The sequence below is a fragment of the Dehalobacter sp. TBBPA1 genome (assembly GCF_040931655.1).
Classification (GTDB): domain Bacteria; phylum Bacillota; class Desulfitobacteriia; order Desulfitobacteriales; family Syntrophobotulaceae; genus Dehalobacter; species Dehalobacter restrictus.
Window position 1 is genome coordinate 362672 of the sequence record NZ_CP162385.1, and the last position, 114381, is coordinate 477052.

Here is a 114381-nt window from a genome sequence, read left to right on the forward strand (position 1 = left end):
GCATCTTCTTCTTTTCCTTTGTAAGAATGAACCGTATTTATATCAACTAGCTTTGTTCTGTATTCTTCTGGAAGGGCCTTAATAATAGCTTTTTTCAATTGTTTAAGATATTTTCCTCTTCCAGATTCATACGTGGTATACCATGGTAAACCATTTTTTCTTCTGCAAAGTATAGCAACTTTCTTTCCTTCCTTTATCAAAGCATAAACAATTCTTATCAAGGCTGGTGTTATGGTATCACCATTATAGATTTCTTTTTCCAAATCATTGGGCATAAATTGATCTATATGTGTTATCCAAACATCTCCTGACTCAAGTTTATTTTCCTTATTACTCTTGCCATACTTTGATGGGGCACCTTCTCCGAGCATTAAAGCGTTTCCAACGTTGATAATATTTCTAGAGGATCTATAATTCGTAGATATTATATGTTGTTTCGCATCTGGAAAGTAACCCAAGAAATCCTTAAAGTAGCACAAATCAGATCCAGCAAATCCATTAATAGCTTGCCAGTCATCACCTACACAGAAGAGTTTTATTCCTGGATTAACGAATTTAATCGCTGACACCAATTGATAAAAAAGCAAAGAAAAATCTTGGTACTCATCAATAAAAAGATATCTAAGTGACTTTAAATTCCCTGAACCTGATCTTCTTTGCCAACTTGTATTTCCTGACTTCACTAATTTCTCTGCCCTCATCAGTAATCCATCGAAATCTTCTTCTTGGTTCATAGCAAGTGTTTCGAGATATTCTTGATAAATTTTCCACGCTACTCTCAAAAATTCAATTTGAAGTTCTGACAAATTTGATTGACGTTTCACAATATCGGTTAAATCGTTTGGTTGAATCATTTTCTGTCTACACTTACCAATAAATTGACTAACGGTAGAACTAAATTCATCAACCGCACGATCTTTTATTCGATGCCAAATATCTTGATCCGTAAGCTTTTTTAAACCATATCCAAATTTGTTTAAATGTGGACCTATTTCCTTTGCAATAGGTAAATTTAAATCGATCTGAGCAGGATAAATCTCTAAATATAAATAGTCCGATTTACTCCTCCAAAATTCTCTTTTCCTTTCAGTTTGTTTATCATACTCACGATCTCCAATTAAACCTAGAAATTCAATTACTATTCCACTTAATTCATTATTTTCAAGAGGAATCGTAAAATCAGGTTTATAATTAAGTCCGTTCCACCAGAAATTTTTCTCATATTTATAAGGAATGTTAAGTTCAAAAAAGTAGTCGGCTATCAATTTTTCTCCTTTAGATTTATAGTATATTCCATCTAATCCAACATAAGGTAAAGAGCGGCGATACTTAATCATTTCTTCAGGTTCTAAATTGTAACCGCCTTTTTCAATATCATCCCAACAGGACCTGAAATAATTAAGCATCAATTTTTCTATTTTTTTTGACCATTTATCATCACGAATATATGAGTCTATAACCTGTTGGACAGTAGAGCTTTTCTTAAAACCACTGGCTTCATCATCAAAGATTAAGGCTTCCTCGGGATGTACTAAAGAATGGGCAAGAGCATGAAAAGTCATAGCTTGTGGTGTCGTCGATTCCCCTAATAAGCCTTGTAATCTTAAATTAATTTCCTTAGCTGCTTCGGTATTAAAAGCAAGTAGCAGTATTTCTGAAGGGTCAACTTTACAATGTTTAACTAAAAAGGCTGCCCGATTTACTGTTGTTGATGTTTTACCACTCCCGGCACGGGCAATAACTTGAACATTGTCCCATACTTCAGCAATACATTGAGCCTGTTCTTTATCAGGTATTTTCCATCTTTGTTTTTCAAACCAATCGATTACATACTCCATTGAAATTTGATTAAAGCTGTTCACTAAATCAGGATATAACTTAACCCATAAAGGCTTACTTGTAAGGAAATCGCTATTTAGGAGATCTTCAAGTTCTCCTTTTTGTTTAGCATTGATGGTTTCTTCTTTTTGGTGATTTATTTGGAATATACTCTTATTAAGCGTTCTTCTTTCTTGCCAAGTTGTAAACTCTATTTGTCTTTTAGTATGTAATTCTTCTATCCATACTTGAATATCATTAGAATTAATATAATTGTAAGCATCGGTTAAGATATTAGGTAGGTCCTTCCATTTATGTGAGCTAAGATTTTCCTTTATTACATTTAATAAAAATTGTTCGATTTCAGATTCTTTACTAAAGCCATTTATAAATCTTTTTGCTAAGACTTTTAAATAAAAATCAATTTTGAATTTCTTCCAAGAAATCCAGTATGAAACTAGTTCAATTGATGCTTTACCTGCTTCTGTTTCATAAAAAGACATGTCCCTTCCTCCATAAATAAGTACATTTCTCAAAAATAGATTCTTATAGCTTATAATGAGTGGGGAAATTAAATCCTTCTTTAAAATTCAATATCTTTCAATATTTTCCTTTAATCTTGATAAGAAATACATCATTCTACTCAGGGAAAGAAAACCGAAAAGACTCCATAAGAGAGCTTGAACGGAAATTGTACTATATCTAAGATAAGGATTAGGATATCCCAAAACGCACAATTGACTGAACATATGACTTCAAATAGGATATATTCGATATCTAGTAAAATATAGAATTGATTTTTGGGGGAAGAGCAAATGTCAATTTTAACTCTTATTAAAAATCATGAGGAAGATATAAATCAAATGATTCATAACGAGGCTGAATACCATAAATATATGGATGAGGCCGGTAATGCTTGGGAGGAGTTGATAAAAACGGGCATTAACCAGGAGCAGAAAGATTTAATTGAGAATATTGAACGGGCTACCGGCTGCATAGGGTCAATTCATTCTGAAATATCCTATCAGAAGGGATTTAGTGATGCCATAAAGCTTATTTTTGAATCACTTGTATCCTAGCCGACGTACTATCATTTCGGTGAAGAATTGATAGAGCGATTACAATTTCATTTTGTACCGAGTTACCTGATTAACGGACATGTTGACCAGGTTTTTTTGTTCCCTTCTTAATCATTGTAATCATATTCTGCTTCTTGCAGAGTTAATGATGATAGAACTTTTCTTTTCGGCAGGTGGTTATGCATTCAAACATTTGACAGCATAACACCACTGTCACGTGTTTCAGCAAGCACTGAATTTGGTCTCCCAAATTCGCTTGTTAGGGGAAAGACTGTGCTAAACACAGTCTCTCCCCTAAAACCCCTTTGGAATACCGTGCTCACGGGTATTCCTTTTCCGTCTGGCGAGCGCTTTCAAGTGCCTATGCACTGAACTATGAATGAAGGCACATCAAAGCGCTCGCGGGACCGGGCCGCCGTACGCTGAGTGGGAGACACTCCCCGTACCGCGGCCTCATGAGTAATTGGTTTATAGTATCTAAAAAATTCTAATTGTAAATTAGCCAATCCATAGATCAAGGAAATTCCATCTAAAAATGTCATATTACGACAAAAAAACCTATGGATAAGCCATATAATTCTATTGTAAAATTGTATTCGTGAGTTTTCGTAAGAAGGAGTTAAAAGTTACCAATGGAAAGCCAAATCAAACAGTTGCTTGAAATTATCGAAGATATGAAAATCGATCTGAACCAGCTGGGGAGTTGTAAACCTCTTACTGATCCTGATGTTGTAAATCTAAGTGAGAAGCTGGATAAATTATTAAACCAGTATTATAAAATGCTTAATATTAGGAGAAGCTGGGAATCAAATAAAATTGCTTAACTATATATGATAAAGCGTTTTTCCCTGAAAACGGCCAGATGAGTTCTTAAATTCAACTGGTTGTTTTTTTTTGCTGTCTTAGTGATACAATCTATAGGTTTGGTCTATCCATAGCAAAGGAGATGAAATAACGATGAGAAGACGCAACATCCGTGTCCAGGTCTGGCTCAATCCTGAAGAAAAGAAGAAACTGCAAGCCGGTGCCAAAAAATCCGGGCTTTCCAGGGAAACTTACCTGCGCATCCTTATAAACGGCTTTGTGCCTAAAGAGCTCCCACCGGCTGATTATCACCCATTAATGAAAGAACTTCACGCCATCGGCAATAATCTGAATCAAATCGCAGCCAAGGCCAACGCCACGGGTTATATTGACCAGTCTGTCTTTCAGGATGAAGCCAACCGTCTCCGCCAGGCCGTACTGGATATCCGCAATGCGGTAACGTCGCCGCAAAAGCAGGAGTGAATCATGGCTGCCACAGCGATATGGGATATTAAAGACCGGTTGGATAGGGTCATAAACTATGCCACCAACCCCGGCAAGACAGAAAATCAGGGCTTTGCAAGCCAAAACATGCAGGGTTTGCAGAAGGTACTGGAATATACAGCGCGGGAGGACAAAACTGAAAAGCAGTATTATGTTACCGGCATCAATTGCGATCCAGCCATCGCCTATAAGCAAATGTCACAGACCAAGCTGCAGTTTCAAAAAAAAGACGGAATTCTGGCCTTTCATGGCTACCAATCCTTTGCGCCGGGGGAAGCAAATCCAGAAACAGCCCATGCTATCGGCGTAATGCTGGCAGAGGAACTCTGGGGCGGACGTTTTGAGGTTGTCGTTTCCACCCATTTGGACAAACATCATTTGCATAACCATTTTGTGCTGAACTCCGTTTCTTTTGCCGACGGCAAGCGCTATTACGACAACAAGGCGACTTACGCGCAATTGCGGCAGGTTTCCGACCGGTTGTGCCGGGAATACTCTCTGTCAGTCATTGAAAATTCGCAGGAGGGCAGGTCGGAACATTATGCCGAATGGAAAGCCGGACAGGAAGGCAAGCCCACTTGGCGGGGGCTGATTCGCGAAGATGTAGACAAGGCAATCGGCGGATCCATGACCTTCACGCAGTTTATTGCCACTCTCCGAAAACAGGGTTATGAAGTTAAAACAGGCGTGAAATATATCGCGGTTCGTCCGCAGGGCAAGGAACGCTTTGTCCGGCTGAAGACGCTTGGAATCGGTTACAGTGAAGATGTTATTAAGGAGAGGATACTTCAAAACCGAATTCCTATGAAGCAGGAGGTTCTGCCGGAGCCCAAAAGAAAACGCATTGCCGCCAGTAGAAGTCCTGACCTGAAAAAGATCAGGAAACTCAAGGGCTTGCAGGGGCTATACTTCCACTACTTATATAAAATGGGGGTTTTGCCGAAGCATACCGCGTCCAGGAAACGGACGCATTTTTTATTGCGGGAAGATATCCGTTATTTAGGAGAATTAACCGCTCAGATTAGGCTGCTTTGCAAGCACCGGATTGAAAATGCTGAGCAGCTTTTAGGCCATCAATCCATCCTCGAACAGGAAATGGCCGGCTTGTCAGCAGAACGCAAATCTCTTTACCGTCTCCTGCGCCGCTGTAGAGACGACGTGCAGATTGCCGAATACAAACAGCAAATTGCCGGGCTTTCCAAGAAGCTGTCCCGACTCCGAAAGGAGACGAAGCTTTGTAGGGGCATCCAATTTCATTCTGAAGAGATGAAGGAGAAACTGTCCAAGATAAAACTTGAGGAAAATGAGAAACAAAGGGAGGAAAAAGAGCATGAACAGCGGAGCCGAAGCAGCCGATCAAATGGTTAATATGAGCCTTAAAGGGATTGAAGTAGTTGCTAAAATCTCGGGAGCGGGGGCGAAAAACCTTGCCACTTATCTTTATGCCGTCCTGAGAGACCAGAAAAAGACCAAAGGCAAAACCCGACTGGAAGGGCTTTTGCGAAGCGGCAAGGAGTTGAAAGTCTTTGCAGTTAAAAACGAGGATTTACAAAAGTTTTCGCAGGAGGCCAAGCGCTACGGAGTTCTGTACTGTGTTCTGTGGGATAAAAAAAACTTGGACGGAATGTGCGACCTCATGGTGCGGGTGGAAGACGCCGCCAAAATCAACCGTATTGTGGAACGCTTAAAGCTGGCGACCGTGGATACGGCCAGTATCAAGAGCGAAATCGAGAAGACCAGAGCCGCAAGGGATTTGCAGAAAGAGCCGGTTGACAATACAAACCCTACGACGGCGACGACGGAGAAATCCCGTCCGTCCGAGCCTATCTCCGGGCGCAGCGTGAAAGCCGCCGAGGGTGCTGAGCGTCCAAAAAAATCCGTTCGTGAAGAACTACGGGAAATCAAAAATGCTCAGAAGGAGCAGGCGGAAAAACTGAGGGGCTTTCCTGTCAGGGAACAACCGCAAGCCGGAAGGCAGAATGCAGGTCGTCAAGGGCGGCAGGTAAAATTTCCAAAATTAAAGCCGAAAGAGAGGTAAGGCTTGATTAAGATCCATAACGGACCGTTAACTAGAACCAAAAAAGTGAGGAGGAAAGTCATGAAAGATGAGGAACGGGTACTTACCCTGGACACTTATGAGCAAGGTGTAATGGTCAATGCGTTAAACGAACTCAGGAACGACTTGATTCAAGAAAAACGTCCGACCGATGCGGTGGATGAACTGCTGCTTAAAACCATTGACGCACCAGCTAAAAAACTGAGACGAAGGCACCAAGATGAGGCGCGCTGAGACCGCAAGGAGCACACTGATACTCTTTGCGGTTTTTTTAATTCCTGTAGTTTGGGCGGCCCTGCTGACTGCTCCATCCGTATCGGGCGGGCTTCCTGAAATCATCGCTAAGCTCACGGCAGCGTTGAAGAATCCCTTTGACATTGTATGGGTTAATGATTCCCCTAAGTGTATCCTGATATTTATTTGCTCTTATGGTCTTGGTATTGGGATTTACCTTACCACCAAACGCAATTACCGGCGGAGGGAGGAGCACGGCAGCGCCCGATGGGGCGGCTCTGCGGCTGTCAATAAAAAATACAGAGATAAAGAGCGGTTCCAAAATAAAATCCTGACCAAGAACGTTCGTATCGGACTGAACGGCAGGAAGCACAGAAGAAATTTAAACGTGCTGGTAGTCGGAGGCTCCGGCTCAGGCAAGACCCGATTCTACGCCAAGCCCAATGTAATGCAGTCTAATACATCCTTTGTCGTGCTTGACCCCAAGGGGGAAATCCTGCGGGATGCTGGCAATCTGCTAAAAGCCAAAGGCTATGAAATCAAGGTATTGGATTTAATCAATATGCATCTTTCCCATTGCTACAACCCATTTGCCTATTTGCAGGATGACAAAGATGTTCTTAAGCTGGTGACCAACTTGATTCGCAATACCACGCCCAAAGGCTCCAATACCAACGACCCCTTTTGGGAGCGGTCCGAAACTGCCCTATTGGAGGCTTTGATGTTGTACCTGCTGTATGAAGCTCCGCCGGAGGAACAAAATTTTCCTATGGTCATGGAATTAATTGCTGCCGCTGAAATCCGGGAGGAAGACGAAACTTATCAAAGTCCGCTGGATGAGCTGTTTGAACGGCTGGAAATGCGGGAGCCGGAACACCTGGCTGTCAAGCAGTACAATATTTTTAAGCTGGCAGCGGGCAAAACCGCCAAATCCATCCTGATCAGCCTGGGTGTCCGCCTGGAGAAGTTCAATCTTGCCTCCATCGCCGGTATCACCAATACGGATGAGTTGGAACTAACATCCATAGGAGAGCGCAAGACGGCGCTTTTTGCTGTCATACCTGACAATGACTCGTCTTTTAATTTCATTGTCGGCATGCTCTATACCCAGCTGTTCCAGCAGCTTTATTTCCAGGCCGACAGCGTGCACAGTGGGCGGCTTCCCGTGCATGTCCATTTTGTTATGGATGAATTCAGCAATGTCGCTTTGCCGGACGAGTTTGACAAGCTGCTTTCCACCGTTCGCTCCCGGGAGATCAGCGTATCTATTATCCTGCAAAACTTGGCGCAACTGAAAGCCCTGTTTAAAGACAGCTGGGAATCCATTGTCGGCAACTGCGACGAGTTTCTGTATTTGGGTGGCAATGAGCAGTCAACGCATAAATATGTGTCGGAGCTTTTAGGCAAGGAGACCATTGATGTCAACAGTTACGGGCAGAGCAAGGGCAGAAACGGCAGCTATTCTACTAATTACCAGCTGTCCGGGCGCGAGCTTCTGACTCCCGATGAAGTAAGGATGCTGGATAACCGCTTTGCTTTACTGTTTATCCGGGGGGAACGGGCGGTACTGGATGACAAGTACGATATCCTTAAACACCCCAATCTGAAGCTGACTGTCGACGGGGGCAGTCAGCCATATCGGCATGGAGGTACGGAAAACGCTCTGGATTGGAAGACATTAAACCTAAACGGAGAAGGGGATTACGAGCTTCTCAGCGGGGAAGAGCTGGTAGTCCTATTGCAGTCCTGAAAAATAGCTTTGGAGGTGGTAACTTTTGAAAGTGTATAAAAAAACAAAAAAAATGCTTGCGCTAAGTTGCTTGATAGCGCAGATAATTGTTGCCGTTCCCGCAACTGCTTACGCGGCGGGTGATCCGTTGACAGTCGTCAACAATCTGTCAGACTTTATCTTCGGACTCATTCGCGCCATCGGGATGATTCTTTTAGGTTTTGGCATCGTGCAGATCGGCCTTTCCCTTAAATCCCACGACCCGTCCCAGCGGGCCAACGGTTTCCTGACGCTGGCCGGCGGCGTGATTATTACCTTTGCCAAAGAGATTCTTACATTGATTACAGGAGGTTGATTGCCATGTTTAATAATTTTCCCATAAATGGAGAAATGCATATTCATTCATTGAACGGCAAATTGCGGGAAGCAACTATTCTCAAAAGGCTGGGTGACAATGATTATCTAGCCGAATTTAACGGCGTTAAGTGCCATGCCATCTACAATCCGTTTGTCAATAAATTTTATGTGGATGACAAGTATGGCATCATCAGGGACAAAATACCCGGCAGGGATGAATCATGCCGGTAACGGATCATCAAGACAAGCCCGCGTGTCATACGCGTTCTTTGAAATGAGGAGAGCTTCTATAAAAAGCGGCAACTGGGTCACCAATAATCTCAACACCCTTGCAACCTTGAATGAGAAACTAACGGAGATCCTGCAAATTATCAGTTAATCGCCAACAGAATTCAAAGGCGGCGGTATTTAGAATGTTATCGTCAGTATTTTTACGGTCCGTTGTAGGATTCCTTCATGGCCTTGACAAGTTCTGTTTTTCTTCATCAAAGTAGTAGTAAAATTTCTTTAATCTGATTAAATCGACAATAAAGACTAAATTAATGCGAATAACGTTCCGTGAATTCCCGAAGTCTGGTTATTACACTCATGTTATATCAAATTTTGGGAATTCGCTGTTTTAACCAAAGTTTTCCCTTCCTTTAAACTATAAGATGTTTTTGACCTTAATAGTTATCTTTTTAAATTACAATATTTTTTACTTATCTTCTTATCAATTATTGCATATAATAATAGTGCAATATAAGTATTATGGAAATAAATGTATCGTTATACAGCAATAATTATTGACATATTATCTTATGTTGTATATGATAGTAGTGTAAAAGCGGTTTACTCGTCCAACCAAAACGAGAACTTTAAAAGCGGTTTACTTGTCCAAACAAAGCAAGAACTTTAAAAGCGGTTTACTCGTCCAGCCAAAACGAGAACTTTAAAAGCGAAGTTGGTGAGTACTTAGTACTCGCCAACTTTTTTGTATAAAAGGGAGATTAGAAGATGCGTTGGTTTGTTGCGGATAAAGGATATGTGAATTTTTTAAGTAGCATCGATCAAAAAGTAGAACAAATAGACTACGGCGATAAATTAAAACCGTATTTTGGAATTGTGTTGGAAATTAACAATCATAATTACTATCTGCCTGTTTCTTCAGCAAAAGAAAAACATAAAAATATGAAAAACAGTAAGGATTTTCAGAAAATATGCGACAAAGATACTGGGGAATTGATAGCGGTAATAAATATTAACAATATGATTCCAATACCTTCACAGTACGTCATAAAGCTAAATTATGATCAAGTAGATCATTATAGAACTTTTGAGAGCGACCTAGCTAAGAGTCAGTATATTGATCTATTGCGGAAAGAACTAGATATTATTACTTCCTTATCGGATAGGATTAAGGAAAATGCATTATATGTCTATGAACATTTTAAACAATATCCTAATGATAGACTATCAAGCAGATGTTGCAATTTTGTCTTGTTAGAAGAAAAATCTAAAGAATACCCTATTGAATGTCCTAAATAGATCACCCTTTGATGCGGAGGTCTATTCTTTTCTTTAAGGAATGCCCAAAAAACCGTTCCTATTAGCGGTTTTTTAGATTGGTCTTTTCTACAGGCTCATTATCTAACGTGCGGCGACCCTCGTTGCGTTGTGAAAATAAAAGGAAAAAGGATTTAAGATAATAAATCAAACATTTTACAGCATTAAGTAATAAAAGAATAAGAAATTATAGGGAACAGACAAATACAAAGTCTGTTCCCTATTTTTTTTGGAGGTGGTTAATCTGTGTCAAGCGGCAACTGGGTCATCGATAATCTCAATAACGCCCTAGCAACCTGGAATGCAAAGCTGTCGGAGATCCTGCAAATCATTACCCAATCGCCGGAGGAATTTAAAGGCGGCGGTATCTGGAATGTCATCGTCAATATTCACGGCGCGTTGCAAGCCGTCGGCATGGCCCTGCTGGTGCTGTTTTTTGTCATCGGGGTAGTTAAAACCTGCGGCAGCTTGGCGGAAGTCAAGAAGCCGGAACACGCATTGAAGCTGTTTATCCGGTTCGCCTTGGCCAAAGCGGTTGTGACCTACGGGCTGGAACTAATGATGTCGCTGTTCAGCATCGTGCAGGGGATTATCTCTACTATTATGAGCAGTGCTGGTTTTGGAACCGTTCACCAGAGTGTTCTGCCGGATACAATTGTCCAAGCGGTTGATAATTGCGATTTTTGGAACAGCATTCCCTTATGGGCTGTCACGCTGCTCGGTGGCTTATTCATCACTGTACTGTCCTTTATCATGATCATGACGGTGTACGGCAGGTTTTTCAAACTCTATTTATACACAGCCATAGCTCCTGTGCCGTTGGCCTCATTTGCCGGGGAGCAGACCCAGAGTATCGGCGTATCCTTTTTGAAAGGCTATGCTGCCGCCTGTCTGGAAGGGGCGATTATTGTCCTGGCTTGTATTATCTTTTCTGTCTTTGCAGCTTCCCCGCCGGTGGTCGATACCAGTGCCAGTGCCGTGACCATGGTATGGTCCTATGTAGTTGAGCTTATTTTTAATATGCTGGTGCTGGTTGGTGCGGTGAAAATGGCCGATCGGGTGGTACGGGAGATGATGGGATTATGAGGTGATACCGGACGTAAAATCCGGTATCCTTATATATCCTTGAACGAAGTAGCCTGTCCATAGACAACAGGTTCTCCCGTTCTTGGATCAAGCAAGTCTCCCTGTCCGTTAAACTGAATTTTATCAAGAGGTATGCCCATCTCTCTTGCCCGCTGGATTTGCCATGCGACATCATCTTCAAGGTATTTCTCGTCACGTCTGCGCCGTATCGCCTTTACAAGCGATACAACCCAGCTTAAAACAGTCAGGCCCAGCAATGAAAAAAGAATGATAAACGCTAAAGTCTCATGTTCTCCTGCCCATTTGCTCAGCACAGTGCCAAACAACAGAAAACAGACCATAGGAATTGTCAGCCGGAGCTTTCCGGCTATTTTAAATATCGAAGAAAAAATAAAAAATCCTGCCGTAAGGCAGAGGGATATGATTGCCGCGATTGACATAACCGCTCACTCCTTTCCTATGCTCATTATCCCGCATTCAGGAATAAAATGGAAGTTTATTGTTTTAAATAGTGCAACTGGAGGTTTCCGCATGAAGAAAGAAAACTTAAACGACAAGCTGGAAAAAGAAAAGGAAAAACTCCATAAGTTTGGAGAAGATGCTATGAAAAAAGGCATTCCCTTAAGAGAGGATGAGGCCTTTATGAAGCAGAACCGCAAGGTTGACGAATTGGTATATAAGATTCAGAAGGAGAAAGAAAAACACAGGAAGAACCAAAAAGAAAGATAAGAATCCGAACGGCGCTTTGTTTAAGGGGCTGTTTTTTATTTGGAGGCGGTTAAGTTATGGAAGTTAAAATCAACCGGGAGATCCGGGATTATACGGAAAGCTTGTTTTTTGGACTGTCCATGCGGCAGTTTATTTTTTCGCTCCTGGCCGTTGGCGTTGCTGTCGGCATCTACTTTGGGCTGCGGAATGTCTTAGGCACGGAAACGGTGAGTTGGGTATGTATTTTAGGGGCGTTCCCCTTTGCGGCGATGGGGTTTATCCGTTACCACGGTATGACGGCGGAACAGTTTTTATGGGCGTACCTTAAGTCTGAGTTTTTCCTGCCCAAAAAACTAACCTTTTATCCGATGAATGTTTATTACGAAGCACTGAAGCAGAAGATTCAAGACAAGGAAAGGAAGGAATTAAAACGCCATGATTAAGACCCTTAAGAAAATTATGAAGCAGGATAAGGAGAAGTTTGTTATACCCAAAGGAGTTCAGCAGGCTATACCGATCAAGACCGTCTGGCCGGACGGAATTTTCAAGGCAGGCAACAAGTTTTCTAAATCCTTTCGCTTTACGGACATCAATTACGCGGTAGCCTCCAAAGAAGACAAGGAAGCGATGTTCCTGTCCTATTCGGAACTGCTCAATTCCTTAGACAGCGGAGCGACTACCAAAATAACCATCAACAACCGCCGCTTGAACAAAACGGACTTCGAGAATTCCATCCTCATTCCGCTTAAGGACGACGGGCTGGATGAATACCGCGCCGAATACAACCGGATGCTCTTAGACAAAGCCACAGGTGTAAGCAACATTGTCCAGGACAAGTACGTGACCGTATCCATACTTAAAAAGAATATTGAGGAAGCACGGAACTATTTTTCCCGCATCGGCGCGGATCTGATCACCCATTTCTCCCGCTTGGGTTCCAAATGTGTAGAGCAGGACGCGGGCGACCGCCTGCGTATCCTGCATGATTTTTTCCGCCCCGGCGAGGAAACAGATTTCCGGTTCGACCTGTCCGAGACCATGCGAAAAGGGCATGACTTCAAAGACTATATCTGTCCGGACACCTTCGAATTTGAAAAAGACCATTTCCGTATGGGAAACAAATTCGGGCGCGTTATCTTCTTAAGGGAATACGCCAGTTACATCAAAGACAGTATGGTGTCAGAGCTTTGCGACTTGAACCGCGGTATGATGCTCTCTTTGGATATTATCCCCATTCCCACGGATGAAGCTGTGCGGGAGGTCGAAAACAGGCTGCTTGGCGTGGAAACCAATATCACCAACTGGCAGCGGCGGCAAAACCAGAATAACAACTTTTCTGCCGTCGTGCCCTACGATATGGAGCAGCAGCGCAAAGAGAGCAAGGAATTCCTGGACGACCTGACTACCCGCGACCAGCGGATGATGTTTGCGGTGCTGACCATGGTGCATGTCGCGGACAGCAAGGAGCAGCTGGACAGTGACACCGAAACTCTCTTAACAACGGCGCGGAAGCATCTTTGCCAGTTTGCCGCCCTGACGTTCCAGCAGATGGACGGGTTGAATACAGTGCTTCCCCTGGGCTTAAGAAAAATTGAAGCGATCAGGACACTGACCACCGAAAGCACGGCTGTGTTTATTCCTTTCCGGGCGCAGGAAATTTCCCACAGCGGCGGCATTTACTACGGGCAGAATGTTATTTCCAAGAACATGATTATTGCCAACCGCAAATGTCTTCTCAATGGAAATTCCTTTGTTTTAGGCGTTTCCGGCTCCGGCAAGAGTTTTACAGCCAAGCGGGAGATTGTTAACCAGATCCTGTCCAGCGATGACGATATAGTTCTGATTGACCCGGAAAGGGAGTATTCGCTTTTGGTCAAGGCCATGGGCGGAGAGATCATCCATATTTCAGCGACTTCCCCTAACCATATCAATGCGATGGATATGAACAGGGATTATGGGGACGGAGCCAACCCCGTCATCCTAAAATCCGAATTTGTCCTATCATTATGCGAGCAACTGATCGGCGGCCAAAACCTGGGGGCCAAGCAGAAGTCTTTGATTGACCGCTGTACAGCAAGTGTTTACCGCCAATACCTCCAAAGCAATTTTCACGCCGCTGCACCTACCCTACAGGATTTTCACGCGGAACTTTTAAAGCAGGACGAGCCGGAAGCCCAGGAAATTGCCCTAGCTATTGAACTGTTCACCAGCGGCAGTCTGAATACTTTCGCCAAGCCGACCAATGTGGACGTCAACAACCGCCTGATCTGCTACGACATCCTGGACTTGGGCAAGCAGCTTTTGCCCATCGGCATGCTGGTGGTCCTGGATAACATCCTGAACCGGATTTCGCAGAACAGGGCTAAGGGAAAAAACACTTTTATTATCATTGATGAAATATATCTGTTGTTTCAGCATGAGTACTCCGCCAACTTCCTTTTCACACTGTGGAAACGTGTCCGGAAGTATGGCGCGTTTTGCACGGGCATAACCCAGAACGTCGATGATTTGCTGCAGAGCCACACGGCGAGAACGATGCTGGCCAACAGCGAATTCATCGTTATGCTCAACCAGGCCTCCACCGACAGGATGGAACTGGCCAGGCTCTTAAATATTTCCGACCTTCAACTTAGCTACATTACCAACGTGGACGCAGGGAACGGACTCATTAAGGTAGGGAGTTCGCTGGTGCCCTTTACCGACCAATTTCCGCACAACACCAGGCTTTACCGGCTGATGACCACAAAACCGGGTGAGCAGGCGGAAATCTAATTCTATAATTTTTTAAGGAAAGCCGAGTACTAAACGACAGCCTTTTATCATATTAGGAGGAAAACCAATGGAAAATATTGGGTTTGCAAGCAAAGAACATGAGAATTTTTATTACGATATGCTCGCAGCAGCGGGCAATACCGACGTCTACCACAGATCTTTTTTCTACGCCATGGGAATTAGCAAGGAAACAAGGGACCATATCCGTTCCTTGTTTGACTTTAAGGGAAATAGCATCAAACCGCAGAACCTCACAGCGGCTTGGCAGACGGGAGGTACTATCCGACTATGCCGTCTGGCCTTTAACCTTTGGAACGGCTGGACGGAGGAGGGAAAGGAGAGGTACTCAGCACCGTATGAACTTTTTGACTGCCGCTTTGCACCATACTTTTTTGAAGCGATCCGGATGCGCTATCCGGAATATTGCCGGGGCCAGGAGTACCCCGGGATGCAGCTTTCCGTAATGGAACGGTAAATTCTTCAAATAGAATCGTCTTTAGCGGGGGAGGCGGCAGGGGTAATGAGAGAAATAAGGACAAAGTCGGTTACAAAAAATATTAAGGCGTTGGATAAGGCCTCGGATATATCCCATAGGATGAAAAACGCCTATATCCGCACAAAAGAGCAGACTGGACAAAAGGAGCATAACGAAGACAGCAGCTATGTGAATGATGCGGTGGGCAAAGTTAAAGATAGTTCGGAAACGGTCGGACGAAAAACAGCTGCTGCGGGAGAGTACGGCAAAAACGCGGTTAGGAAAATAAAGAAATGGCGGGCTGGGGAACCAAATGCCTCGCATACGATTGCTCATGGGAACCAGCCAGGGCGTACTTCTAAAACCGGAGTCCACTTTTCGAGGACAGAGCGAAAACTTGTTTATAGTAAAGGGATTCAGACGACTAAAGAAAAAACTGCTCAAGCTCAGGCAAGACGGATGGCTGAACGGAGAATGGGGCAGATCTTGCACAACCCCGTTTTCCAACGCTCAGAAAAAGCAGCGTTGCAAACTGGCAAAACATACAGCCAAACAGGGCGCAGGATCAAGCAACTTGATGCAACGAGCAGCAAAAACATAAAGCAAGCGGCCAGGGGTATGGTTAAAACGGCGCAAAGAAAGACAAAAACCGCTGAACGCAGTACCAAAACGTCTATAAAGACGTCGCAATCAGCAGCTCAAACTGCCGTTAAAACCACACAATCTGCGAAAAGGGCGGTGCAGAAGGCACGGGTTGCGGCAAGAGCAGCGGTTGTCTCGGGAAAAGCGGCTGTAAAGACAATGGCGGCGGCAATAAAAGCTATGATTGCGGCCTTAAAGAGCCTGATAGCTTTCATTGCTGCAGGCGGCTGGGCTGCGGTAGTGGTTATCCTCCTAATATGCCTGGTGGGGCTTATGGCAAGCTCCGTTTTTGGAATTTTCTTTTCCAACGAAGGTTCCGGCAAGAACACGCCGGTAATGTCGGAGGCCGTCAGTCGGCTGAACGGAGAGTTCAAAGCAAAACTGGAACAGATAGAGAGGGAAAACCCGCATGACACGCTGGATTTGTCCAACAACGGCAGCAGCAATATGGTCGGCAACTGGCGGGACATCCTGGCAGTTTACGCTGTGAAGGTGGCCGCCGATCCGGAAAAAGGCATGCAGGTCGCCACCCTTGACGAAGCAAAGGTGGGAATCCTGCGGGACATCTTTTGGGATATGAACAAAATCGACTACTGGCTGGAAACGATTGAGCATACGGATGGAGAAACGACCAGTACCGAGACTGTTTTGCATATCCGAGTAAACGCAAAATCTTATGCGGACATGATCGTCCTGTATCGTTTCAATCCGGAGCAAGTGGGGATGGTGAATGAGTTGGTGCAGGACAAATACCGAGAGCTATTTTCGAGGCTTATTGGCAGCTATACGGATATTACCCTTTCCGCCCAGGAAATCGCTGCTATTTCACAAAATCTGCCGCCGAATTTAGACGAGCAGCGCAAGAATGTGGTGCTGGTAGCTTATTCCCTTATCGGTAAAGTCAGTTATTTTTGGGGCGGCAAGTCTACAGTCATTGGTTGGGACTGCCGGTGGGGAACACTTACCAAGGTAACAGCCGAGGGAAGCCCTACTTCCGGGACTGTGCGGCCTTTCGGGTTGGACTGCTCCGGCTATGTGGCATGGGTGTTTGCCAATGCGGCAGGTAATGCCGATACGGCGGAGATAATCGAAGCAGGAACTTCAAGCCAGTATGCCGCCTGTACGCCGGTAAACTGGAACAGCGCACAACCGGGAGATCTGGCGTTCTATCCTGACTTAAGCCATGTGGGCATCGTTGTGGGAAAACAAAACGGAAATCTGTTGATTGCCAATTGTAATGCCGGAGAGAACAATGTAGGGGTAACCTGTGTTTCCGGTGCAAGTTTTTCAGGTTTCTATATGATTGGCAGACCTGAGTTTTTTGAATAATTTTACTCGAAAATATGAGCATTCAGCTGTACTGGATTTAACGAATGCTTATCGGATGAACAAAGCTGTGAACAATTAAGGAAGGTGTTCAATTTGAGAAAAGTTTTTCTTATTTTAGGTTTGGTTATCGCTTTAGGGAGCGGCATGGGTCTTTATTTTTATATGGATTATGCAAAGGGCCTGATTCCTGCGGTTTATGCCGCCGCCAATATTCCAGAGGATACCGTTATAAGCGCTGAACAATTGAAAGTTAAGAGCGTTCCAAGGGAAAGTGTTCCTTTAGGAACTGCGGAAAGCATCAGCCAGGTAGAAAACAAGACTCTGAATTGGCCTTTAAAAGAAGGCGATCCGGTGCGGTTGGATAAAATTGAGCAGAACACCAAGACGGAGGTTGAAAATCCACGATTAATCGCCTTCAAAACAGATTACAACGGCTCCATTGCCGGCCTTGCCAAATACGGACAGACTGTTGATCTTGTTTTAACGCTTGACCCGAAACAAACGGGCAATTTATCGCTTGCAGGATATATTGTCACCGATTTATTTATTGAAGCGACTGGCGATTCATCGGGCAAGATATTATCTTCCGCGGATATCCCGCATTTGAATGGGCCAGCGTCTGTTGGGAGTTTATCAGGCAGTGAGCAAACAACCGGCATCCCGACAGAAATAATTGCCAAGGTTACGCCTAAACAGTTTTTAGTAATAAAGCAGGCCGAAACAATGGGAACTATTTCGTTAGGGCAGCGTGATAAGAATACCAAAGATCTATATAACATAAACAATGTAATCGAAGATTCACAGATGAATATCGGCAAAGATTTTATATTTTCTTTGCTTCAGCTTCAAAAGTAAATATTAGGGGAGGAAATCTTATGGCTGATGAAAATAAAGCGGTTAATGAGCAGGCGAAGAGAAAAATCGTACTGTGGAGTGTATGCAGTGTCGGCAAGTCGACACTTGCTTGCAATTTGGCCCGGAAATTGGCAAAGGAAATAAACTTAAAAATAGGGTTGTTGGATTTTTCATTAATAACGCCCTGCCTCCACTTATTTTTAGGTTTGGAGGGTAAAGAAAGCTCGATTGAATATATCCTTAAGTCTTGGCAGGATAATTATTCTTATCACGATTTGCTTAAGGAAAACGTCCACATAATGAAGAGCCTTCCAAATTTATTATGCTGGACGGGATTAACGAAAGAACCGGAATTAATAGATAAACTGGGGGATATGCAAGCCAGTACAATCATCTCTGTACTGTCCGATCTTGTAGAGATTCTCTTTATTGACGTCCAAAGCGATACGTTGATTATTCCTACAGACGTGGCGCTTAGAACAGCGACAGATGTCTTGGTTATTGTAGATCAAAACAGAAACACGATTGAGAACACCGCCAAATGGCTTAATAATCTGCATGGAAGAAATATGGATATCAATAAATTCAAACTGATCATCAACCAATATTCAAAAAAGGCCCTGTACACGAAAAATAAAATTGAGAGCAATCTTGGACTTCCTTTGCTGGGGACAATACCTGGTGTTTCGAAGGTAATTTATGATAACTCCACGGTTTCACTGATTCCCTTACTAAAATACGGCAAGTTTGATAAAGCAATTGAAAACATCCTGGTGCAGCTTCATTTATCTAAGGCCGTAAAAAAACGCCGTATATTTTTTACCGCGCCGCGCTTCAGGAGTTCACGCTGATGCGGAATTCGGATTGGAGGAACTTTAAATGAGAATCAGTTCAGCTAAAACGGTTGACCCCAAAGCATATGACACGCATAGCAGAACCCATCTATATAAAACAACAAGTATTGTCCAGTCAATATTGACTGAAAACCATCCAAAATTGCTTAACGACGCTATTTATGGGGTAGGGGAATGTCAAAAACAAATCCGCAATGTTATAAAAGACATCATTCGTCATGAGAAACTCGATGTGCCCGATATGAGTATCAATGAAATTGCCTGGGAGGTCTATAAAATTATTATTGGCTATGATGTGATCCATGACCTTCTTCTTGATCCGGAGATAACAGAAATATGCGTAAATGGTCCATATCAAATCACTTATAAAAAGAATGGAGTCCGGTATTTGGCCAAGGATATACAGTTTGCCGATCTGGCCCATCTTGAAAAAATAACGGAACGCATCTTGCTCACCTGCCACTCGGAAGCCAACGAGGGCAGCCCTATGGTGGATAATGCCTGGCTTTCGGATCGAAGCAGGGTTGTCATCAATAAAAGCGCCATCGTCCCAAGCCATGGAATTACCTTAAATATCCGGAGATTTAGGGATAAAAACTTCTCTCTGGAAGAACTTGAAAAGATCGGGATGTTAAAGACAGCGGAGAGAGGCAAATCTCGCAACTCTCCTAACAAAGGGTATGAAGATATCACAAATATCCCAGGCGAGAAACATTCTTTCCGGCAGCTTGATTTTATCCGGGATGTGGTAAGAGCGGGCGCTACAATCATCGTGAGCGGCGGGACTCACACCGGAAAAACAACCTTGATCCGTACCCTGGCCTCAATCTTTCAAGACCTTATTCCGGATAAAACCGGGCCGGACGATCCCCAAAGCGGTTTGCGGATAATCACTATTGAAAATGGGCCGGAGCTGCAGCTGGTAAAATACTACCCCGGTCTGGAGGTTGTTGAAATGCTGGAGCGCGACACAAAATACAATCCTATCGGGGTAGAGGAAATCTACCCGCAGGTTATGAGAATGGACCCGGATGTGATTTTGGTCGGCGAGATCCGTTTTCCGGTTGAGGCCATGTATACGCTTAGGGCCATGCGCTCCGGCCATGCCAATACAATGGCGTCAATTCATACCTATGATGCTGAAGCCTGCTGCCAGGAATTAAGAACCAAGGTTCAAGCGATCTCCAATGTCAGTGATAAGGTCATTAACACTGAAATCGTCACGGCAGTAGACATTATTATTCAATTAGGAATAGTGGATAGAAAAATTGAAATTACCCAAGTCGCAGAATTGGAGCTGGATGCGGAGTGCAATATTGTGATTAAAGATATCTTTAAAAGAGACAGCGACGGAAAAATGTTCTTTAACCCCATAAGCAAAAAACTTGTTTATCGTCTTATGGCCAAGGGCAGAAAGAACGCCGGTGATGTTAAGAGGTGGTTGGTATGACGCTTGTTCTTTGTTATGGAATAAGCATGGGGATTTTATTGTCTGTAATCACCTGGTTTCTTGGGAAAAATGAAAAGAAGCAAGTGTCCATATTCTTTAATAATAGGGTTAGCCAATTTCAGGATAAAGTGAAAAACAGCATCAGGATAAGCAATTTTGCAAAATATTATAAGCAAAGAATCTATATAACAAATTTGAAGGTGAGCATAAAAGCTCTCTTTTTTATGAGTATCGGGTTTAGCTTTATTTCCTTTTTCCTCTCAATATTGACCCTTTCGGAGAAAATTCCGAATCCCACTTACCAGAATCCGGAGGTTGTAATCGTGAGCCATAATATTTTCGGCATGATTATTTTTACGGTTATCGGCTTACTGATACCCTGGGTAATAATAAATCTAATCTATCACAGTACGCGGAGAAGGCTGAATAAACAGGCCTTGAACACTTTCAGTCTTATCTTAAACAATTATATTGTCCGTAATAATCTTGAAGCCGCGACCTGGAATTCAATTGCCGCCATGCCTTCTCAAATGCGTTCTTTGTTCAGCCGGATCCAGTCCCGGGTTAATAAAGGGGAAGAATTCGACACGGTTGTATACAAAGTGTCTATAATTTTGAAACTGCAGTCTTTCAGGGACTTTTACAACGTTATCGTTTCTTCGAGGCTGGCTGGGGGCAACACCGAAGAGCTTTTATACAGGCTTACGGACAAAATCAGATCAAGAAAAAACAGGGCGCAATCAATTAAAGAGGATCTTAATCCTTTAATCTCCAAAGCGGTGGCTTTTACACTGGTAATGATTCTTACGTATCTGGGCGTAAGCCTTGTTTGGCCGGATTCATTGGCTCTGGTAAAACAATCTTCATTAGGACACATTTATACGAATGCCATCATTATTTCTGTCTTAATTGAGGCCGCGCTATTGTTGAAATTCTTATCAATGGAGGATTAGGTAAGTATGGGTATACGCTTGATTTGTTCTATAGGAATATCCTTGGGGTTGACTCTGCTTTTGGCAGCGTTTTTTATTAAGACTAACCGCAGGGAGTCGAGGAGAATAAATTCTCTTGGCACTACCGAGCTTTCGTATAGACAAGCCCAGGATACTGCTTCAGAAAAACTTCGCAAAAAGACGGCAAATTATATCTCTAAATTATTAAGCAAAACCCCGAGGCAGAATCGCTCGGCTTACATGCTGGAAATACTCAAACAGCCTGGAACAATGCCGATAGGATATGCTGAATATTTGATTTTTAAAAGATTATCCCCCTTCATATTCGCCATTCTTTTTGGCTGTGCGGGCTTTTCCACGAAAGATTTGCTGATGGCAATAGGACTGATTTGTACAGGCTTTTTTGTGGGGAGCATAGCGCCCACGGCCATACTTGCGTATTTTTACAACCAGTACAAAAATGCGCTCATCAATGAGTTGTCGGAAATCATGGCCTATATCGTTGATTTACGAAAAGCGGGACAAACCATAGCCGATTCTATTCGCGGGGCCTTATTCGCGACCAATAAATTGCGGCCTCACTTGGAAAAACTCCTGCAGGGTATGTCCATAACAGGGCCAAAACCGGCGCTTGCCAAATTGAGTAAAGAGACAGATATCGATGAATTGAAAAACTTAGCGGATATTTTAATGCAATCTATCACCATCGATAGTTCCAATATGGTTGCCTATATGGCCAGCCGGTCCCGGGACATTGAATATATTGAGGGATTAAAAGAAATAAGGCGGTATAAAAACAAAAAAATGCTTGTCGAAGCCTTGACCGCAATTCCTTTTATCATGATCCCGGTAATCATTCTTGTCCCGCTACTATACCAGGCCAACCAAAGCCTTGGCCAAATTATGTAGGAGGTGGCAATATGTGAAAAAAATTGTCTGCTGTCTGGCAGCAGTGCTGTGTGATGAAAGGGGGGATCTGGTTCAAAATATCGTCTTGCTGTTCGGGGGCATTCTGGCAATGGTAGGCATTGCGGTCATTCTTTACAATACAATAACCGCTAAAATTGCCAATGACTCAGCCGGAATGAGCAAACTAAATTAAGAAGGGGGTTATTTTTTTTATGGGCAAAATTCTGAAAAACCTTTATAAAGATGAAGGCGGAGATCTGGTTCAAAACATCATTTGGATCTTCGGCGGTGTTCTGGCCACGGTGGGAGCCGTATCGGTGTTGTTTGTTACGATCCGGAGCAAATTGACGGATATGAACGCCGGTGTAAATGCGATTACAACGCCTTAAATGGTTCTCAGGCATTGATTAAAAACGGAGGTGAATTTTTATGGCCAATACTTTATATAGCCTTTACAAAGATGAAGGCGGCGATCTTGTTCAAAATATCATTTGGATTTTCGGCGGCGTTTTGGCCACGGTGGGAGCTGTTTCGGTGCTGTTTGTTACAATCCGGGGCAAACTCACCAGTATGAATACCAGTATAACCAACATCACGACTCCTTAGTGGTAATATTCCTCACCGTGAGGAGGAAGGGAGAGGGCGGATAGTATACGTTTAGACGTATGCTATCTGCTTAAAATTATGCTGAAATTACGAAAAGAACCAATGAGAAACCCCCATAATGAACGGGGATCCACCTTGATTGAATTCTTAATAGTCTTTGTCTTATGGATGGCGATATTCTTCACCTTCATATCAATGTTTTTCCTTAATAATCTGCAGGGTTCCATGGTTAACGCTGTGAATCTCGGGTTGGAAAAGGCTGCTATTGTTGGAGGTACTACGACAGAGGTCCGAAGTCTAATTAAAGATCAGCTGAAACACACCGGCGTCGATACCGGTTTATTTGCGATTACCGGATCGGGCAGTGATGCCAGCCGTGTTGCATACGGACAATATATAACCATTTCCATAACTGGACCCCGAAAATTTACCGATTGGTCAAGCGGGCATCCGGTTTCCAAATCGGAGACGGTTACGGTGACCAAAATCATCATGAGTCAATATCTGCCTTGATGAGGTGTTTATGAAGAAGCTATTTAACATAATCAAAGACGAACGGGGTTCATCTTTAATTGAACTGCTGATTTTTCTAGGTATTTCTCTTGCCCTTATTGGCTGGGGGACGGATTACTACCATGCCATAAACATTAAACGGGGAATAACGGACAGTGTAAAATTTGCTGCTTTAGCAGCCAGCCAGCAAACCGACCAAGCCAAATTAAATCAAGGAGTTTTGGCGATAGACCCAGCGCAAGCGGATGCTGCTTTTCTAGAGATGTTAAAGAAAAATTTGTCTTTAGACAACAGCCTGAATCCGCTGCCGGGCTCGCCGGTTATTTATGTCAATAAAGCAACGCTTTATTATAAAACCTATAATTCTGATGTTTTGCCGACAGTAAGCCCGATTGACGGTCACGCTATCACTGAGCCGTCCTATGTGGCGTACATCGAAGTCAGAGTAAGACATGGTTTTACCCAAATCGTAAATTCAACCCCCTATTGGACTATCAAAGTAGCCAAAGACGCTGCTTTAAAAATCTCACCATAATTTGAAAAGTAAGGATGATGCAAGAAATGGTCAATGATTTAGCATGGCTGATCCCTTTAATGATGCTGTCAATTTGTGTTCTGACGGATTGGCGGAAGCTCAAAATATATAATTGGGTGACAATACCCGGGTTGATTATCGGAATAATTTATGTCATATACGCCAAAACATATTCCGTAAGTTATGGCTTTTCTTTCTTATTCCTTTTCTTGATTCTCTTATTCGTCTATTCCCACGGGGCGATGAGGGGAGGTGATGTTAAATTGCTCTTGGCTCTCAGCCTGTTTTTAACACCCTGGGCCTTCTTCTTTAATTCAGCACTCTTTATGTTTTCAGCTTTCTTTTATTTCTTCTTTCAAACTGTACGGGTTAAAGGCTTATCCCAGACTATTAATGATGTAAAAACAGATTCTTTTGTTTTGATCGCTTTCGGAGAAAATAATAATTCCTTTGCAAATGGCGTCAAAAGAAGGATCTTCCCCGGTGGAGGAGCCGCGTTGATCTCTATATGCTATATACTTACTTCATTTTTGTTTTCGTATTAAAATTATTTTTAAGGGGATGTGAATATGGTGAAATGGGAATTGGATGTTTCGGATAACTTAAATCAAAGAACGGAAGGATTCAGCGCTTCGATAGGGATGAGCAGGGAAAGGTTTATCAGGCTTGCCATATTGTCTCAGCTGGAGGAAATGGAGATGAATATGGACGAGCGACGCAGAACTGCTGACCCGTCGGAGAAAAAAACACTTTCCCAAACCTATATTAAAATAGGTGATGAGGATGTTCCGGTAGATCCGAAAGGAGGATACGACCATGTTAAAGTTAAGAGTTAAAACATTTTCTATTCTGCTTCTTGTTATGTCCTTGATTCTTTTTGGATGCAGTGCCAAAAAGACCGAGCCGGTACAAAATGTTCCGGTCCAGCAGGATATCCAGACTCAAAAAGACAATCAAAGCCCGGAAAAAGAGCTTGAGCCGATTAAAGAGGTTGAACCTCAACAAGCTCCGCAGCCGGAAGTCAAAACCGAAACAAAAACTGAACCTAGTGCTGAACCCAAAATCCAGCCAGAGACGGAGCCGGTTGCGCCAAGTAAGCCGGAGCAGAAACCTTCTGCCAATTCCGGGTTATCTTTGTATAGCTTGGGGCATCAGGTCGATGTCCAAAATAATGCTGCCAAAACAGACAAAGAAAAAGCTGCTTATGAAGCGGCCGCCCGGTGGCTGGTAGAGTTTAAATCTACCGATTATAAGAAGCTTGAAGCAATGTCGCAAATGCCGGGAAGCAGTTACACGACGGCGAATTTCCAGAATTCGCTGGACAACTTTTTTCCGAATTTCAAATCGGAAAGCATCAAAAACAAGGATACCAGACAAGTGAAGTCTTTATGCCTTGACGATATAAGTTTTAATCAAATCCCCCAATTAAATAATCAGGAAGGGGCTTTCCTGAAGCTGACCATCGTCATCAATGCGGCGCAAAACGGCGGCAACTTTTGGGTAAGCAAATATGAGGAAAGAATTATTTTGCTGCAGGTAAACGGGGTTTGGAAGGTCGACTCGGAAGAAAACACCCAGCTGAAGATGTAGGGGGTATGCTTATGAATTTAATAGCCAAAGATGAGTTGTATCAGTTCCGAAAATTCAACAACAAATACGAAAGGGAGCTTCGCAGCTGTGTTTACCAGGAAATTATGTCCGGCATGAGTTCCGGGGAGATTCTCGACGTTATTGCCGGCAATAAGAACTTGATGTTCTCCATGTCTCTCAAGCAAATAAAACGGCATAAAGAGTATTTTGAGGGCGATATCGATTTCAAGAAGATGGCTGCCGCGGAAAATATTACTTATCCTGATAAAACTACTTTGATCGTAAAAACGACGCATGCCTGCAACCTGCATTGTCCGTATTGCTACGACGTGATGTTCCGCAAGGATCTTGACGCGGAAGGCAACAAAGTCACGCTGGAAGTGGTCAGGCAGATTTTAAAAGTGTTCAAAGACGTGAATGTCGGCACTTGGATCTGGCACGGCGGGGAACCTTTACTGATCGGAAAAGAATTTTATGATGAAGCAAACGCCCTGATTAAGCAGCAATTCAAGAAAGTCAATATTTGCATGCAATCCAACTTAACGCTGATTGACGATGAGAACGCTGCTGTTTTGAGGAAGTGGAACATCCGACCGGGCTTCAGTTTCGATGGCTTGACAAACCATTTGACCCGGAAAAATACCAACAGGTTGATGCGGTCCATTGCCACAGCAGACAAAAACGAGGTCTTGGGCGGCGCCATCATGATCATTACGAAAGATAATATCCACAACATGATTGACGATTACGAATACTTTAAACGCTTAGGTCTGGGCTGCAAGATGAATCTCATCTTTGCGGCCCATAAAAATATGAATTCCTATACCCTGGACGGGAAAATGGTTGCTGAGGAAATCTGCAAATTCTTTGACTATTGGATCTTAGACACTTATAGACCGGCTGATTCGGATCTGTGCGAGCGATATCTGATGGCCGCCTTGGATGCCGGCGGTTCCTGCGCTTTTACGGATTGCGCCGGAAAGGATTACTGGTTTTCAACCCAGCCCGACGGTACGATTTATCATTGCGGCCGGGACTGGCCGGAGAGCGCCGACGTTTCTTTCGGAAATATTTTTGAGATGGAATCCGTTCAGGATATCTTAAATCATCCCAACCATATAAGATGGTACGAGGGAATCCGGCGGATGCTGCAGCATTGCAGTGATTGCGATTATTTCTACAGCTGCCATAGCGGCTGCTACAATGACAATATCCAGTATGATTTGACCATGAATAAGCCGGAGCCTGAAAATTGCTACACCCACCGGCACGTGATCAGCCATATCATACGGGTTATTAATGAGATTGATTATGACGATATGCCGAAATATAACCCAAGATTCTTGAACTTTTTATTCAGGCATCAATTCCGGAGCGCCAAAATGATGAAAAATATTTTAGAAGAATCGATTAAACGGATCGAAACTCCTGTCAATGCGGAAAACAAGCTGAAGGAGTTTCTCGCGATTTAAAGAGAGGTTGATATGATGATCAATATCTTTAAGAAAAAGCAAAAATTCCAACCCCCGAACCAGCCGCAGGAACTGTACTACTCAGTTCCTTTATTATTTGACTATGGGTATATTCAGGACTTGATAAAGCTTAACAGCCAGGATAAGGCGAAGTATAAAATCCGTTCCGTATATAACAGCCTGCCTGTTACATCCTACGCCAAATCAGGGTATGAACATGGCCGGTCGGTTAATTTGCAGGAAGACAGCGGCAAAATCCGGACAATGGAAGATTTAAGGTCTTATATCAAAGAGCTTTCCGATAACGGGATGGCGTTTATTTATCTGATGAATAATATCTCAACTATTTCCCTGTATGACTTTGAATCCAACATTCCCCAGTTGAAGCAGTTTGTCGAGCATCTGGCGGATATCGGGGTGAGAGGCATTACGGTTGGGAGCCAGCTTCTTGCCGACTTCTTGAAAGAGGAATTCAGCGGGTTGGCGGTAAACGCTTCAACGATGATGGATATCCGGTCAATAAACCAAGCGAAGTATGTCAGCGAAAATCTAGGGATTTCCAATATCATTCCTGCTTCCGATCTCAATAAAGATTTTACTTTTATTGAATCCTTTAAAAAGCTGTTGCCTGATGTTGGCTTGGAGTTGATGGCCGATGAGGGCTGTATTTTTTGTTGCCCGACCAAGAATATTCATTATGCCTTGTTCGGCAAGCAGGAGAATATTCATAAATGCAGCCCTTTGTTCCGGGAATTTCCTAAATTCATCTGCGATCAGATTACCTTTAGAAGTCCTGCGATTCAAATGGTGCTGAACAGGATTATTTACCCTTGGGAAATCCCCTACTATGAGAAAATGGGGGTTAACAGCATCAAGCTGGTCGGAAGGGATCACCCCAAGCCGGAATTGGTCAATAAGATAAAGGCGTATATGCTTGGCGTTACCGATCCGGAATATGCGTTGAATGAATTCTATAATACTTACAATTCACGTTTTATGAACAGAGTTTTCCATCCGTACGGGACGCTGAAGATGAAGGAAATATTTGAATTTTTGCCAGAACTGGATTATTTCATGGAAAAGAAGCCGCAATGCGCCTCCCAGTGCGGGGCTATATGCAAGTATTGTTTCAATAAAGCGGAGCAGATTGAGAATTATGTTGCGGGGAAAGGGCAGGGGGGTCCATTGTCCTGTGCTGTAGGTGAATGATATGGCAAGAACGTTTTCGAGATTAAAAAAATTGCTGTTTGCCTTTGTTTCATTAAGCATCCTGCACGCTTCAATAACCCAAGACCTGGTTCTTGACAACAATCATCCGGATCGGCCCAAAGCCAAGGAGGGCAAATACTCCAAGGCTTTGGGCCTTAAGTTTTCCTTGCAGCCCGAGAAAGCTTTCGCTTGGGTGGAATGGTCCTGGCCCAATTCCGGATGGACCAATTATGGGAATTATGGTGCTTACACCGATGTCTACAACAATACGTATGGCAATTATGTAAATTGGAATGCCAATTATTCTAATGCCGGTGTTTGGGAAAACCATACGCAATGGGAAAACCATACTGAAACATGGAGCCAATACTCGAACTGGACTGCTTATTCCAATTACAGCAACTATAGCAACTATAGCAACTATGGCAACTATGGTGATTGGGGCGCTTACAGCAATTATTCCAATTATAGCAACTGGAATAATTGGGCACCGCCCCCCTCGGTTGCGGCAAGCGTGCAGGCCGTCGCCTTTCCTAATACCACAATCCAGATTACAGCAACAACAACCGGGAGCACCACTTCCGTCACTGCGAACAATTCCTTAAATTCAACAGTAATTGCTTTTACAAATAATGGTGGAAATACATGGGTGGGATCTTTTACGATCCCCGCCGGGACAACTGTTCAGCCGATTACTTTTTATGTTACTGCCAGTAATAGTTCAGGATCGAGCAATGCAGTTGCCATCACAAACGTTAAGCACTTCCAAAATGTAATTACCCGGTAAATTAAAGTATCATTGCTATTTTTTTGCTGTCCGGAATGTTATATAAAGATATCTCTTTATCCTTTTTAATTACTATTTATGCCACCAGTGGCGTGGCGGAATGGAGGTTCCTATGAATATCATGTTAAATAATTACTGCAACTTAAATTGTTCATATTGCTTTGCAAACTGTGATCCGAAGAACAAGGCCGATATTTCTGATGACAATTATGATTATATAATCAATTTTTTTAAGAAGTCGGCGCATGCTGATTTAAGGCTGCTCGGGGGGGAGCCGACGCTGCATCCGAACTTCGAAAAGTGGGTGAATCAAGGAATAGAGGATTCGTTTTTCCGGAGAATCCAGATTTTCACCAATGCTATTGCTTTAGATAATGCATTAAGCCGATCTATTGTGGATAATAAGGTTTCGTTTTTGATTAACTTAAATAGACCGGATGTAATCGGTGAACATCTATATAATAGGACAATAGACAATGTAGAAAACCTGGTATTCGAATATCGCAGAAGGAATATCGAGCCCCAGGTTACTCTCGGCATTAATATCTTTGAGCCGGATTTTCAATATAAATATATTATTGAGCAAAGCAAAAGGCTTAAATTAAAGACCATTCGGTACAGTATTACGGTGCCTTCAGATAATAACCAGAAGGGCAGTCTTGAACATTATGAAATTTTTGTTCCCTTATTAGTTGACTTCTTGGATGATTGCCATAGAAACGGGGTCTCTCCTCATGTTGATTGCAATAATCCGCCCAAGTGTATCTTTACAAATGAGCAGCTTGTGAATTTCATCTACTCGAGTTTTGATCTGATTTACAAGGGGATATGTTCGCCGGTTATGGATATAAGACCCGACTTGAGCGTCGCCCGATGTTTCGTTTTTGAAGAATATCTAAGTGTGAATATTAAAGACTTTAATACCGTTCAAGATGTCAACGATTTTTTTCTACGTGAGATTGACAGCAAAAGATATAGTAATCCTCCGTTTAAGCAATGCCCCGGATGCCGGTTTTGGGATGAAAAGAAATGTATCGGCGGTTGTTTAGGGTATAGTGTTAGGGGAAAATCATCTGTTTGCTATACCAGACAACTATCCTCGCGGTGATAGTATAGTTAATTCAGTTAGACGAAAGAACCGATTATGTGTACTAAGCACATATCCGGTTTTTTGGTAAGTTGTACTAATTTGAAATACTTCCAATGCTTCATTTTCAGTAGGGGAAAGGGGTCAGGAAACTCTCATATGAAATTACATAAATTTACAAAATTATCTTTCCTACTTGACTAATATATAGTAAAATATTTGTATATTGACAGAATAATACATAAATGTATATTATTTCAAAGAATAAATATTTGGGAAGTAATTTATTCTGGAGCCGGAAGTTGTAACAGAAAAAATGATTCAGATTCCTGTTGATTTCAAAGTGGCAAAATTTTTATAAGATTCATGCCTAAAATCTGAAAAGCTTATAGAAATTTAATTGGGAGATTATGTTATGACAAAGAGGAAAAGGCGTCAATTATTCTCTATGCCCTCAGAAGAGAAAAGATAATGCAGATGGTCTAAGTAAAACAAGGCCATCTGTTTTTTTGTGGTCGACATAATACTTTTAAATATGACAGATAGTTATAAAGATTGAAAAGTGTAAAAACGGTGGTAGCAAGTGTCGTTAAAAATGGTTGAAACAAAAGCCTGGGGTTTTTTTGTGAAAATAAACACTGATCAGTATTTTTCAGTCTGCAGATTGTTTAAATCTCATGTATAAACCAGAAACTGCCTAGTAGGTTGGATTATATCGGACAAACTCGCAGCAACGCCAGGCTATTTCATGTCCATACCAACGTATATAAGGCAAAAACTATACGCATATACAAGCTTTATCACCGATTGATAAGGCAACATAAGCCAAAAGGCGATAATGATTCAACAGGTAGCATACTGTTTGATACGATAGCTTTTTTAGCCGAGTTTACGTTCACATGTAAGCCAGGCTATTTTCATTTATATAGGAATATTCACATATTTTTTGTTTCTAGTATTTATTTTTGGTTTTTGCAATCAGACATGTCTTTTATGGAGAGCTTAGGCTGCCGTTCTCCGCCCCTCTGTTTTGGTTTTTTAAAAAAATCAAAACGGAGGTTTGATATGAAAAGGATCAATTTACGGGATTATTACCCGGCTGATATACCTGATTTTTTTGTTCAAGTGACTGATGAGGTTGCGGATCAGCTCAAACAGTTTAACCGAAAGGATCATGCAGACCATGAACGCAGGCGTGTACACAAGGCGTATTACTCTCTTGATGCTAATGACGGTATTGAAAAGGATGTAATCTTATTGGTTTTATCTCCGGAGGAAATCTATGAAAGAAAAATGAGCAATCAGGAATTGTATGCCGCTATAAACAGCTTGCCGGAAAAGCAGGCGAAGCGTCTTTATGCTCATTTCTTTCTGGATATGAGCATAGCTCAAATTGCTAGGATTGAAAGGGTTGGCAAAAGCAGAGTATCGCATTCGATTAATAAGGCGCTGAAAAATATTGAACAATTTCTTAAAAGTAATATGTAAGGGGGGATGCAAACGGCTAAAAATCTGTGATAGAGGTATTTTCTCTACCCCTTTACTTAGTCTTTGAAAATTGAGTACCAGTAATTCGACATTTTCGATTTTTACTATAAAATCAATGTTATTAATAAACTGTTGATGCTCAATATTTCTATAAAGTAATTACATTTACAATCTAAAATAGGGTTTTAATTATATATACTATAATAAGTGTAAAATTAATTATAGTATGATATAATAAAGCCGATTAAAGGCGAAAGGAGGGATGACCATTGGCCGATAAAAAGGCAAAAAACCGAGTGCCGATTTACCTGAACATAGCAGAACTCAACCACGGGCAATCTTCCAAGCGCATCAAGGAAGTGGTTGAGAAAGATGCGACGGGAATTATTCAGAAAAATGGTAAGCCCTTAGCCGTGGTTATCCCTTATGCCCGATATAAAGACCTGTACGAGAAAGGGGAAGACATCTGATGAACATAAACGTATCAGAGAAATCAAACTTCATCTGGAGAATTGCCGACCTGCTTCGCGGCGATTACAAGCAAAGTGAATATGGGGATGTCATTCTACCGTTTACCGTACTGTGCCGTCTGAACAGTGTTCTTGCCCCGACCAAAGATGCGGTTATGGCTCTGCACAAGAGGGGCATTTACAAGACCGAATACGCAAGACTGGCAGGCTTCCGACAAGTAACAGGAGGCTTGAAGTTCTACAACATAAGCGAGTTCACGTTCGCCAAACTGAAGGACGACGCAGGAAACATCGCCGACAACCTCACGGATTATATCAAGGGGTTTTCGGAGAACGCCCGCACGATACTGGAGTCATTTGACATCTACTCACAGATCGCGCGGCTCGACAAGGCAAACCTGCTCTATCTCGTGGTTACCAAGTTCGTGGATGACATCGACCTGCACCCCGATCATGTTTCGAATAATGAGATGGGCTACATTTTCGAGGAACTCATCCGAAAGTTCTCCGAAATGTCCAACGAGACCGCTGGCGAACACTTCACCCCGCGTGAGGTTATCCGCCTGATGGTCTCTATGCTTTTCACGCCGGATATGGAGAAAATCTGTGAGCCGGGCTTTATGGCAAAGTTGTACGACCCAGCGGCCGGCACGGGCGGCATGCTCTCGGCGGGAATTGAGTATGCCGCCGAACTGAACGATGGCGCGCTGATTGAGGTCTACGGTCAGGAATTGAACGAGAAGACCTACGCCATTTGCAAGTCCGACACGATGATTAAAGGTAAGGGCTACGAGAACATCCACCTTGGTAATAGCTTCACGGATGACAAGCTTAAGCACGAAACCTTTCACTATATGCTCTGCAACCCGCCCTTTGGCGTGGAATGGAAGAAGTATGAGAAGTTCATCCGCGACGAAGCCGAAGATCAAGGCTATGCCGGACGCTTCGGGGCGGGCTTGCCTCGCGTGTCAGATGGTTCGCTGCTGTTCCTTCAACACATGATCAGCAAGATGATGCCCGTTGCCGAAGACGGCTGCCGAATCGGTATCGTCTTCAATGGCTCTCCACTCTTTACCGGCGACGCAGGGAGTGGCGAAAGTGAAATCCGCAGATGGATTATTGAGAATGGCTGGCTTGAAACTATTATCGCCTTGCCCGACCAGCTTTTCTATAACACAGGCATCCTGACCTACGTCTGGATTGTCACCAACCGCAAGAAGAAGACGATTAAAGACAAAGTCCTGCTGATTGATGGAACATCTTTCTTTGAACGCATGCGGAAACCGCTCGGTGAAAAACGTAAGACGCTTACTGATGAGCACATAAAGGCGCTGACCGGCATATATGGTGACGCACTCTTGGGAGCAACGAAAAGCGAGCTCTGCAAAATCTTTAATGAAGATGACTTCGCCTACTGGAAGGTGACAGTCGAGCGTCCGCTCCGACTGAACTTCCAAGCAAGCACGGAGCGCATTGAACGTATCCGCGAGCAAACGGCATTTGCTAACCTTGCCACAAGCCGCAAGCGCAAGCCAGAGGAAATTGCCAAGGAAGTCGCCGAAGGCCAAGAATTACAGGAAGGCATCGTGGCTGCCATCGGGACGATTGATGGTACTGTGCTATACAAGAACCGCACAGAATTCTCAAAGGTGCTGTCCAAGGCAATAGAAAAAGTGGGGCTTGACGTGAAGACTCCGCTGTTGAAGGCCATCCTTGCCGCGCTGTCCGAAAAGGACGAGACTGCCGACATCTGCACCGACGCCAAGGGCAACCCCGAACCCGATCCAGATTTGCGCGACACCGAGCAGATTCCATTCAAAGAAGACATTACCGTCTACATCGAGAGGGAGGTCAAGCCTTACGCGCCCGATGCGTGGGTGGACGATTCCAAGACCAAGAAGGGGTATGAGATTCCGTTCACGCGGCACTTCTATAAATACACGAAAATCGGCGACGCCGAGGAAACCCTCCGCGACATCCAGTCGCTTGGCGCAAAGATTCAGACTGCGATTGCCGAACTGTTCGGGGAGGTATGAGCCGTGGAGAGATATGCAAGCTATAAGGATAGCGGGATATCGTGGTTAGGCTTGACACCTTCACATTGGACAGTCGGAAGGATTAAGAATCTCATGTCCCTCCAACGTGGATACGACTTATCGCAAGACAATTTTGTTGAAGGAGATGTGCCTGTATTCGGTTCAAACGGTATAGTCGGTTATCATAATGTTGCCACAACGAAAGCCCCCGGAATTACCATAGGGCGCAGCGGCAGTATCGGTGCGGTCAACTATGTTGACACTGATTTTTGGGCGCATAACACGGCAATATATGTCAAGGACATGAAGAACAATAATGCTCGATATTTGTATTATGTGTTGCTCAGTTTCAACATAGCTAACTTGGGCAACGGTTCTGTTGTTCCAACGCTTGACCGAAAAAACGTGGAAACTATGCCGTTCTCTTTCACGCTTAATTCAGAAGAGCAATTGGCAATAGCAATGTATCTTGACAGGCGCACATCAGCAATCGATGAAGTCCTCACCGACCTGCAAAGTCAAGCCGAGATGCTCGATACTTACAAGCGGGAACTCATCGCAGGTGCGGTCACAAAGGGGCTGGACAAAGCCACGCCGTCGAAGGATAGCGGCGTGGAGTGGATTGGCGAGATCCCGGTACATTGGGAGCAACACCCGCTGTTCACCGTGGCGAAGGAGAATATGGTCAGGAACACCAGCATGGCTTGTAATAATCTCCTGAGCCTCAGCTACGGTAAGATTATCAAAAAGGACATCGACACAAACTTCGGTTTGCTGCCTGCCAGTTTCGAGGGCTATCAGATAGTTCAGCCGGGATACACCGTGCTTCGCCTGACCGACCTGCAGAACGACAAGCGCAGTTTGCGAACGGGGTTTGTGACCGAAACTGGGATAATAACCTCGGCTTATTTGGGGCTGATACCCTCACTGCAACTTGACAGCAAATACTTCACCTATTTGCTTCACGCTTACGACCTGCTGAAAATCTATTACGGTCTTGGCGGAGGGCTTCGGCAGACTTTGAAGTTCACCGATATGAAGCGACTGCCCGTGCTGACACCACCAATGACAGAGCAACAGCAGATTGTCGAGTTTATAGATTCAAAGAGCACTAAGATTGACGGCCTAATCGCCGACATCAAAGCGCAGATAGATAAATTGAAGCAGTACCGCCAAATCGTGATACACGGTGTGGTCACAGGCAAAATCAAGGTAACGGAGGGATAAGACATGGCTATCGACACCAAGGAGCGCACCTTTGAGCAGGAAATAGAATACTGGCTGACGCAGGGAGCAAAGAAAGCTGAGTTATACGTCAAGGGCAGCCCCTCCGACTTCAGCCGCGAGTACGCAATGGACATCAAGGCAGTTATCAATTTCGTCAAAGACACTCAGCCTGACGAATGGAAAGCGCTCATTAAGCGACACGGCAGCGAGAACGCCGCAGAGGCAGAGTTTCTCAAACGTCTGAATGCAGAACTCAATCAGCGCGATATTATAGATGTGCTTCGGCACGGCATTGTTGACCTCGGCATACCCGTTCGGCTCGCCTATTTCAAGCCCGGCAGTGGCATGAACAAAAGTGCGACCGCACTATATGAAAAGAATGTCCTGCAGATAACGCGGCAGGTCAAATACAGTCTGCAGAGCGAGAACTCCATTGACGTGGTCATCTTCCTGAACGGGCTTCCTATCATCACGATTGAACTGAAGAATCCGCTCACTGGGCAAACCTATAAAAACGCCATCAACCAGTATAAGAACGACCGCAGTCCGCGTGAAGTGCTGCTCACCTTCAAAAAGCGGGCTATCGTACATTTTGCCGTGGACACCGAACAAGTATGGATGACAACATGGCTTCGTAAGCAGGACACAGTTTTTATCCCATTTAACAAGGGCTACGACAAGGGTGCGAGCAATCCGCCTGTGGAAAACGACTACCGCACATCGTACCTCTGGAAAGAAGTCTTACAGCGGAATAGCCTGCTCGACATCCTCCATCGTTTTGTGCAGGTGACGAAGGACGAGAAGACGGGCAAAGAGAAGCTGATATTCCCGCGCTACCACCAGTTGGATGCCGTCCGTAAAATCGTCAGCGACGTTTACACCAGCGGCTCGGGCAAGAACTATCTGATTCAACATTCGGCGGGTTCGGGCAAATCGAACTCTATTGCGTGGCTCGCCCACCATCTTGCGAACCTGCACGATGCAAACGACGATGTGGTGTTCCACAGCATCATCGTAATCACTGATCGCCGAGTTCTCGATAAGCAGCTTCAGCGCGACATTTTCAATATGGAGCATAAGCAGGGCGTGGTGGTGCGTGTAGATAAAAACTCCAAACAGCTGACCACAGCATTGGAAAAAGGCGATAAAATCATCATTTGCACCTTGCAGAAGTTTCCATTCGTGGACGTGCAGAAGGTGGCGACGGCGGGCAAGCGTTTCGCCATCATAGTTGACGAGGCGCACTCCTCTCAGACTGGCAAAGCGAGCGAGCGACTGAAAGAGGTTCTGGCAGACATCTCCGCTCAGGGCGAGGATGCCATTGAGAAGAAGTTACACGAGTATGCCGTTGAAGAAGCGAAAGCCGAAGCTGAAGAGAAAGATCCCGATGAGGAAATCGCAGCGGAAATGGCGACCCACGGACAGCAGAAGAATCTTTCGTTCTTCGCATTCACTGCCACCCCCAAGCAAAAGACGATTGAGATGTTCGGAATAAAAAATGCCATCGGAAAGCCGGAGCCGTTTCATGTTTACAGTATGCGGCAAGCCATCGAGGAAGGCTTTATCTTCAACGTTCTCGAAAACCACATAACCTACGAGACCTACTTCCAAATCGGAAAGAAAATCGCCGATGACCCGCTCTACTCTAAGGGTCAGGCGAACAAGGCGCTTGGCAAGTACATGAGCCTGCATCCGCATAACCTCGCCCAGAAGACCGAGGTCATCATTGAGCACTTCCGCTCTCAGGTTCAACACCGCATCGGTGGCAAAGCCAAGGCGATGCTCGTGACTGGATCGCGTCTCCACGCTGTAAGATACTATTTTGAGTTCCAGAAGTATATCAAAAAGATGGGCTATACGGACTTAGGCGTGTTGGTGGCATTCTCCGGCGTAGTCAAAGATAACGTAACTGGACAGTTGGTGGAATACACCGAAGCGAACATAAACAAGTTCCCCGACACCGAAACACCGGAAAGGTTCGAGTCGGGCGAATATCAACTGCTGCTTGTCGCAGAAAAGTATCAGACGGGTTTTGACCAGCCGCTTCTACACACGATGTATGTCGACAAGAAGTTGTCGGGCGTTAAGGCGGTGCAGACGCTCTCGCGCGTCAACCGCACCTGCCCAGGTAAAACGGAGACTTTCATTCTGGACTTTGTCAACAGCCGCGAGGATATTTTAAACGCCTTCCAAGACTACTATCAAGAGACCGGCATCGACGAAACCACCGATCCGAACACCATCTACGACATCAAGAATGTCTTGGACAGCTTCATGCTCTACACAGATAGCGAAATCGACGCCTTTGCGAAGGTGTTCTTTAAGGAGACAAAGAATCAGGGAAACATCGACCTGGCAAGACTGAACTCATTCATCGACCCAGCCATTGACCGCTACAACGCCCTGACCGAGGAGCGAAACAAAGTTGATTTCAAGGGTGCGCTTTCAAAGTTTATACGCCTGTATTCATTTCTCGCGCACATAATCAAACTTGGCGATGAGAACCTCCACAAGTTTTATGCTTATGCTAAATGTCTGCTCCGCAAGCTGCCGAAGGATATCGGCGAGCGAGCCCCAAACATTGACGACGAGGTTTCTTTGCAGTATTACCGCCTCCAGAAGTCATATGAAGGCTCTATACCTCTGATAAAAGAAGACGGGGTGCTATATGGCAAGACCTCCGGCACGGGACTGCCGCTTGAGGATGAAAAAGAAAACCTGTCGGCAATAATCCAAAGGCTGAACGAGCGGCTCGGCACAAACTTCACAGAGATGGATAAAGTTCTTGAGCAGTTCGTACAGGACATGGCAGGCAATGAGGAAATGGTTCTCCGCGCCAAAAACCCGCTCGACCTCTTCAAAATTATTTACGATAATACCATCATGGACGTTGTCCTCAGTCGCATGACAAAAAATCAGGAATTCTGCGAGAGGTATCTGGAAGATGACGAATTCCGAAGGGAAATCGATAAAATTCTTCTTCCGCTCGTTCACGAACGGCTTTCAAAAATGTAATCAGCAAGGCAAAGATATATATCGTATAAATATGTTTACCACAAGCTAGAAATCACGCTGGCGTGGTAGATTGAAAATAAAATTATAATTTCGACGGGTATTCGGATTGTAGCTAAAGAGCTATTCGGGATACCCGTCAGTTATTTTCAAAGAAGGTAGCCATATTAAAAAGCATATTTAATAGTTTTCGCCACTATCTTCTATGTCGCATTATAAGATCACACCTCATAATATAGTGTACGAAAGTGTACGAAAAATTTATTGACGAAATAACAACAGTAAGCTATTCTTAAAGAGAGATGCACAAAGATGTACGAATAATCAGCGAGGTGTCGATATGAAGGCAGACTTAATTGAAAACCTAATAGTCGCTCATTGCAGCGGGGATGAAGGCAAATTCAAAGACGCCATTGAGGTATTAGCTGGAGATGAAGAAAAGAAAGGCAATGTCCCATTGGCTCAGAGAATACGAAATGCCTATAAACTAAAGAAAGTATCAGATAAGAGGAGTGTCGAAACGCCTCTTGATACTATGTCTTTCTCTCCTCAAACAGCGCAGGGATCTGCCCCACGAGACAAGGATAGTTTATTAGAGTTATACGAAATTGTAGAACCAAATGTCGAACTTAGCGACGTCATACTTTCGGACAGCCAGAAACAGATAATAGAACAAGTAATTTCTGAACAGAAGAACTCAGATGAACTCCTAAAGCATAATGTTGCTCCGTCGAATCGCCTTTTGCTTTGCGGTCCACCTGGATGTGGTAAGACGATGACAGCATATGCTATTGGAAATGAGCTTTCTATGAAAATTGCCTATGTTCGCTTAGACGGATTAATTTCATCGTATTTGGGGCAGACAAGCACAAACTTAAGAAAGGTGTTTGACTCTGTTCGAAATCAAAGTATAATCCTTTTTTTGGATGAGTTTGATGCTATAGCAAAAAAAAGGGATGATTCAAACGAATTAGGCGAACTAAAGCGCGTTGTTACTACACTGCTTCAAAATTTTGACAACATGCCCGGCAACGTGTTCCTAATAGCCGCAACAAACCACGAGCACTTACTTGACCCGGCAATCTGGAGGCGTTTCAATGTAACCGTGACACTGGATTTACCGAACAATGAACAGCGTCAGACGCTTTTTAAGAAATGGATAAACGAGCATGATGTCGACATCAAACTTGATTACGCTCTATTAGCTAAAATATCCGAAGGCTTGAACGGCGCACAGATTAAAGAGTTAGCGAATGCGGCTTTTAAAAAATACCTTATAGAAAAGCATTTGAAAACCGAGGATGTCACAACCATCCTCTTGCAACAACTCACCAAATATTCCGGCGACAACGAAGAGGCAATGAAAGTAATGGTTGATATGATCGAACGTGGGGTGTCGACCAGGCAGATCGCCAAAGCGCTCGGTACACCACATACGACTTTGGATTATCAATTAAAGAAATATAGGGGGAAATCAGATGAGCAATGATGAGAGAAGATTCCATCTGTGGATACCACAGGAGGAAGTCGATGAGCTTGAGAAAAAACCAATGGCTATATCCGCTGATCGCGGCCTTGACTTCTCGTCGCATGGAAATATCTTATCTCAAGGGTTGCAGGAGGTTATGACAGCATATTCAAATCTCCAAAATGACTCCCTCAGCGAAGAGGATATCGTGGTCTTTAAAATGGTACTGCCAGAGGGTGAGGATATTTACGCCAAGCGCGATATCGCTGAAAAAGAAGGCCTAAAAATCAATGCAATCAAAGACAAACGGCACGCGGTTGTTAGTACAAACAAATCAATGTTTCAAAGACTTCAAGACCGTGTAGGCACCTATCGGGATTCGGGCAGCCTAAAGCATTTTCAATATGTCGAGGAATTTGAACCGTTTTCAACGGAAGAAAAACAAGCCCGGTCGCTAAAAAAATATTTAGCAGAACAAAAAGATAGCCTGTCAGTCGATGTGCAAATGATGTTTATCCCGAATCTTTCAGATGAAATTCAAGACAAAGCGGCAAGGCGGCTAACTGTAAAAATTAATGAGATGGAAGGCTCACTGCAAGCCGAACCATACAAACTTTCCGATGGAACAACGGTTGTACGAGCTGTAATCCCAATTAAAAATCTTGAGGCGGTTTCTAGTGATGCTGTCATTTACAGAGTTGAGCAAACCTCGTTTTTTCAGGTTAGCCCCAGTGGATTAAATCTATTCGGGTCTGAGATGGGCCTTTCTCCAGACATCGATATTAACGCCCTGCCTGCTGTGGCTGTATTGGATAGTGGCGTGAATTTCCCCGCGGATTTTTCTGCCTTGGTACCTATCCATTGGCAGGCAAGCAGTTGTTCGGGAAGTGGCGGCCCGCATGGTACTGCGGTAGCAAGCAAGGTCGTTTTTGCTCATATCGGAATGCAATTGGCAGAGCCATACCTAACTCCGAGGGCTAAGGTAATTGATTGTGATATCTACGGATCGGATACAAAAGTCCCATCAGACGTTATGGCAAAACGGATTGAAGAGGCAGTTTCAGCCTTCGCTGACGTTTGTAAGATATTCAATCTTTCAACTAATGCTTCCCGTCCGATTGACGGAGACGAATTGAGTATCATGGGTTATCACCTCGACAGCCTTATGAAACAATACATTATCAAGTTTGTGATTTCTGCCGGAAATCATGAACTTGCAAAATCGAGTAGTTCTTTGGAGGAAATACTCGAAGATGATGATATCCGCGTTGCAGAACCAGGTGACGCAATGCTTGGAATAACCGTGGGTGCAGTCGCCGGTATAACGCATAATAATGCATTTAGCGAAGCGAATATTATAACTGCTTATTCACGGACAGGCCCTGGTTTTGCTGGCTTTTACAAACCAGATCTCGTTACGTATGGCGCAAATCTCTGTCATGACCTCACGGTACCCCGTGATCCTTATTCAATTGTTATGGCACCAAACGGCAGACTTGCTGTGGACTGCGGAACATCATTTACAGCACCTGTTGTGGCTGGAGACTTGGCAGAAATGCTTGATGTCACCCCAAATAGTGATGTAATGCTGGCTCAGGCACTTCTCTACAATGGCGCGCAGCATTTGTGGAATACAAAAAAGATAACACAAGAAGAAGCCGATTATATTGGTAATCACTACGGCCGGGGACTATCATCGCCGCAAAATTGTAAATACTCTTCACAATATAAGGTGTCCTTTTTACGATCAGGTTCTCTTAAGCGGCTTACAAAAGAACATGTCAAATTCTTGATGCCCTCGCCCCAAGCTGCACTTAGAGGAAACAACACAACAAAAGTAACCATTACATGCGTGACAAATCCCCCCATTGATAAGACGAAAGGAAGCCAATATCTCGGAGCATACATATCGGCTTCGCTTCATAAATTGGATAAGAACAGGAATCTGAAGGTCGCTAACCCGAAAGTAAGCGACAACCGTACCAAATGGGATACTTGCTATCATTTTTCTAATATCTTCTCAGGTTTCACATCAGGTGATTGGGAGGTATGGTTAGATTTAAGCACACGCTGGGGAACGGAAAACGACGATGAGATCCCCTATGCACTTGTCATTACAATTGAAGATTTAACGAAAACAAACGATATCTATGCAGCTATTATGACTGAGGCTGCAGGACGCTTCCAGCCAATCACGTCTATAAGAATTCCAGTCAGATAGTAGAAAGAACCACACCCAAAAGGTGTGGTTCTTTCTACTATCGCTGGCTCTTAATGAAGGTAATATAACGTTTCACATCTTCAAGTTCTCTTTCAGTGAGTTCCGCAATATCCAGAGCCGAGGATTTCGATTGCGATGCGGTCATCATCGTAGGTAAATCTCCACTCTCTGCTTCATTTAGATATCCTGCAGCAATCATGATGTCATTATAAGGGACATTCAATGCTGCTGCGATTGTCTTTAATATCTTTGGTGAAGGCTGTTTACGGGTGCCATCTTCAATGCGCTTTATTTCGGTATGACTAATTTCAGCTTTTTCAGCGAGTTTTCGGACAGACATCTCAGACTTCTCCCGCTTAGTTTTCACGTAAGACGCTAAGGTATCCAACATGGTACCCTCCTTTCTCATTAATATCATAATAACATTTATGGAACCTAAAAGCAACGATATCCAATAAAAGTGTTGACAAAGAGTTCCAATGGATATACAATAAGGTGGAACCTAAAGGTTCCGCAACAATGCAGACAAAAATATACCATTTAAAATAAGGAGGTAATAACAATGGAAGAAAAAAAGAAAATGGTCACTATTATTGTGGAAGGTACTCCTCATGAATGGCCAAAGGGGGAAATTACATACAGTGAAGTAGTTACCCTCGAAGTCCCAGATTACGCTCAACATCCTGAGATAACGTATTCTGTTAAATACGTGAGGGGTCATGGTAATAAACCGGAAGGCACGCTCTCCCCCGGCGGTTCAGTTAACGTGAAGGAAGGGATGATCTTTAGTGTTTCAGAGACTGGTCAGTCATAATGACGATATAAAGCGTTTAGTAGAAAAGGGATATGCTGTTGGATTCGATAGTAATTATCTTGTTATACGGGACATACCATACTTGGATCAACAACTTCATTTGCGGACTGGTTCATTTGTTAGCAAAATCATGTTCATTGATCAGAATAAGGTCACACAAGATGATCATCAAGTTTATTTTGCAGGTTCTGTACCGTATAATTTTGAGGGTAAACCTATTCCAAATCTTGGTGGAGGCCCTGTTAGGCTCCCTTTGAGTGAGAATAGCAAGGATGTAATCGTGGAACGCTCTTTTTCAAACAAGCCACGGAAAACCGGAAGGTTTTCTGATTTTTTCGAGAAAATTGAAAGCTATGTGTCCATCATATCTGGACCCGCCATGGAGAAATATGACGTAAATCCATACACATATAGAATTGTTGAGCAAGCACAGGAAGACTCAGTATTCAAATTTCAAGATACATTATCATCGAGAGCTGAGATATCCGACTTATCCGCAAAGTTTAAGGATGATGTTATTGCGATTATAGGGCTTGGAGGTACTGGTTCATACGTACTTGATTTTCTCGTAAAGACACCAGTTAGGGAAGTCCGTATTTTTGATATAGACCCTTACTATGTTCACAATGTTTTCCGCTCCCCGGGAAGACTCCAGTCAGATGAACTTGGTAAACTTAAAGTGGAAGTCTACGGCTCGCGATATGAGAACTTCCGAAACGGGCTAAAAGCTGAACCCAAATTTATTGACGAAACAAGTAAAGATGACTTCAGTGACGTAACTTTTGCGTTTGTGTGTGTTGATAAAGGAACCTCGCGTGCTGGTATTATTGAACTTTTGGTTTCAATGAAAATCCCTTTTATTGATGTCGGGATGGGGCTCAGCCGGAAAAATGGAAAACTAAAAGGAATGGCTCGTACTTCTTATTTCTCTACTGATGAAAATCAGATAGCTAAAGAAAAAGAAATGGTACCGCTTACCGACAATCCTGACGATGTTTATAAGACAAATATTCAAATTGGGGAACTCAATGCACTGAATGCTTCTCTGGCAGTAATAAGATATAAGCAGTTAAGGGGGTTCTACATGGAATCTGTGGCCAATTATGATCTGCTGTTTGATATTTCTGACATGAAGATAGTTGGGAGTGATTTGACTGACAACCAAAATGACGAAGTTTAAGTTACAACGAGTTCACTATATGCCGAAGGAGTTAGAACAGGGCGTACTTTATGTTTCGGAGGAATTTGGGGCGGCTGCTCATCTTTGTGCTTGTGGTTGTGGAGCGAAGATCCGGACTCCATTAGGCCCAACAGAATGGTCATTTTCGGAGACTCTGGATGGCCCAACACTATACCCTTCGATAGGTAATTGGCAGCAACCATGCCAATCGCATTATTTTATACGTAACGGTCAAGTTGTGTGGGCACCTAAATGGACACCTGGGCAAATTGAGGCAGGGCGTGTTGCTGAGGAATTAAGGCGGAATACTTATTTTAATGACCTATATAAAAATAAGGGCATCTTAAGAAGAATCTGGAATTGGATCAAGAGTATGTTTAGTTAATAGTATTTATACACATTACGGACAACTAGAGTCGTCGGTTCCATTCCGAACATCAATTTCATTTGAAAACATAGACACCGCGTGGATTGCGGTGTTTTTTCATTTTCAAAGCACTATTGGGATTTGCACAAACTAATGAATTTAAAGTAGAAAGTTAAAGCTGAGTGTTTTGATCAATCATTAGCAAAAAAATTAAAAAGGGGGGGTACAAACGGCTAAAAAATCTGCTGATTAATAGAGGGACTTTTCTACCCCCTCGGAGGTCTTTGAAAATTGAATATGTGTTTTATCCGTTACTTTCCCCGTATGTCCTGTAAAAGGAAAGCCAGATTGCAGGTACGCCATGATCGCCTGTCCGGCAACGCTCGGATTGCATCTAAAGGATTAATGTAATTAATAGAGTCGATGATGGCAAGGTGGAAGCGAATAATACCCGTGCAATAAATAAATGTTGGTAGCGTTTATGGCCATGACACATACGGCGGGATAATGATACTTGCGTGTAGTCGAGGTTAAGTCCCAGAGTACGCCCCGGTCGCTGACGGGGAGGTGAAATTCCTATGAGACGGTCAACCGCCGTCTGCCGGATAAAACCAATTACCTTAATAAACCAAAACAGAAAATGGCATGGGTATGCCTGAATATGCGTAAATACGTTATCAAAACACAGGCATACCCAATGCTTTCTACCATTTGAGCGATGTGGGAGGTGCTTTATGTACAACGATAGCCAGTTGAAAATAACTATTGTGTCAAATAAACCATCTGATCAGGCACTCAAGAGTTTTCAGAGAAAACTATATCAACTCCTGACAAGCAAAGAGTTGAATAAAGCGATTAATCCAGTCTATGACAGCAAAACTGTCAAACTAAGTTGATCTAAATTTGGCACCTTTGATTCTGTTCTTGTTCTAATTGATAATATTCACAAAGGCATTCTTCTGGGAGGTGAGCATATTGGATATTGAAAGCAAAAAGTTCATTATTCGATATGTAGCTATATATATCAGAAAATCTCGTGCAGAGAGCATGGAGGACCTGGAAAAGCATCGTATGGTCCTTATAGACCTCTGCAAAAATAATAATTTTAAATATGTTGAATACATGGAAGTCGGAACATCCGACAGCATCGATATGCGGCCTAAAATTTGCAAGCTTCTGCAGGAAGTTGAGGAGGGTGTGTACGACGCTGTATGTGTTGTTGAGTACGACAGGCTTGGCAGGGGCGATCTCGGAGAACAGGACAGGATCAAAAAAGCGTTTCAAAAATCCAATACTTTCATCATTACGCCGGATAAAATCTACGATTTGAACGATGATGTAGATGATACATACGCTGATTTTAAGGGTTTTTTCGCCCGGCAGGAATACAAGATGATAACCAAAAGACTGCGCCAGGGTAAGAAAATCGGAGCAAGGCGAGGACAATGGACAAATGGTACACCGCCGTTTCCTTATGTTTATCAAACGTATAAAAATAAAGTGAATAAAAAAGGGCTTGTTGTCGATGACGACAAGCTTCCTATATATCGTGATATGATTGAGCAAGCGTTAAAAGGAATCGACCCTAAAAAAATTGCGGAGAATCTTAACCAAAGAGGAATTCTAACGCCTAAAGGCAATTATTGGAGCAATGTTGCTATACAAAGGGTATTGGTTGATGAAACGCATCTGGGCAAAATTATAAGCAATAAGACTCAGGGGGATGCTCATAAAAATAAGCGTCCGAATGCAAAGCCGTATAAAATGAATCCGCAATGTGATTGGGTTATTGTAGAAAACTGCCATGAACCGGTTAAAACGCAGGAAGAACATGATCGTATACTGACGCTTATACATCAGCGAAATAGTGTACCAGTTGCGGGACGTAAGCAAAAACATGCTTTAACCGGCCTGGTTAAGTGCGCTAAGTGCGGGCATAACCTTACTTTTTATATAACTAACGAAAAGATTTTCATTAAGCCCTGCTGGTTTACTGACGCTTTTGGGAACAAATGCGTCAATAGTGGGATTCCCATTGATATGTTGGAGAAGCTATTGCTTGATGAAATAAAGAAATATAATGACAATTATCTTATATCGTTTGATGCTGAAGATGCCGAAAAGGTTGAGAATATACAAGCATCAATCCTGGAAAAGGAATTCGCACTGCAAAAGCATCAAAAGGCTTTGGAACTTGTTAATGATGCCTATGAGTTGGGCGATTATACCCGTCATGAATGGTTAACGCGTAAAGAGAAATGGAAAAAATCCATTGAACAGCTTAAATCTGAGATATTTGATCTGAAAAGGCAATATCATTCCACAAATAAAATTACAAAAGCAGAACGGCAAAAAAAATTATCAGCTTTTTTAGACAGCATTACTACCGTTACCGAAAATGCACAGCGAAATGATTTATACAGAACCATCATTAATAGTATTATTTATTTTCGGGAGAGAGATACTATTCAGATAAAAGTTGATTTCAAGTAAGGGAGGTGATGCCACATGTTAACAGAGAAAAAAATACCCAATAGATTGGTGAATGAAAAGTCGCCTTATCTGCTCCAGCATGCTTACAATCCTGTGGATTGGTACCCCTGGAGTGATGAAGCCTTTGCCAAAGCACAGGCCGAGGATAAGCCGGTTTTCCTTTCTATTGGGTATAGCTGACTAACATGTATTTTATGAACATGTCACTGGTGCCATGTGATGGAACGGGAATCCTTTGAGGATAAAGAAGTCGCTGAAATTCTTAACCGGGGCTATATTCCGATTAAGGTGGACCGGGAAGAAAGACCGGATGTTGACCAACTATATATGACCTATTGTCAGATGATGACCGGAGCAGGCGGTTGGCCGCTGACAGTGCTGATGACGCCGGATAAACAGCCTTTCTTTGCCGGAACGTATTTTCCGAAACACAGCCATTACGGGCGTCCTGGACTCACGGATATTTTGAGTCAGGTAGGTGAGCTGTGGCAGACAGAGAAAGATAAAGTCATCCAAACGGCAGCGGAACTTTACGAAACAGTCACCGGGCATTATCGCGGGGATAAAAACGCCACGTCTGCCGTGCCAAAGAACAAGCAGATCCTGCCATTCGCAGAAAAAGAAGATGGCGGTGATATAGCTGTCTGGGGTAAAACCGTACTGTGCAAAGGATATGAACTGCTGGAAAACAAGTTTGATTCAAAATACGGGGGATTTGGCAGTGCTCCGAAATTTCCGGCTCCCCATAACATGGGGTTTTTACTGCGGTATTCACTGGAAGAGCCACAGAGCAAAGCACTGGTGATGGTTGAAAAAACATTGGACAGCATGGCTGACGGAGGGATCTTCGATCATATCGGGTTTGGCTTTGCACGCTATAGCACAGACCGTTACTGGCTGGTTCCTCATTTTGAAAAAATGCTTTATGACAACGCCGGTCTGGCCCTTGTGTATTTGGAAGCTTATCAGAAAACCAAAAAGGAAAAATACCGCTGGGTTGCACAAAATATATTTGGGTATGTTCTGCGCGATATGACTTCTCCGGAAGGAGGCTTTTATTGTGCAGAAGATGCAGACTCCGAGGGTGAAGAGGGCAAATATTATCTTTGGTCTAAAGATGAAATCAGAAAAACGCTGCAGGAAGGGATCGAACTTCTTCAAAGAGCAAAAGACGCAAAAAATAAATTTGAACGTTTTCTAAATCAACCGGAAGAAATTACGGAGATCTACTGTGATGCTTATGGAATTACGGAAGAAGGCAATTATGAAGGGAAAAACATTCCTTCACAAATCTTCAGTGTCAGAGACGATCTGGCCTTTCGCTGCAGTTTGACCGGAGATGAACTCGACGAATTGCTGAACCTCTGCAATGCTATTCTGTTTAAGGCGAGAGAAAAAAGGGCCCGTCCAGCAAAAGATGATAAGATCCTGGTTTCCTGGAACGGTTTGATGATCAGTGCTCTAGCCAAAGGAGTGCAGGTGCTCGCAGGCGATCTCTCCTGGAGAAGCGACAGAGTGAGCCTACTTCTGGCTGCAGAAAATGCCGCAGGCTTTATCATGGCCAGGATGTTTGATTCACGCGGCAGACTGCTCGCCCGGTACAGGAATGGTGAGGCAGGTATACCTGGTTATCTTGACGATTATGCTTTTCTGGTTGATGGGCTGCTGGAACTCTATATGGCGTGTGGAAAAACAGTGTATCTGGAGCAGGCTATACATCTGCAAGAAGAACAGGAAAAACTATTCCGGGATGAAACAAACGGCGGATATTATTTTACCGGAAGAGATGCTGAAGAACTGCTATTCAGGCCCAAGGAGATCTATGACGGTGCGATGCCTTCCGGGAACTCGATGAGCGCCTGCAATCTAGTGAGGCTGTGGAGACTTACCGGCCTATCCAAATGGCAGGAACTGGCCGAAAGACAACTTAATTCGTTCCGAAACGCTGTTGAGGACTATCCTCCTGGATACACCGCTTTCCTTCAGGCAATCCAATACGCCTTAAGTCAGGGCGAGGAACTGGTATTGTCCGGATCGGCCGGTAATGAAGAATTAGAAAAAATGCAGGCCGTCATTTTTAAGGACTTTCATCCGCATGCTGTCGTGGCCTATAATGACGGTTCATTAGCGCAGGTGATCCCGAGAATGCAAGATTACTCTGTCAGTGAGACTCTTTGTGTTTATGTCTGCAGGGATTTTGCCTGCAGGGAGCCTGTAAATACCCCCGAAGAATTAGCAAAAATCTTGACGGAATAGCACTGCCTTGATGCGTCGTCGTACTTTATCTTTCCGATGCTTGTTACCTTTCCGTGTATCTATTTGTGAGTACGACAAAAGCATCAAGTTTCCGATGGACTCGCTCAAAGAGAAGACCGCCAGCAAACCACACCGGCGCAAAGCTCAGCGTAATAAGTCCGTTTATCGCCAGCGGATCCGTATACTTCCAGGGATAGACCCCAAGAAGTTTAAGTAAAAACAGGCCGCTTAAATATTCTATCCCCCAAATTGCTGCAAGCCAGACGAGTCCCCTCAGCGGCCACCTCCACTCTGAAATCAAATCGTGCAAAGGTTCAAGAATAACAGCGGAGCCATATATAAAGAACATCCAAAGGTTGGTAAAGCCCATCAGCCGGAAATCCCCGTGGACAAAAGAATCAAGTCCTGTCCAGATTATTTCGAGGCTCCAGCCCATCAGCCCGTAAAATAAATATCGTTTTAGCATGATCATAGTTTGTGACAGGGAGGGATATTTTACTTATTGTAAAATATCCCTTAATAATTAGTACCATGGTTAACCCTAATCTTAACTATTCTTAGATAAAAGTGAATAGTTCGGAAAGCGCACCGAATACGGGGACTCCTTCTTTGTGAATTAGTCCTGGGAAAGGATTCTCTTTTCCAATGTGTTCGATTGCTTTTGTGATCACTTCAAGACTCATCGGGGCGATAGGTAAATTACGACAATCTTCGAGCGAGTAGAAACCGGCCTGGATTACCTCGACCGGATCATGTTTTAATTGACCGCCCAGACCGCGAAGAAAGAAGACAATATAAATATTGTGTTTCACGTTCGGGATATCTTCAGGGTAATCGCGGACTGCCAGAATGCTTACAGGCTTCGACAGGATGCCGGTTTCCTCGCGGACTTCCCTAACAACCGCTTGGGCAATTTTTTCATCCTGTTCTACATAGCCACCGGGAATAGTCCATCTTCCTTTACCGGGGTTATGCGCTCTTTGGACGAGGAGTACTTTGTCATCTTGAAGCAAAAGACCGCCTACGCCCAGGGAGTATTCCCCCCAGTGGATATAGTCACAGGCCGGGCAGCTTTGCCTCTTTTTGTCTTCAATTAGTTTATACTCCAGGGCGGCAGAACACACGGGACAAAACTTAAATTCCGGATAAAGAGACGGCATATGATTCCTTCTTTCTCTAATCAAAGTTATTAATCCTATTTTATCCTGAAAGAGAGAAGATGCAAATTTTATCTAAATTGGGAAATACGGCACGAAGGATAAATAATTTCTTTGTAGAACTACTAAATAATACTTTAATCGACTGAATTTTCAACCTGTGGGGGAAATATAAGAATGAAAAATGATAAGAAAAAAGAGATTTGGCTAGATCCTGAGGAACTCCGGCAGTTGTTGGAGGGAGGCTTGTATTGGAAAGATATAGAGCCCAAACTGTCCGAGGAAAATGCGGAAAGCATCAGAAGGCAACTTAGTCTTGAAGATGAGGCTGATATTAATGACGGTGCTATTGACAAGTATGACCAGAACACCAGGGAATTTGACCAGACCAACGGAGAATATGGCCGGACGGCCGGGAAGTCTCCGGAAGAGGATCAAGCGGAAGCAGGGCCTGTTTTTGCCGGAGATTCGGATGAAGACAATGAGGAGATCAGAACGATTTTGCTTGGTGATCAAAATTTGGGGCAGGATGAACTGCAAAGACTGTTTATCTCCCAAGCGGCTTCCCTGGAAGATGATTTTAATGAAATGAAAAATCCGGCGGAAACAAGTCCGGACAGCTTCAGCCCGCTTGCTGATACTGAGGCAGCGGATGATTTGAATAAAGCTGATGAAGCCTACAACGCAGAAGATACCGCTATGAACCCGACAGATCTGGGTACTCTGGAGGAAACAGAAGTAGGGGCAGAAGAAAGAAGCCGCTTTTCTGATTTAAATAGTTATATCATGAATAGTAAAAATGACCCGAGTGCGGACGATGACGATGACCTAGATTTTGAGTTCGAACAGAAACGCGGCTTTGGTGGACTAAAGCTTGTTATTCTGGTTGTGATTGTTGCAGCGGTCACCTTCGGTTTGTGGTATTTCTTTATCAGCAATTGAGGACTTTTCGCTAAGTACAGCAATGTTGAATTATTTATAGTCAGAGAGCAAAAAAACCTATCTTCGGATAGGTTTTTTTAATAAAATAGTTTTCAAAATGATCAAAAAGGGTTAAAATAGTTGCAAAGGTCAAAAAAGGTCATAAAGTCAGCAAAGGTCAACATTGAAATAAGGATGGATGACGATGAGTAATTTGGCGGACAGAATCGAGGAGTACCTCAAGAAGATTATAGAGCAGGCCGAAGTTGGGTATATTGTCCTGCAAAGAGGTTATCTTGCTGATTTCTTTTCATGTGCCCCTTCCCAGATTAACTATGTCCTTACAACGAGGTTTACCGCAGAACGCGGTTATCTTGTTGAAAGCAGAAGAGGCGGCGGCGGTTATTTAAGGATTGTTAGGCTGGGACTTGATCCTGAGGGTAAATTCCAGAGACTCATGTCGGAACTCATTGGGGATGACCTTTCCCAGGATCGGGCCAATAATCTTGTGGACAGACTCAGAGAAGAAGATCTGTTCACCAAAAGAGAAGCAATCCTGGTAAAAACGATTTTTTCCGACCGGCTTTTGGTTGGGGTGACGAATTTCCCTTCTACGCTTAGGGCCCGAATGATGAAAGAAATACTGGCGAATATGTGCCGGGACGATATCAATGATTGATCGGGGGGATAGCAATGCTTTGTCAGAATTGTCAACAACGGGAGGCTGTGGTTCATCTGACCAAAATCATTAATGGTCAGGCGGCTCAGCTTCATCTTTGTCAGGAGTGTGCGCAAAAAACGCCTGGCACCGGCTTCAATCTCTACCCTGGAATGGTATCGGATTTTTTACAGGCATTATTTGGGGTAAATCCGGCAGGGCAGTATGATCAGACGATCGTAGACAGCCAGACCGGAAAATGTCCCGGATGCGGAAGAACTTTTTCCCAGATACAGCAAGCCGGGAAAATGGGCTGCAGCAAATGTTACGATGAATTTGAGCCCCAAATGGAAATGCTCCTGCGCCGGATTCATGGAAGAGGGATGCATGTCGGGAAAGTGCCGGTAAGAGGAGGCGCCTCGTTCCGAAACAAACAGGAAATAGCCAAATCAAAACAACAACTCTTGGAACTGGTACAAGCGGAAAAGTTCGAAGAGGCAGCCATATTAAGAGACCGGATTAAAGAAATGGAGAATACTGTCGGAGGTGAAAGCAAATGACTTATCGGGAACTGCTTGCCAAAGACAGCTTCTGGATGAAGGATACGCCGGACATTCCGATTGTACTGAGTTCCAGAATCAGATTGGCCAGAAATATCGCTGACAATCCTTTCCCTCACGTCATGTCCTATGATGATGCCGAAAAAATTGAAGCGCAGATTTCCCGTGTCTTAGACGGTTTTATTGCTGAAAAAGAAAAGCTTGTTTATATTCCGTTGAAAATGCTTATTCCAGTGGAGAAAAAGGTGCTGATTGAAAAGCATCTGGTCAGCCCAGGTTTTAAGGAGACTGAATATGCACGCGGTCTGGCCTTGTCCGAAAGCCATAAAATTGCAGTCATGGTCAATGAAGAAGACCATCTGAGAATTCAGGTGCTGATGCCGGGGAACAGCCTCAGGGAAGCTTGGCATCTTGCAGGATTGGTCGATGATCATCTGGAAGCACATTTGGATATTGCTTATAAAGAAAAGTTTGGTTACCTGACGACTTGTCCCACCAATGTTGGAACGGGCCTGAGAGTATCCGTGATGGTTCACTTGCCGGCCCTGGTGCTGACCAATCAGGTTCAGCAGGTTCTGGGTGCCCTGACGTCGCTTGGGTTGGCAGTACGCGGTGTGTACGGTGAAGGCTCCAGGTCATTCGGAAATATCTTTCAGATATCCAACCAGGTTACGTTAGGTAAGAGTGAAGAGGACACCTTGGCACATCTTGATGCGGTCACGCGGCAGCTGATGGAACGGGAAGTCCAGATGCGGGAAGTTATTCGCAAAGAATCTCCGCTTATCGTCGAAGACAAAGTCTGGAGGGCCCGGGGGACTTTGGAAAATGCCAGAATCCTTGAAACGGAAGAGATCTATTCTCTTCTATCGGAGGACCGGCTGGGCATTGATATGGGCATTCTGCCTAGAGTCTCTGCAGGTTTCGTGTCTGTCTTGATCAACTCGATGCAGGGATGTCTGCAATATAATCGCAATAAGCAGCTGGATGCTTATGATATTAACGCAGAAAGAGCTCATTTTGTGCGTGGAATCTACCATCAAAAAATGAGTGAGAATGTAAATTAAACGACAATAGGAAAGGAAGGATCAAAATGTCAAGAAAATTTACGCAAAAGGCAGAAAAAGTATTTATGCTTGCTGAGGCGATTGCCAAACGTATGGGCCATAAGGTTATAGGGACGGAGCATATTCTTCTGGCTTTGATTGAAGAAGGAGAAGGAGTCGCTGCGAAGGCGCTGACCGGGGTCGGATTGGACCCGGACAAGGTAAGTGCAAAGATTACCCAGATCATTGGCTTAGGAACCCCTATTAGCGGAGAGGTCGGATTGTCGCCGCGCGTGAAGCGCGTGATTCAGCTTGCCACCGAAGAGGCTCAACGCCAGGGGGTCAATTATATTGGAACCGAACATATTCTGCTTGGCCTTATCATTGAGGGAGAAGGAATTGCTGCGAGAGTCCTGGCGGATCTTAAGATCAGTCCGGAAAAAATATGGGAACAGGTTGTAGAGCTCCTGGGAGGGGAAACCGAAGGTACATCAATGCCTGGAAGTGGTGCCGCGAATAACGGCAAACCCGGACAGACAGGTGGAACGCCGACTTTAAACGAGTTCGGACGGGACTTGACGGTCATGGCTGCTGAAGGGAAGCTTGACCCTGTCGTTGGCCGGGGAAATGAAATCGAAAGAGTCATTCAGGTGCTGAGCCGCCGGACAAAGAACAACCCTGTATTGATTGGAGAACCCGGGGTTGGAAAAACGGCTATTGCTGAGGGTCTAGCCCAAAGAATTGTCAACAACCAAGTACCGGAGATCCTTGTCGATAAACGGGTTGTGACACTTGATCTTTCTTCAATGGTCGCGGGGACAAAATATCGCGGTGAATTTGAAGAGAGAATGAAAAAAGTCATGGAAGAAATCCGGCTGGCGGGCAACGTGATTGTCTTCATCGACGAACTCCATACGCTGATCGGAGCGGGGGCGGCCGAAGGAGCTATTGACGCAGCCAATATTCTGAAACCCGCCCTAGCTAGAGGAGAAATGCAGTGTATCGGAGCAACGACACTCGATGAATACCGTAAGCATATTGAACGTGATCCGGCCTTGGAAAGGCGTTTTCAACCAATTAAGGTAGGAGAGCCTACGGTTGAGGAAACGGTGGCTATTCTAAAGGGTTTAAGGGACAGGTATGAAGCCCATCATAGGGTGAAGATATCCGACGAGGCAATTGATGCGGCAGCGCGCTTGTCTGACAGGTATATCTCCGACAGATTTTTACCCGATAAAGCCATTGATTTAATTGATGAGGCTGCATCCAGAGTTCGCATTCACAGTTTTACGGCACCGTCGGATTTGAAAGAGCTGGAGGAAGAAATCGAAAATCTGAAGAAAGAAAAAGAAGCAGCCGTAAAAAGGCAGGAATTCGAAAAGGCTGCCGAAATCAGAGACGAAGAGCAAAAGAAACGCGAAAAGCTCAGCGAGATTCGTAAGAACTGGGAGGAAAGCCGAGAAAAGGACCGGATGGTCGTGGGGCCAGAGGATATCTCCAGAATCGTATCAAGTTGGACAGGAGTCCCACTGAATAAACTGGAAGAAGGAGAAAGCTTCAGACTCTTGAAATTGGAATCCCTTCTGCATGAGAGCGTGATCGGACAGGACGAGGCAGTCACGGCTGTTGCCCGTTCGATCAGACGGGCCAGGGCGGGACTCAAAGACCCTAAGCGGCCCATTGGTTCGTTTATCTTCCTCGGACCGACAGGAGTCGGAAAAACCCAGCTGGCGAGGTCTTTGGCTGAATCTCTGTTTGGGGATGAAAATTCGTTGATCAGAGTTGATATGTCCGAATATATGGAAAAGCATGCCGTATCCAGGATGGTAGGTTCGCCTCCGGGATATGTCGGTCATGATGAAGGTGGTCAGCTTACGGAGGCGGTCCGCAGGAAACCATACAGCGTCATTCTGTTTGACGAAATAGAGAAGGCCCATCCTGAAGTGTTTAATATTCTGTTGCAGGTACTGGAAGACGGCAGGCTCACGGATTCTAAGGGAAGGCTTGTGGATTTCCGCAACTGCGTATTGATTATGACGTCCAACGTCGGAGCTTCTTTCCTCAAAAAAGAATCTCTGGGTTTTGTCTCCGGAAGAAACGAAGAAAGCGAATATAAATCCATGAGTTCCAGGATCATGGAGGAACTTAAGAAGACTTTTCGTCCGGAATTTTTGAACAGAGTGGATGAAATGGTGGTATTCCATCCGCTCAAGCAAGACGATCTTGTGAAGATTACCAAAATCCTGATCAAGGATGTCAGCAAACGACTAAAAGAGCAGGAACTTGAACTGGTCCTGGATGATGAGGTTCTGGAGCATCTGGCAGAAGAGGGTAATGATCCGACTTATGGGGCGCGTCCTTTACGGAGGGCTATCCAAAAAATGATTGAGGATCCTCTGTCTGAAAAGATTCTTGAAGGAACTTATAATGCAGGCGATATGATTAAGGTCGAACTTTCCGACAAAGAAGTCGTTTTTGTGAAACCCGCTGCCGTCAAGAAAAAGGGCGGAAAGAAACTGGAAAAGGTCTAAGGGGGAAGGGATTTTGGCAGGTCCGAAGACGAAGTTCTATTGCCGGGAATGCGGGCAGGAAAGCGCGAGATGGCTTGGAAGGTGTCCCGGATGCGGTGAATGGAATACACTGATTGAGGAGCGCGTAGAAAAATCCAAACCTACAGAACACAGAGGGATCGTTCAGGCGATCCCTCTGACTGAAATCCAAACGATGGAAGGGCAGAGACTTGATACCGGAAGTCCGGAACTTAACCGGGTTTTCGGGGGAGGGGTTGTCGAAGGGTCCTTTGTTCTATTAAGCGGGGAGCCCGGGATTGGCAAATCCACTTTGTTTCTGCAAATGGCAGAATATCTTTCCCGGAAGGAAAATGTGCTTTATGTGTCGGGAGAGGAATCTGCCCGGCAAATCAAACTCAGGGCTGACAGAATGGAGCTTTCTTCTTCCCGGGTACATATACTCGCCGATAATTCCCTGGAAGCAGTACGTTCGGAGGTGCTGAACAAAGGCTATAAAGTCGTTTTTATTGATTCGATCCAGACAATGCTGCTCGAAGACGTTCAGTCTGCACCCGGAAGCGTCAGCCAGGTAAGGGAAGGGGCTTCTTTTTTGCTGAAACTGGCCAAAGAAAATGAGATTACGGTTTTCCTGGCCGGCCATATTACAAAGGAGGGTGCGATTGCCGGACCCAGGGTTCTGGAGCACATGGTCGATACGGTCCTGTATTTTGAAGGAGATCAGCACCATATTTTCCGTCTGCTGCGGGCAGTTAAAAACCGTTTTGGTCCGGCCAACGAAATTGGGGTATTTGAGATGAGAGGCTGCGGTCTAGCTGATGTTACAAATCCCTCCATGTTTTTTATGGGCGATCATACACAGGTATCTGCTGGTTCCGGGGTGGCTGTCGTGATGGAAGGAACAAGGCCGCTCTTAGTGGAAGTCCAGGCTTTGGTAACATCGTCCATCTTTGCGCCGCCGAGAAGAACCGTAAACGGGATGGATTACCACCGCCTGCTGATGCTTCTGGCAGTCCTGGACAAACGAGCCGGGTACGCTTTTGGCACCCGGGATGTTTTTGTCAATATTGCCGGGGGTCTCGATGTGGATGAACCGGCAGCGGATCTTGCCGTTATTGCCTCTGTGATGTCGGGAATTAAAGATCAGCCGCTTGGAAATATGGCTTTAATCGGGGAACTCGGTTTGACCGGAGAAATTAGAGGGGTTTCTCATATTGAGCAGCGGATCAGAGAAGCGGAAAAATTTGGTTTCCAAAATTGCCTGGTACCAAAAGTCAATGCAGACAGTATCGGGAAGACCGATTGCCGAATCATTCCGGTTAAGAACATTGAGGAAGTACTGGATTTTCTTTTTTAGATGATTTTGATACCAAAATAAAAAAGGATGTCAAAAGACATCCGCGGCAGTCATTCCAAGGCATCACTGATTTGTAAACATTAGTAACTGATATACAAATATACAAAATGACAGAAAATATCTCCGCATCCTTTAATCTTCTTTTAAGCTCAGCTATCTAAAATTAAAAACAGTAAGTGTTTTGAGTCTGTTTTCTTCTTTTTCCAGGATTTCGTTTACAGACAAGCCCAGAATATTGGCAAGAGCTGAGATATAAAAAAGCTGATTTCCCAGTTCGGTTTCGACAACTTCACGGCAGTTGGAACAAAGGTTTCCTACCAGATGACTGTTCAGGAGAAACTTAAGATCTGATATGGTAGCGTTTTCCGGAATTGGGCTCTTGTAGGCATCCACTGAGACACAGCCGCAAGAAGTCACAGCCTTTGTTATAGCCCTGTTTACCCGGGAAGAAGCCTCTTGTCCTTTTGATAAAATATCCAAGATGCTTTGGTGTCGAATTAGCATAGCATCAACCGTTTCTTGAAAATCATTATTGATTGGACTCATAGAACATACACTTCCTTTCTGCCAATTTCATTATAGACAGCATCTGAAGCTGTTGTCAATTTCATCAAATCGGGAAATATTTCTTGAATTAAGATATATTGAAATAATTTGTCGTTTACTTTGAAAGAGAAATACAACCTGATATAATGATGAGATACAGGGGAAAATACCGCTAAACAATTTCATAGGGGACAGATCAGGGAAATTTCAGACTCCTGGTATAAACAAAATAGTTTTTAGCCAAAATATAGAAAAAGGGAGGTGAATTTGATGCTTAGCAAAATTGTTCGCGGCATCATTACGCTGCTGTTTGGTGCAGCAGGAATTTACGTAGATTACTTGATATTAAAGGTTGTTGATATTCGTCAACTTAGTCAGACATTAGGTTTCGAGATTCACTTATACTGGACTTATATTATTATTTTTATTGTGTTATCTGCTTTTGGTTTCTTTCTTGCCCCTGTATGCATGAAAGTTTTCATTGGCCTTGTCAAATGGCTGGAAAGCAGACTTATCCGCATGCCGATTCACGATCTGGTCGGAGGTTCACTTGGGGGTATTGTCGGTTTGCTGATTGCCCGTCTGGTTTGCATTACTTTTGTGGGTATTCCGTTTCTCGGTCCGATTCTGTCGGTCATCATCAGTTTGTTACTTGGCTACGTCGGCCTGATTATTGGGATCAATCGCAAGGATGATATTCTTGGATTTTTCAACTTTTTACCCAAGCTGAAAGGGGAACGTGCTGAAAAAGAAAAGAATAAGGATAAAGGACACGGGAAACAATCCGCTGCTGCAGGCTATAAAGTGCTTGATACCAGTGTGATTATTGACGGCAGAATTGCGGATATTGTCAAAACGAGCTTTTTAGATGGGGTTCTTCTGATTCCTGGTTTTGTTCTGGAAGAGCTCAGACATATTGCCGATTCTTCAGACGCCTTGAAAAGAAACCGGGGTCGGAGAGGACTTGATATCCTGAATCAGATTTCCAAGGAATCGATCATTAAGGTCGAGATCTACGAAGGTGATTTTGAAGACATCGCTGAAGTGGACAGTAAGCTTGTCAAACTGGCGAATATTCTGGACGCGCCGATATTGACCAATGATTATAACCTAAACAAAGTGGCCGAGCTTCAGGGGATAAAAGTCTTAAATATCAATGAATTGGCCAATGCTGTGAAACCAGTCGTCCTTCCGGGCGAAGAGATGTATATTCAGATAATGAAGGAAGGAAAAGAGGCTGGACAGGGCGTAGCTTATCTGGATGACGGAACGATGGTTGTCGTTGACGGAGGACGCAGGTACATTGGGCAACAGACCACCGTGCTGGTTACGACTGTTCTGCAAACTGCTGCAGGTAGGATGATCTTTGCTAAACCCAAAGGGATGCAGGAAAAATCATCTGAGGAGTTTTCCCATGAGTTTAATGCATTCGGTTGATATTGCGGCTATTGTACCTGCTGCTGGGCAGGGAAAAAGGATGGGGGGTCAAGGCAACAAGCTTCTGCTTGAACTTGCCGGGACCCCTATCCTTGTTTTTACTCTAAAAACACTGGAACTTTGTCCGCTAATTAAAGAGATCATTATTCCTGCGGCAAGGGCAGATATTTTGACAATTAAAAAGTTGGTGGCGAAATACAGTCTAAATAAGGTAACGGCAGTGGTTGAGGGAGGTGCTGAAAGGCAGGAATCCGTTTACCGGGCGCTTCAGTCCTTAAGTACTGAGGTGGACAGCGTGATCGTCCATGACGGTGCCAGACCTTTATTAACAGTGGATAATCTGAACCGTTTTGTTGAAGAAACGGCGGACTTCGAAGCGGCCGTCATGGCTGTACCTTTGAAAGATACTGTGAAAAAGGTTGATGCTCAGGGCCGGGTTGTGGAAACACCCCCGCGGGAACAGCTTCGGGCGATTCAAACACCGCAGATTTTTAACCGGAACCTTTTAGAAAAAGTACACAAACTCGCCTTTGAACAGCAGTACCTGGCCACGGACGATGCTTCTCTATTTGAGTGGCAGGGCTTACCGGTCAGGGTTGTTGAAGGTAGTTACGAGAATATCAAAGTGACCACGCCTGAAGATATGCTTTGGGCGGAGTCCATCCTGTGCAGAAGAAGAGAGGTGCCTCAAATGAAGATAGGACTGGGCTACGATGTCCATGCACTGGTTGAGGGACGGATGTTGATTCTGGGCGGAGTAGAAATTCCCCATGACAAAGGACTTTTGGGGCATTCTGATGCGGATGTTCTGACGCATGCCGTAATGGATGCGATGCTCGGGGCTTGTGCGCTTGGTGATATCGGCAAACATTTTCCCGACAGCGATGCCCGGTACAAAGGCATTTCCAGTCTGGCATTGCTGGCTGAAGTTGTAAAGCTTGCGCAAGGTGAAGGCTACAGGCTTGGGAATCTAGATAGTGTGATTGTCGCTCAGAAACCGAAAGTATTGCCTTATATCGCGCAGATGAGAAAGAATCTGGCAGAGATTCTGAACGCAAGTCCGGACTGTATATCGATCAAAGCAACGACGACGGAATATCTGGGCTTCGAAGGCAGAGAAGAAGGAATCAGTTCCCAGGCAATCGTTTGTCTTTTGCCTGTATGACCTGATATAATATTAAACGCAATTATTCTTATATTTTTAATATCTTGTATTTTATTAATACCTGCTGAAGACAAGCAGTACGAAGTAGAAATGAGGTTATGTCGGTTATGACGGTGAAAGTAAGGTTTGCTCCAAGCCCGACCGGGCCCCTGCATATCGGAGGAGCCAGGTCAGCTCTTTTTAATTATTTGTTTGCAGCAGGCAGAGGCGGGACCTTCGTCTTTAGGATAGAGGATACCGACCTGGAACGGTCGAGCCGGGAATCAGAGCAGGATATCATGAAAGCGCTGCACTGGCTGGGGATCACCTGGGATGAGGGAATAGACGCCGGCGGAGATTCCGGCCCTTACAGGCAGACGGAAAGGCTCGATACATACCGTGAATACACGGATAAGCTTCTTCAGAACGGACATGCTTACCTGTGCTACTGTTCAGAAGAAGAACTGGAACAGGAGCGTCAGGAGCTGAGTTCCCGTGGGGAGACCCCGCGCTATCTCGGAAAATGCCGGACGCTGACCGCAGAACAGCGCCAGGTTTATGAAGCGGAAGGGAGGAAACCTGTTGTCCGCTTCCGAGTGCCGGAAGACCAGGATATCGTGATCAATGACCTGGTCAGAGGGAAAGTCATTTTTGAAAGTAATGGAATCGGGGATTATATCATTGTCAAATCAGATGGAATCCCCACATACAATTATGCCGTGGTCATCGACGATGTCCTGATGGGCATCACGCATGTCGTCAGAGGAGAAGAACATCTATCCAATACGCCGCGTCAGGTCTTAATTTATGAGGCCCTTGGAATGAAAGTACCGGATTTTGCCCATATCTCCTTGATTTTGAATACTGAAGGGCGGAAGATGAGCAAACGGGACGGGGATACTGCTGTCATGGATTATTTCCATAAAGGGTATTTGCCGGAGGCCGTCGTGAACTTTATCGCGCTTTTAGGCTGGTCGCCTTCCGGTGAGCAGGAATTTTTTACGATCGAAGAACTCAAGAAAGAATTTTCATTGGAAAAAGTATCAAAGAGCCCGGCAGTTTTTGATTTGAATAAACTGAACTACATTAATGCGCACTACCTGAAACAGACTGCTTCGGCAGACCTTGCCCGGTTGGTGCTGCCGTTTTTGAGAGAAAAAGGACTTTTTCCGAATGAGCTTTCTTTGGCTGAACAGCAGTGGGTGACCAGCTTTATTGACGCCGTCAAGGAAAAAATTAACTGCTTAAGCGAGGTTAAGTCCTATATTCATTATTTTATTGGAACAGAAATCGATGTGCTGACGGAGGAAGCTGAAGCGATTATGAAGGCAGATACCGTACCGGTAGTACTGCAGCTTTTTGCAGCCAAGGTCCGGGAAGCCGCGCTGCTTGACGCACCGGCAGCCAAGAGCATATTAAAAGAGATCACCAAAGAACTTAACCTGAAAGGCAAGGATGTATTTATGCCGGTTAGGATTGCGCTTACGGGGCAGATGCATGGCCCTGACCTCGACCGGATCATGGAGCTGCTCGGCAAAGAAAATATTTACGGGCGATTGGAGAAAACGGCTGCTTATCCGAAGTAAGTACAAGGAGGAAATCGTGATGGCGATCAGACTGTATAATACACTCACGCGCCGCAAAGAGGAGTTTGTGCCGAGGGAACCGGGAAAGGCTTCAATGTACGCCTGCGGCCCCACGACGTATAATTATTTTCATTTGGGAAATGCCCGGATGCTGGTAGTATTCGATATGATCAGGCGCTACCTGATCCATAAAGGATTTGACGTTACGTATATCCAGAATTTTACCGACGTCGATGATAAGATTATTAAACGGGCGGCTGAAGAAGACTGTGACCCGATAGCGCTGGCTGGCAAATATATTAATGAGTACTTTACGGATGCCAAGGCTTTGAATATTCTTCCTGCCGATATCCACCCGAAAGCCACGGAACATATCCCGGAGATGATTGACATTATCCGCAGGTTGGAGGAAAAGGGCTTAGCCTATAATATTGACGGGGATGTCTATTTCGCTGTCGACAAATTCCCGGGATACGGCAAGCTGTCCGGCCGGACTCTTGAAGATATGCAGGCCGGAGCACGTGTAGAGGTGGACGATAAGAAGCATAACCCGATGGATTTTGCGCTATGGAAAAAAGCCAAAGCGGGAGAACCTTTCTGGGAGAGTCCCTGGGGTAAGGGAAGGCCCGGCTGGCATATTGAATGTTCAGCGATGTCCTTGAAATACCTCGGGCCTGGGTTTGATATTCATGGGGGCGGAGGCGACCTGGTTTTTCCGCATCATGAGAATGAAATTGCGCAGTCCGAAGGCTGTCTGGAGGGTCAGCAGTTTGCGCGGTACTGGATGCATAATGCGTTTATTACCATTAATCAGGAGAAAATGTCCAAATCGCTGGGGAACTTCTTTTTGGTCAGAGATGTTACAGGAAAATTCCCGGGAGATGTTATCCGTTTTTATCTGCTCGGAACACACTACCGCAGTCCGCTGGATTTTGATGATGAGAAGCTGGTCATGGCCTCTAAAGGACTGGACCGCCTGAAAAACAGCGTGCGTCTGGCCAAAGAGGCCTTGGGCAAAGCGCTGGGTAAAGAGGGTATGACGTTCGGTATCATTGCTGCGAACCGAGACCAGAAGGCGGATAATGAAATGGCTGAGGCCAGTCTGGAGGCCAGGAATGCTTTCGAACAGGCTATGGACGATGATTTTAATTCGGCCCAGGCTTATGCAGCCTTATTCGAGTTGGCCAAAGGAATCAATACGTACCTTGCCAAAGTTTCTATAAAGACTGAATCTCTGGCTGAAGCAGCACAGACTTTGATAGAGCTGGCTGAGATACTTGGATTTGATCTGGAAGCCGAGGCTGAAGTTTTACAGGGGGATTCCGGAAAACTGGCCCAGGTTATGGAGCTTGTGATGGAGATCAGAGCCAATGCCCGTAAGAACAAGGACTGGACGACTGCGGATCTCATCAGGGACAGGATTAAAGAAATCGGGATTGTGATTGAAGATACCCCTGAGGGTGCCCGCTGGTATTTGAAATAGTTAAGGGATGATAACATTTGCCTAAACAAAACGAACCTAAACAGGATAACGGCATGCCGGATATTTGGTCGGTACAAATCAATAAACGGTGGCAGGATATTAATATCCTGCTGCTTGCCTATATAGGTGACGCTGTTTATGAATTATGGGTACGCAAGCATCTTCTGGAGCAGGACATTGCCAAGGTACAACTCATGCATAAGCGGGCTATCTTCTATGTACAGGCCAAAACGCAAGCAGGTATTCTGAGGCATCTCATGAACGAACTGGATGAAACGGAAACAGAGGTTGTTCTGAGGGGTCGGAATGCGAAGGGCCACTATCCGCGTAGTGTTGATGTTGTCACCTACAGGCATTCTACAGCCTTCGAAGCGCTTATCGGCTACTGGCATATTACTGGCCAAAATACGCGGATGGGCGCGGTTCTAAACAACATAGACGGGATTCTTGAGACAATGGCGATAGAAAATAGCAAGAAAACAGAAAGAGGTACCTTACCCGAAGAAACCGGAAAACGGGGGGAGTCGGAACATGAAGATCACAAACTTTGAACATACCGGACTGGACCGAGCCGCAGCCTGGATTAAACGGAATCATTTAAGCGGGATATCCGCCACGGAACTAAAGAAAGTTCTGAAAACGGCCAATATATTCTTTGTTGCAGAAGGTATCAACCGGGTTCAGAGCATGCTGCTCTGTGAGCTGAAAGCATCCTATGTACAACAAAGTCAAAGATACGTGGCGCTTGATCAGGACGCGTTTGCTTTTCCCGACCTGCCGCCAGAAGATTACCACAGAGCCTTGGAGCTCGGGCAGCAAGCATTGGATCTGTATACCAGAATGTGTGCACTGAAGGAAGGCGGGTTTAAAGGGAGACCTAAGCCTGAGCATTACCTTTACGCGATTCCGATTGAAGATGCCCGCTATATACTGCCGCTCGCGGCAAAGACGAATCTATCCGTTTCGATGTCCGGGGACAAACTGTGGGAGTTCTTTCTTTTATTCAATGACAGGAAATATGAAGGGATATTCGAGACCCTGAAAAATGAGCTGGAAGCCTTCCTTCCGACTGAATTACGCGCGCTGTTCCCCGATGACTATGACAGTACGGCAGAATTAACAATCATTGAGGACTTCTATCGGACAGATTTGGCGAGAATTAACTCCGAAGATGACCTCATCTTATTATCCAGTTGTCAGGATCCGGACATTAAGGCTGGTCTGGGCGCTCTGACCAGCACTCAAAGCAGGGTATCTTCCGAGGTTTTGCTGTCCTGGGGGGAGGAAGCTCCAGTTAAGGCGAAAGAAATTGTCCAGAGAGTGCTTGGTTACGGTCATGAAAGTATTGCCGAACAGGTCCGGACCACTTTTGGGATGATGTGTTCCTTGGTGACGTATCACCAGCAGGTCCGTCATCGTCTGCCGGAAATGTTCCGGGAAGACTTCAGTAACCTTTTCAGCGACACAGAAAGACCGGTAATCGTTCCGGATAGCATTCGTAATTCTCCGTTTTTGGAGGAGTTCTTAAATCTGACGGAAGCCTATCGGACATTTTCCAGGGAGATTTATCAAAAATTGGGGCTGGGCAAAGCTATGCCGTTTATCCTGAACTGCCAACTTTTAAAAATGATTATGTCCACAAATGCGAGGATAGACAATCAGATGCTCTCGGAAAGGACCTGCCTGAACGCCCAGTGGGAAATCAGAAAGCTCGCAGTCAAGAAACTGAAGATCCTCAGAGAATTATCCGGTGTACTCTATGAAAAAGCACTGCCGCCCTGTCTGGTCAGCAAATGCCATGAAGGGAAGATGACCTGCGGCAAACAGCAGGAAGTAAGAGATCTGTTCTATTTCAGGCAAAAGTAACGGCTGCGCACTACATGCAGCATTTTATTATCTTCAGAGGATTTGCCGCGTTGTTCTGAAAATTTTTTAGGGGGCTAATGAATGAAAGCAATCGTTTCGGTAGATCAAAACTGGGGTATTGGCTATAAAGGAGACCTGCTGCTGAAAATTCCGGAAGATATGAAGTTTTTTAAGCAGATGACTGTTGGCAAGGTCGTGGTCATGGGCAGAGGAACCTATGAATCATTGCCGGGAAAAGAGCCCTTAAAGGACAGAACGAATATTATCCTGAGCACAAACAAGGATTTTCAGGATGAAAGATTTATTATCTGTCATTCTCTGGAGGACCTGCTTCAGGAGCTGAAAAAATACCCTTCGGACGATATCTGTGTGATTGGCGGAGAATCACTTTTTCAGCTGCTCATGCCCTATCTGAATGAACTGTATGTAACAAAAATCAGGCACACATTCCCTGCGGATAAGCATCTTAGGAATGTCGATGAAGATGACAACTGGAAAGTCGAGTCTGAAGGTGAATTGCAAACTTATAATGACATTCAGTACAGTGTTGTAAAATATATAAGAAAGTGAACGTCGTAATATACAAATTTTAAAGGTTAGTATGCTTACGATAAACTTTCGGAAGGGGAAACCGGCATTGGAAGAAAATATTGTGTGCGGGCGCAACGCTGTGACCGAACTGATCAAATCCGGGAATCCGGTGAATAAAGTGCTGATCAAAAATGAAAAGGGGCAGGGAAGAAATTCGGACATACTGTATCTACTTAAAGCGCGCGGCATACCGTACCAATTTGTGGAGAATACTGTCCTGGACAAATATACTGCCGGAGAAAAGCATCAGGGAGTGGTGGCATTTGCTGCTGCCAAAGAATATGCAGAACCATCCGATATTTTGGAGATAGCAAGGCAAAGAGGGGAAGATCCATTTATCCTTGTTCTGGATGAGATCGAGGATCCGCATAATTTAGGGGCTCTTCTTCGAACTGCCGATGCAGCGGGTGTTCATGGGGTGATCATTCCCAAAAGAAGAAGTGCCGCACTCACGCCAGCTGTCGGCAGAACGTCGGCCGGAGCTGTGGAATATGTGCCTGTGGCCAGAGTAAGCAACCTTGTCCAGACACTTAAATATCTCAAAGAAGAGGGCTGCTGGGTATCCGGTGCGGAAGCAGGCGGCAAAGATATCTATCAGGCGGAACTGAAGGGGCCAAGGGTCATCGTCATTGGCGGAGAGGATAAGGGACTCGGGAGACTGATCCGGGAAACCTGCGATGAAATTATATCCTTGCCAATGTATGGCAGAATTTCATCTTTGAATGCCAGCGTAGCCGGATCCATTATCATGTATGAGGTCCGGAGACAGAGAAATCAGACTTAATCTGCCATATCCCGCCAATCTTCATCTTGACGCTATTTGTGCATTTCAGGTATAATTGTTTTGTTATAAGCATATAATGGAGGCTTCAGCGTTACCTTCGTGAATCGGTTTCGGGAGGGATGGACTTGACTTACAGTATCCAGACAGAGATTCCAGAAGAATTCGAGGCTAATGAATACATAGCGGATGAGGAACTAGTTGAGTTAGCAAAGATCGGTGACGCAGAAGCTCAGGAGTACTTAATCAATAAGTACAAGAATTTTGTCAGGGCAAAAGCCAGATCGTATTTCTTGATCGGCGCGGATAGGGAAGATATCATTCAAGAAGGCATGATTGGACTGTATAAAGCAATTCGTGACTTCCGTGGAGACAAGCTCTCCTCTTTCAGAGCATTTGCCGAGTTATGCATAACTCGGCAGATCATTACAGCAATCAAGACGGCTACCAGACAAAAGCATATTCCGCTCAATTCGTACGTATCACTGAACAAACCTATTTACGATGAGGATTCCGACAGGACGCTCTTGGATGTTATTTCTGGAAATAAGATCACGGATCCCGAGGAACTAATCATCAGCAGGGAAGAATTTGACGATATTGAAGAAAAAATGGGCGAGATTTTAAGTTCGCTCGAATGGGAAGTGCTGATGTCCTATCTTGAAGGCAAATCTTATCAGGAGATTGCCGTTGATCTCGACAGGCATGTCAAATCCATTGACAATGCACTGCAGCGGGTCAAGCGAAAGTTGGAAAGGTATCTGGAGCACAGAGGGGCCTAAAATTCCATACAATATGAATAGAATCACACACTCTGTTTTGTAAATTCTTCCAGAAAAAAAATGACTTTTTTTGTTGACAAGTGGCCGTAATCTTTGATACAATACGTTGGTGTCCAATGCCGATGTAGCTCAATTGGTAGAGCAGCTGATTTGTAATCAGCAGGTTGCGGGTTCGAGTCCCATCGTCGGCTCCAATTGAAATGGGTAGGTGGCCGAGTGGTTAAAGGCGGCAGACTGTAAATCTGTTCCGAAAGGTACGGTGGTTCGAATCCATCCCTGCCCACCATTCTATAATTGGAGATATCGAGCTGGAACTTTATTTAACATCGCGGGGTGGAGCAGTGGTAGCTCGTCGGGCTCATAACCCGAAGGTCGTCGGTTCAAATCCGGCCCCCGCAACCAAAAAAATTAAAGCCTTAGACAATGTCTAAGGCTTTTGTATTGTATCCTAGTGATTCTCTACAAACTGAATTTTTAAACCATTGGGATCAAGGATAAAGAAAAACGTCACAGACGGTCCGGGACTGAATGGTCCGCTATGGATACTTAGGCCTCTCTCCCAAATAAACTTCAACATAGCTTCGATGGATTCCACTTCAAAACCCAGACTAATATCTTCCCCGATATTTACTTGGTTTCCTTCATGCCAGATGAGCTCTAATTTTGTTTCTCCATTTCCCAAAAAGCAAATCTCAGTGCTCGGGTCTGGATGGAGTCTTTGAACCAAGGGCAATCCAACAACTTCCTGATAAAATTTTAAAGATTCCTCCAGGTTGTTAACGTTGACCGTGGTCAAACAAAAACCCATTTTCTTGTTCCTCCTTTATTTATTCATCAGACTTACATAGGCACTCAGTTCAATATCATCAATCAGGAAATTTACGACAATCGATTTTGGCACGGGTAGGGTCGCTTCAACGTTCTCGCTGATCATAAGGGTCGGAGGCGAGATATCCAGATCAGTAATGCCGATTCTCGTAAACTGCGTGCAGGTATTCGCGCAGATCATATTCCCCATTTCGGAAATCGCGCTTTTAGCTATTGCATCCAGTTCAGCCACCGGCATACCCATCATCATTTTAGAGGCAAACTTTTTGGCAGCTTCAATATCCATCCCGAATAGGATCGCGCCTTTCACTGTTCCAAAAAGTGAGATATTCAGAAGAATACCGTTGTACTGAAAGGCCGCTTCTATTTTGGACACCTTGCGCCGCTCGACCGACTGGAAGCCGAGCTGCGGCAGAACTTCTGTAAAAGCAGTCAGAAGAGGATTAATGATACTTACATCCATATACTCGACCCCTTCTTAAAACCAACACCTAGGAAAATATTCCCGAAGTTGGTTTTTGCCGTCACGGCATCCATTTTAAGATTCGGACTCATAATTTCGGTCCCGGTACCGTAAAACAGACTGGGCGGAGAAACGCTCAGACTATAAGTTTTATCCGATTTATTCAGCATCGAGCAGGCAACTCCGGCAATAATATTGGCTAGTTTGGCAACCATGGCCAATACCTCTTCGCGGTTTTTATGAGCCCGTTTCAGGAGCATCTCAACAATTATTTCCGCTGTCTCCATCGACATATCTAAGATCATAGATCCAGAGTGGCGGCCGATCAGCCCGATAACAGCTGTAATTCCCTGGGATAAGTAATGGTCTCCAAAATTTTCGTATGAAGCAAAAGAAACGGGTGATTTGGTCATCCGGGCAATATTCTGGGTTAGAGATTCCCTAAAGGTTTCCAGACCATAGGCGAGCAGATGATCATAATGAATATCCGGTGCCATAACGTTGTTGATCATCTGGACCAGGTAGTCGCTGTCAACAGGTTTTTGAATGTATCCGGAAATCCCGATGCGGCGCGCTTCAACTTCCGATTCTTCATCTTTCATCGAGCTGACAAGAATAATCTTTGCATTGGGGTCTTTTACAAGAAGGGCACGGCTGCACTCAAATCCGTCCATATCCGGCATAACAATATCCATCGTTACGACATCGGGTCTGCACCGTTCATATGTTTCGATTAAGCTGTCGTAGGAATCGGCTTCCCCGACGACTTCCAAGCCGCTGTCGCGAAGTATTTCCACAATGAGTGTTCTTGAAAACAGAGAGTCGTCAACGACCATTACTTTTATTGCACTCACTTTTTCGGATTACCCCCATTCAATGCCAGTACTAAGGTACTAGTCAATATGCACTCTAAATTATAGCAAGTAATTTTTGGGATTGCTATCATTGATATGGGGTTATCAATAAATAGAACAAATTTAACCGGTCTAATTCAAAAACAAAGCCAGGCTGTTGCCTGGCTGCTATTTTTTGGATCTATTCATACATCCAGGGCTTCGTCCCGGATTTCCGCCCTCATTCCGTTTAGCGCATCACGCCTCCGTTCGTTCTTCTCTTTCAGATCTTTCTTACTTTTAGGATCATCAGTTTTCGCAATCATTTCATCAGCAAGCTCCATATTCTGGATCGTGTGATTAATATTTTTTTGGATTCTGTCGGCATTATCCCTGCGGTCATCCGGATTGTGTTTCATTAATACTGTTCCTCCTTTGGTCTGCACTTGAAAAATTTGTTGCAAGTATATTGTTTGAGGAGTGAACAAGTCTTATACCATAAAATTTTAAAGCAGTTTTTTTACATTGTATAAAGACCTTAAAACCAGCCAGTTCTGGGGAAAATATCTTCCGATCGTCCAGTAGCTTATGCCCCCGACCCGAAATTCTTTGGCCAGGGTCAGTTTGGCATAGATGCTTCGGGCATCTTCAAACCATACTTCGTGTTTTTTGCCGGCATCGTCGTAGTAGGTAAAATACGGAGACTGCGCTGTTGAATCATAATGGATGACTGTCTTTTCAGTTCTGGCCAGATCTACCGCCCCGCTGTTGGAGACTGTTCTGGCGGCAGTACCGGAAACGTATGGAAGGGTCCAGTCATAGCCATAATTGGGGATACCCATAAAGATTTTCTGTCTCGGAATAGCCGACACCGCATAGGTCAATACTTTGCGCACTTCATTTACAGGAGCGACTGCTTTGGGTGGGCTGTAGGTGTAACCCCATTCATAGGTCATTAGGATGACGTGGTTGGCCAGAGCCCCGTGAACAGGATAGTCATGGGCTTCGTATAGCAGACCTTTTTGATCGGCAGTCAGCTTAGGGGCGAGAGCTGTCGTCACAGGATAGCCTGAAGGGCGGAGCGTATTAACGATTCTTCGGAGAAAGTTGTTATAGTTTTCCCGATCGGATGGGTAGATATATTCAAAATCAATATCGAGGCCGTAATAGTTTTTTTCTCTCAGCGTTCTGATAACCTGACTGATTAAAGTATTCTGAGCAGTCTGGTTCGTCAGGATAGATCTGGCCAGCGTACTGTTGAAGCTTCCGCCCTGCTGGATATTCGTGATGACCATTAGTGGAGCTGTCCGGGCTTCTCTCGCTGCCTGGATCAGCGGTTCATCCGGAATCGTATTTAGGGTGCCATCCGCGTTGACCTGATAACTGAAGATACTAAGATATGTAAGATGGCGAAGGCTTTTTCGGAGAATGTCTCTGTTAATATTCGGAAAGGCATACCCGTTCACTTCTATCGTTCCATAGCTGGCAGCTGCTGCCGGAATCGTAATAGTCTGACCGGCATAGATACGGCTCGGATCTGTTATCCGTGGATTGGCGGCGAGTAAAGCATTCACCGTTACTCCGTGTTTTTGGGCAATCAGATAAAGCGACTCACCGGCGGTAACCGTATGTGTCCCGCTACTTTCCAGAATGACCAGCGTCTGCCCGACAACCAGCTGATTTGGATTGGTCAGTTCATTATCCGCAATTATTTTCTGGGGTGAGACCCCGTATTTGCGGGCAATGGAATAGATGCTCTGTCCTGAGCTTACAACATGAATTTTCAAGAAACACACTTCCTTTTTCATACTGTATGCTTCAGAGAAAAAAGAAGTGTTTGGGTGCGGGTTTATTATTCGGGACAGGTTGTGTTATCATAAGACAATAAACACAAGGAATAAACCTTAAGGAGCTGTGGAATGAATATCGGAGCCAGGACGTTAAAGACAAGTCTCGCTGTGGCAGTCAGTGTTTATATCTGTATCCTTTTGGATATTGAGCCATCTTTGTTTGCTGCGACATCGGCAGTGGTTTGTATGCAGCAATCACTCGGAAGAAGTTTTCGAAATGCGCTCGAAGAAATTATGGTAAACATCATTGCAATTATTGTGGCTGTGGCGATCGGACTGGCCATACCGCTGCAGTTTCTGAGTATGGCACTTGCAACGATCGTTCTGATCATCATATTTACAACAGTGATTAAAGTGCCAAACCAGATCGTACTGGCGGTCATTTCAGCTATTTTTATCCTGGCTTCTCCACAGGAGCAGTTTTTGTCCCATGCCGTTTCAAGGTCGCTGGCCATCCTTATCGGACTGGTGACAGCCAATGTGATCAATTTGACGATCGTACCTCCGCGTTACCAAAAAGTGCTTGAGGATAAACTGATTGAACTAAATAATTTTGCTGTCCGGATGTTTGTCGATGCAGTGAACCGGTATCTATACCTGAACCTGGCTTCGGAAGAAGAAATGCATAAAAATAAAGCGGAATTTAACAGCTTGTTTCAGGAAGCTGAGAATTTGTATGATTTATACCGCAAAGAGTGGAACGTTTTGTGGTTCGGTAAAAACAAAAAAGATCCCAAGGCCCGTAAACCATTATATAAGGAATATTTAAATTACAGCCGGGGCCTCTGGCAAAGATCGCAGGATTTGCTTTTTCTTGCCGCAGAACGAAAAACCCGCCGGGAGGAAGCCAATGATCCGGCGGTGAGTGCTGAATTTGAACATGTTTTTGAAATGCTGCACAATGTGATGTTCAGTGCAACAAGCTACAATCTGCAGCTTCAGAAGAAGGTCAAGGGAGAAGAGGCAGCTCAGTTTCCCGAATTACGTGTCTGGAGCAAACTGCACGCTATTTTGAATGAATGGCAGGAGAATACACCCTCGACAAGCTTTTACTATCATGCACTGATTGAATTGTCTGTTGTTACCTACAGCATTCGCTGGTTTGCGAAGGAATCCTCCCGGCTGCTGAATCTGGAGATGGAAATGAGTGTCTGAAGAAGACTAGATGCAGCTTGATTTGATAGTATTGTAGGGTTTACAGTTGCAGGCCAAACAGTTTTCTGCCGTTTTCCCAGAGAATTTTCTGGTTTTCCTCTTTCGTCAGGCCAAGAGATAGGAAACGCTCAAGTTCGGCTTCGGGAGACCACATCGGGTAATCCGTGCCAAACAGGACTTTGTCAACACCATGGGAGCGGATAATTTCAACGGCTGTTTCTTTTTCTGTTAACATCAGGGAACTGGACGTATCGATGTAGACATTTCGTTTGAACAGGCTGTGGTCAAAATCATCCCACATACTCCAGCCGCCCAGATGGGCTGCAATCACCACCAAATTAGGAAATATTTTCAGAATGTGGGCAAGTCTGTGCGGATTGGAGTAATCCGTTCGCGTATCTCCGACATGAAAAAGGATCGGCAATTTGCTTTCTGCTGCCTCGTATATAGGAAACAAAGATGGATTATCAATGTTATATTCCTGAAAATCCGGGTGAAGCTTTAAACCTTTTAAACCGAGTGAAAGTACCCGCTCGATTTCCAGTTGAGGATTAGGAAATTCAGGATGCATGGTGCCGAAGCCGACGAACCGCGAATCGGTGCAAACACCGGCAATGAAATCGTTGATTGACTCGACTTGTTCTGTTCTCGTAGCGGTGGAGGAAATCAAAAAGCGGTTGATCCCGACGCCTGCGCCGGAAGCGATCAGATCGGAGGCGGTTCCTTTTCCAGGCTCCATATCTTGAATAAGTTCGTCGTAGAAGGACAAGATGGAATTGACTGCCCTGGGAGCTACTTTTTGCGGAAAAATATGGGCATGGGCATCAAAAATGTTTGGATAATCTGGATTGGACATAAGACAGACCTCTAATTCTTTTTTTATTTTCTAAGCACAGTTATGATATAATGAATAAATATCGACAATAATACAATCCTAATTCGTTCTGCCTATTTTGGCAAGAGGATTTCACAGTTTATTTGCGGCATACAAAGGAATCTTCCTTGACAAAGACTTTATTATTGTGTTAAATTATTCTGTGCGACTTGTAAAATATGCAGTTTAATGCCATTGCCGGGGGGGTGTTCCGAATGCGTGTTGCAATTACATTGGCTTGTACTGAGTGCAAAAACAGAAATTATCAGTCCAATAAGAATAAGAAAAATGACCCAGATCGTATAGAGATTAAAAAATATTGCAGAACTTGCAAAGCTCATACTGTTCATAAGGAAACGAAATAGTACGAACCGGAAGAATATTCCGTTAAGGATGTGAAAATATGGCAGTGGCAAAGAAAGCAGATACCACAGGTGCAAAAGGCGGCTTTCTTAATAGGTTTAAGAACCCCGGAAAACGGTTTGCTTTTTTTCGTGAGGTTGGGCTTGAGCTGAAAAAAGTACATTGGCCGACTCGTCAGACGTTGCTGACGTATACCGGTGTCGTGCTTGTTTCTGTGGCAATTGTTGCTTTGTTGATTTGGATTGTAGACAGTGGCTTGACTTACGCAATGACCAACTTGCTTGGTATTTAACAATTCATTTGACAATTGGATGAATCTTTCTTAGGAGGCTTTCGGTTAATGACGAAGAACTGGTATGTTATTCACACTTATTCCGGATATGAGAACAAGGTGAAAACAAATCTGGAAAAACGCGTGGAATCCATGAATATGGAGGATAAAATTTTTCGCGTTTTAGTTCCTATGGAAGACGAGATCGAAATAAAGAACGGCAAGAAAAAAATCTCCAAACGCAAGGTGTTTCCAGGTTACGTTTTAGTGGAGATGGACATGACTGACGACTCTTGGTATGTGGTCCGCAATACACCTGGGGTGACCGGGTTTGTAGGAAGCGGCAGCAAACCGATTCCGCTTCTGGATCCAGAGGTCGCTGTTATTTTACGCCAAATGGGACTCGAGAAAATCCGCACCAAGATTGACGTTGTTGTCGGGCAGTCTGTCCGGGTCATTTCCGGTCCGTTCAAAGACTTTATTGGTGTTGTGAAAGAAGTCCTCGAAGAAAAGCAAAAAGTCAGGGTCTCGGTTTCCATGTTTGGGAGAGAGACGCCGGTCGAACTCGAGTTTGGGCAAGTGGAAAAGCTTGACTAAATAGATAATTCCACAGCAAGGAGGTGTAATTATGGCAAAGAAAGTTATTGGGCTGGTAAAATTGGCAATCACCGCAGGTAAGGCAAATCCGGCACCTCCGGTTGGTCCTGCTTTGGGTCAGCACGGTGTTAATATCATGGGCTTCTGCAAAGAATACAATGAAAGAACGAAGGATCAGGCTGGACTGATCATTCCTGCAGAGATTACGATTTATGAAGACCGTTCCTTTACTTTTGTTCTGAAGACTCCGCCGGCATCCGTATTGCTTAAGAAGGCAGCCAACATTCCGTCTGGTTCCGCTGTTCCGAACAAGCAAAAGGTTGCGAAAGTGACCAAAGATCAGGTTAGGGAAATTGCTGAACAAAAGATGAAAGACTTAAATGCAGCAAGCATTGAAGCTGCAATGCGTATGGTCGAAGGTACTGCGCGCAGTATGGGAATCGATATTGTTTGATTCCGTTGAACAATGTGGGAGGGTTTGGCCCGAAGACCACAAGGAGGTTAAAGAAAGATGCCAAAAAGAGGTAAGAAATACCTTGATGCTTTAAAAGCATTTGATAATCAGGCTGTGTTTGAGCCGGCCGAAGCAATTGGTGTTGTAAAAACCAATGCCAAAGCAAAATTTGATGAGACAGTTGAAGTTGCTTTCAAATTAGGAATCGATACCCGCCATGCTGATCAGCAGATCCGCGGAGCGGTTGTTCTTCCGCATGGAACAGGCAAAACTTTAAGTGTACTTGTTTTTGCCAAGGGAGACAAAGCCAAGGAAGCCGAAGCTGCCGGCGCTGATTTTGTCGGAGCTGAAGAAATGGTTGAGAAAATTCAACAAGGTTGGTTTGGTTTTGACGTTGCTGTAGCGACACCGGATATGATGGGTACTGTCGGTAAGCTGGGTAAGCTTTTGGGACCTAAGGGCCTCATGCCGAACCCGAAGACCGGAACTGTATCGTTTGATGTCGAAAGAGCAGTTAAAGAGATTAAAGCCGGTAAAGTGGAATACAGGGCTGATAAAGCCGGTATTATCCATGTACCGATCGGCAAGGTTTCTTTTGATCAGGATAAGCTGATGGACAACTACAAAACCATTGCCGAAGTTGTCACAAAAGCAAAACCTGCAGCTGCCAAAGGACAGTATGTCCGTAGCGTAACGGTATCTTCCACCATGGGACCAGGAGTGAAAATCAATCCTTTGAAAATTGTCTAAAGACTTTTTAAGGGCTGAGATATACCCGACTAGACTGAAAAAAATTAATAACATTTTCCGCTGTAGAAAGCAGGTGCTTTATTAAGCTTAATATCCTGCCGAGGTGGAGACAAGATCGTCTTTTGAAGACATGAAAGACATTAATAATCTTGCCTCTGCGCCCAGCAGAGGCTTGTTTATTGACAGCCATGGATGGCAACGAAACGCATACGACAGTATGCGTTCGGAAGGAGGTGTGTGTATGCCAAATTTTGAAGAGAAGCAAAAAGTTGTTGAAGATATCAAACAGAAGTTTGAAGGTGCAAACGGAGTGATTCTGGCAGACTACAGAGGTCTGACGGTATCGCAGGTGACCAATTTGAGAGTAGAACTGCGCCAGGCTGGTATTGAATATCGCGTATTGAAAAATACAATGGTTCGCCGGGCTGCAGATGAAATCGGGATTACCGGTTTGGATGAATTTCTGGAAGGTCCTACTGCTTTAGCCTTTTCTACAGATCCTGTTGCTCCTGCGAAGATTCTCAGTGAATTCAGCAAGAAAAACAAGAGCCTGACCATTAAGGCCGGGGTTCTTGACGGCAAGGTCATTAACGCTGAAAAAGTAAAAGATCTCGCAAATCTTCCGTCCAGAGAAGTTCTTCTTTCCCAGGTACTTGCTGGAATGCAAGGCCCGCTTCAAGGAATGGTCAATGTTCTGCAAGGGCCTATCCGCAAATTTGGTTATGCTTTGGAAGAAGTTCGTAAACTTAAAGAAGCCCAGGCATAGTCGAGGCATGGGATTCGATGCCCGAGGCCCGATACATGCGCAGACTCTGGGACTATCCAACATCTGACACGAAGATTTGGACGGTACCGGATGTTAACAGATCTAATGACTGGTCAAAACAAAAATGAAAAATATGTGAATTATTTTAAGGAGGATATTCTAATGTCCAAAACTGCTGAAATTTTAGAAGCCGTAAAAGGTATGACTGTTCTTGAGCTTGCTGAGCTCGTTAAAGCTTTCGAAGAAGAGTTTGGTGTAAGCGCTGCTGCTCCCGCAGCTGTTATGGCTGCTCCGGCAGCTGGTGCTGCTGCTCCTGTTGCTGAAGAGCAAACAGAATTTGATGTTATCCTGACCAGCGCTGGTGCTGCAAAGATCAACGTCATCAAAGTTGTCCGTGAAATCACTGGCCTGGGCTTAAAAGAAGCTAAAGATCTTGTTGATGGCGCACCGAAACCTGTCAAAGAAAAAATTGCCAAAGAAGAAGCTGAAGCCATCAAAGCTAAACTTGTTGAAGCTGGTGCCGGCGTAGACGTAAAATAATCTGAAACAAAAATGTACCGCAGACTGAACCGGCCATGCTTAAGCCGGTTCAGTTTTTATTTGACGCCGGGTGCTCGCGGATGTCAAATGTGTTCTGAACCAGACTAATGGAATATAGAAACAGGCAAAAAATATCTAAATGTCTTTAACTTTTTGGAATTTAATATATAATAATAGATATTTAACCTATAATGCCAGAAAAATGTTGCAGGAATGATGATTAGTAAATAAAATATACTTGACAAATATCGGTATACTTGTTAGGATTAATAACTGTCACTGTGATCTTAAGCTAAGACAAACCAATAAAGTTGGGAGATAATAGTGTGGATGTATTGCATCTCATGTGAGGCAGCTCCATAAACATTGAAGCGAGGTTTTTTCCCAAAAGCCTTGCTTTTGGTTGTTTATGCCTATCTGCTCTTTACTTTTTGGTGTTTGGATAGTAATGGATATTTGTATTAAGGTATTCGCAAACAATTATAATTATTTCTTGATTATCTAGTTTTCTGTTGGAACGATCAGGAAAAAACACTGGAAGGGTGAAACGGCATGGTGAATCCTATCAAAGTTGGAACAAGAGAACGGGCAAGTTATGCGAGGCTTCGGGAAGTTCTGGATATGCCCAACTTAATCGAAATTCAACAGAATTCCTACGAGTGGTTTCTGAAGGAAGGGCTGCGCGAAATGTTTCGCGACATTTCCCCAATTCAGGATTTTACCGGAAATCTGGTTTTGGAATTCATAGACTACAGCCTCGGCGATCCAAAATATGAGGTCGAGGAATGTAAAGAACGTGATGTTACGTTTGCAGCGCCTCTCAGAGTCAAAGTACGCCTTATTAATAAGGAAACAGGAGAGGTTAAAGAGCAGGAAGTGTTCATGGGAGACTTTCCCCTGATGACGGATAAAGGCACCTTCATTATTAATGGTGCGGAACGTGTTATTGTCAGTCAGTTGGTAAGATCACCCGGCGTTTATTATTCTGAAACCATCGACACCAGCGGTAAAAAGCTTTACGGCGCAACGATTATTCCGAACCGTGGTGCTTGGCTGGAATTTGAGACAGATATTAATGATAATATTTTTGTCCGGGTTGACAGAACCCGTAAACTACCGGCTACTGTACTGATCAGAGCCCTAGGCTATTCAACCAATGGCCGGATTCTCGAAGCGTTCGCTGACAATGAGAACGTTAAAATTACGCTGGAAAGAGACAATACGGAATCAACAGAAGAAGCGCTGGTTGAGATCTATAAACGTCTTCGCCCTGGAGAACCGCCTACGGTGGAGAGTGCCCGCAGTCTTCTGGAATCCTTGTTCTTTGATCCTAGAAGATATGATCTGGCAAAAGTAGGTCGTTATAAGCTGAATAACAAACTGGGTTTGGATATTCCCAAAAACATACGGCATTTGACACCTGAGGACATCATCGCATCGATTTCTCGGATGCTTAAAATAATCAATGGTGAAGGACATATTGATGATATTGATCATCTTGGTAACAGACGTTTGCGTTCGGTTGGCGAGCTTCTTCAGAATCAGTTTAGAATCGGTCTCTCCCGTATGGAGAGAGTGGTAAGAGAAAGAATGACGATTCAGGACATTGAGGGAATTACGCCTCAGGTACTGATCAATATACGTCCAGTCGTGGCCGCGATTAAAGAGTTTTTTGGCAGCAGCCAGTTGTCGCAGTTTATGGACCAGACCAATCCGCTGGCCGAGCTCACGCATAAACGCCGTCTCAGCGCGCTGGGACCTGGCGGCTTAAGCAGAGAGAGAGCCGGGTTTGAAGTGCGTGACGTGCATCATTCCCACTATGGCCGGATGTGCCCGATTGAAACGCCTGAAGGTCCAAACATTGGTTTGATTGGTTCACTCAGCACATATGGCCGCATTAATGAGTATGGCTTTATTGAGGCACCTTACCGCAAAGTAGAAAATGGCAAAGTGACGGATGAGATCCATTACTTAACAGCTGATGAAGAGGAAAAATATATTATTGCCCAGGCCAATGCCGCGGTTGGTGAAAATGGGGAGTTTTTAAGCGAAAAGATCGAGGCGCGCCACGGTGAAGATTTCGTCCTGGTTCCGCCGGTAAACATTCAGTATATGGACGTATCGCCGAAGCAGATGGTATCGATTGCCACCGCCTTGATTCCATTCCTCGAGCATGACGATGCTAACCGTGCTCTGATGGGTTCCAACATGCAGCGCCAGGCTGTGCCTCTACTCAAAACAGATGCGCCGTATATTGGCACCGGCATGGAGTATAAGGCTGCTGTTGATTCCGGTGTTTGTCTGGTTTCTCCAAAAGAAGGAACTGCTTTACGGGTTACTTCCGATGAGATCATCATTCAAAACAATGATGGTACAACAACCCGGAATAGACTTTTGAAATACACGCGCAGCAACCAGGGAACCTGTATCAATCAGAAACCGATTGTTGTCAAAGGCCAGAGAATCGATGCTGGTCAGGTAATTGCCGACGGCCCGTCAACAGATAACGGTGAACTTGCCCTCGGGCGAAACGTTCTGGTAGCGTTTATGCCCTGGGAAGGATACAACTATGAGGATGCTATTCTGATCAGCGAGAAGCTGGTTAAAGAAGATTATTTTACGTCCATTCATATTGAGGAATACGAAGCAGATGCCCGGGATACCAAACTTGGGCCTGAAGAGATTACCAGAGATATTCCAAACGTCGGAGAAGATGTTTTGAAAGATCTTGACGAACGTGGCATTATCCGGATCGGTGCCGAAGTGCGCCCTGGAGATATCTTAGTGGGCAAGGTTACTCCGAAAGGGGAAACGGAGCTTACGGCTGAAGAACGCCTGCTAAGAGCAATCTTTGGTGAGAAAGCCAGAGAAGTCAGAGATACTTCTTTACGTGTTCCGCATGGCGAGGCCGGAAAAGTTGTTGATGTTAAAGTATTTAAGCGTGAGAATGGCGATGAACTGGCCCCGGGGGTCAACCAGCTCGTAAGAGTCTATATTGCCCAGAAACGTAAGATATCCGTCGGCGATAAAATGGCGGGAAGACATGGAAATAAAGGGGTTATTTCCAGAATTATGCGCCAGGAGGATATGCCCTTTATGCCGGACGGCACGCCGATTGAAATCGTTCTGAACCCGCTCGGTGTTCCATCTCGTATGAATATCGGACAGGTTCTGGAAACCCATCTTGGTTGGGCGGCGAAAGCACTGGGCATGTATATTGCCACACCGGTTTTTGACGGAGCCAGAGAAGATGATGTCTTTGATACCTTGAGAAAGGCCGGACTTCCCGGACATGGAAAATCCGTTCTTTATGACGGCCGTACCGGTGAGCCTTTTGATAATGAAGTTACTGTTGGCTACATGTATATGCTGAAACTTCACCATCTTGTTGATGACAAGATCCATGCCCGTTCTACAGGGCCGTACTCGCTGGTCACCCAGCAGCCGCTCGGCGGGAAAGCGCAGTTCGGTGGTCAGCGCTTCGGTGAGATGGAAGTTTGGGCACTTGAAGCTTATGGCGCATCGTTTACGCTGCAGGAGATACTTACCGTTAAGTCCGATGATGTGGTAGGTAGGGTCAAGACCTACGAAGCAATTGTCAAAGGTGAGAATATTCCTGAGCCGGGTGTGCCAGAATCGTTTAAGGTACTCATCAAGGAATTGCAGAGCCTTGGACTTGATGTTTCCGTACTTTCGGAAGAAGATCAGGAAATTGAAATTAAGGATCTGGATGATGATGTCACAGAAGTTGCCCATGAACTGGGAATGGATGATCAGTATTCCGTGATTGATGCCAATGACGAAAGCGGCATTGGCTATGATAATGAAGATGAGACTCTTGATGAAGATTTGGATGGCGATTTGAATGACAAAACTGAAGATTTCCCTGTCCTGAGTGTTCCCGAGTCTGACCTTGGTAATGATCTTGTTAATGATCTGGACAATGATTTCAGCGACAACATGGATGATGATTTTGATCCGGATTACAAGTAAAGTGTGCGTTTAGATCGAGAAAGCTTGATGGGCGAAAGGAGAGAATACCGTGCTTGATGTGAATAATTTTGAGAGGATGCGTATCGGGTTGGCTTCTCCGGAGATGATCCGCAAATGGTCCTATGGGGAAGTAAAAAAACCTGAGACCATTAATTACCGCACCTTAAAGCCCGAAAGAGAAGGCCTTTTCTGTGAAAAAATATTTGGCCCTACCCGTGACTGGGAGTGCCACTGCGGTAAATATAAGAGAGTCCGTTATAAAGGCATTATTTGTGACCGATGCGGTGTTGAAGTAACGAGGTCTAAAGTCCGCCGCGAGAGAATGGGACATATTGAGCTGGCTGCGCCGGTTTCCCATATCTGGTACTTCAAAGGGATTCCGAGCAGAATGGGGCTTCTGCTGGACATGTCACCACGTTCCCTGGAAAAAGTTCTATATTTTGTCGCGTATATCGTTGTTGATCCAAAGGATACCTCCCTGATGAAAAAACAGCTTCTTACCGAGACAGAATACCGGGAGGCCAGGGAAAAATACGGCAGTGGCTTCAAGGCGGAGATGGGTGCTGAGGCCATAAAGGCGTTATTAACCGAGATTGATCTGGATAAACTGAACGAAGAACTTCGCACCGAGCTTAAGGAAGTGTCCGGTCAGCGAAAAATCAGGGCGATCAGACGTCTGGAAGTTGTCGAAGCATTTAAACAGTCCGGAAACAGTCCGGAATGGATGGTTCTTGATGCGATCCCGGTTATTCCACCAGAACTGCGGCCGATGGTTCAGCTGGATGGCGGAAGGTTTGCAACCTCCGACCTGAATGATCTGTACCGCAGGGTTATTAATAGAAATAACAGGCTGAAAAAGCTTCTTGACCTTGGCGCTCCTGATATTATTGTCCGGAACGAAAAAAGAATGCTTCAAGAAGCTGTTGACGCACTGATTGACAATGGCCGTCGCGGACGGCCGGTTACCGGACCCGGCAACAGGCCGCTAAAATCGTTGAGTGATATGCTGAAAGGCAAGCAGGGAAGATTCCGTCAGAACCTTTTAGGAAAACGTGTCGACTATTCCGGCCGTTCTGTTATCGTTGTAGGGCCGACACTGAAGCTTTCCCAGTGCGGGTTGCCGAAAGAGATGGCGATTGAGCTGTTTAAGCCTTTCGTGATGAAAAACTTAGTTAATGAGGGTTATGCCCATAATATTAAAAGCGCCAAGCGAATGGTGGAAAGGGTAAGACCGGAAGTATGGGATGTCCTGGAAAAAGTCATTGCTGAGCATCCAGTGCTCCTGAACCGTGCCCCAACGCTGCACAGACTTGGAATTCAGGCTTTTGAGCCTATCCTTGTCGAAGGTAAGGCTCTGCAGATTCACCCACTCGTTTGTACGGCTTACAATGCCGACTTCGATGGGGACCAGATGGCGGTTCACGTGCCACTTTCCGCTGAGGCCCAGTCTGAAGCTCGACTGCTGATGCTGTCTGCGCACAATATCTTGAACCCGAAAGACGGACGCCCGGTAGCTTCACCAACCAAAGATATGGTTCTGGGCTGCTACTATCTGACAATGGAAAGACCTGGAGCCCTTGGTGAAGGCAAGATCTTCAAGGATCTGAATGAAGCGGTTCTGGCGTACAATTCCAAAGCTGTCCATCTTCAAGCCTTGATCAAGGTGCGCAAGGATGGAAAACTTCTGGAGACAACGACAGGAAGACTCATTTTCAATACCGTTATTCCTGAAGAAGCCGGTTATATAAACGAAATGGTCACTAAGAAGTCTTTAGATAAAATTGTTGCCAAGACTTACCGTTTTTGCGGTTACGAGAAGACAGCCTTATTGCTGGACGGAATAAAAAATCTAGGCTTTAAGTTTTCGACACGAGCCGGAGTCACGGTCGGTATTGACGATATCCAGGTTCCCGAAGTCAAGAGAACGATTCTGGCCGAGGCGGATATTGCTGTTGCCAAGACCGAACAGCAGTACCGACGCGGTCTCATTACCGATGAAGAGCGCAAGATCCTTGTTATCGAAATCTGGACTAAAGCCAATGATTCCGTAACGAAAGCTTTGATGGAATCACTGGATAAGTTTAATCCGGTTTATATGATGGCCAATTCCGGAGCGCGTGGTAATATTCAGCAGCTGCGTCAGCTGGCAGGGATGCGCGGACTGATGGCAGACCCGTCAGGCCGAACGATTGAACTGCCTATTAAAGCCAACTTCCGTGAAGGCCTGACTGTGTTGGAGTACTTTATCTCTTCGCACGGTGCGCGTAAAGGTTTGGCTGACACCGCACTCAGAACTGCCGACTCCGGGTATCTGACCCGCAGACTCGTCGATGTATCCCAGGATGTCATTGTCCGGGAGGATGATTGCGGCTCCGATAAAGGCATTATGGTCGAAGACATCAAGGAAGGCAGTGAAATGATCGAGAAACTGGAAGAACGTCTGGTAGGACGGTTCCTGGTAAGAGAGATCCGTCATCCTGAAACAGGCGAACTGCTGGCTTCTCCCGATTACGAAATCAGTGAAGAACAAGCTAAAGCGATTGCTGATGTTTATGACAAAGTTGAGATAAGGTCCGTGCTGAACTGTAAGACCCGTTACGGTGTTTGCAAGAAATGCTACGGCAGAAACCTTGCCACCGGACGTCAGGTTGAAATCGGCGAAGCAGTCGGCATTATCGCTGCCCAATCTATCGGTGAACCTGGAACCCAGCTTACGATGCGTACTTTCCACACCGGTGGTGTTGCCGGAGACGACATTACTCAGGGTCTGCCGAGGGTAGAGGAACTGTTTGAAGCACGCAAGCCCAAAGGCCAGGCGATTATCTCCGAAATCAGTGGCACAATTACGATCAGAGAAGTCAAAGGCCGCAGAGAAGTGGAAGTCACGAGCGAGACCGGGGAACAAGGAATCTATACTATACCGTTTGGTTCCCGTCTCAAAGTCAAGAATGGCCAGGTCATTTCCCCAGGTGACGAATTGACCGAAGGCAGCATTAATCCTCATGATACGCTGAAGATCAAGGGAATAATCGGTGTACAGGTCTATCTGCTCGGAGAAGTGCAGCGGGTATATCGTCTGCAGGGCGTTGATATCAATGACAAGCATATCGAGGTGATGGTCCGGCAGATGCTCAGAAAAGTTAAGATAGAAGAAGCCGGAGACACCAGCCTTCTACCCGGTGGACTGATCGATATCTTCGAGTTTGAGGAGGAAAACGCGAAAGTCTTGCAGGAAGGCGGAGAACCTGCTGAATGCCGTCCGGTTCTGCTCGGAATTACCAAGGCTTCTCTCGCTACCGATTCCTTCCTCTCGGCAGCATCTTTCCAGGAGACAACCAGAGTACTCACGGAAGCTGCTATTAAAGGAAAAGTCGATCCGCTGATTGGCCTGAAAGAGAATGTCATCATCGGAAAACTAATCCCTGCTGGTACCGGGATGTCCAAATACCGCACCCTGAAGGTCACAGACAGCGGGGCCCTTCAGTCCAGGACTGAAGTCTAGAGCAATTGTGTTCTTGACATGGAAATAGGCTACTGCTAAAATAGTATAGTCTGATTTTAGAATAGGGGAGGAGAGCATTTTAAAATGCTTGATGAATCTATAAAAAAAACGCAAAGAGTTGTGGTTGGTTTTAAACAAACCAGCCGGGCGCTGGAGAAAGGCGAAGTCGGCAGTATTTATCTTGCCAAGGATGCAGATCAAAAGCTTCTTCGCCCGATCCTGGAGATGTGTGCTGTCAGACAAATTGAAATCAAGGAAGTTCCTACGATGACTGAATTGGGTAAAGCCTGTGGTATTAAAGTAGGTGCTGCAGTCGCAGCCATTCTGAATGACTAGGGTTCCTATAAACAGCTTTCTTGGTTGCCAAAAACCATCTGATTTTTGTAGAATAATTATTACAGGAAGGAGGTGCAGTTATGCCGACAATTCATCAGCTTATCCGCAAAGGGAGAGAAAAGGTTATTGCAAAATCGACCGCTCCTGCTCTGCAATGGGGACATAATTCACTGAAACGCAAGGATTTTCCTTCGGGTGGTTCTCCACAAAAGAGAGGGGTATGTACGAGAGTGTATACCACAACACCTAAGAAACCGAATTCTGCTCTGAGAAAGGTAGCCCGTGTCCGCCTGACCAATGGCATTGAAATAACCACGTATATTCCTGGAATCGGCCATAACCTTCAGGAACACTCCGTAGTTCTGGTTCGTGGAGGCCGTGTTAAGGATCTTCCGGGCGTACGTTATCATATCGTTCGTGGGGCATTGGATACAACCGGTGTTCAAAACCGTAGTCAGGCTCGTTCCAAGTATGGGGCCAAGAGACCTAAGAAAAAATAATGTATAAGTATCGTAGCCTAAAATATGTTATATTTTGGCTGCACTCTAATTTTATTGCAGTGTTTTTAGAAAGGAGGAATACAGTTGCCCAGAAAAGGTTATATTGCGAAAAGAGAGATCCTGCCGGATCCAATCTATAAGAATAAGACCGTCACAAAATTTATCAACCAGATTATGCTTGACGGCAAAAAAGGTGTTGCTGAATCGAATTGCTATAATGCCTTTCAGATTATTCAAGATAAGACCGGTAAAGATCCGATCGAAGTATTTGAGACAGCATTAAAAAATGTTATGCCTGTATTAGAAGTCAAAGCACGCAGAGTTGGTGGTGCCAACTATCAGGTGCCGATCGAAGTACGTGTGGACCGTCGTCTGACCCTAGGCCTGCGCTGGCTGGTTGAGTATGCCCGTAAAAGGGGAGAAAAAACCATGCAGGAAAAACTGGCCGGAGAGCTAATGGATGCTGCCAACAATACTGGCGGTTCTTATAAGAAAAAAGAAGATACCCATAAAATGGCCGAAGCAAACAAGGCTTTTGCCCATTATCGCTGGTAATCACAATGATTAGCTTGGGGTTACTTTAGAGTTTATTTATCTGGATAGAGAGGCTGATAATAAGTGGCAAGGCAAGTTCCCTTGGAGAAAACTCGGAATATCGGCATCATGGCGCATATTGATGCTGGAAAGACCACAACCACAGAGCGCATCTTATTTTACACTGGCCGTGTTCATAAAATCGGTGAAGTGCATGATGGTGCTGCCACGATGGATTGGATGGTTCAGGAGCAGGAGCGTGGGATTACCATTACTTCTGCAGCTACCACCTGTCAATGGAAAGGGCACAATGTTAATATCATTGACACACCCGGGCACGTTGATTTTACTGTTGAGGTTGAGCGCTCTCTGCGCGTGCTGGACGGCGCTGTAGCAGTGTTCTGTTCAGTTGGCGGGGTTGAGCCTCAGTCGGAAACAGTTTGGCGCCAGGCCGACAAATACGGTGTACCTCGTATCGCTTATATAAATAAGATGGACAGAGTCGGTGCGGATTTTTTCCGTGGAGTTTCCATGATTGTTGACCGCCTGGGATCAAATCCTGTTCCTATTCAGCTTCCGATTGGAACTGAAGACAAATTTAGCGGGATTGTGGATTTGGTTACCATGAAAGCAACAATATACACAGATGACCTCGGCACAGCAAGCGATGTTTCCGATATTCCTGCAGACCTGATGGAATTGGCGCAGGAATACCGTGAAAAATTGCTGGAAGCTGTCTCAGATGTCGATGAAGAATTGATGATGAAATATCTGGAGGGCGCAGAGATTTCCGAACAGGAAATCAAGCAGGCGATCCGCAAAGGCACAATTAACTTAAAATTCATTCCGGTTTTATGCGGATCATCCTTCAAGAACAAAGGGGTTCAGCCTTTGCTTGATGCTGTCGTCGATTATATGCCGTCGCCTCTTGATGTGCCGGCTATCCAGGGTGTCAATCCGGATACCGGTGAGGAAGACGTACGTCATTCCGATGATAACGCACCTTTTTCAGCATTGGCATTTAAAATTATGTCGGATCCTTATGTTGGAAAATTGACCTTCTTCCGCGTTTATTCCGGAACGCTCAGTGCGGGTTCCTATATCACGAACTCGACCAAGGGCAAGAAGGAAAGAATTGGCCGTATTCTTCGGATGCACGCCAATCACCGCGAAGATGTCGATGAAGTCCGCGCTGGGGATATCGCTGCAGCTGTCGGCATCAAAGATGTCAGCACAGGGGATACGTTATGCGATGAAAAGAACCGCGTTATTCTCGAATCGATGGTATTCCCCGAACCAGTTATTCATATTGCAATTGAACCTAAAACAAAGGCTGACCAGGAAAAGCTTGGCGGATCACTCGCAAAGCTTGCTGAAGAAGATCCTACCTTTAAGATGCGTACGGATGAAGAAACCGGACAAACCATTATTTCAGGGATGGGAGAACTTCACCTGGAAATCATTGTTGACAGACTGATGAGAGAGTTTAAAGTTGACTGTAATGTGGGTCGTCCACAGGTAGCCTATAAGGAAACGATCCGCAAGCATGTCAAAGCAGAAGGAAAATATGTTCGGCAGTCTGGTGGACGTGGACAGTATGGTCACTGCTGGGTTGAATTCGAACCGCTAGAACAGGGCACTGGCTTTGTATTTGAAAGCAAGATTGTCGGTGGCGTTATTCCTAAAGAATATATATCGCCGATCGGTGCTGGTATAGAAGAAGCCCTTCAAAATGGTATCCTGGCCGGGTATCCGGTTCTGGATATCAAGGCGACCGTCGTTGACGGATCCTACCATGATGTCGACTCCTCTGAAATGGCCTTCAAAATTGCCGGTTCAATGGCTTTCAAAGCAGCGGCTGCCAAAGCAGACCCCGCAATTCTGGAGCCAATGATGAAGGTGGAAGTCACCGTGCCGGAAGAATATATGGGCGATGTCATCGGAGATTTGAACTCGCGCCGAGGCAGAATCGAAGGTATGGAAGCTCGTTCGGGTGCCCAGATTATTCGTGGTTATGTGCCGCTTTCGGAGATGTTCGGTTATGCGACAGAGCTCCGTTCCCGTACTCAGGGCAGGGGCGTATATTCAATGCAGTTTGATCACTATGAGGAAGTGCCCAAAAATATTGCCGAAGGTATTATTGCCAAGCGGCAGGGGGCTTAATATAGAAATTAACTGCAAAAAAATAACAAATTTATTTAAGGAGTGAAACTTAAATGGGTAAACAAAAATTTGACCGTTCCAAGCCGCACGTTAACGTAGGTACAATTGGCCACGTTGACCATGGTAAAACGACAACGACTGCTGCGATTACATTTGTTTTGTCCAAGGTTGGCGGTGCTGTTGCAACTGCATTTGATCAGATCGACAAAGCGCCTGAAGAGCGTGAACGCGGAATTACGATTTCTACCGCTCATGTTGAGTATGAAACGGCAAACCGTCACTATGCTCACGTTGACTGCCCGGGCCATGCTGACTATGTTAAAAACATGATCACCGGTGCTGCTCAGATGGACGGTGCCATCCTGGTTGTATCCGCTGCTGACGGCCCGATGCCTCAGACGCGTGAACACATCCTTCTTGCCCGTCAGGTAGGTGTGCCTTACATCGTTGTATGGCTGAACAAAGTTGACATGGTTGATGATCCTGAACTTCTCGAACTGGTTGAAATGGAAGTTCGTGAGCTGTTAAGTGAATATGAATTTCCCGGTGATGATATTCCTGTTATTCCCGGTTCCGGACTCAAAGCTCTGGAGTGCGGATGCGGACAGAGAGACTGCGAATGGTGCGGCAAAATCTGGAATCTGATGGATGCTGTTGACAGCTATATTCCTCAACCGGAACGTGCTGTAGACAAACCATTCCTGATGCCTGTAGAAGATGTCTTCACGATCACTGGTCGTGGTACTGTTGCTACCGGCCGTGTAGAGCGTGGTGTCCTTAAAGTCGGCGATGAAATTGAAATCGTTGGTCTTTCTGAAAAACCGCGTAAGAGTGTTTGCACAGGCGTTGAAATGTTCCGAAAACTGCTCGATCAGGCTCAGGCCGGTGACAATATCGGCGCTCTGCTGCGTGGTGTTGAGCGTAAAGACATTGAGCGCGGACAGGTTCTGGCTAAACCAGGAAGTATTAAACCGCATACGAAGTTTAGCGGTGAAGTTTACATTCTGAGTAAAGAAGAAGGCGGACGTCATACGCCGTTCTTCAACAACTATCGTCCTCAGTTCTACTTCAGAACAACCGACGTTACTGGTGTAATCAAACTCCCAGAAGGCACAGAAATGATTATGCCTGGTGACCGTGTATCCATCGAGTGCGAATTGATCACCCCCATTGCTATGGAAGAGGGACTCCGCTTCGCTATCCGTGAAGGCGGACGTACTGTTGGGTCCGGCGTTGTAGCCAAAGTTGTCGAATAATTAGCTGCTGATATTAAGGGAAGCTGCCAGAAATTTTCTGCACAGCTTCCCTGATGCTCTCTACGCAAAAGGTTGCTGTCTTCGGTGACTCCGCCGTAAGGCAGGGAATTTTTGCGCCAATAGTCCTGTTTAACAGGCGATATATTTAGGAGGTAAAGAAATGAACCAAAAGATTAGAATTCGGCTGAAGGCCTTTGACCACAAAACGCTTGATCAGTCGGCAGAAAGAATTGTTGATACTGCGAAAAGAACCGGTGCGAGCGTCAATGGGCCAATACCCCTTCCGACCGAAAAGAGTATTTACACTATTTTACGTTCTCCGCATGTCAACAAGGATTCCCGTGAACAGTTTGAGATGAGAACGCACAAGAGATTGATCGATATTATTGATCCTACCTCGAAAACAGTGGATGCACTGATGAGACTGGATCTGCCTTCCGGTGTAGATATCGAAATTAAATTATAATTAGAGTCTGGCGTTTTTTTAGAATATGTGGTAAAATAGATATGTTTGTGACACGAAACACCCGGAGGTGTGGAACACCTTTGGGGTAAGTGTTGCTAAACGCATATAATATATTAATTGATTACACTCTCGTGCCCCGTTTCAGACGGTGCACTTCAAAGTGTACAGGAGGTGGCGTCGTGTCTAGAGGAATTCTGGGTAAAAAAGTGGGTATGACCCAAATTTTTGCAGAAGACGGAAAAGTGATTCCGGTGACTGTTGTTCAGGCCGGTCCTTGTTATGTCCTGCAGAAAAAAACTGAAGCTTCAGACGGTTATAATGCAATTCAGGTTGGTTTTGATGAGAAAAGAGAAAATCTTGCAACTAAACCTGAAAAAGGTCATTTCAAAAAATCCGGTGTCAAATTCATGCGCTTCATCAAGGAATTCAGAACTGCTGAGGCAGATTCCTTCGAAGTTGGTCAGGAAATCAAAGCAGATATCTTCGCAGCCGGTGACAAAGTTGATGTAGTCGGAACTTCCAAAGGTAAGGGCTTTGCTGGTATGCATAAGCGTCATGGAGCCCGCCGCGGACCCATGGGTCATGGATCAAAATATCATCACCGTACAGGTTCCATGGGCGCGAAAGGGCCAGCTCGTGTTTTCAAGGGAAGAAATTTACCTGGACGGATGGGTGGAGAAAGAGTTACGGTTCAAAACCTTGAAGTTGTAAGGGTTGATACTGATAAAAACTACATCCTTATTCGAGGATGCGTACCTGGTGCTAAAAAAAGCCTGCTGATACTGAAAGAATCGGTTAAAGCGAAATAATCCGTAAGGAAAGGAGGATAAAGCAATGCCTAAGGTACAGGTTGTAAATATGCAAGGATCTCCGGTTGGAGAAATGGAATTAAATGAAACGATATTTGGAATAGAGCCCAATACCCATGTTATGCATTCCGCTGTTGTAGCCCAGCTGGCCAACGCCAGAGTCGGCACCCATTCTACATTAGGTCGGAGCGAAGTCAGAGGCGGCGGTCGCAAGCCTTGGAAACAAAAAGGAACAGGTCGGGCCAGAGCCGGCACGATCCGTTCACCGCTCTGGAGAGGCGGCGGCATCGTATTTGGACCAAAACCGAGAGACTATAGTAAAAAGCTTCCTAAGAAAGTGAAGAGACTGGCTCTGTGCTCTGCGCTTTCCAGCAAAGTGATTGACAACAGCCTGATCGTGGTTGATCAAATCAGCTTTGAGCAGCCAAAAACCAAAGAAATGGTTAAACTTTTGGAAGCTCTGAAAATTGATAAAAAAGCGCTTCTCGTTGTCGAGAACAATGACGATAATAACGTTCTGGTCTCTGCGCGCAACATTCAGGGAGTGCTTACCTCAAGAGCAGATGCCTTAAATGTTATAGATCTTTTGAAATATGATTTTGTGGTATTTACTAAGGCGGCTGTGATGAGGACTGAGGAGGTGCTGAGCAATGCGTGATGCTCGTGACGTGCTGATTCGACCGGTCATTTCTGAAAAATCGGTCGGATTGGTAGAGGAAAACAAATACTCCTTCTGGGTTAGCACTGCAGCTAATAAGATTGAAATCAAATCAGCTGTAGAGAAAATGTTCAAAGTTAAAGTTGATGACGTTCGCACCATGAAGGTTAAAGGAAAAGAAAAACGTCAGGGCCGTTATTCGGGCATGACACCTACCAGGAAGAAAGCTATCGTAACCCTGAAGGCCGGCGACAAAATTGAAGGATTTGCAGGTCTGTAGTTTTAAGGCAAAGGAGGTAGAAAAAAATGCCAATTAGATCGTACAAACCAACATCTCCGGGACGCAGACAGATGACTGTACTGAATTTCGATGAGATTACCAGGAATGAGCCTGAACGTTCCCTTATCGCCCCCCTGCGCAAGAAGGCTGGAAGGAATAATACAGGACGTTTGACAGTCCGTCACCAAGGCGGCGGTCATAAGAGACGTTATCGTCTGATAGATTTTAAAAGAATCAAAGATGGCGTTCCTGCCAAGGTTGCTAGCATTGAATATGATCCGAACCGTTCTGCTAACATCGCTCTTCTGAACTATGCTGACGGCTTTAAAAGTTACATTATTGCTCCCAATGGACTTAAGGTGGGCCAGGAAATTGTAAGCGGCGAACAGGCCGATATTAAAGCCGGCAATACGTTAAAGCTTAAGAATATTCCGGTCGGAACACTGATTCATAATATTGAGATGAAACCCGGCAAAGGCGGCCAGTTAGTCCGTTCAGCCGGTGGATCAGCTCAGTTGATGGCCAAAGAAGGCAGTTATGCAACACTCAGACTCCCGTCGGGAGAAATGAGAATGATCCACATCGAGTGCCGGGCCACGATTGGCCAGGTCGGGAACTTGGATTATGAAAACGTGACGATCGGTAAAGCCGGAAGATCCCGTTGGCTTGGGATTCGTCCGACAGTCCGTGGTTCAGTCATGAACCCGTGTGATCACCCCCACGGCGGTGGTGAAGGACGTAACCCGATTGGACGTAATCCTGTCACTCCTTGGGGTAAACCCGCCCTTGGCGCCAAGACCAGGAAAAAGAAGAACCAAAGCAATAAGTTCATTGTCAAGCGTAGAGATAAGAAGTAAGCGAAAGGAGACCTCATAATGGGCAGATCTCTAAAAAAGGGACCTTATGTCAGCGCTCGTTTGTTAGAACGGGTGGAAGATATGAATAAAAACGGCGAGAAGAGAGTATTGAAGACTTGGTCCAGACGATCCACCATTTTCCCGCAGATGATTGGTCATACGATTGCCGTCCATGACGGACGCAAGCATGTACCTGTTTATATTACAGAAGATATGGTTGGGCATAAACTTGGTGAATTTGCACTGACCCGGACTTTCAAAGGACATGCCGGAAGTGAAAAATCGAGCGGCTTACGCTAGTTGAGAGGAGGTAAAGAAAAATGGAAACAAAAGCAGTTGCTAAATTTATCCGTATCTCTCCTCGCAAGGTGCGCCTGGTTGTAGATCTGATTCGCGGTAAGAAAGTTGAAGAAGCGATGGCGATCTTGAAATTTACGCCGAATATATCTGCTGAACCGGTTGGCAAGGTGCTGAAGTCAGCAGTAGCAAACGCGGAACACAACCTGGAAATGAGTCCGGATGATCTGTATGTTACCAAAGTATTCGTTGATCAAGGACCAACCTTAAAGCGTATCATGCCTCGGGCGCAGGGAAGAGCTGACAGGATCCGCAAACGGACCAGTCACATTACCGTTGTCGTCGGGGATAAGAAGGAGGAATAGGCAAAGCATGGGTCAAAAAGTTAACCCCAAAGGTCTTCGTATTGGCATTATCCGTTCGTGGGAAGGCCGCTGGTATGCTGATAAGAACTACAGGGAGCTCCTCCACGAAGACTTAAAAATCCGTAAATTTGTAACCAACAAACTCCAACAAGCAGGAGTTCCTAAAGTTGAAATAGAGCGCGCTGCAAACCGGGTCAAAGTATCTGTTCATGCCGCAAAACCCGGGATCGTAATTGGCCGCGGTGGCGCTGAAGTCGAGAACCTGCGCAAGGCATTAGAAACAATGACCGGCAAACAGGTTGCAGTTAATATTGTTGAAATTAAAAAGCCTGAACTGGATGCCAAGCTGGTTGCTGACAGTGTCGCTCAGCAACTTGAAAAACGTATTTCTTTCCGGAGGGCGATGAAACAGACCGTAGGTCGCACCATGCGTGCAGGCGCTCAAGGGATCAAGATTTCATGCAGCGGACGTCTGGGTGGAGCTGAAATTGCCCGTACAGAATGGTATAACGAGGGAAAAGTCCCCCTTCATACGCTGCGCGCAGACATTGACTACGGATTTTCCGAAGCCAATACAACGTATGGCAAAATCGGCGTAAAAGTATGGATTTACCGTGGAGAAGTTCTTCCGACCAAGAAGTCCGTTCAGGAGGAAGGAGGATTATAAAATGTTAGTACCAACCAGAGTAAAGCATCGTAAACAACATCGTCCGAGCCTTAAAGGAAAGGCTCAGAGAGGTACTAAAGTAGTTTACGGTGAATATGGACTTATGGCGCTCGAGAATGCCTGGGTTACCAACCGGCAGATTGAGGCAGCTCGTATTGCAATGACCCGTTACATTAAGCGTGGCGGTAAAGTATGGATAAATATCTTTCCTGACAGGCCGATAACTGCAAAACCGGCTGAGACCAGAATGGGTAGTGGTAAAGGTACTCCGGAATACTGGATTGCTGTTATCAAACCCAACAGAGTCATGTTTGAACTGGCCGGTGTTTCTGAGGAAGTTGCCCGTGAAGCGTTAAGGCTCGCAGCTCATAAACTTCCGATTAAATGCAAGTTTGTCCGCAAAGAGGATCAGGCTGAAGAACAGGTTGGAGGTGGCGCAGATGGCGAAGAATAAGAATTTCCCTGATATGACCGATGAAGAGCTCCTGAAACAGATTGACGGGCTCAAAACGGAATTATTCAATTTGCGTTTCCAATTAGCTACCGGACAACTTGATAACCCGATGCGGATCAAAGAGGTCCGTAAAGGGATCGCGAGAGGCAAAACCATTCTCCGTGAGCGCGAGCTCAAACGTGCTTAAGGTAGGAAAGGAGGCAAAAACATTGGAAAGAACAATGCGCAAAACGCAATATGGCAAAGTTGTCAGCGATAAAATGGATAAAACGATTGTTGTTGCAATTGAAACCAGAAAAAAACATCCAATCTATCATAAAACAGTAAAGGTTACCAAAAAATATAAGGCGCATGATGAGAATAACGAGGCTAGACTAGGGGATACCGTCCTGATTATGGAGACCAGACCGTTAAGCAAAGAAAAGAACTGGAGACTGGTCAAAGTTGTTGAAAAAGCGGTTATTCTCTAAGCCAAGGAAATATCAAGCAGCTAAGAAAGGAGGTTCCGCCCAATGATTCAGGCTGAATCAACCCTTAAAGTGGGAGATAATACCGGAGCAAAAAAACTTTTATGTATCCGTGTGTTGGGTGGTTCTAAACGTCGTTACGCATCAATTGGTGATATCATCGTTGCTGCGGTTAAAGAAGCAACACCAGGCGGCGTTGTCAAAAAAGGTGATGTTGTCAAAGCTGTTGTTGTCCGTACTACCAAAGAAATTAAAAGACCAGACGGTTCATATATTCGATTCTCCGAAAATGCAGCAGTTATTATCAAAGATGACAAGAGTCCGAAAGGAACGCGTATTTTTGGACCTGTTGCCCGTGAACTCAGAGAAAAAGATTACATGAAAATCGTTTCGCTGGCACCGGAAGTACTATAGAAAAAACCGGACGGAGGTGAATAAATAATGTCCGCCGAAAGAACAAAAGTAAACGTCAGAAAAGGCGATATGGTCATGGTGATAACCGGCAAGGACGCCGGAAAAAAAGGCAAGGTTCTTGAAGTTCTAACCCAGAAGGGCAGAGTTGTGGTCGAGAAGGTCAACGTTGTAAAGAAACATCAGAAACCGACCAAAGATATGCCCCAAGGTGGAATTGTCGATAAAGAAGCTCCGATTCACAGCTCCAATGTGATGCTGTTTTGCACAGAATGTAATTCTGTCACCAGGAAGAGTGTTAAGATTACTGGAGAAGGTAAAGTGAGAGTCTGCAAGAATTGCGGACACAATTTGCCGGAAGAAAATAAGAAGTAATTCTGGAAGGGAGGTACTCTGGTGGCTCGCTTAAGAGATTATTATAAAAATGAGATAACCCCGGCTCTGCAGAAAAAATTTGATTATAAGAATATCATGCAAACACCGCGTTTGGAAAAAGTGGTTATCAATATAGGTTTGGGAGAAGCGATTCAAAATCCGAAAGCCATAGATTCCGCTGTAGATGATCTCATGACAATTACGGGTCAGAAACCGGTCGTAACACGGGCGAAGAAGTCGATCGCAGCATTTAAGCTTCGTGCAGGCATGCCGATTGGCGTGAAGGTTACTTTAAGAGGTGACCGGATGTATGAGTTTGTTGACAGGCTGCTGAACGTAGCGCTTCCTCGTGTCAGAGATTTTCAGGGAGTATCCGCCAAGGCATTTGACGGCAGAGGCAATTATACCCTCGGCATTAAAGAGCAGCTCATTTTCCCGGAAATTAATTTTGACAAAATTGATAAAATTAGAGGTATGGATATCGTCTTTGTAACAACGGCCAATACGGATGAAGAAGCAAAAGAGCTGCTTAAAGCATTCAGAATGCCGTTTAAGGACTAGATATGAAGGAGGCTTAAGATATGGCCAAGACGTCGATGATTGTTCGTCACCAACCAAAATATTCTGTACGTGTGCATAACCGCTGCAAAATATGTGGCCGCCCGCATGCTTATATGAGGAAATTTGGAATATGCAGGATATGCTTCAGAGAACTGGCTTATAAAGGCGAACTGCCTGGTGTAACGAAGGCTAGTTGGTAAGCATTATTGGAGAAAGGGGGAAATAAAAGTGTCAACAACATCAGATCCTATTGCCGATTTCCTGACACGGATCCGGAATGCCGGGATGGTTTACCACGATAAAGTAGAAATTCCTGCTTCAAGTATCAAGAAGGCTCTGGCCGAACTGCTGAAACAGGAAGGCTTTATCAAGGATTATGAATATATTGATGACAATAAACAGGGGGTCTTGAGATTATACCTCAAGTACGGCCCTAACCGGGAAAGAGTCATTACCGGTTTGAAACGTATCAGTCGTCCCGGTTTAAGAGTTTATGCAAAAAAAGACCAGATTCCTAAGGTTTTAGGAGGTTTGGGCGTTGCTGTGATATCTACCTCCAAAGGCATCATGCCTGACAGACAAGCACGCAGTGAAGGTTTGGGTGGAGAAGTTATCTGCTATATTTGGTAAAGGATGGAGGTGTAGAATATGTCTCGAATTGGTAGAAAAGCAATCACCATTCCAGGCGGGGTGGAAGTTAAACAAGAAGGTCAGGTCGTTACCGTTAAAGGCCCCAAAGGAACGCTTACCAGAGAATTCCGGCCTGAAATCGGTATTCAAGTAGAAGAAAATACAATCAGCGTTACCCGTCCCAACGACGAACCTTTCTACCGTTCGCTTCACGGACTGACCCGCACCCTTCTTGCCAATATGGTGGAAGGTGTATCGAACGGGTTTAGCAAGAATTTGGACCTTGTCGGAGTAGGCTATCGTGCTGCTCTTTCAGGTAAAAAACTTGTGCTTACTGTCGGCAAATCTCATCCGGTTGAAATGGAACCCTATGAAGGGATTGAAATCGAAGTTCCTGCACCGAACAAGGTGATCATTAAAGGAATCGATAAGGAACAAGTCGGTAATTTTGCTGCAGATGTTCGTAAGCAACGTGAACCGGAACCGTATAAAGGTAAAGGGATTAAATACGAAAAAGAAGTCATCCGCCGCAAGGAAGGTAAAACCGGCGGTAAGAAATAAGGTAAGGGCAAAATCTCTTGCCGCGTAGAAAGGATGAAAAAGCTTGATTAAAAAGAGTGACCGCAGAAAAATTTTGAAACATAAGCATAAAAGTGTCCGTAAAAGAATCCAGGGCACAGCCGAAAGACCGCGTATGGCAGTATTTAGAAGCTTAAACCATATTTATGCCCAGGTTATCAACGATGACCTTGGAATCACCCTGGCTGCAGCTTCTTCTCTCGATGCTGAGTTTAAAGCAGCAGAGCTGTCCGGAGGAAACGTTGAGGGAGCTAAAAAAGTTGGCGAACTCATTGCGAAAAAAGTGCTGGATAAAGGAATCACCAAAGTGGTCTATGACCGCGGCGGCAGCCTATATCACGGTAGAGTTGCAGCTCTGGCCGAAGCCGCTAGAGAAGCAGGACTTGACTTCTAATCTTTAGAAAAGGAGGGAAAATCATTGTCAAATATCGATCCTAGTAAACTGGAGCTCACCGAGAAAATTGTACACATTGCCCGTGTTGCTAAAGTTGTCAAAGGCGGAAGACGTTTCAGCTTCAGTGCTCTGGTTGTCGTCGGCGACGGCAATGGTATTGTCGGCGCAGGACTCGGAAAAGCAACCGAAGTTCCGGAGGCTATTCGTAAAGGCGTAGAAGATGCTAAAAAGAATCTGATTGCTGTACCTTTAAAAGGAACATCGATCCCGCATCCGATTCTCGGCCAATTTGGTGCCGGCGAGGTTCTGCTGAAACCCGCTGCCAAAGGTACCGGAGTTATTGCCGGTGGTCCGGTGCGTGCTGTACTCGAAGTAGCAGGGGTTAAAGATATACTCACAAAATCACTGGGATCTTCCAATGCTCATAACGTTGTCAATGCAACGATGGCTGGCCTCAAGGCGCTGAAGCGCGACGTCGACGTTGCCAAAGCCCGCGGCAAGGCAGTGGAAGAAATACTCTAAAATAATGTATCGTAGCACCAAGTAAGGAGGTGTCCATATTGAAACTCCATGAACTCAAACCTGCAGAAGGTTCGACCAAATCACGCAAACGTGTTGGAAGAGGCAACGGCTCGGGACTTGGAAATACAGCCGGCCGTGGTAACAAGGGTCAGAAAGCCCGTTCCGGCGGTGGTGTCCGTCCCGGATTCGAAGGTGGCCAAATGCCCATTACCCGCAGACTTCCGAAACGCGGTTTTACAAATAATTTTAGAAAAGAATATGAGGTCATCAATGTATCCGATCTTGAAGAAAGATTTGAAAATGGTGAAGAAGTTACCATTGAAGCTTTATTTGAGACTGGACTCATCAATAAAGTCAAGGATGGTGTCAAAGTACTCGGAGACGGGGAATTGACCAAATCATTAACCGTAAAAGTTCATAAGGTAAGCAAAACAGCAGCAGAGAAGATTACTGCTGCCGGTGGAAAAGTAGAGGTGGAATAAATTGATACTTGAAACCCTGAAGGATGCCTGGAAAGTTCCGAGCATTAGAAAGAAAATAGGGTTCACCTTGCTTATGCTTCTGATCTTTAGGATTGGGTCTCACATCCCGATTCCGTTTATGGATCGTGAAGTGCTTCAAAACATGATGGGCAGTGGAGGATTGTTTGATTTCTTCAACACATTCTCTGGTGGCTCCCTGAAACGCTTCTCTGTATTCTCATTAAGTATCATGCCCTATATCACTGCCTCGATCATTATTCAGCTCTTAACGGTCGTCATTCCTTATCTGGAAAGACTATCAAAAGAGGGCGATCAGGGCAGAAAAAAGATTGTTCAGTATACCCGCTATGGTACGGTTGTACTTGGCTTCATCAACGGTTTTGGACTGACCATCGGCTTAAGAGGTGCGCTTACGATTCCTCAAGAGTCGCTTAGGATTCTAATTTACATTATGATTGCAATCGTACTGACCGCAGGTACAGCTTTTCTGATGTGGCTGGGCGAACAGATCACCGAAAAAGGCATTGGCAATGGCATCTCACTCATTATCTTTGCCGGTATTGTTGCTGGGATTCCAGATGCAATCAAGTACTTGGTTGGGCTGCTGCAGGTTGGCGAAATCGGTTGGATATCAATCGTAGGCTTAGTGGTTATTGCAGCGCTGATTATTGCCGCTGTTGTATTTATCCAGGAGGGCCAAAGAAGAATTCCGGTTCAATATGCCAAAAGAGTCGTCGGCCGCAAGCAATACGGTGGACAGAGCTCTCATATTCCATTAAAAGTTAATCAGGCGGGCGTCATTCCGATTATTTTCGGTATTTCCTTAATGGCCTTTCCGGCAACCATTGCGACCTGGCTCCCACAGGACTCAGCCTTCGCTCTTTTTGCCCAGAAATGGCTGCAAATGAACGGCTCAGCCTATTCAATACCGTACTTGATCATGTATGCATTGCTCATTATTTTCTTTACCTATTTCTATACAGGAATTACCTTTAATCCTGTAGATGTCGCGGATAATCTTAAAAAGTACGGCGGTTTTATTCCCGGAATTCGTCCGGGTCGTCCGACTTCAGATTATTTGTTTAAAATCCTGAGCAGAGTGACTTTGGCAGGTGGGATATTCCTGGCACTGATTGCTGTTCTCCCCAGTCTAATCATGGGATTCACCGGAATAGATAACATCTATTTAGGTGGAACATCCCTGCTGATTGTGGTCAGCGTTGCTCTTGATACGATGAAACAGATGGAGAATCAGCTGATGCAGCGTCACTATCAAGGATTTTTAAAGTAGGAGGCTATCGAGATGAGAATGATACTCATGGGTCCTCCTGGAGCAGGAAAAGGAACACAAGCCGATTTGCTCATTGAGCATTATCATATACCCCACATTTCAACTGGGGACATGTTCAGAGCCGCAATCAAGGAACAGACTGCCCTGGGAATGAAGGCCAAAGAATACATGGATGCCGGCGGCCTTGTCCCGGATGAAGTAACGATTGGGATTGTAGCCGACAGATTGGCTCAGGCTGATTGTCAAAATGGTTTCCTTCTGGACGGGTTTCCCCGTACGGCTGCCCAGGCGGATGCATTGGCGAAAATCTTAAGCGACATGAAAATTGCCCTGGACGGAGTTATCAACATTGAACTGGGCGAAGCAGATCTCTTGGAACGGCTCACCGGAAGAAGAGTCTGCAAACAGTGCGGTGCAACCTTCCATACTGTCTTCAACGCTCCTAAACAACAGGACGTTTGTGACAAGTGTGGTGGTGCACTCTACCAGAGAAGCGATGACACACTTGAAACAGCACAAAATCGGCTGAAGGTATATAATACACAGACTGAACCCCTGATTGCATATTATAACAACCAAGGCTTGCTCAAGAGAATTCAAGGGGATAAAGAAATTAAGCAGGTTTTCAGCAATGTTCTCAGCGTGTTGGAGTAAGAAGCCATGATTGAACTGAAGAGTAAGGAACAGCTTGGCCGCATGCGGAAAGCTGGCCGGATCGTGGCAGAAACTCTGGAACTGATGCGGGAAATGGTTGCCCCGGGAGTAACTACGGAACAACTGGACAGAGTAGCGGAAGATTACATTGGCAAATGCAATGCGATTCCTGCCTTCAAAGGGTATAACGGCTTCCCCGCAACACTATGTACTTCGATTAATGAAGAAGTGGTGCATGGGATCCCGGGTTTAAGGGCCCTGAAAAGTGGAGATATTATCAGTATTGATTGCGGGGCAATCATTGACGGATACGTCGGTGATTCTGCGATCACACTGCCGGTAGGAAAAATCAGCAGGGAACTTCAGAATCTGCTGGCAGTGACTGAAGAATCTCTCAGGTGTGGAATTGCCCAGGCGCTGAAAGGTAATCGGCTGTTTGATATATCCTGCGCTATTCAGACGTATGTAGAAGAGAATACAATGTCGGTCGTTCGGGACTATGTTGGTCACGGAATCGGCAGAAAAATGCATGAAGAACCTCAAGTACCCAATTTTGGCAAACCCGGCAGGGGGCCGAGACTCGAGGTAGGAATGGTCCTGGCGATAGAACCAATGGTCAACTTAGGAGGCTATCAGGTTGAGACTCTTGAGAACCAGTGGACTGTAGTAACGAAAGATCGCCGAGCATCGGCGCATTTTGAACACACAGTGGCCATCACTGAAAATGGCCCGGAAATACTAACTCGAATTGAAGGCTGAAGACCGGTAAATAAATGTCAAAGGAGGGATAGGCGCAAATGTCAAAAGAAGATGTGATTGAGGTCGAAGGCAAAGTACTGGAACCATTGCCGAACGCAATGTTTACGGTAGAATTAAACAATGGTCATAAGGTACTGGCGCATGTCTCCGGCAAGATTCGGATGCATTTTATCAGAATTTTGCCTGGAGATCGGGTCACGGTGGAGCTTTCTCCCTATGACTTGACCAGAGGAAGAATTGTGTACAGATTTAAGTAAGGACAAGGGAGGAATCACAGGTGAAAGTAAGACCTTCTGTGAAACCGATTTGTGAAAAGTGTAAAATTATTAGACGGCACGGAAAAGTAATGGTTATTTGCGAAAATCCGAAACATAAGCAACGCCAGGGCTAAATCGAGGATGAAGTTCGAGGTTCGAAGGTCGATGATTAAGCATCAAAGATCTAGCAGACAATACCGGACAACGAACTTAGAATATCGATTAGCAATATGTGCGGGTTGTCGCCTTTGGACCGGATTAACACTAACAAAGTCGGACGCTAAATATGAAAATCAAGTAACTGGAACTAATTATCGAACATGGGGGTGTGAAATTTAGATGGCACGTATCGCAGGGGTGGATATACCTCGGGACAAACGTGTTGAGGTTGCACTTACCTACATCTATGGTATCGGCAATTCTCAATCCAAAAAAATCCTGACAAAAACACAGATTAACCCTGACACCAGGGTCAAAGATCTTACAGACGACGAAGTCGCCAAGATCAGGGAAACAATTGATAAAGAATACAAGGTCGAAGGCGATCTGCGTCGGGAAGTGTCCCTTAACATTAAAAGACTGATGGAAATCGGCAGTTATCGTGGCCTTCGCCATCGTCGTGGACTACCTGTGCGCGGACAGCGGACCAAAACCAATGCCCGTACACGCAAAGGTCCCGCAAGAGCAATTGGCGGAAAGAAGAAAAAGTAAAGGGGGGCATTGAAGCATGGCTCGTAAAGTTGTTCGTACCAGAAAAAGAGAACGTAAAAATGTTGAAAGCGGCATAGCACATATTAAGTCGACTTTTAATAATACGATTGTCACCATAACAGACACGACCGGAAACGCACTTTCCTGGTCCAGTTCCGGTTCTTTGGGTTTCAAAGGATCACGTAAAAGCACACCTTTTGCTGCGCAGATGGCTGCAGAGACAGCTGCCAAAGCAGCAATGGAGCATGGGCTCAAAATTGTTGAATGTTTTGTGAAAGGTCCAGGATCAGGCCGTGAAGCCGCAATCAGAGCATTGCAGGCGGCAGGTCTGGAAGTGAACCTTATTCGGGACGTAACTCCGGTACCGCATAACGGATGTCGGCCGCCCAAACGCAGAAGAGTATAGGGGGTGTAAAACATGGCTAAATATACAGAATCAGTATGTCGTCTGTGCCGGCGTGAGGGTCAGAAGTTATTCCTGAAAGGGGATCGCTGCTATACCAATAAATGTGCTGTGGACCGTCGGGCGTATGCTCCGGGCATGCACGGACAGGCTAGAGGCAAAAAACCGACTGAGTACGGCATTCAGCTCAGAGAAAAGCAGAAAGTCCGGAGGATCTACGGCGTTCTTGAGAAACAGTTCCGTGGATATTTCGACAAAGCTGCCCGCCAAAAAGGTATGACCGGGGAAAATCTTCTCCGTTTATTGGAACGCCGTTTGGATAATGTTGTTTTCAGACTTGGCTTTGCTTCATCCAGACCCGAAGCACGTCAGCTTGTGACACATGGTCATATCACAATCAATGGCAAACGCGTCGATATTGCATCTTATCTCGTCAGCACTGGCGAAGCAATTTCGATTAAAGGAAGCAGCAAAGACAACAATAGAATCAAGGAAATGGCCGAATCCTTAAAGGATCGTGCTGTTCCTGCATGGTTAAGCCTGGATATCAACAGCATCACAGGGACTGTAATCAACATGCCAACCCGTGAAGATATTCAGATTCCGATTGAAGAACATCTTATTGTAGAGAAATATTCTCGTTAAACTTTTCCGGGAAAGAAGGGGTGCATTCCGATGCTTGAAATCGAAAAGCCCAATATTGAATGTGTTGAGAGATCTGAAGATAATACCTATGCCAAATTCATTATTGAACCCTTAGAGAGAGGCTATGGCATTACCTTGGGGAATTCCCTGCGTCGTATCCTGCTTTCTTCTCTACCCGGGTCCGCGGTTACTTCAGTAAAAATAGAAGGCGTACTACACGAATTCTCAACCATTCCAGGAGTCTTGGAAGACGTAACTGAGATCATTCTCAATATTAAATCCCTCGCTCTCAAAGGCCATACGGATGAACCGCGCGTTCTGCGTTTGGAATGTGAAGGGGAACGGGTTGTTACCGCAAGAGACATTATCACCGGTCCCGATATTGAGATTCTCAATCCAGATTTGAAGATCGCCACGTTGGATAAAGACGGACGTCTCTTCATGGAAATGAACGTCGAACGTTCCCGCGGCTATGTGTCAGCTGAGAAGAATAAAAAAGCAGATCAGGTAATCGGCGTTATTCCTGTCGATTCCATTTTTACCCCAATTTATAAAGTCAACTATGCTGTAGAAGATACCCGGGTCGGTATGATGACTGACTTTGACAAGCTTACCCTGGAAGTATGGTCTAACGGCAGTATTACCCCGAAAGAGGCAACGAGTCTCGCAGCCAAGATTTTGAGCGAACATTTGAGGCTCTTTATCGGACTGAACGATAATCTGGGTAATGTTGAAATCATGGTGGAAAAAGAAGAAGAGGCCAAAGATAAGATTCTGGAAATGACCATTGAAGAACTGGATCTTTCCGTAAGATCTTATAATTGCCTGAAACGCGCCGGCATAAACAGCGTTGAAGAACTGACACAAAGAACTGAAGAAGATATGATTAAAGTACGCAATCTTGGGCGCAAATCTCTGGAAGAAGTCGAACACAAGCTCAGAGAACTTGAGCTGGGATTCCGTACTCCGGAAGATTAAACCTAAAGGGGGGATCACAGTTGGCATACCGTAAGCTTGGAGTTAACATGAGCCGCAGAAGGGCTATGTTAAGAAATATTGTAACTTCCTTGCTGAAGCATGGAAAGATTGAGACAACAGAAGCAAGAGCAAAAGAACTGAATTCCCTGGCAGAGAATATGATTACCCTAGGCAAAAGGGGTGACCTGGCTGCCAGACGTCAGGCGATGGAATTTTTGCTGGATGAGACGGTAGTAAAAGAGCTTTTTGATACAATAGCTCCGAAATATGCCGATAGGCAGGGTGGCTACACCAGAATCATGAAAAACGGCTATCGTCGTGGAGATGCTGCCGAAATGGTTTTAGTTGAGCTTGTGGACTAAGATGAAGGCCTAATTTCGAAGTTCGAAGTTCGAGGTTCGGTGTTCGATCGCAGATAACGGAAACCGGATACCAGGAATTGATTGATACCGGGTAACGAAACCAAATAAGCGTATCGATAACCATTAATCACACACATGAATCGTACCTCTGAACATTGACACATGTTCAGCTTCGAACTTCCTGTTGGCTCTTTTGAAAACAAGCATACCGTCCAGTTCAATATTATAAGATTGCTGGAGAAAAAAATGCGCAACATCCTTCTGCGATTAGCCTATGATGGTACAAACTACCACGGATTCCAGCGCCAGCCAGAGGAACATGGACAAACTATCCAGGGAGAACTGGAAAAGGTCTGGAAGAAGCTTTTTGCCGAAGAAATAAAAATCACAACAGCGGGCAGGACGGATACTGGTGTACACGCTGCCGGCCAAGTGGTTAATTTCTGCTCAGAAGCGCGTATTCCGCAGGAGAAGATTCCTAAGGCCATGAACAGTATTCTGCCGTATGATATCAGAATACGTGAGGCCAGGGATATGCCTGAAGATTTTAGTGCCAGGAAAAGCGCCAAGTGGAAGAGATACGATTACAGAATCGATAACGGACGAATTCCTGACGTATTCAGAAGACTGTATTCTCTCCATGAGCCGTTGCAGCTGAATGTCAGCGCCATGCAAATGGCTGCTTCCCAGCTTGAAGGGAAACATGACTTCAGTGCATTTGCCGCTGCTGGGTCTTCGGCTAAAAGTTTTGTCCGGACACTGTACCGCTGCAAAGTATGTTGGCTGGATGAACAAATCGTTGTTACCTGTATTGGTGACGGGTTTCTATATAACATGGTAAGAATTATTGCCGGTACCTTGATAGATGCGGGTAAAGGCCGAACACAGCCGGAAGAAATCCCTGAAGTACTAGCGTCCAGGGATCGAACCAAAGCAGGTGAAACTGCTCCGGCCAGAGGACTCACCTTGACCTATGTCAATTATCACGCATCCAGTCCCGGTGAAATCTTTCCGGAACTTTAAGAAACAGGAAACCATAGGTTGACGAAAGACGTTATTTTAGTTAAACTTTTTAAGTAGTCTTTTACCGAACGTGAATGAGCCCTTCACGTCCGGTGATGATATAACGAACTCAAAAATCGTACATGAGAACATGATGGACGCGATTAAAAATGGAGGGAACCAACATGACCACCACGCAATTTGCGAAAGCCCATGAGGTGGACCGTAAATGGTTAGTCATTGACGCAGCCGGTGTTTCTTTGGGAAGAGTGGCAGCTGAAGCCGCCCGCTTACTCAGAGGAAAACATAAGCCGATATTTACCCCGAACGTTGACACAGGTGATTTTGTCATTATCGTCAATGCAGATAAAACATTGATTACCGGCAATAAACTGGATAAGAAAATGTATCGCTGGCACACCGGTTATCCAGGCGGACTGAAAGAAATGACCTACCGAGTGCTGATGAGCAAAGCCCCCGAAAAAGCTATGGAACATGCTGTAAAAGGAATGCTTCCTCACAACAAACTTGGTGCACAGATGTATAAGAAACTTAAAGTATACTCGGGACCGGAACATCCGCATCAGGCCCAAAAAGCAGAAGTATGGAATATGAAATAGTTGGAAGGAGGTAAAAGCATGTCAGCACAGCTTCAGTATCAAGGCACAGGCAGAAGGAAAAATGCAGTTGCCCGGGTCAGACTTCTGGCCGGTAACGGAAAATATACGATTAACGACAGAGACCTAAGTGAATACTTCGGCAAGAAAACTTTAGAGATGATTGTTCAGCAGCCCTTAGAAGTTACTGAAACTTTAGGGAAATACGATTTAATTGCCAGAGTTCACGGCGGCGGTACAACCGGCCAGGCCGGTGCCCTCAGAATGGGTATTGCCAGAGCTTTGCTTAAAGCAGATGAAAGTCTTCGTCCGGCTTTAAAACGCGCAGGTTTTCTTACCCGTGACCCGCGTATGAAAGAGCGCCGCAAATACGGACTCAAAAAGGCCCGCAAAGCGCCTCAATTCTCGAAACGTTAATATCCAAGAAACAGCGAATCCCTCAACTAAAGGTTGGGGGATTTTTCTCTTTTTCTCATTTTTTACCTTTCTATACTTTATTAATTGAATAAAAAAATTGCTGATATCATTTTGACCATAAAAATGCGGGTATTATGTTGAAAACAGGTGAAGTGATTGGCAAAACAAAATCACTGCATGCAGACAGGCAAACCTTATCCGATCAAAGGTCGCTGAAATCATTCCCTTTTGAATAATTCACTGCCCTTCACCATAGATATAGGTGAGAGGGGGAAAACCATGGCCAAACACCTGAATTATTCACGGATCAGTGGACTGATGCACGGACAGATAATGCCAAGACCAAAGATTATACTGGCATCAAGCATTCTCATTCTTCTGGCCGTAACCGGTATTTTTCTCAGCCAGAAAACAGCAGTGCATACCGCCAAGGATGTTCCCGGATGGAGCTGGATACTTGGCGGAGTAACCATTTCGATCGATGCCGGTCATGGCGGGGTTGACCCTGGGGCTGTTGGTGTCAATAAAACCCTGGAGAAGGATGTGAATCTAGAAGTTTCTAAAAGGCTGCAGGTACTTTTCACCCAGGCCGGAAGCAAAGTTGTGATGCTAAGGGAGCAGGACCGGGATTTTGGGACTTCTTTAAGCTTGCTTCAACGCAAAAGAGAGGACTTGGCCTACCGGATTCAGACCGCTATGGAATCCCAGGCTAAAATATATCTGAGTATTCATGCCAATAGTTTTTCCGATCAAAGACAGCATGGCCCGCAAGTGTTTTATCATCCGGAATCCGATGGAGGAAAACTGCTGGCTGAAAGTATCCAGCAAAGTTTGAATAAAGTCGGAACAAAAAAACGGGAAGCAAAGGCAAACCAAAGCTATTTTATCCTCAAGAATACGGATATGGTGGCCGTGACAATTGAAGTCGGGTTCCTGTCCAATCCGGAGGAAGAAAAGAAATTAAACGAAAGTGCTTATCAGCAGCAGCTGGCCATGGCTATTTTCGAAGGAGTGGGCAATTATCTGGCCAAAGAACAGCCGGTGGCGGCAGCCGATTAATTTTGAAATTACCATCCTAGCAATAAATAAAGGAAGATACGCAATTAATCCCGAATATATCAGATAATCGCTTTGGAAGCTGCAACGCACCTGACCTTTCAAAGACTCGTGCTTAACGCCATTTCAAATTAATTTCAAAGAGTAAAAAAGAGTAAAAAACTAAAAAGAAGAATTGTCTATTTTGCCCAGAAGCATTGTTTATAAATTGTTTAGATTCTGTTTACAGATATTCAAGATATTGGGAGTAAAATAAGATCAGGAAGCTTTCCAATATTTGAAAAGGAGTAAGTGAAGATGAGAATATCTAAAAAAGCGGCGCTGCCGTTAGTCTTTACTGTCGGGATTCTGTTGTTTGCGACGACTGCACTGGCGGACATTGTCAGCAAGAGCGGCTATGATACGCTTAAGGACGGCTTGAAGCAAAGCGCCGCGAGCTGTTCAGAGAAATTTAACAATTTTACCCTGGATTATTCATTTGCCATAAAGTATAACGGTGAAATCATCAGTTCCCAGAACGATGTGAAAAAGTTTGACCGGCTGAATGGTGCGACCGAAGACAGCTCCCACAGTCTGAGTCAGGACGGAAAGGTTTCCGATTCTTATTACTATACGGATAAGAATACCTGGATCAATGGCACGGATATCGGCACCAGCAATGAAGCTTATTACTATACCGAATATACCCAGGAGCGTGAAATGGATGTATTTGACAATCCTTTTAAACAGGATGAAGCGGAAGATGTTGAAAAGATTGTGGATGCGGTTGTCGGCAGTTTGAAGGACCATGTGGTTGTTCAGGAAAATGCCGATGGCAGCAAAGGGCTTTCGGGTTCCCTGTCTGAAGTACAGATTCCGGCTTTAGTCAACGCGGTGGCTTCCCTTCAGGTCAAACAGGCTTTTTCGGGACAAAACAGCTATAGTGCCAGAATCCCTGTACTAACGCAGGATATCTATGTGAAACAAATTGAAGGGTCGGCCACAGTTAATTCGGACGGTCTCATGGATTATATTCTGGCGACAGTGATATTATCCGGGAAGGACGCACAGGAACAGGTCCATGAAATTACGATGGAAACGCTTGTAAAATTGACGGATATCAACGAAACGGTTGTTCAGAAGCCGGATCTTAGCGGCAAAGAAGTTCAGAGAACAACAGAAAGAAACAGTGTCGGACCTCAGATCTCCAATCCTGAAAAATTTATCGGGACATTTAAAAACGATATTATCATTGAGCAAGACGGTAAATTTATCAAGATTGGCGAGCGTATTCTGCAAATCGCCCATGTTGAGAGCGCAAATATTGCCGGAAAATATTCCGAGGAATTCAGAGAAGGCTTTGAAACGTATGCTCAGAATGCCTTGGCCTTTACGTTTGACGCCACAACTTCCAATCAGGCAAAATCGGATGCCATGTTTGAATTCAGAGATAATGATGGATCGAACCGGTCCGGAAGTATCTATCTGGATGAAGCAAATGCCAAGGTGTATTTCAACTTGAACATGTCTAATGGGTCTTACGATTCCGTCTTCTCGCCTGTCCTGGAATGAACAGATGCTGTTAGATGACAGATAACGAATAACAAAACGAATAACAAATAGCAAATAGCAAATAGCTTAAAATTGGAGCTGCCGGGGTATCTCGGCAGGCTCCTTGCAGTGCGCAATGGGGGCAATTAAATGGAAAAAGTGATTGAAATATGCAGCCTGACCAAACTGTATAAAAATGGCCGGGGCATTGACGATATCAATCTGGAAATTGATCAGGGGGATATTTTTGGTTTTCTTGGGCCAAACGGTGCAGGAAAAACAACGGCAATGAAGATCATGACTGGGTTGATCCGGCCGGACCGCGGTGACGTCAGGATTTTCGGGCATAGTATTACCGAATCGTACGAGAAGGCCATGGCGGAAGTTGGCTGTATTATTGAAATTGCTGACTCTTATCCGTTTTTGACCGCTTATGAGAACTTAAGGCAGCGTGCCCGGTTTTATCAGGGAGTCGATGACCGCAGAATTGACGAGGTTCTGGAGCTTACCGGTATGATCAAATACAAACAGGAAAAACCTAGGAAGTTTTCCCTGGGCATGAAGCAGCGCTTGGGCTTAGCTGCAGCTATTCTGGCCAGGCCCAAAGTTTTGATCCTGGATGAGCCGTTGAACGGACTCGATGTCGAGGGGATGATCGATGTCCGTAATCTCATTAAGCAGATGGCTGAACAGGAAGGAACCACCTTTTTTATTTCAAGCCATCTGATCCATGATGTCGAACTTACCTGCAGCAGGATCGGGGTCATCGTCAATGGAAAGATGCTCAATGTGGACAGCACGGAAAAGATTCTGCAAAATTACGCCACGTTGGAGAATTACTTTGTCAGTGAGGTGGAACGTAATGGCCGTGTATAAAGCTGCTTTGATCAATGAAATTGAAAAGCTGTACAAAAAGAAAAAAGCCCTGGTTGCGCTGATTATTTCACTGGTTGTGATTGTACTGGGGCAGCTGGCCGTCGTTGGTGTCAGAAGCGGCTTTGGCGTAAGAGGTGCCGGCAGCGTAGAATTTCCCGTACTGGTTTTGTCGGTCGTCGTCAATACGATTCTGCCGCTGTTTACAGCGCTCATTGCCATTGACTGTTTTTCCGGGGAGTTCTCCCATAACCTGATGCGCGTCACGCTGACCAGGCCGGTCAGCAGGCTAAAAATCTATACGGCCAAAGTCACGGCTATTGCAGTCTTTATTCTGGCCAACCTGCTGATCTTAATGGTCTTCTCCATGCTGGCCGGTTTTCTGTTTAATGCCAATTCCGCTACGATTACCGCTGTAGCGAGAACCGTGCTCGTTTATGTGATCAGCCTGTTTCCGCTGTTTACATTGGCCCTAGGGATTGTGTTTTTGGCCAATATTCTAAAGAGCGGCACGTCAGTATTTTTTGTTGCAATTATTGCTTTTCTGGCCATCAAGGCTTTTGGTATTTTCTTTTCCGAGTACGCAAGCCTGTTGATTACCACACAGCTCGACTGGTACAATTTGTGGCTGGCCAATTCTTTGCCGCTGGCGAAGATTGGACGGGAGTTTTGTCTGATGCTTGGCTACGCACTGATGTTTTTTGCAGCGGGGTTTTATTTGTTTGATAAAAAAGAGTTCTAGATCTCAGAATTTGCTTAAAATGATGCTAAATGACTGAATAAGAGGACCGGCAATGAATCTTAAGAAGCGTTTAATTGCAGCAAATGCAGCTACCGTGGCGATTCCGGTGCTGATTACAGCACTGGTCGCCATAGCGTATCTGTTTATATACAGCAAACTATATGGCAATATATATTCCTGGGAAAGCTACCAGCGGGCCTCTAAGATTGAAGCAGCACTGATGGATACAGAAAGACTGATCCAGCAGGAGAGCCCCGACGCGATTGCTGATGAAAAGTTTCAGCGGCTGTTGCGCCAAAAAATAGCCGAAATCGGAGGCGAACTGATCGTCCTGAAGGATGAAAGCATGATCTATACCTCGCTGGATGCAACGGGAATTGGCAAAATTGAGTTGGCAAAGGCTCTGGAAGCAGGACAAAACAAGCCTGGCAAAGAAACCGTTGTGATCGGCAGTCAGCCCTTTACGGTTCAAATTATTGAACAGGATCCGGCAGATACCGCCGGAGGAACCGTGCTGTTGCTCGTTCCGCCGGATCAGGCAGCTAATGGCCTGATTCAATTTCTCATTGTGATCGGCCTGACGTTCCTCTGCTCGTTCATTGTTACGAACATCCTGATCTCCTATCAGTTTTCGCGGGCGGTTTTGCAGCCTCTGAATCATCTGCAGCATGCTGCAGGTGAGATTCGGACCGGCAACCTGGACTGCCAGATTGCCGAAGAAGGTGACCGGGAGATTGAAGCATTGTGCCGGGACCTCGAGCTTATGCGCCTTAAGCTCAAGGAATCGATCCATACCCAGCTGAAATATGAAGACAACAGAAAAATGCTGATATCCAGCATATCCCATGATTTAAAGACTCCCGTTACGTCGATTAAGGGTTATGTTGAAGGTATTTTGGATGGTGTCGCAAATACCCCGGAAAAAACGGAGAAATATTTAAAAACCATCTATGTAAAGGCTGAGCAGGTTGATAAGATGATTGATGATTTGCTGCTCTACGCCAAACTTGATCTAAACCAGATTCCGTTTAATTTTGAAAGGACCGATGTTCAGGAATTTATTAGAAGCTGTTTGCTGGAAAGTGAACCTGAACTCGAAAACAATAGAATACACACGGAAATGTTCAGTGACCTGACCCAAAAGCGCTGCGTTTTTCTTGATCGGGAACGAATGAAAAGAATTGTAATGAACATTCTGGATAACTCCCGTAAGTATATGGACAAAGATGAGGCAGTGATAAGGGTTCTGCTCAGGGAGACTCCTTCCAGTATTATTATGGAGTTTCAGGACAATGGGTGTGGAGTCAGTGAAAAGGATCTGCCGTATATTTTTGACCGGTTTTACCGTTCCGATCAGGCCAGAACAGGGATTGAGGGAAGCGGCCTCGGACTTGCGATTGCCAAACAGGTCGTTGAGGGGCATCAGGGTATTATCTGGGCAATGTCCCACGGCAAGGAAGGAATGAGTATTCTGATTTCACTGGCCTATCTTAAAGACTAGTACCCCGTCAATTCTAAATCTACATGAAGAAAACCATCCAAAACGAGGACTGTTATGAAAAAAATTCTGATTATTGAAGATGATCTGAATATTGCGGAACTGCAACAAGATTACCTGGAAGTGGAAGGTTTTGCAGCCGACATTTGTGCGGATGGTTTTGCCGGTCTGAAGCAGTTCCAGGAAAACGGCTATGATCTTCTAATCCTTGATATCATGCTTCCGGGTCTGGATGGTCTGGAGATTCTGCGCAGTCTAAGAGATGAAAAAGAGGTCCCTGTGATTTTGGTATCTGCTAAAAAAGAGGAAATCGACAAAATCAAAGGCTTTAATCTCGGAGCGGATGATTATATCACGAAACCCTTCAGCCCCGGTGAACTTGTCGCCAGGGTCAAAGCTCATCTGCAGAATTATGAAAAACTGAAGAAGAAATTCAGCGAAAAGCAGATAAGCAACAACGCTGTTGTGATCCGTGGACTCAGGATCGAGAAAGAAGCCCGCAGGGTCTATATCCATAACCGGGAAGCAAATCTCGCCCAGAAAGAATTTGAGCTGCTTTTATATCTGGCCAAGCATCCCAACCGGGTATTCGGCAGAGACGAATTATTCGAAAAGGTCTGGGGACTTGAGGCACTCGGTGATTCCGCTACGGTCACGGTTCATATCGCCCGGCTGCGCGATAAAATTGAAAGCGACCCTTCCAACCCGCAATATATCGAAACGGTCTGGGGAGCGGGCTATCGGTTCAGGGTTTAATTAGAACATCAGAAATGAACCCATTACGCAGCAAAGGAAGAAGATCATTTTGAAAAGAAAACAATCTAAAATCGCAATTGCCACGGTAGTTATATTATTTATTGTTGCCGGGTTAATGAGCTTTCTGGGCGGATCTGAAGTAGTCAGTGTGTTTTCTCGGTACAATTCTAATCAGGACCAGACAACCCCGCAAGATAACCAGACTTCTTATCATAACCAACAGAATGGAACGGCTGAAAACAGCGGTGGGAATAACCAGGGTACAGAAAACAATCAGAATGCTGAAGTACAACAGCAGGAATCCGCGAATAGACAGCAGGAAACGGCCAACTCTCAGGAAACACAGCAAAGCCACTACCGGATTGATGTTGATGTGACCGAACAAATTGTCCGGATCTATTATCGGGATTCTGAAATCAAACAATTTACAGCGTCGACAGGCGTCAATAATTTGACTCCGCTGGGGGATTTTGAAATTCAAAACCGTGGCGAATGGTTTTTCTCGGAAAAATACCAGCAGGGCGCCAAATACTGGGTCTCTTTCAAAGACTGGGGTGTATACCTTTTCCATTCCGTCCCGATGGATGAACAGAAAAAAATGATTGCCGAAGAAGCGGCTAAACTTGGCACACCGGCTTCTCATGGCTGTATCAGGCTCGAAGTGGAAAACGCCAAATGGATTTATGACAACATTCCGCAGGGAACGAAGGTGCATATTCATTAATGTTATTAATGATGCCTAAAGACGTGTTGTAAGGTCTCATGGAAAATACTTTTCGCATAACGGAGAGTATTTTTTTTGGAAAAAGACGGAATGTATAGTAAGATAAACTTTAGATAACTTGATCAGAATAATTTAAAAGAAGTATTGGAGAAAAGTAAAAATAAATGGCTTAAGTATTGAATAATTATTCGTCCGTGTGTATAATTATTAAATAAACTAAACGCTGCATTACCGTTACAGGAGGGATATAGATGATTAAAGTTGGGATTCTTGGAGCAACCGGCTATACAGGGCAGGAATTGCTTCGTTTATTAAATAACCATCCGGAGGTCACGCTGGCGTATTTAGGCTCTTCTACATCTGCGGGAAAGCGT

128 protein-coding genes, 3 tRNA genes, 1 pseudogene and 1 other annotated feature (2 of these 133 only partly in view) are annotated in these 114381 nt (G+C 44.8%); of the genes and pseudogenes, 120 read left to right on the forward strand and 12 right to left on the reverse strand.

Going from position 1 to position 114381, the window contains the following annotated elements:
• Window positions 1-2321: the 5' portion of a UvrD-helicase domain-containing protein gene (locus tag AB3489_RS01745; protein ID WP_368293743.1), read on the reverse strand. Its footprint begins 559 nt before the window's first position; only the first 2321 of its 2880 coding nucleotides appear in the window; its start codon is at window positions 2319-2321; the stop codon falls past the left edge of the window.
• 312 nt (window positions 2322-2633) lie between these two features.
• Between AB3489_RS01745 and AB3489_RS01750 the strand changes: the two genes are divergently transcribed.
• From AB3489_RS01750 to AB3489_RS01800, 11 genes are all read left to right on the forward strand, one after another.
• Window positions 2634-2897, forward strand: a complete 264-nt coding sequence (locus tag AB3489_RS01750) for a DUF6809 family protein (protein WP_368293744.1) — start codon at window positions 2634-2636, stop codon at window positions 2895-2897.
• Window positions 2898-3529: 632 nt separating this feature from the next.
• Window positions 3530-3721 (forward strand): aspartyl-phosphate phosphatase Spo0E family protein, encoded by a 192-nt coding sequence (locus AB3489_RS01755; protein ID WP_287896692.1) that lies wholly within the window; start codon window positions 3530-3532, stop codon window positions 3719-3721.
• 133 nt (window positions 3722-3854) lie between these two features.
• A complete protein-coding gene (gene mobC / locus AB3489_RS01760; protein WP_368293745.1) occupies window positions 3855-4184 on the forward strand; it encodes a plasmid mobilization relaxosome protein MobC in 330 nt (109 codons plus the stop codon).
• A 3-nt stretch (window positions 4185-4187) separates the two neighbouring features.
• A complete protein-coding gene (locus AB3489_RS01765; RefSeq protein ID WP_368293746.1) occupies window positions 4188-5573 on the forward strand; it encodes a relaxase/mobilization nuclease domain-containing protein in 1386 nt (461 codons plus the stop codon).
• A complete protein-coding gene (locus tag AB3489_RS01770; RefSeq protein ID WP_368293747.1) occupies window positions 5536-6243 on the forward strand; it encodes a PcfB family protein in 708 nt (235 codons plus the stop codon). The genes AB3489_RS01765 and AB3489_RS01770 overlap by 38 nt, the downstream gene beginning before the upstream one ends.
• Window positions 6244-6303: 60 nt before the next feature.
• Complete coding sequence (locus AB3489_RS01775) at window positions 6304-6495, forward strand: hypothetical protein (RefSeq protein ID WP_368293748.1); 192 nt, start codon at window positions 6304-6306, stop codon at window positions 6493-6495.
• Window positions 6482-8245, forward strand: coding sequence for a VirD4-like conjugal transfer protein, CD1115 family (locus AB3489_RS01780; protein ID WP_368293749.1), 1764 nt, complete (start codon window positions 6482-6484; stop codon window positions 8243-8245). The genes AB3489_RS01775 and AB3489_RS01780 overlap by 14 nt, the downstream gene beginning before the upstream one ends.
• A gap of 52 nt (window positions 8246-8297) precedes the next feature.
• Window positions 8298-8579: a glutamyl-tRNA amidotransferase gene (locus tag AB3489_RS01785; protein WP_368294560.1), complete on the forward strand. Its 282-nt coding sequence runs from the start codon at window positions 8298-8300 to the stop codon at window positions 8577-8579.
• A gap of 5 nt (window positions 8580-8584) precedes the next feature.
• Window positions 8585-8812 carry a hypothetical protein gene (locus AB3489_RS01790; protein WP_368293750.1) on the forward strand — a complete coding sequence of 76 codons (228 nt, stop codon included), beginning with the start codon at window positions 8585-8587 and terminating at the stop codon, window positions 8810-8812.
• A gap of 765 nt (window positions 8813-9577) precedes the next feature.
• Window positions 9578-10108, forward strand: a complete 531-nt coding sequence (locus tag AB3489_RS01795) for a type III toxin-antitoxin system ToxN/AbiQ family toxin (protein ID WP_368293751.1) — start codon at window positions 9578-9580, stop codon at window positions 10106-10108.
• A 264-nt stretch (window positions 10109-10372) separates the two neighbouring features.
• A complete protein-coding gene (locus AB3489_RS01800) occupies window positions 10373-11212 on the forward strand; it encodes a hypothetical protein (protein WP_368293752.1) in 840 nt (279 codons plus the stop codon).
• Between the two features lie 29 nt (window positions 11213-11241).
• On the opposite strand, the gene AB3489_RS01805 is transcribed toward AB3489_RS01800, so the two are convergent.
• Complete coding sequence (locus AB3489_RS01805) at window positions 11242-11652, reverse strand: hypothetical protein (RefSeq protein WP_368293753.1); 411 nt, start codon at window positions 11650-11652, stop codon at window positions 11242-11244.
• A 91-nt stretch (window positions 11653-11743) separates the two neighbouring features.
• Between AB3489_RS01805 and AB3489_RS01810 the strand changes: the two genes are divergently transcribed.
• From AB3489_RS01810 to AB3489_RS01950, 29 genes are all read left to right on the forward strand, one after another.
• The gene (locus AB3489_RS01810) at window positions 11744-11941 is read left to right on the forward strand and encodes a hypothetical protein (protein WP_368293754.1); all 198 of its coding nucleotides are present in this window, start codon (window positions 11744-11746) and stop codon (window positions 11939-11941) included.
• Between the two features lie 56 nt (window positions 11942-11997).
• Window positions 11998-12363, forward strand: a complete 366-nt coding sequence (locus tag AB3489_RS01815; protein ID WP_368293755.1) for a PrgI family protein — start codon at window positions 11998-12000, stop codon at window positions 12361-12363.
• Window positions 12356-14692: a VirB4-like conjugal transfer ATPase, CD1110 family gene (locus tag AB3489_RS01820; protein WP_368293756.1), complete on the forward strand. Its 2337-nt coding sequence runs from the start codon at window positions 12356-12358 to the stop codon at window positions 14690-14692. The genes AB3489_RS01815 and AB3489_RS01820 overlap by 8 nt, the downstream gene beginning before the upstream one ends.
• Before the next feature lie 67 nt (window positions 14693-14759).
• Window positions 14760-15167 carry a DUF6075 family protein gene (locus tag AB3489_RS01825; RefSeq protein WP_368293757.1) on the forward strand — a complete coding sequence of 136 codons (408 nt, stop codon included), beginning with the start codon at window positions 14760-14762 and terminating at the stop codon, window positions 15165-15167.
• 120 nt (window positions 15168-15287) lie between these two features.
• A complete protein-coding gene (locus AB3489_RS01830) occupies window positions 15288-17138 on the forward strand; it encodes an NlpC/P60 family protein (RefSeq protein ID WP_368293758.1) in 1851 nt (616 codons plus the stop codon).
• Between the two features lie 84 nt (window positions 17139-17222).
• Window positions 17223-17993, forward strand: a complete 771-nt coding sequence (locus AB3489_RS01835; protein ID WP_368293759.1) for an SAF domain-containing protein — start codon at window positions 17223-17225, stop codon at window positions 17991-17993.
• 20 nt (window positions 17994-18013) lie between these two features.
• On the forward strand, window positions 18014-18844 hold the full coding sequence (locus tag AB3489_RS01840) for a CpaE family protein (protein WP_368293760.1): 831 nt from the start codon (window positions 18014-18016) through the stop codon (window positions 18842-18844).
• A 28-nt stretch (window positions 18845-18872) separates the two neighbouring features.
• Window positions 18873-20297, forward strand: coding sequence for an ATPase, T2SS/T4P/T4SS family (locus AB3489_RS01845; protein WP_368293761.1), 1425 nt, complete (start codon window positions 18873-18875; stop codon window positions 20295-20297).
• 323 nt (window positions 20298-20620) lie between these two features.
• Window positions 20621-21250 (forward strand): type II secretion system F family protein, encoded by a 630-nt coding sequence (locus AB3489_RS01850; protein WP_368293762.1) that lies wholly within the window; start codon window positions 20621-20623, stop codon window positions 21248-21250.
• 6 nt (window positions 21251-21256) lie between these two features.
• Window positions 21257-22159, forward strand: coding sequence for a hypothetical protein (locus AB3489_RS01855; RefSeq protein ID WP_368293763.1), 903 nt, complete (start codon window positions 21257-21259; stop codon window positions 22157-22159).
• Between the two features lie 13 nt (window positions 22160-22172).
• Window positions 22173-22352, forward strand: a complete 180-nt coding sequence (locus AB3489_RS01860; protein WP_368293764.1) for a hypothetical protein — start codon at window positions 22173-22175, stop codon at window positions 22350-22352.
• A 19-nt stretch (window positions 22353-22371) separates the two neighbouring features.
• On the forward strand, window positions 22372-22548 hold the full coding sequence (locus AB3489_RS01865; protein WP_368293765.1) for a hypothetical protein: 177 nt from the start codon (window positions 22372-22374) through the stop codon (window positions 22546-22548).
• Between the two features lie 40 nt (window positions 22549-22588).
• On the forward strand, window positions 22589-22765 hold the full coding sequence (locus AB3489_RS01870; protein WP_368293766.1) for a hypothetical protein: 177 nt from the start codon (window positions 22589-22591) through the stop codon (window positions 22763-22765).
• 195 nt (window positions 22766-22960) lie between these two features.
• A complete protein-coding gene (locus tag AB3489_RS01875; RefSeq protein WP_368293767.1) occupies window positions 22961-23278 on the forward strand; it encodes a hypothetical protein in 318 nt (105 codons plus the stop codon).
• Between the two features lie 10 nt (window positions 23279-23288).
• A complete protein-coding gene (locus AB3489_RS01880; RefSeq protein ID WP_368293768.1) occupies window positions 23289-23813 on the forward strand; it encodes a TadE/TadG family type IV pilus assembly protein in 525 nt (174 codons plus the stop codon).
• 62 nt (window positions 23814-23875) lie between these two features.
• The gene (locus tag AB3489_RS01885) at window positions 23876-24358 is read left to right on the forward strand and encodes a prepilin peptidase (protein ID WP_368294561.1); all 483 of its coding nucleotides are present in this window, start codon (window positions 23876-23878) and stop codon (window positions 24356-24358) included.
• A 24-nt stretch (window positions 24359-24382) separates the two neighbouring features.
• Window positions 24383-24649 (forward strand): hypothetical protein, encoded by a 267-nt coding sequence (locus tag AB3489_RS01890; RefSeq protein WP_368293615.1) that lies wholly within the window; start codon window positions 24383-24385, stop codon window positions 24647-24649.
• Window positions 24630-25403 carry a hypothetical protein gene (locus AB3489_RS01895; RefSeq protein WP_368293769.1) on the forward strand — a complete coding sequence of 258 codons (774 nt, stop codon included), beginning with the start codon at window positions 24630-24632 and terminating at the stop codon, window positions 25401-25403. Before AB3489_RS01890 ends, AB3489_RS01895 begins: the two co-directional genes overlap by 20 nt.
• A gap of 11 nt (window positions 25404-25414) precedes the next feature.
• Window positions 25415-26875: a radical SAM protein gene (locus AB3489_RS01900; RefSeq protein ID WP_368293770.1), complete on the forward strand. Its 1461-nt coding sequence runs from the start codon at window positions 25415-25417 to the stop codon at window positions 26873-26875.
• A gap of 12 nt (window positions 26876-26887) precedes the next feature.
• Window positions 26888-28084, forward strand: coding sequence for a U32 family peptidase (locus AB3489_RS01905; protein ID WP_368293771.1), 1197 nt, complete (start codon window positions 26888-26890; stop codon window positions 28082-28084).
• A gap of 1 nt (window position 28085) precedes the next feature.
• Window positions 28086-28871, forward strand: coding sequence for a hypothetical protein (locus AB3489_RS01910; protein WP_368293772.1), 786 nt, complete (start codon window positions 28086-28088; stop codon window positions 28869-28871).
• A gap of 112 nt (window positions 28872-28983) precedes the next feature.
• Window positions 28984-29979 carry a radical SAM protein gene (locus AB3489_RS01915; protein WP_368293773.1) on the forward strand — a complete coding sequence of 332 codons (996 nt, stop codon included), beginning with the start codon at window positions 28984-28986 and terminating at the stop codon, window positions 29977-29979.
• A 1044-nt stretch (window positions 29980-31023) separates the two neighbouring features.
• Window positions 31024-31446 (forward strand): sigma factor-like helix-turn-helix DNA-binding protein, encoded by a 423-nt coding sequence (locus tag AB3489_RS01920; protein ID WP_368293774.1) that lies wholly within the window; start codon window positions 31024-31026, stop codon window positions 31444-31446.
• Between the two features lie 269 nt (window positions 31447-31715).
• Entirely contained in the window at window positions 31716-31916 is a 201-nt protein-coding gene (locus tag AB3489_RS01925; protein ID WP_368293775.1) for a type II toxin-antitoxin system prevent-host-death family antitoxin, read from the forward strand.
• A complete protein-coding gene (locus AB3489_RS01930; protein WP_368293776.1) occupies window positions 31916-33952 on the forward strand; it encodes an N-6 DNA methylase in 2037 nt (678 codons plus the stop codon). The genes AB3489_RS01925 and AB3489_RS01930 overlap by 1 nt, the downstream gene beginning before the upstream one ends.
• A gap of 3 nt (window positions 33953-33955) precedes the next feature.
• On the forward strand, window positions 33956-35179 hold the full coding sequence (locus AB3489_RS01935) for a restriction endonuclease subunit S (RefSeq protein ID WP_368293777.1): 1224 nt from the start codon (window positions 33956-33958) through the stop codon (window positions 35177-35179).
• Window positions 35180-35182: 3 nt separating this feature from the next.
• Window positions 35183-38194, forward strand: coding sequence for a type I restriction endonuclease subunit R (locus AB3489_RS01940; RefSeq protein ID WP_368293778.1), 3012 nt, complete (start codon window positions 35183-35185; stop codon window positions 38192-38194).
• 337 nt (window positions 38195-38531) lie between these two features.
• Complete coding sequence (locus tag AB3489_RS01945; RefSeq protein WP_368293779.1) at window positions 38532-39680, forward strand: AAA family ATPase; 1149 nt, start codon at window positions 38532-38534, stop codon at window positions 39678-39680.
• The gene (locus tag AB3489_RS01950) at window positions 39670-41880 is read left to right on the forward strand and encodes a S8 family peptidase (protein WP_368293780.1); all 2211 of its coding nucleotides are present in this window, start codon (window positions 39670-39672) and stop codon (window positions 41878-41880) included. The genes AB3489_RS01945 and AB3489_RS01950 overlap by 11 nt, the downstream gene beginning before the upstream one ends.
• 37 nt (window positions 41881-41917) lie before the next feature.
• Here AB3489_RS01950 and AB3489_RS01955 read toward each other — a convergent pair whose 3' ends face one another.
• A complete protein-coding gene (locus tag AB3489_RS01955) occupies window positions 41918-42271 on the reverse strand; it encodes a helix-turn-helix domain-containing protein (protein WP_368293781.1) in 354 nt (117 codons plus the stop codon).
• A 171-nt stretch (window positions 42272-42442) separates the two neighbouring features.
• Between AB3489_RS01955 and AB3489_RS01960 the strand changes: the two genes are divergently transcribed.
• From AB3489_RS01960 to AB3489_RS01985, 6 genes and pseudogenes are all read left to right on the forward strand, one after another.
• Window positions 42443-42694 (forward strand): multiubiquitin domain-containing protein, encoded by a 252-nt coding sequence (locus AB3489_RS01960; RefSeq protein WP_368293782.1) that lies wholly within the window; start codon window positions 42443-42445, stop codon window positions 42692-42694.
• A complete protein-coding gene (locus AB3489_RS01965; protein WP_368293783.1) occupies window positions 42669-43874 on the forward strand; it encodes a ThiF family adenylyltransferase in 1206 nt (401 codons plus the stop codon). Before AB3489_RS01960 ends, AB3489_RS01965 begins: the two co-directional genes overlap by 26 nt.
• Before the next feature lie 19 nt (window positions 43875-43893).
• On the forward strand, window positions 43894-44259 hold the full coding sequence (locus AB3489_RS01970) for a DUF6527 family protein (RefSeq protein ID WP_368294562.1): 366 nt from the start codon (window positions 43894-43896) through the stop codon (window positions 44257-44259).
• Between the two features lie 716 nt (window positions 44260-44975).
• A complete protein-coding gene (locus AB3489_RS01975; RefSeq protein ID WP_368293784.1) occupies window positions 44976-45137 on the forward strand; it encodes a hypothetical protein in 162 nt (53 codons plus the stop codon).
• A gap of 70 nt (window positions 45138-45207) precedes the next feature.
• Entirely contained in the window at window positions 45208-46734 is a 1527-nt protein-coding gene (locus AB3489_RS01980) for a recombinase family protein (protein WP_368293785.1), read from the forward strand.
• Between the two features lie 15 nt (window positions 46735-46749).
• Window positions 46750-48990 (forward strand): annotated as a pseudogene (locus AB3489_RS01985) (thioredoxin domain-containing protein).
• Window positions 48991-49033: 43 nt separating this feature from the next.
• Here the strand turns inward: AB3489_RS01985 and AB3489_RS01990 are convergent.
• Together AB3489_RS01990 and AB3489_RS01995 are read right to left on the reverse strand one after the other, a co-directional pair.
• Window positions 49034-49426, reverse strand: a complete 393-nt coding sequence (locus AB3489_RS01990) for a hypothetical protein (RefSeq protein WP_368293786.1) — start codon at window positions 49424-49426, stop codon at window positions 49034-49036.
• A 121-nt stretch (window positions 49427-49547) separates the two neighbouring features.
• A complete protein-coding gene (locus AB3489_RS01995; RefSeq protein ID WP_368293787.1) occupies window positions 49548-50150 on the reverse strand; it encodes an NUDIX domain-containing protein in 603 nt (200 codons plus the stop codon).
• Window positions 50151-50324: 174 nt separating this feature from the next.
• Here AB3489_RS01995 and AB3489_RS02000 point away from each other — a divergent pair, with 174 nt between their 5' ends.
• From AB3489_RS02000 to radA, 6 genes are all read left to right on the forward strand, one after another.
• Complete coding sequence (locus AB3489_RS02000; protein ID WP_368293789.1) at window positions 50325-51089, forward strand: hypothetical protein; 765 nt, start codon at window positions 50325-50327, stop codon at window positions 51087-51089.
• 184 nt (window positions 51090-51273) lie between these two features.
• Window positions 51274-51747 carry a CtsR family transcriptional regulator gene (locus AB3489_RS02005; RefSeq protein WP_368293790.1) on the forward strand — a complete coding sequence of 158 codons (474 nt, stop codon included), beginning with the start codon at window positions 51274-51276 and terminating at the stop codon, window positions 51745-51747.
• 14 nt (window positions 51748-51761) lie between these two features.
• A complete protein-coding gene (locus AB3489_RS02010; protein ID WP_368293791.1) occupies window positions 51762-52286 on the forward strand; it encodes a UvrB/UvrC motif-containing protein in 525 nt (174 codons plus the stop codon).
• The gene (locus tag AB3489_RS02015) at window positions 52283-53350 is read left to right on the forward strand and encodes a protein arginine kinase (protein WP_020491339.1); all 1068 of its coding nucleotides are present in this window, start codon (window positions 52283-52285) and stop codon (window positions 53348-53350) included. Before AB3489_RS02010 ends, AB3489_RS02015 begins: the two co-directional genes overlap by 4 nt.
• Window positions 53351-53376: 26 nt before the next feature.
• Window positions 53377-55860, forward strand: a complete 2484-nt coding sequence (locus tag AB3489_RS02020; protein WP_368293792.1) for an ATP-dependent Clp protease ATP-binding subunit — start codon at window positions 53377-53379, stop codon at window positions 55858-55860.
• A 13-nt stretch (window positions 55861-55873) separates the two neighbouring features.
• Entirely contained in the window at window positions 55874-57214 is a 1341-nt protein-coding gene (gene radA / locus AB3489_RS02025; protein ID WP_019225188.1) for a DNA repair protein RadA, read from the forward strand.
• A gap of 153 nt (window positions 57215-57367) precedes the next feature.
• Here the strand turns inward: radA and AB3489_RS02030 are convergent, their stop codons facing one another.
• On the reverse strand, window positions 57368-57760 hold the full coding sequence (locus tag AB3489_RS02030; RefSeq protein ID WP_019225189.1) for a hypothetical protein: 393 nt from the start codon (window positions 57758-57760) through the stop codon (window positions 57368-57370).
• A 270-nt stretch (window positions 57761-58030) separates the two neighbouring features.
• Between AB3489_RS02030 and AB3489_RS02035 the strand changes: the two genes are divergently transcribed.
• The 12 genes from AB3489_RS02035 (at window position 58031) to AB3489_RS02090 (ending at window position 67832) form a co-directional block, all read left to right on the forward strand.
• Window positions 58031-59197 (forward strand): PIN/TRAM domain-containing protein, encoded by a 1167-nt coding sequence (locus AB3489_RS02035; RefSeq protein ID WP_019225190.1) that lies wholly within the window; start codon window positions 58031-58033, stop codon window positions 59195-59197.
• Window positions 59175-60362 (forward strand): 2-C-methyl-D-erythritol 4-phosphate cytidylyltransferase, encoded by a 1188-nt coding sequence (gene ispD / locus AB3489_RS02040; protein ID WP_368293793.1) that lies wholly within the window; start codon window positions 59175-59177, stop codon window positions 60360-60362. The genes AB3489_RS02035 and ispD overlap by 23 nt, the downstream gene beginning before the upstream one ends.
• 107 nt (window positions 60363-60469) lie before the next feature.
• Complete coding sequence (gene gltX, locus AB3489_RS02045; protein WP_368294563.1) at window positions 60470-61927, forward strand: glutamate--tRNA ligase; 1458 nt, start codon at window positions 60470-60472, stop codon at window positions 61925-61927.
• Window positions 61928-61946: 19 nt separating this feature from the next.
• Window positions 61947-63410 (forward strand): cysteine--tRNA ligase, encoded by a 1464-nt coding sequence (gene cysS / locus AB3489_RS02050; RefSeq protein WP_368293794.1) that lies wholly within the window; start codon window positions 61947-61949, stop codon window positions 63408-63410.
• Between the two features lie 17 nt (window positions 63411-63427).
• The gene (locus AB3489_RS02055) at window positions 63428-63961 is read left to right on the forward strand and encodes a Mini-ribonuclease 3 (protein ID WP_368293795.1); all 534 of its coding nucleotides are present in this window, start codon (window positions 63428-63430) and stop codon (window positions 63959-63961) included.
• Window positions 63942-65276, forward strand: coding sequence for an FAD-dependent thymidylate synthase (locus AB3489_RS02060; RefSeq protein WP_368293796.1), 1335 nt, complete (start codon window positions 63942-63944; stop codon window positions 65274-65276). The genes AB3489_RS02055 and AB3489_RS02060 overlap by 20 nt, the downstream gene beginning before the upstream one ends.
• An 81-nt stretch (window positions 65277-65357) precedes the next feature.
• Complete coding sequence (locus AB3489_RS02065; RefSeq protein ID WP_368293797.1) at window positions 65358-65846, forward strand: dihydrofolate reductase; 489 nt, start codon at window positions 65358-65360, stop codon at window positions 65844-65846.
• Window positions 65847-65913: 67 nt separating this feature from the next.
• The gene (gene rlmB / locus AB3489_RS02070; protein WP_368293798.1) at window positions 65914-66651 is read left to right on the forward strand and encodes a 23S rRNA (guanosine(2251)-2'-O)-methyltransferase RlmB; all 738 of its coding nucleotides are present in this window, start codon (window positions 65914-65916) and stop codon (window positions 66649-66651) included.
• Window positions 66652-66776: 125 nt separating this feature from the next.
• Entirely contained in the window at window positions 66777-67430 is a 654-nt protein-coding gene (sigH, locus tag AB3489_RS02075) for an RNA polymerase sporulation sigma factor SigH (RefSeq protein WP_025205203.1), read from the forward strand.
• A 118-nt stretch (window positions 67431-67548) separates the two neighbouring features.
• Window positions 67549-67624: transfer RNA gene (locus tag AB3489_RS02080), tRNA-Thr, on the forward strand.
• Between the two features lie 8 nt (window positions 67625-67632).
• Window positions 67633-67716, forward strand: a tRNA-Tyr gene (locus AB3489_RS02085).
• A gap of 41 nt (window positions 67717-67757) precedes the next feature.
• A tRNA-Met gene (locus AB3489_RS02090) sits at window positions 67758-67832 on the forward strand.
• A 46-nt stretch (window positions 67833-67878) separates the two neighbouring features.
• Here the strand turns inward: AB3489_RS02090 and AB3489_RS02095 are convergent.
• From AB3489_RS02095 to AB3489_RS02115, 5 genes are all read right to left on the reverse strand, one after another.
• Window positions 67879-68238 carry a VOC family protein gene (locus AB3489_RS02095; protein WP_368293799.1) on the reverse strand — a complete coding sequence of 120 codons (360 nt, stop codon included), beginning with the start codon at window positions 68236-68238 and terminating at the stop codon, window positions 67879-67881.
• A 15-nt stretch (window positions 68239-68253) separates the two neighbouring features.
• Window positions 68254-68721 carry a chemotaxis protein CheX gene (locus AB3489_RS02100; protein ID WP_368293800.1) on the reverse strand — a complete coding sequence of 156 codons (468 nt, stop codon included), beginning with the start codon at window positions 68719-68721 and terminating at the stop codon, window positions 68254-68256.
• Window positions 68712-69575: a response regulator gene (locus AB3489_RS02105; RefSeq protein ID WP_368293801.1), complete on the reverse strand. Its 864-nt coding sequence runs from the start codon at window positions 69573-69575 to the stop codon at window positions 68712-68714. The genes AB3489_RS02100 and AB3489_RS02105 overlap by 10 nt, the downstream gene beginning before the upstream one ends.
• Window positions 69576-69760: 185 nt before the next feature.
• Window positions 69761-69973, reverse strand: a complete 213-nt coding sequence (tlp, locus tag AB3489_RS02110; RefSeq protein WP_368293802.1) for a small acid-soluble spore protein Tlp — start codon at window positions 69971-69973, stop codon at window positions 69761-69763.
• Between the two features lie 87 nt (window positions 69974-70060).
• Window positions 70061-71341: a LysM peptidoglycan-binding domain-containing protein gene (locus AB3489_RS02115; protein ID WP_368293803.1), complete on the reverse strand. Its 1281-nt coding sequence runs from the start codon at window positions 71339-71341 to the stop codon at window positions 70061-70063.
• Window positions 71342-71473: 132 nt separating this feature from the next.
• On the opposite strand from AB3489_RS02115, the gene AB3489_RS02120 reads away from it, so the two are divergent.
• Window positions 71474-72559 (forward strand): aromatic acid exporter family protein, encoded by a 1086-nt coding sequence (locus AB3489_RS02120; RefSeq protein ID WP_019225202.1) that lies wholly within the window; start codon window positions 71474-71476, stop codon window positions 72557-72559.
• A 40-nt stretch (window positions 72560-72599) separates the two neighbouring features.
• Here the strand turns inward: AB3489_RS02120 and AB3489_RS02125 are convergent, their stop codons facing one another.
• Window positions 72600-73415, reverse strand: coding sequence for an amidohydrolase family protein (locus tag AB3489_RS02125; RefSeq protein ID WP_019225203.1), 816 nt, complete (start codon window positions 73413-73415; stop codon window positions 72600-72602).
• 233 nt (window positions 73416-73648) lie between these two features.
• Between AB3489_RS02125 and rpmG the strand changes: the two genes are divergently transcribed.
• The 55 genes from rpmG to argC form a co-directional block, all read left to right on the forward strand.
• Window positions 73649-73798 carry a 50S ribosomal protein L33 gene (gene rpmG / locus AB3489_RS02130; protein ID WP_015043957.1) on the forward strand — a complete coding sequence of 50 codons (150 nt, stop codon included), beginning with the start codon at window positions 73649-73651 and terminating at the stop codon, window positions 73796-73798.
• A 38-nt stretch (window positions 73799-73836) separates the two neighbouring features.
• Window positions 73837-74088: a preprotein translocase subunit SecE gene (secE, locus tag AB3489_RS02135; protein WP_015043956.1), complete on the forward strand. Its 252-nt coding sequence runs from the start codon at window positions 73837-73839 to the stop codon at window positions 74086-74088.
• Between the two features lie 48 nt (window positions 74089-74136).
• Window positions 74137-74664 (forward strand): transcription termination/antitermination protein NusG, encoded by a 528-nt coding sequence (gene nusG / locus AB3489_RS02140; protein ID WP_019225204.1) that lies wholly within the window; start codon window positions 74137-74139, stop codon window positions 74662-74664.
• A 31-nt stretch (window positions 74665-74695) separates the two neighbouring features.
• On the forward strand, window positions 74696-75118 hold the full coding sequence (gene rplK, locus AB3489_RS02145) for a 50S ribosomal protein L11 (protein WP_015043954.1): 423 nt from the start codon (window positions 74696-74698) through the stop codon (window positions 75116-75118).
• A gap of 57 nt (window positions 75119-75175) precedes the next feature.
• The gene (gene rplA, locus AB3489_RS02150; RefSeq protein WP_015043953.1) at window positions 75176-75868 is read left to right on the forward strand and encodes a 50S ribosomal protein L1; all 693 of its coding nucleotides are present in this window, start codon (window positions 75176-75178) and stop codon (window positions 75866-75868) included.
• 42 nt (window positions 75869-75910) lie between these two features.
• Window positions 75911-76055 (forward strand) — a sequence feature (ribosomal protein L10 leader region).
• A 54-nt stretch (window positions 76056-76109) separates the two neighbouring features.
• Window positions 76110-76634, forward strand: a complete 525-nt coding sequence (rplJ, locus tag AB3489_RS02155) for a 50S ribosomal protein L10 (RefSeq protein WP_015043952.1) — start codon at window positions 76110-76112, stop codon at window positions 76632-76634.
• 162 nt (window positions 76635-76796) lie between these two features.
• Window positions 76797-77174, forward strand: coding sequence for a 50S ribosomal protein L7/L12 (gene rplL / locus AB3489_RS02160; protein WP_019225206.1), 378 nt, complete (start codon window positions 76797-76799; stop codon window positions 77172-77174).
• A gap of 552 nt (window positions 77175-77726) precedes the next feature.
• Window positions 77727-81167 carry a DNA-directed RNA polymerase subunit beta gene (gene rpoB, locus AB3489_RS02165; RefSeq protein WP_019225207.1) on the forward strand — a complete coding sequence of 1147 codons (3441 nt, stop codon included), beginning with the start codon at window positions 77727-77729 and terminating at the stop codon, window positions 81165-81167.
• Window positions 81168-81216: 49 nt separating this feature from the next.
• Window positions 81217-84669 carry a DNA-directed RNA polymerase subunit beta' gene (gene rpoC, locus AB3489_RS02170; protein ID WP_368293804.1) on the forward strand — a complete coding sequence of 1151 codons (3453 nt, stop codon included), beginning with the start codon at window positions 81217-81219 and terminating at the stop codon, window positions 84667-84669.
• Window positions 84670-84753: 84 nt separating this feature from the next.
• Window positions 84754-85005 carry a ribosomal L7Ae/L30e/S12e/Gadd45 family protein gene (locus tag AB3489_RS02175; protein WP_015043948.1) on the forward strand — a complete coding sequence of 84 codons (252 nt, stop codon included), beginning with the start codon at window positions 84754-84756 and terminating at the stop codon, window positions 85003-85005.
• 80 nt (window positions 85006-85085) lie between these two features.
• Window positions 85086-85505, forward strand: coding sequence for a 30S ribosomal protein S12 (gene rpsL / locus AB3489_RS02180; RefSeq protein WP_015043947.1), 420 nt, complete (start codon window positions 85086-85088; stop codon window positions 85503-85505).
• A gap of 84 nt (window positions 85506-85589) precedes the next feature.
• Window positions 85590-86060, forward strand: a complete 471-nt coding sequence (gene rpsG / locus AB3489_RS02185; protein ID WP_015043946.1) for a 30S ribosomal protein S7 — start codon at window positions 85590-85592, stop codon at window positions 86058-86060.
• Window positions 86061-86123: 63 nt separating this feature from the next.
• Window positions 86124-88202 (forward strand): elongation factor G, encoded by a 2079-nt coding sequence (gene fusA / locus AB3489_RS02190; protein WP_019225209.1) that lies wholly within the window; start codon window positions 86124-86126, stop codon window positions 88200-88202.
• 53 nt (window positions 88203-88255) lie between these two features.
• Window positions 88256-89458, forward strand: coding sequence for an elongation factor Tu (tuf, locus tag AB3489_RS02195; protein WP_015043944.1), 1203 nt, complete (start codon window positions 88256-88258; stop codon window positions 89456-89458).
• A 160-nt stretch (window positions 89459-89618) separates the two neighbouring features.
• Window positions 89619-89924 (forward strand): 30S ribosomal protein S10, encoded by a 306-nt coding sequence (gene rpsJ, locus AB3489_RS02200; protein WP_015043943.1) that lies wholly within the window; start codon window positions 89619-89621, stop codon window positions 89922-89924.
• 179 nt (window positions 89925-90103) lie between these two features.
• Window positions 90104-90733: a 50S ribosomal protein L3 gene (rplC, locus tag AB3489_RS02205; RefSeq protein ID WP_015043942.1), complete on the forward strand. Its 630-nt coding sequence runs from the start codon at window positions 90104-90106 to the stop codon at window positions 90731-90733.
• A 25-nt stretch (window positions 90734-90758) separates the two neighbouring features.
• Window positions 90759-91391, forward strand: coding sequence for a 50S ribosomal protein L4 (rplD, locus tag AB3489_RS02210; protein ID WP_015043941.1), 633 nt, complete (start codon window positions 90759-90761; stop codon window positions 91389-91391).
• Window positions 91384-91671: a 50S ribosomal protein L23 gene (rplW, locus tag AB3489_RS02215; RefSeq protein ID WP_015043940.1), complete on the forward strand. Its 288-nt coding sequence runs from the start codon at window positions 91384-91386 to the stop codon at window positions 91669-91671. Before rplD ends, rplW begins: the two co-directional genes overlap by 8 nt.
• A 26-nt stretch (window positions 91672-91697) precedes the next feature.
• Complete coding sequence (gene rplB / locus AB3489_RS02220; RefSeq protein WP_019225210.1) at window positions 91698-92528, forward strand: 50S ribosomal protein L2; 831 nt, start codon at window positions 91698-91700, stop codon at window positions 92526-92528.
• Window positions 92529-92546: 18 nt separating this feature from the next.
• Window positions 92547-92828: a 30S ribosomal protein S19 gene (rpsS, locus tag AB3489_RS02225; RefSeq protein WP_015043938.1), complete on the forward strand. Its 282-nt coding sequence runs from the start codon at window positions 92547-92549 to the stop codon at window positions 92826-92828.
• Window positions 92829-92848: 20 nt separating this feature from the next.
• The gene (gene rplV / locus AB3489_RS02230) at window positions 92849-93190 is read left to right on the forward strand and encodes a 50S ribosomal protein L22 (protein WP_019225211.1); all 342 of its coding nucleotides are present in this window, start codon (window positions 92849-92851) and stop codon (window positions 93188-93190) included.
• Between the two features lie 7 nt (window positions 93191-93197).
• Entirely contained in the window at window positions 93198-93857 is a 660-nt protein-coding gene (rpsC, locus tag AB3489_RS02235) for a 30S ribosomal protein S3 (RefSeq protein ID WP_015043936.1), read from the forward strand.
• A gap of 1 nt (window position 93858) precedes the next feature.
• The gene (rplP, locus tag AB3489_RS02240; protein WP_019225212.1) at window positions 93859-94311 is read left to right on the forward strand and encodes a 50S ribosomal protein L16; all 453 of its coding nucleotides are present in this window, start codon (window positions 93859-93861) and stop codon (window positions 94309-94311) included.
• Window positions 94298-94498 (forward strand): 50S ribosomal protein L29, encoded by a 201-nt coding sequence (gene rpmC / locus AB3489_RS02245; RefSeq protein ID WP_015043934.1) that lies wholly within the window; start codon window positions 94298-94300, stop codon window positions 94496-94498. The genes rplP and rpmC overlap by 14 nt, the downstream gene beginning before the upstream one ends.
• Window positions 94499-94520: 22 nt before the next feature.
• Window positions 94521-94781, forward strand: coding sequence for a 30S ribosomal protein S17 (rpsQ, locus tag AB3489_RS02250; RefSeq protein WP_015043933.1), 261 nt, complete (start codon window positions 94521-94523; stop codon window positions 94779-94781).
• Between the two features lie 42 nt (window positions 94782-94823).
• Complete coding sequence (rplN, locus tag AB3489_RS02255; protein ID WP_015043932.1) at window positions 94824-95192, forward strand: 50S ribosomal protein L14; 369 nt, start codon at window positions 94824-94826, stop codon at window positions 95190-95192.
• A gap of 27 nt (window positions 95193-95219) precedes the next feature.
• Window positions 95220-95564, forward strand: coding sequence for a 50S ribosomal protein L24 (gene rplX / locus AB3489_RS02260; RefSeq protein WP_015043931.1), 345 nt, complete (start codon window positions 95220-95222; stop codon window positions 95562-95564).
• A gap of 21 nt (window positions 95565-95585) precedes the next feature.
• Window positions 95586-96125 (forward strand): 50S ribosomal protein L5, encoded by a 540-nt coding sequence (rplE, locus tag AB3489_RS02265; RefSeq protein WP_015043930.1) that lies wholly within the window; start codon window positions 95586-95588, stop codon window positions 96123-96125.
• A 20-nt stretch (window positions 96126-96145) separates the two neighbouring features.
• On the forward strand, window positions 96146-96325 hold the full coding sequence (locus AB3489_RS02270) for a type Z 30S ribosomal protein S14 (protein ID WP_015043929.1): 180 nt from the start codon (window positions 96146-96148) through the stop codon (window positions 96323-96325).
• 28 nt (window positions 96326-96353) lie between these two features.
• A complete protein-coding gene (gene rpsH / locus AB3489_RS02275) occupies window positions 96354-96755 on the forward strand; it encodes a 30S ribosomal protein S8 (protein WP_015043928.1) in 402 nt (133 codons plus the stop codon).
• Between the two features lie 18 nt (window positions 96756-96773).
• Window positions 96774-97316, forward strand: coding sequence for a 50S ribosomal protein L6 (gene rplF / locus AB3489_RS02280; protein WP_019225213.1), 543 nt, complete (start codon window positions 96774-96776; stop codon window positions 97314-97316).
• Window positions 97317-97359: 43 nt separating this feature from the next.
• Window positions 97360-97728: a 50S ribosomal protein L18 gene (rplR, locus tag AB3489_RS02285; protein WP_019225214.1), complete on the forward strand. Its 369-nt coding sequence runs from the start codon at window positions 97360-97362 to the stop codon at window positions 97726-97728.
• Between the two features lie 24 nt (window positions 97729-97752).
• Window positions 97753-98250 carry a 30S ribosomal protein S5 gene (gene rpsE / locus AB3489_RS02290; protein WP_015043925.1) on the forward strand — a complete coding sequence of 166 codons (498 nt, stop codon included), beginning with the start codon at window positions 97753-97755 and terminating at the stop codon, window positions 98248-98250.
• A gap of 38 nt (window positions 98251-98288) precedes the next feature.
• On the forward strand, window positions 98289-98732 hold the full coding sequence (rplO, locus tag AB3489_RS02295; protein ID WP_368293807.1) for a 50S ribosomal protein L15: 444 nt from the start codon (window positions 98289-98291) through the stop codon (window positions 98730-98732).
• A gap of 1 nt (window position 98733) precedes the next feature.
• Window positions 98734-100023 (forward strand): preprotein translocase subunit SecY, encoded by a 1290-nt coding sequence (gene secY, locus AB3489_RS02300; RefSeq protein ID WP_015043923.1) that lies wholly within the window; start codon window positions 98734-98736, stop codon window positions 100021-100023.
• 12 nt (window positions 100024-100035) lie between these two features.
• The gene (locus AB3489_RS02305; RefSeq protein ID WP_019225215.1) at window positions 100036-100677 is read left to right on the forward strand and encodes an adenylate kinase; all 642 of its coding nucleotides are present in this window, start codon (window positions 100036-100038) and stop codon (window positions 100675-100677) included.
• Window positions 100678-100683: 6 nt separating this feature from the next.
• Window positions 100684-101436 carry a type I methionyl aminopeptidase gene (map, locus tag AB3489_RS02310; protein ID WP_368293809.1) on the forward strand — a complete coding sequence of 251 codons (753 nt, stop codon included), beginning with the start codon at window positions 100684-100686 and terminating at the stop codon, window positions 101434-101436.
• A 38-nt stretch (window positions 101437-101474) separates the two neighbouring features.
• Window positions 101475-101693, forward strand: a complete 219-nt coding sequence (gene infA / locus AB3489_RS02315) for a translation initiation factor IF-1 (RefSeq protein ID WP_015043920.1) — start codon at window positions 101475-101477, stop codon at window positions 101691-101693.
• Window positions 101694-101713: 20 nt separating this feature from the next.
• The gene (rpmJ, locus tag AB3489_RS02320; protein ID WP_021315208.1) at window positions 101714-101827 is read left to right on the forward strand and encodes a 50S ribosomal protein L36; all 114 of its coding nucleotides are present in this window, start codon (window positions 101714-101716) and stop codon (window positions 101825-101827) included.
• A gap of 205 nt (window positions 101828-102032) precedes the next feature.
• Window positions 102033-102404 carry a 30S ribosomal protein S13 gene (gene rpsM / locus AB3489_RS02325; protein ID WP_015043919.1) on the forward strand — a complete coding sequence of 124 codons (372 nt, stop codon included), beginning with the start codon at window positions 102033-102035 and terminating at the stop codon, window positions 102402-102404.
• Between the two features lie 16 nt (window positions 102405-102420).
• Window positions 102421-102810, forward strand: coding sequence for a 30S ribosomal protein S11 (gene rpsK, locus AB3489_RS02330; RefSeq protein WP_015043918.1), 390 nt, complete (start codon window positions 102421-102423; stop codon window positions 102808-102810).
• A 12-nt stretch (window positions 102811-102822) separates the two neighbouring features.
• Window positions 102823-103452, forward strand: a complete 630-nt coding sequence (rpsD, locus tag AB3489_RS02335) for a 30S ribosomal protein S4 (protein ID WP_368293810.1) — start codon at window positions 102823-102825, stop codon at window positions 103450-103452.
• Between the two features lie 30 nt (window positions 103453-103482).
• Window positions 103483-104430: a DNA-directed RNA polymerase subunit alpha gene (locus tag AB3489_RS02340; RefSeq protein WP_019225218.1), complete on the forward strand. Its 948-nt coding sequence runs from the start codon at window positions 103483-103485 to the stop codon at window positions 104428-104430.
• A gap of 20 nt (window positions 104431-104450) precedes the next feature.
• Window positions 104451-104792: a 50S ribosomal protein L17 gene (gene rplQ / locus AB3489_RS02345; RefSeq protein WP_368293811.1), complete on the forward strand. Its 342-nt coding sequence runs from the start codon at window positions 104451-104453 to the stop codon at window positions 104790-104792.
• A 162-nt stretch (window positions 104793-104954) separates the two neighbouring features.
• The gene (gene truA / locus AB3489_RS02350; protein ID WP_368293812.1) at window positions 104955-105815 is read left to right on the forward strand and encodes a tRNA pseudouridine(38-40) synthase TruA; all 861 of its coding nucleotides are present in this window, start codon (window positions 104955-104957) and stop codon (window positions 105813-105815) included.
• Window positions 105816-105979: 164 nt separating this feature from the next.
• On the forward strand, window positions 105980-106414 hold the full coding sequence (gene rplM, locus AB3489_RS02355) for a 50S ribosomal protein L13 (RefSeq protein WP_015043913.1): 435 nt from the start codon (window positions 105980-105982) through the stop codon (window positions 106412-106414).
• 18 nt (window positions 106415-106432) lie between these two features.
• On the forward strand, window positions 106433-106828 hold the full coding sequence (rpsI, locus tag AB3489_RS02360; RefSeq protein ID WP_015043912.1) for a 30S ribosomal protein S9: 396 nt from the start codon (window positions 106433-106435) through the stop codon (window positions 106826-106828).
• A gap of 279 nt (window positions 106829-107107) precedes the next feature.
• The gene (locus AB3489_RS02365) at window positions 107108-107887 is read left to right on the forward strand and encodes an N-acetylmuramoyl-L-alanine amidase (protein WP_368293813.1); all 780 of its coding nucleotides are present in this window, start codon (window positions 107108-107110) and stop codon (window positions 107885-107887) included.
• Between the two features lie 294 nt (window positions 107888-108181).
• Window positions 108182-109435, forward strand: a complete 1254-nt coding sequence (locus tag AB3489_RS02370) for a hypothetical protein (RefSeq protein WP_368293814.1) — start codon at window positions 108182-108184, stop codon at window positions 109433-109435.
• 129 nt (window positions 109436-109564) lie between these two features.
• Window positions 109565-110290, forward strand: a complete 726-nt coding sequence (locus AB3489_RS02375; RefSeq protein ID WP_368293815.1) for an ABC transporter ATP-binding protein — start codon at window positions 109565-109567, stop codon at window positions 110288-110290.
• Window positions 110277-111029, forward strand: a complete 753-nt coding sequence (locus AB3489_RS02380) for an ABC transporter permease (RefSeq protein WP_368293816.1) — start codon at window positions 110277-110279, stop codon at window positions 111027-111029. Before AB3489_RS02375 ends, AB3489_RS02380 begins: the two co-directional genes overlap by 14 nt.
• A 52-nt stretch (window positions 111030-111081) precedes the next feature.
• Window positions 111082-112530 carry an ATP-binding protein gene (locus tag AB3489_RS02385; RefSeq protein WP_368293817.1) on the forward strand — a complete coding sequence of 483 codons (1449 nt, stop codon included), beginning with the start codon at window positions 111082-111084 and terminating at the stop codon, window positions 112528-112530.
• A gap of 54 nt (window positions 112531-112584) precedes the next feature.
• Window positions 112585-113283, forward strand: coding sequence for a response regulator transcription factor (locus AB3489_RS02390; RefSeq protein WP_368293818.1), 699 nt, complete (start codon window positions 112585-112587; stop codon window positions 113281-113283).
• A 49-nt stretch (window positions 113284-113332) separates the two neighbouring features.
• A complete protein-coding gene (locus tag AB3489_RS02395; protein ID WP_368293819.1) occupies window positions 113333-114007 on the forward strand; it encodes a L,D-transpeptidase in 675 nt (224 codons plus the stop codon).
• A 251-nt stretch (window positions 114008-114258) separates the two neighbouring features.
• Window positions 114259-114381, forward strand: partial view of an N-acetyl-gamma-glutamyl-phosphate reductase gene (gene argC, locus AB3489_RS02400; protein ID WP_368293820.1) — the 5' end (the start) only. Its footprint extends 906 nt past the window's final position; 123 of the gene's 1029 nt are visible here — the first part of the coding sequence; it begins with the start codon at window positions 114259-114261; its stop codon lies off the right edge, out of view.

Excerpts from the sequence above, each read along its gene's own strand:
- AB3489_RS01750 (WP_368293744.1), top strand. The coding sequence starts at position 2,634 with ATGTCAATTTTAACTCTTATTAAAAATCATGAGGAAGATATAAATCAA.
- AB3489_RS01755 (WP_287896692.1), top strand. The coding sequence starts at position 3,530 with ATGGAAAGCCAAATCAAACAGTTGCTTGAAATTATCGAAGATATGAAA.
- mobC (WP_368293745.1), top strand. The coding sequence starts at position 3,855 with ATGAGAAGACGCAACATCCGTGTCCAGGTCTGGCTCAATCCTGAAGAA.
- AB3489_RS01765 (WP_368293746.1), top strand. The coding sequence starts at position 4,188 with ATGGCTGCCACAGCGATATGGGATATTAAAGACCGGTTGGATAGGGTC.
- AB3489_RS01770 (WP_368293747.1), top strand. The coding sequence starts at position 5,536 with ATGAACAGCGGAGCCGAAGCAGCCGATCAAATGGTTAATATGAGCCTT.
- AB3489_RS01775 (WP_368293748.1), top strand. The coding sequence starts at position 6,304 with ATGAAAGATGAGGAACGGGTACTTACCCTGGACACTTATGAGCAAGGT.
- AB3489_RS01780 (WP_368293749.1), top strand. The coding sequence starts at position 6,482 with ATGAGGCGCGCTGAGACCGCAAGGAGCACACTGATACTCTTTGCGGTT.
- AB3489_RS01785 (WP_368294560.1), top strand. The coding sequence starts at position 8,298 with ATGCTTGCGCTAAGTTGCTTGATAGCGCAGATAATTGTTGCCGTTCCC.
- AB3489_RS01790 (WP_368293750.1), top strand. The coding sequence starts at position 8,585 with ATGTTTAATAATTTTCCCATAAATGGAGAAATGCATATTCATTCATTG.
- AB3489_RS01795 (WP_368293751.1), top strand. The coding sequence starts at position 9,578 with ATGCGTTGGTTTGTTGCGGATAAAGGATATGTGAATTTTTTAAGTAGC.
- AB3489_RS01805 (WP_368293753.1), bottom strand. The coding sequence starts at position 11,652 with ATGTCAATCGCGGCAATCATATCCCTCTGCCTTACGGCAGGATTTTTT.
- AB3489_RS01810 (WP_368293754.1), top strand. The coding sequence starts at position 11,744 with ATGAAGAAAGAAAACTTAAACGACAAGCTGGAAAAAGAAAAGGAAAAA.
- AB3489_RS01815 (WP_368293755.1), top strand. The coding sequence starts at position 11,998 with ATGGAAGTTAAAATCAACCGGGAGATCCGGGATTATACGGAAAGCTTG.
- AB3489_RS01820 (WP_368293756.1), top strand. The coding sequence starts at position 12,356 with ATGATTAAGACCCTTAAGAAAATTATGAAGCAGGATAAGGAGAAGTTT.
- AB3489_RS01825 (WP_368293757.1), top strand. The coding sequence starts at position 14,760 with ATGGAAAATATTGGGTTTGCAAGCAAAGAACATGAGAATTTTTATTAC.
- AB3489_RS01830 (WP_368293758.1), top strand. The coding sequence starts at position 15,288 with ATGAAAAACGCCTATATCCGCACAAAAGAGCAGACTGGACAAAAGGAG.
- AB3489_RS01840 (WP_368293760.1), top strand. The coding sequence starts at position 18,014 with ATGGCTGATGAAAATAAAGCGGTTAATGAGCAGGCGAAGAGAAAAATC.
- AB3489_RS01845 (WP_368293761.1), top strand. The coding sequence starts at position 18,873 with ATGAGAATCAGTTCAGCTAAAACGGTTGACCCCAAAGCATATGACACG.
- AB3489_RS01855 (WP_368293763.1), top strand. The coding sequence starts at position 21,257 with ATGGGTATACGCTTGATTTGTTCTATAGGAATATCCTTGGGGTTGACT.
- AB3489_RS01865 (WP_368293765.1), top strand. The coding sequence starts at position 22,372 with ATGGGCAAAATTCTGAAAAACCTTTATAAAGATGAAGGCGGAGATCTG.
- AB3489_RS01870 (WP_368293766.1), top strand. The coding sequence starts at position 22,589 with ATGGCCAATACTTTATATAGCCTTTACAAAGATGAAGGCGGCGATCTT.
- AB3489_RS01875 (WP_368293767.1), top strand. The coding sequence starts at position 22,961 with ATGTTTTTCCTTAATAATCTGCAGGGTTCCATGGTTAACGCTGTGAAT.
- AB3489_RS01880 (WP_368293768.1), top strand. The coding sequence starts at position 23,289 with ATGAAGAAGCTATTTAACATAATCAAAGACGAACGGGGTTCATCTTTA.
- AB3489_RS01885 (WP_368294561.1), top strand. The coding sequence starts at position 23,876 with ATGCTGTCAATTTGTGTTCTGACGGATTGGCGGAAGCTCAAAATATAT.
- AB3489_RS01890 (WP_368293615.1), top strand. The coding sequence starts at position 24,383 with ATGGTGAAATGGGAATTGGATGTTTCGGATAACTTAAATCAAAGAACG.
- AB3489_RS01895 (WP_368293769.1), top strand. The coding sequence starts at position 24,630 with ATGTTAAAGTTAAGAGTTAAAACATTTTCTATTCTGCTTCTTGTTATG.
- AB3489_RS01900 (WP_368293770.1), top strand. The coding sequence starts at position 25,415 with ATGAATTTAATAGCCAAAGATGAGTTGTATCAGTTCCGAAAATTCAAC.
- AB3489_RS01905 (WP_368293771.1), top strand. The coding sequence starts at position 26,888 with ATGATGATCAATATCTTTAAGAAAAAGCAAAAATTCCAACCCCCGAAC.
- AB3489_RS01910 (WP_368293772.1), top strand. The coding sequence starts at position 28,086 with ATGGCAAGAACGTTTTCGAGATTAAAAAAATTGCTGTTTGCCTTTGTT.
- AB3489_RS01915 (WP_368293773.1), top strand. The coding sequence starts at position 28,984 with ATGAATATCATGTTAAATAATTACTGCAACTTAAATTGTTCATATTGC.
- AB3489_RS01920 (WP_368293774.1), top strand. The coding sequence starts at position 31,024 with ATGAAAAGGATCAATTTACGGGATTATTACCCGGCTGATATACCTGAT.
- AB3489_RS01930 (WP_368293776.1), top strand. The coding sequence starts at position 31,916 with ATGAACATAAACGTATCAGAGAAATCAAACTTCATCTGGAGAATTGCC.
- AB3489_RS01940 (WP_368293778.1), top strand. The coding sequence starts at position 35,183 with ATGGCTATCGACACCAAGGAGCGCACCTTTGAGCAGGAAATAGAATAC.
- AB3489_RS01945 (WP_368293779.1), top strand. The coding sequence starts at position 38,532 with ATGAAGGCAGACTTAATTGAAAACCTAATAGTCGCTCATTGCAGCGGG.
- AB3489_RS01950 (WP_368293780.1), top strand. The coding sequence starts at position 39,670 with ATGAGCAATGATGAGAGAAGATTCCATCTGTGGATACCACAGGAGGAA.
- AB3489_RS01955 (WP_368293781.1), bottom strand. The coding sequence starts at position 42,271 with ATGTTGGATACCTTAGCGTCTTACGTGAAAACTAAGCGGGAGAAGTCT.
- AB3489_RS01960 (WP_368293782.1), top strand. The coding sequence starts at position 42,443 with ATGGAAGAAAAAAAGAAAATGGTCACTATTATTGTGGAAGGTACTCCT.
- AB3489_RS01970 (WP_368294562.1), top strand. The coding sequence starts at position 43,894 with ATGCCGAAGGAGTTAGAACAGGGCGTACTTTATGTTTCGGAGGAATTT.
- AB3489_RS01975 (WP_368293784.1), top strand. The coding sequence starts at position 44,976 with ATGTACAACGATAGCCAGTTGAAAATAACTATTGTGTCAAATAAACCA.
- AB3489_RS01990 (WP_368293786.1), bottom strand. The coding sequence starts at position 49,426 with ATGGGCTGGAGCCTCGAAATAATCTGGACAGGACTTGATTCTTTTGTC.
- AB3489_RS01995 (WP_368293787.1), bottom strand. The coding sequence starts at position 50,150 with ATGCCGTCTCTTTATCCGGAATTTAAGTTTTGTCCCGTGTGTTCTGCC.
- AB3489_RS02000 (WP_368293789.1), top strand. The coding sequence starts at position 50,325 with ATGAAAAATGATAAGAAAAAAGAGATTTGGCTAGATCCTGAGGAACTC.
- AB3489_RS02005 (WP_368293790.1), top strand. The coding sequence starts at position 51,274 with ATGAGTAATTTGGCGGACAGAATCGAGGAGTACCTCAAGAAGATTATA.
- AB3489_RS02010 (WP_368293791.1), top strand. The coding sequence starts at position 51,762 with ATGCTTTGTCAGAATTGTCAACAACGGGAGGCTGTGGTTCATCTGACC.
- AB3489_RS02015 (WP_020491339.1), top strand. The coding sequence starts at position 52,283 with ATGACTTATCGGGAACTGCTTGCCAAAGACAGCTTCTGGATGAAGGAT.
- AB3489_RS02020 (WP_368293792.1), top strand. The coding sequence starts at position 53,377 with ATGTCAAGAAAATTTACGCAAAAGGCAGAAAAAGTATTTATGCTTGCT.
- AB3489_RS02030 (WP_019225189.1), bottom strand. The coding sequence starts at position 57,760 with ATGAGTCCAATCAATAATGATTTTCAAGAAACGGTTGATGCTATGCTA.
- AB3489_RS02035 (WP_019225190.1), top strand. The coding sequence starts at position 58,031 with ATGCTTAGCAAAATTGTTCGCGGCATCATTACGCTGCTGTTTGGTGCA.
- ispD (WP_368293793.1), top strand. The coding sequence starts at position 59,175 with ATGAGTTTAATGCATTCGGTTGATATTGCGGCTATTGTACCTGCTGCT.
- gltX (WP_368294563.1), top strand. The coding sequence starts at position 60,470 with ATGACGGTGAAAGTAAGGTTTGCTCCAAGCCCGACCGGGCCCCTGCAT.
- cysS (WP_368293794.1), top strand. The coding sequence starts at position 61,947 with ATGGCGATCAGACTGTATAATACACTCACGCGCCGCAAAGAGGAGTTT.
- AB3489_RS02060 (WP_368293796.1), top strand. The coding sequence starts at position 63,942 with ATGAAGATCACAAACTTTGAACATACCGGACTGGACCGAGCCGCAGCC.
- AB3489_RS02065 (WP_368293797.1), top strand. The coding sequence starts at position 65,358 with ATGAAAGCAATCGTTTCGGTAGATCAAAACTGGGGTATTGGCTATAAA.
- AB3489_RS02095 (WP_368293799.1), bottom strand. The coding sequence starts at position 68,238 with ATGGGTTTTTGTTTGACCACGGTCAACGTTAACAACCTGGAGGAATCT.
- AB3489_RS02100 (WP_368293800.1), bottom strand. The coding sequence starts at position 68,721 with ATGGATGTAAGTATCATTAATCCTCTTCTGACTGCTTTTACAGAAGTT.
- tlp (WP_368293802.1), bottom strand. The coding sequence starts at position 69,973 with ATGAAACACAATCCGGATGACCGCAGGGATAATGCCGACAGAATCCAA.
- AB3489_RS02120 (WP_019225202.1), top strand. The coding sequence starts at position 71,474 with ATGAATATCGGAGCCAGGACGTTAAAGACAAGTCTCGCTGTGGCAGTC.
- AB3489_RS02125 (WP_019225203.1), bottom strand. The coding sequence starts at position 73,415 with ATGTCCAATCCAGATTATCCAAACATTTTTGATGCCCATGCCCATATT.
- rpmG (WP_015043957.1), top strand. The coding sequence starts at position 73,649 with ATGCGTGTTGCAATTACATTGGCTTGTACTGAGTGCAAAAACAGAAAT.
- secE (WP_015043956.1), top strand. The coding sequence starts at position 73,837 with ATGGCAGTGGCAAAGAAAGCAGATACCACAGGTGCAAAAGGCGGCTTT.
- nusG (WP_019225204.1), top strand. The coding sequence starts at position 74,137 with ATGACGAAGAACTGGTATGTTATTCACACTTATTCCGGATATGAGAAC.
- rplK (WP_015043954.1), top strand. The coding sequence starts at position 74,696 with ATGGCAAAGAAAGTTATTGGGCTGGTAAAATTGGCAATCACCGCAGGT.
- rplA (WP_015043953.1), top strand. The coding sequence starts at position 75,176 with ATGCCAAAAAGAGGTAAGAAATACCTTGATGCTTTAAAAGCATTTGAT.
- rplJ (WP_015043952.1), top strand. The coding sequence starts at position 76,110 with ATGCCAAATTTTGAAGAGAAGCAAAAAGTTGTTGAAGATATCAAACAG.
- rplL (WP_019225206.1), top strand. The coding sequence starts at position 76,797 with ATGTCCAAAACTGCTGAAATTTTAGAAGCCGTAAAAGGTATGACTGTT.
- rpoB (WP_019225207.1), top strand. The coding sequence starts at position 77,727 with ATGGTGAATCCTATCAAAGTTGGAACAAGAGAACGGGCAAGTTATGCG.
- AB3489_RS02175 (WP_015043948.1), top strand. The coding sequence starts at position 84,754 with ATGCTTGATGAATCTATAAAAAAAACGCAAAGAGTTGTGGTTGGTTTT.
- rpsL (WP_015043947.1), top strand. The coding sequence starts at position 85,086 with ATGCCGACAATTCATCAGCTTATCCGCAAAGGGAGAGAAAAGGTTATT.
- tuf (WP_015043944.1), top strand. The coding sequence starts at position 88,256 with ATGGGTAAACAAAAATTTGACCGTTCCAAGCCGCACGTTAACGTAGGT.
- rpsJ (WP_015043943.1), top strand. The coding sequence starts at position 89,619 with ATGAACCAAAAGATTAGAATTCGGCTGAAGGCCTTTGACCACAAAACG.
- rplD (WP_015043941.1), top strand. The coding sequence starts at position 90,759 with ATGCCTAAGGTACAGGTTGTAAATATGCAAGGATCTCCGGTTGGAGAA.
- rplW (WP_015043940.1), top strand. The coding sequence starts at position 91,384 with ATGCGTGATGCTCGTGACGTGCTGATTCGACCGGTCATTTCTGAAAAA.
- rplB (WP_019225210.1), top strand. The coding sequence starts at position 91,698 with ATGCCAATTAGATCGTACAAACCAACATCTCCGGGACGCAGACAGATG.
- rpsS (WP_015043938.1), top strand. The coding sequence starts at position 92,547 with ATGGGCAGATCTCTAAAAAAGGGACCTTATGTCAGCGCTCGTTTGTTA.
- rplV (WP_019225211.1), top strand. The coding sequence starts at position 92,849 with ATGGAAACAAAAGCAGTTGCTAAATTTATCCGTATCTCTCCTCGCAAG.
- rpsC (WP_015043936.1), top strand. The coding sequence starts at position 93,198 with ATGGGTCAAAAAGTTAACCCCAAAGGTCTTCGTATTGGCATTATCCGT.
- rplP (WP_019225212.1), top strand. The coding sequence starts at position 93,859 with ATGTTAGTACCAACCAGAGTAAAGCATCGTAAACAACATCGTCCGAGC.
- rpmC (WP_015043934.1), top strand. The coding sequence starts at position 94,298 with ATGGCGAAGAATAAGAATTTCCCTGATATGACCGATGAAGAGCTCCTG.
- rplN (WP_015043932.1), top strand. The coding sequence starts at position 94,824 with ATGATTCAGGCTGAATCAACCCTTAAAGTGGGAGATAATACCGGAGCA.
- rplX (WP_015043931.1), top strand. The coding sequence starts at position 95,220 with ATGTCCGCCGAAAGAACAAAAGTAAACGTCAGAAAAGGCGATATGGTC.
- AB3489_RS02270 (WP_015043929.1), top strand. The coding sequence starts at position 96,146 with ATGGCCAAGACGTCGATGATTGTTCGTCACCAACCAAAATATTCTGTA.
- rplF (WP_019225213.1), top strand. The coding sequence starts at position 96,774 with ATGTCTCGAATTGGTAGAAAAGCAATCACCATTCCAGGCGGGGTGGAA.
- AB3489_RS02305 (WP_019225215.1), top strand. The coding sequence starts at position 100,036 with ATGAGAATGATACTCATGGGTCCTCCTGGAGCAGGAAAAGGAACACAA.
- map (WP_368293809.1), top strand. The coding sequence starts at position 100,684 with ATGATTGAACTGAAGAGTAAGGAACAGCTTGGCCGCATGCGGAAAGCT.
- infA (WP_015043920.1), top strand. The coding sequence starts at position 101,475 with ATGTCAAAAGAAGATGTGATTGAGGTCGAAGGCAAAGTACTGGAACCA.
- rpsM (WP_015043919.1), top strand. The coding sequence starts at position 102,033 with ATGGCACGTATCGCAGGGGTGGATATACCTCGGGACAAACGTGTTGAG.
- rpsK (WP_015043918.1), top strand. The coding sequence starts at position 102,421 with ATGGCTCGTAAAGTTGTTCGTACCAGAAAAAGAGAACGTAAAAATGTT.
- rpsD (WP_368293810.1), top strand. The coding sequence starts at position 102,823 with ATGGCTAAATATACAGAATCAGTATGTCGTCTGTGCCGGCGTGAGGGT.
- AB3489_RS02340 (WP_019225218.1), top strand. The coding sequence starts at position 103,483 with ATGCTTGAAATCGAAAAGCCCAATATTGAATGTGTTGAGAGATCTGAA.
- truA (WP_368293812.1), top strand. The coding sequence starts at position 104,955 with ATGTTCAGCTTCGAACTTCCTGTTGGCTCTTTTGAAAACAAGCATACC.
- rplM (WP_015043913.1), top strand. The coding sequence starts at position 105,980 with ATGACCACCACGCAATTTGCGAAAGCCCATGAGGTGGACCGTAAATGG.
- rpsI (WP_015043912.1), top strand. The coding sequence starts at position 106,433 with ATGTCAGCACAGCTTCAGTATCAAGGCACAGGCAGAAGGAAAAATGCA.
- AB3489_RS02365 (WP_368293813.1), top strand. The coding sequence starts at position 107,108 with ATGGCCAAACACCTGAATTATTCACGGATCAGTGGACTGATGCACGGA.
- AB3489_RS02370 (WP_368293814.1), top strand. The coding sequence starts at position 108,182 with ATGAGAATATCTAAAAAAGCGGCGCTGCCGTTAGTCTTTACTGTCGGG.
- AB3489_RS02375 (WP_368293815.1), top strand. The coding sequence starts at position 109,565 with ATGGAAAAAGTGATTGAAATATGCAGCCTGACCAAACTGTATAAAAAT.
- AB3489_RS02380 (WP_368293816.1), top strand. The coding sequence starts at position 110,277 with ATGGCCGTGTATAAAGCTGCTTTGATCAATGAAATTGAAAAGCTGTAC.
- AB3489_RS02385 (WP_368293817.1), top strand. The coding sequence starts at position 111,082 with ATGAATCTTAAGAAGCGTTTAATTGCAGCAAATGCAGCTACCGTGGCG.
- AB3489_RS02390 (WP_368293818.1), top strand. The coding sequence starts at position 112,585 with ATGAAAAAAATTCTGATTATTGAAGATGATCTGAATATTGCGGAACTG.